General features: G+C 72.3%; 112 protein-coding genes and 1 tRNA gene (1 of these 113 cut by a window edge). 59 read left to right on the forward strand and 54 right to left on the reverse strand.

The features are described 5' to 3' along the window. Positions 1 to 105: 105 nt before the first annotated feature. Positions 106 to 933, reverse strand: coding sequence for a DUF3626 domain-containing protein (locus tag ACZ518_RS33360; RefSeq protein ID WP_469116776.1), 828 nt, complete (start codon positions 931 to 933; stop codon positions 106 to 108). A gap of 41 nt (positions 934 to 974) precedes the next feature. Here ACZ518_RS33360 and ACZ518_RS33365 point away from each other — a divergent pair, with 41 nt between their 5' ends. Further along, positions 975 to 1523, forward strand: a complete 549-nt coding sequence (locus ACZ518_RS33365) for a GNAT family N-acetyltransferase (RefSeq protein WP_469116777.1) — start codon at positions 975 to 977, stop codon at positions 1521 to 1523. Between the two features lie 52 nt (positions 1524 to 1575). On the opposite strand, the gene ACZ518_RS33370 is transcribed toward ACZ518_RS33365, so the two are convergent. The 7 genes from ACZ518_RS33370 to ACZ518_RS33400 form a co-directional block, all read right to left on the reverse strand. Continuing rightward, complete coding sequence (locus tag ACZ518_RS33370; RefSeq protein WP_469116778.1) at positions 1576 to 3252, reverse strand: type VI secretion protein; 1677 nt, start codon at positions 3250 to 3252, stop codon at positions 1576 to 1578. A gap of 2 nt (positions 3253 to 3254) precedes the next feature. Next, the gene (locus ACZ518_RS33375) at positions 3255 to 4673 is read right to left on the reverse strand and encodes an ATP-binding protein (protein WP_469116779.1); all 1419 of its coding nucleotides are present in this window, start codon (positions 4671 to 4673) and stop codon (positions 3255 to 3257) included. Between the two features lie 18 nt (positions 4674 to 4691). Next, complete coding sequence (locus tag ACZ518_RS33380) at positions 4692 to 6251, reverse strand: SCO6880 family protein (protein ID WP_469116780.1); 1560 nt, start codon at positions 6249 to 6251, stop codon at positions 4692 to 4694. Continuing rightward, the gene (locus tag ACZ518_RS33385) at positions 6248 to 7609 is read right to left on the reverse strand and encodes a hypothetical protein (protein ID WP_469116781.1); all 1362 of its coding nucleotides are present in this window, start codon (positions 7607 to 7609) and stop codon (positions 6248 to 6250) included. Before ACZ518_RS33385 ends, ACZ518_RS33380 begins: the two co-directional genes overlap by 4 nt. Continuing rightward, entirely contained in the window at positions 7599 to 8435 is an 837-nt protein-coding gene (locus ACZ518_RS33390; protein WP_469116782.1) for a hypothetical protein, read from the reverse strand. Before ACZ518_RS33390 ends, ACZ518_RS33385 begins: the two co-directional genes overlap by 11 nt. A 102-nt stretch (positions 8436 to 8537) precedes the next feature. Beyond that, positions 8538 to 8846: a hypothetical protein gene (locus ACZ518_RS33395; RefSeq protein WP_008742356.1), complete on the reverse strand. Its 309-nt coding sequence runs from the start codon at positions 8844 to 8846 to the stop codon at positions 8538 to 8540. Positions 8847 to 9192: 346 nt separating this feature from the next. Beyond that, the gene (locus ACZ518_RS33400; protein WP_469116783.1) at positions 9193 to 10008 is read right to left on the reverse strand and encodes a pentapeptide repeat-containing protein; all 816 of its coding nucleotides are present in this window, start codon (positions 10006 to 10008) and stop codon (positions 9193 to 9195) included. A 58-nt stretch (positions 10009 to 10066) separates the two neighbouring features. Between ACZ518_RS33400 and ACZ518_RS33405 the strand changes: the two genes are divergently transcribed. The 5 genes from ACZ518_RS33405 (at position 10067) to ACZ518_RS33425 (ending at position 15283) form a co-directional block, all read left to right on the forward strand. Beyond that, positions 10067 to 10675 (forward strand): LysE family translocator, encoded by a 609-nt coding sequence (locus tag ACZ518_RS33405; RefSeq protein ID WP_427717361.1) that lies wholly within the window; start codon positions 10067 to 10069, stop codon positions 10673 to 10675. Positions 10676 to 10727: 52 nt separating this feature from the next. Next, entirely contained in the window at positions 10728 to 11519 is a 792-nt protein-coding gene (locus ACZ518_RS33410; RefSeq protein WP_469116784.1) for a thioesterase family protein, read from the forward strand. 49 nt (positions 11520 to 11568) lie between these two features. Next, positions 11569 to 13305: a serine/threonine-protein kinase gene (locus tag ACZ518_RS33415; RefSeq protein ID WP_469116785.1), complete on the forward strand. Its 1737-nt coding sequence runs from the start codon at positions 11569 to 11571 to the stop codon at positions 13303 to 13305. Positions 13306 to 13364: 59 nt separating this feature from the next. Then, on the forward strand, positions 13365 to 14384 hold the full coding sequence (locus ACZ518_RS33420; RefSeq protein ID WP_469116786.1) for a C40 family peptidase: 1020 nt from the start codon (positions 13365 to 13367) through the stop codon (positions 14382 to 14384). 203 nt (positions 14385 to 14587) lie between these two features. Continuing rightward, positions 14588 to 15283 (forward strand): phosphatase PAP2 family protein, encoded by a 696-nt coding sequence (locus tag ACZ518_RS33425; RefSeq protein ID WP_469116787.1) that lies wholly within the window; start codon positions 14588 to 14590, stop codon positions 15281 to 15283. 104 nt (positions 15284 to 15387) lie between these two features. On the opposite strand, the gene ACZ518_RS33430 is transcribed toward ACZ518_RS33425, so the two are convergent. Further along, positions 15388 to 15633 carry a hypothetical protein gene (locus ACZ518_RS33430; RefSeq protein ID WP_469116788.1) on the reverse strand — a complete coding sequence of 82 codons (246 nt, stop codon included), beginning with the start codon at positions 15631 to 15633 and terminating at the stop codon, positions 15388 to 15390. Positions 15634 to 16091: 458 nt separating this feature from the next. On the opposite strand from ACZ518_RS33430, the gene ACZ518_RS33435 reads away from it, so the two are divergent. Both ACZ518_RS33435 and ACZ518_RS33440 read left to right on the forward strand, forming a co-directional pair. Then, positions 16092 to 16982: an SCO4651 family lipoprotein gene (locus ACZ518_RS33435; protein WP_469116789.1), complete on the forward strand. Its 891-nt coding sequence runs from the start codon at positions 16092 to 16094 to the stop codon at positions 16980 to 16982. A gap of 147 nt (positions 16983 to 17129) precedes the next feature. Beyond that, the gene (locus ACZ518_RS33440) at positions 17130 to 17282 is read left to right on the forward strand and encodes a hypothetical protein (protein ID WP_362457947.1); all 153 of its coding nucleotides are present in this window, start codon (positions 17130 to 17132) and stop codon (positions 17280 to 17282) included. Between the two features lie 62 nt (positions 17283 to 17344). Here the strand turns inward: ACZ518_RS33440 and ACZ518_RS33445 are convergent, their stop codons facing one another. After that, positions 17345 to 17659: a metal-sensitive transcriptional regulator gene (locus ACZ518_RS33445; protein WP_042801353.1), complete on the reverse strand. Its 315-nt coding sequence runs from the start codon at positions 17657 to 17659 to the stop codon at positions 17345 to 17347. 193 nt (positions 17660 to 17852) lie between these two features. Between ACZ518_RS33445 and ACZ518_RS33450 the strand changes: the two genes are divergently transcribed. Together ACZ518_RS33450 and ACZ518_RS33455 are read left to right on the forward strand one after the other, a co-directional pair. Beyond that, positions 17853 to 18473: a DUF47 domain-containing protein gene (locus ACZ518_RS33450; RefSeq protein WP_007265452.1), complete on the forward strand. Its 621-nt coding sequence runs from the start codon at positions 17853 to 17855 to the stop codon at positions 18471 to 18473. A 5-nt stretch (positions 18474 to 18478) separates the two neighbouring features. Beyond that, a complete protein-coding gene (locus ACZ518_RS33455) occupies positions 18479 to 19477 on the forward strand; it encodes an inorganic phosphate transporter (RefSeq protein WP_469116790.1) in 999 nt (332 codons plus the stop codon). A 122-nt stretch (positions 19478 to 19599) separates the two neighbouring features. Here ACZ518_RS33455 and pstB read toward each other — a convergent pair whose 3' ends face one another. The 9 genes from pstB to ACZ518_RS33500 all read right to left on the reverse strand — a co-directional run bounded on the left by pstB (position 19600) and on the right by ACZ518_RS33500 (position 29549). Then, positions 19600 to 20376, reverse strand: a complete 777-nt coding sequence (pstB, locus tag ACZ518_RS33460; protein WP_469116791.1) for a phosphate ABC transporter ATP-binding protein PstB — start codon at positions 20374 to 20376, stop codon at positions 19600 to 19602. 29 nt (positions 20377 to 20405) lie between these two features. Next, positions 20406 to 21488, reverse strand: coding sequence for a phosphate ABC transporter permease PstA (gene pstA, locus ACZ518_RS33465; protein ID WP_469116792.1), 1083 nt, complete (start codon positions 21486 to 21488; stop codon positions 20406 to 20408). Continuing rightward, positions 21488 to 22477: a phosphate ABC transporter permease subunit PstC gene (pstC, locus tag ACZ518_RS33470; protein ID WP_469116793.1), complete on the reverse strand. Its 990-nt coding sequence runs from the start codon at positions 22475 to 22477 to the stop codon at positions 21488 to 21490. The genes pstA and pstC overlap by 1 nt, the downstream gene beginning before the upstream one ends. 128 nt (positions 22478 to 22605) lie before the next feature. Beyond that, positions 22606 to 23745, reverse strand: a complete 1140-nt coding sequence (pstS, locus tag ACZ518_RS33475; RefSeq protein WP_469116794.1) for a phosphate ABC transporter substrate-binding protein PstS — start codon at positions 23743 to 23745, stop codon at positions 22606 to 22608. 439 nt (positions 23746 to 24184) lie between these two features. Continuing rightward, entirely contained in the window at positions 24185 to 25144 is a 960-nt protein-coding gene (locus ACZ518_RS33480) for a CHAD domain-containing protein (RefSeq protein WP_469116795.1), read from the reverse strand. Next, on the reverse strand, positions 25125 to 27443 hold the full coding sequence (locus tag ACZ518_RS33485) for an RNA degradosome polyphosphate kinase (RefSeq protein ID WP_469116796.1): 2319 nt from the start codon (positions 27441 to 27443) through the stop codon (positions 25125 to 25127). The genes ACZ518_RS33480 and ACZ518_RS33485 overlap by 20 nt, the downstream gene beginning before the upstream one ends. 766 nt (positions 27444 to 28209) lie before the next feature. Next, on the reverse strand, positions 28210 to 28464 hold the full coding sequence (locus tag ACZ518_RS33490) for a hypothetical protein (protein WP_469116797.1): 255 nt from the start codon (positions 28462 to 28464) through the stop codon (positions 28210 to 28212). Further along, on the reverse strand, positions 28457 to 28630 hold the full coding sequence (locus tag ACZ518_RS33495; RefSeq protein WP_469116798.1) for a hypothetical protein: 174 nt from the start codon (positions 28628 to 28630) through the stop codon (positions 28457 to 28459). Before ACZ518_RS33495 ends, ACZ518_RS33490 begins: the two co-directional genes overlap by 8 nt. A gap of 139 nt (positions 28631 to 28769) precedes the next feature. Beyond that, entirely contained in the window at positions 28770 to 29549 is a 780-nt protein-coding gene (locus ACZ518_RS33500) for a GntR family transcriptional regulator (RefSeq protein WP_469116799.1), read from the reverse strand. Positions 29550 to 29567: 18 nt separating this feature from the next. Here ACZ518_RS33500 and ACZ518_RS33505 point away from each other — a divergent pair, with 18 nt between their 5' ends. Next, positions 29568 to 30074, forward strand: coding sequence for an NUDIX hydrolase (locus ACZ518_RS33505; RefSeq protein ID WP_469116800.1), 507 nt, complete (start codon positions 29568 to 29570; stop codon positions 30072 to 30074). A 566-nt stretch (positions 30075 to 30640) separates the two neighbouring features. Here ACZ518_RS33505 and mshD read toward each other — a convergent pair. Beyond that, the gene (mshD, locus tag ACZ518_RS33510) at positions 30641 to 31570 is read right to left on the reverse strand and encodes a mycothiol synthase (protein WP_469116801.1); all 930 of its coding nucleotides are present in this window, start codon (positions 31568 to 31570) and stop codon (positions 30641 to 30643) included. A 138-nt stretch (positions 31571 to 31708) separates the two neighbouring features. Here mshD and ACZ518_RS33515 point away from each other — a divergent pair, with 138 nt between their 5' ends. Continuing rightward, positions 31709 to 33526, forward strand: a complete 1818-nt coding sequence (locus ACZ518_RS33515) for a bifunctional metallophosphatase/5'-nucleotidase (protein WP_469116802.1) — start codon at positions 31709 to 31711, stop codon at positions 33524 to 33526. Between the two features lie 77 nt (positions 33527 to 33603). On the opposite strand, the gene ACZ518_RS33520 is transcribed toward ACZ518_RS33515, so the two are convergent. After that, positions 33604 to 34389 (reverse strand): alpha/beta fold hydrolase, encoded by a 786-nt coding sequence (locus tag ACZ518_RS33520; protein ID WP_469116803.1) that lies wholly within the window; start codon positions 34387 to 34389, stop codon positions 33604 to 33606. Between the two features lie 136 nt (positions 34390 to 34525). Between ACZ518_RS33520 and ACZ518_RS33525 the strand changes: the two genes are divergently transcribed. Then, positions 34526 to 35110, forward strand: a complete 585-nt coding sequence (locus ACZ518_RS33525) for a TetR/AcrR family transcriptional regulator (protein WP_469116804.1) — start codon at positions 34526 to 34528, stop codon at positions 35108 to 35110. A gap of 67 nt (positions 35111 to 35177) precedes the next feature. Further along, positions 35178 to 36131, forward strand: a complete 954-nt coding sequence (locus ACZ518_RS33530) for a phosphatidylinositol-specific phospholipase C (RefSeq protein WP_469116904.1) — start codon at positions 35178 to 35180, stop codon at positions 36129 to 36131. Here the strand turns inward: ACZ518_RS33530 and ACZ518_RS33535 are convergent. The 5 genes from ACZ518_RS33535 to ACZ518_RS33555 form a co-directional block, all read right to left on the reverse strand. Beyond that, entirely contained in the window at positions 36111 to 37568 is a 1458-nt protein-coding gene (locus ACZ518_RS33535) for a sensor histidine kinase (protein ID WP_469116805.1), read from the reverse strand. The genes ACZ518_RS33530 and ACZ518_RS33535 overlap by 21 nt on opposite strands. Then, a complete protein-coding gene (locus ACZ518_RS33540; protein WP_469116806.1) occupies positions 37565 to 38299 on the reverse strand; it encodes a response regulator transcription factor in 735 nt (244 codons plus the stop codon). The genes ACZ518_RS33535 and ACZ518_RS33540 overlap by 4 nt, the downstream gene beginning before the upstream one ends. 50 nt (positions 38300 to 38349) lie before the next feature. Beyond that, on the reverse strand, positions 38350 to 39603 hold the full coding sequence (locus ACZ518_RS33545; RefSeq protein WP_469116807.1) for a S1C family serine protease: 1254 nt from the start codon (positions 39601 to 39603) through the stop codon (positions 38350 to 38352). Between the two features lie 126 nt (positions 39604 to 39729). Then, entirely contained in the window at positions 39730 to 40752 is a 1023-nt protein-coding gene (locus ACZ518_RS33550) for a LacI family DNA-binding transcriptional regulator (RefSeq protein WP_469116808.1), read from the reverse strand. A gap of 24 nt (positions 40753 to 40776) precedes the next feature. Further along, complete coding sequence (locus tag ACZ518_RS33555) at positions 40777 to 41595, reverse strand: response regulator transcription factor (RefSeq protein ID WP_469116809.1); 819 nt, start codon at positions 41593 to 41595, stop codon at positions 40777 to 40779. Positions 41596 to 42073: 478 nt separating this feature from the next. On the opposite strand from ACZ518_RS33555, the gene ACZ518_RS33560 reads away from it, so the two are divergent. From ACZ518_RS33560 to ygfZ, 13 genes are all read left to right on the forward strand, one after another. After that, positions 42074 to 42328, forward strand: coding sequence for a MoaD/ThiS family protein (locus ACZ518_RS33560; RefSeq protein ID WP_361608620.1), 255 nt, complete (start codon positions 42074 to 42076; stop codon positions 42326 to 42328). A 544-nt stretch (positions 42329 to 42872) separates the two neighbouring features. After that, positions 42873 to 44135 carry a hypothetical protein gene (locus ACZ518_RS33565; protein WP_469116905.1) on the forward strand — a complete coding sequence of 421 codons (1263 nt, stop codon included), beginning with the start codon at positions 42873 to 42875 and terminating at the stop codon, positions 44133 to 44135. Between the two features lie 92 nt (positions 44136 to 44227). Further along, positions 44228 to 44935, forward strand: coding sequence for an LmeA family phospholipid-binding protein (locus ACZ518_RS33570; RefSeq protein WP_469116810.1), 708 nt, complete (start codon positions 44228 to 44230; stop codon positions 44933 to 44935). Positions 44936 to 45097: 162 nt separating this feature from the next. Continuing rightward, positions 45098 to 45181: a putative leader peptide gene (locus ACZ518_RS33575; protein ID WP_350206375.1), complete on the forward strand. Its 84-nt coding sequence runs from the start codon at positions 45098 to 45100 to the stop codon at positions 45179 to 45181. 198 nt (positions 45182 to 45379) lie between these two features. Further along, a complete protein-coding gene (locus ACZ518_RS33580; RefSeq protein WP_007265475.1) occupies positions 45380 to 46225 on the forward strand; it encodes a sulfurtransferase in 846 nt (281 codons plus the stop codon). Positions 46226 to 46289: 64 nt separating this feature from the next. Further along, on the forward strand, positions 46290 to 46580 hold the full coding sequence (locus tag ACZ518_RS33585) for a DUF1416 domain-containing protein (protein ID WP_007265476.1): 291 nt from the start codon (positions 46290 to 46292) through the stop codon (positions 46578 to 46580). Positions 46581 to 46651: 71 nt separating this feature from the next. Further along, positions 46652 to 46987 (forward strand): DUF3099 domain-containing protein, encoded by a 336-nt coding sequence (locus tag ACZ518_RS33590; RefSeq protein WP_469116906.1) that lies wholly within the window; start codon positions 46652 to 46654, stop codon positions 46985 to 46987. Positions 46988 to 47101: 114 nt separating this feature from the next. After that, positions 47102 to 47905 carry a hypothetical protein gene (locus ACZ518_RS33595; protein ID WP_469116811.1) on the forward strand — a complete coding sequence of 268 codons (804 nt, stop codon included), beginning with the start codon at positions 47102 to 47104 and terminating at the stop codon, positions 47903 to 47905. Further along, a complete protein-coding gene (locus ACZ518_RS33600) occupies positions 47902 to 48765 on the forward strand; it encodes a hypothetical protein (protein WP_469116812.1) in 864 nt (287 codons plus the stop codon). The genes ACZ518_RS33595 and ACZ518_RS33600 overlap by 4 nt, the downstream gene beginning before the upstream one ends. Beyond that, a complete protein-coding gene (locus ACZ518_RS33605) occupies positions 48762 to 49682 on the forward strand; it encodes a hypothetical protein (protein WP_469116813.1) in 921 nt (306 codons plus the stop codon). The genes ACZ518_RS33600 and ACZ518_RS33605 overlap by 4 nt, the downstream gene beginning before the upstream one ends. A 311-nt stretch (positions 49683 to 49993) precedes the next feature. Further along, a complete protein-coding gene (locus tag ACZ518_RS33610) occupies positions 49994 to 50566 on the forward strand; it encodes a heme-binding beta-barrel domain-containing protein (protein ID WP_469116814.1) in 573 nt (190 codons plus the stop codon). A gap of 82 nt (positions 50567 to 50648) precedes the next feature. Continuing rightward, positions 50649 to 51089 carry a Fur family transcriptional regulator gene (locus tag ACZ518_RS33615; protein WP_469116815.1) on the forward strand — a complete coding sequence of 147 codons (441 nt, stop codon included), beginning with the start codon at positions 50649 to 50651 and terminating at the stop codon, positions 51087 to 51089. 20 nt (positions 51090 to 51109) lie between these two features. Next, the gene (gene ygfZ, locus ACZ518_RS33620; RefSeq protein ID WP_469116816.1) at positions 51110 to 52078 is read left to right on the forward strand and encodes a CAF17-like 4Fe-4S cluster assembly/insertion protein YgfZ; all 969 of its coding nucleotides are present in this window, start codon (positions 51110 to 51112) and stop codon (positions 52076 to 52078) included. Between the two features lie 12 nt (positions 52079 to 52090). On the opposite strand, the gene dtd is transcribed toward ygfZ, so the two are convergent. Beyond that, entirely contained in the window at positions 52091 to 52516 is a 426-nt protein-coding gene (dtd, locus tag ACZ518_RS33625) for a D-aminoacyl-tRNA deacylase (RefSeq protein WP_365172824.1), read from the reverse strand. Between the two features lie 132 nt (positions 52517 to 52648). Between dtd and ACZ518_RS33630 the strand changes: the two genes are divergently transcribed. The 4 genes from ACZ518_RS33630 (at position 52649) to ACZ518_RS33645 (ending at position 56462) form a co-directional block, all read left to right on the forward strand. Beyond that, complete coding sequence (locus ACZ518_RS33630; protein WP_469116817.1) at positions 52649 to 53236, forward strand: RsiG family protein; 588 nt, start codon at positions 52649 to 52651, stop codon at positions 53234 to 53236. Between the two features lie 134 nt (positions 53237 to 53370). Further along, positions 53371 to 54615, forward strand: coding sequence for a GNAT family N-acetyltransferase (locus ACZ518_RS33635; protein ID WP_469116818.1), 1245 nt, complete (start codon positions 53371 to 53373; stop codon positions 54613 to 54615). 118 nt (positions 54616 to 54733) lie between these two features. Further along, positions 54734 to 55519: a putative protein N(5)-glutamine methyltransferase gene (locus ACZ518_RS33640; RefSeq protein WP_469116819.1), complete on the forward strand. Its 786-nt coding sequence runs from the start codon at positions 54734 to 54736 to the stop codon at positions 55517 to 55519. 22 nt (positions 55520 to 55541) lie between these two features. Next, complete coding sequence (locus ACZ518_RS33645) at positions 55542 to 56462, forward strand: sigma-70 family RNA polymerase sigma factor (RefSeq protein ID WP_469116820.1); 921 nt, start codon at positions 55542 to 55544, stop codon at positions 56460 to 56462. A gap of 29 nt (positions 56463 to 56491) precedes the next feature. On the opposite strand, the gene ACZ518_RS33650 is transcribed toward ACZ518_RS33645, so the two are convergent. Next, a complete protein-coding gene (locus ACZ518_RS33650) occupies positions 56492 to 56833 on the reverse strand; it encodes a DoxX family protein (protein ID WP_469116821.1) in 342 nt (113 codons plus the stop codon). A 144-nt stretch (positions 56834 to 56977) separates the two neighbouring features. Then, positions 56978 to 57883 carry an NAD(P)-dependent oxidoreductase gene (locus ACZ518_RS33655; protein WP_469116822.1) on the reverse strand — a complete coding sequence of 302 codons (906 nt, stop codon included), beginning with the start codon at positions 57881 to 57883 and terminating at the stop codon, positions 56978 to 56980. 68 nt (positions 57884 to 57951) lie between these two features. Between ACZ518_RS33655 and ACZ518_RS33660 the strand changes: the two genes are divergently transcribed. Then, a complete protein-coding gene (locus tag ACZ518_RS33660; RefSeq protein ID WP_007265492.1) occupies positions 57952 to 58305 on the forward strand; it encodes a winged helix-turn-helix transcriptional regulator in 354 nt (117 codons plus the stop codon). A gap of 258 nt (positions 58306 to 58563) precedes the next feature. Here the strand turns inward: ACZ518_RS33660 and ACZ518_RS33665 are convergent, their stop codons facing one another. Further along, positions 58564 to 59226 carry a maleylpyruvate isomerase N-terminal domain-containing protein gene (locus ACZ518_RS33665; protein ID WP_469116823.1) on the reverse strand — a complete coding sequence of 221 codons (663 nt, stop codon included), beginning with the start codon at positions 59224 to 59226 and terminating at the stop codon, positions 58564 to 58566. 142 nt (positions 59227 to 59368) lie between these two features. On the opposite strand from ACZ518_RS33665, the gene ACZ518_RS33670 reads away from it, so the two are divergent. The 3 genes from ACZ518_RS33670 to ACZ518_RS33680 all read left to right on the forward strand — a co-directional run bounded on the left by ACZ518_RS33670 (position 59369) and on the right by ACZ518_RS33680 (position 60812). Further along, positions 59369 to 59776, forward strand: a complete 408-nt coding sequence (locus ACZ518_RS33670; protein ID WP_469116824.1) for a helix-turn-helix domain-containing protein — start codon at positions 59369 to 59371, stop codon at positions 59774 to 59776. Positions 59777 to 59799: 23 nt separating this feature from the next. Continuing rightward, the gene (locus tag ACZ518_RS33675) at positions 59800 to 60357 is read left to right on the forward strand and encodes a hypothetical protein (RefSeq protein ID WP_469116825.1); all 558 of its coding nucleotides are present in this window, start codon (positions 59800 to 59802) and stop codon (positions 60355 to 60357) included. Between the two features lie 116 nt (positions 60358 to 60473). After that, complete coding sequence (locus tag ACZ518_RS33680) at positions 60474 to 60812, forward strand: DUF2516 family protein (protein ID WP_469116826.1); 339 nt, start codon at positions 60474 to 60476, stop codon at positions 60810 to 60812. 11 nt (positions 60813 to 60823) lie between these two features. Here the strand turns inward: ACZ518_RS33680 and ACZ518_RS33685 are convergent, their stop codons facing one another. From ACZ518_RS33685 to ACZ518_RS33695, 3 genes are all read right to left on the reverse strand, one after another. Further along, entirely contained in the window at positions 60824 to 62086 is a 1263-nt protein-coding gene (locus tag ACZ518_RS33685; RefSeq protein WP_469116827.1) for a PP2C family protein-serine/threonine phosphatase, read from the reverse strand. A 768-nt stretch (positions 62087 to 62854) separates the two neighbouring features. Continuing rightward, positions 62855 to 63976, reverse strand: a complete 1122-nt coding sequence (locus ACZ518_RS33690) for a C40 family peptidase (protein WP_469116828.1) — start codon at positions 63974 to 63976, stop codon at positions 62855 to 62857. Between the two features lie 233 nt (positions 63977 to 64209). Further along, positions 64210 to 65022 carry a class I SAM-dependent methyltransferase gene (locus ACZ518_RS33695; protein ID WP_469116829.1) on the reverse strand — a complete coding sequence of 271 codons (813 nt, stop codon included), beginning with the start codon at positions 65020 to 65022 and terminating at the stop codon, positions 64210 to 64212. Between the two features lie 221 nt (positions 65023 to 65243). Between ACZ518_RS33695 and mshA the strand changes: the two genes are divergently transcribed. Continuing rightward, a complete protein-coding gene (gene mshA, locus ACZ518_RS33700; RefSeq protein WP_469116830.1) occupies positions 65244 to 66626 on the forward strand; it encodes a D-inositol-3-phosphate glycosyltransferase in 1383 nt (460 codons plus the stop codon). After that, positions 66619 to 67113: a type III secretion system chaperone family protein gene (locus tag ACZ518_RS33705; RefSeq protein WP_469116831.1), complete on the forward strand. Its 495-nt coding sequence runs from the start codon at positions 66619 to 66621 to the stop codon at positions 67111 to 67113. The genes mshA and ACZ518_RS33705 overlap by 8 nt, the downstream gene beginning before the upstream one ends. A gap of 471 nt (positions 67114 to 67584) precedes the next feature. Here ACZ518_RS33705 and ACZ518_RS33710 read toward each other — a convergent pair whose 3' ends face one another. Then, the gene (locus ACZ518_RS33710; protein ID WP_469116832.1) at positions 67585 to 68850 is read right to left on the reverse strand and encodes an MDR family MFS transporter; all 1266 of its coding nucleotides are present in this window, start codon (positions 68848 to 68850) and stop codon (positions 67585 to 67587) included. A gap of 138 nt (positions 68851 to 68988) precedes the next feature. Here ACZ518_RS33710 and ACZ518_RS33715 point away from each other — a divergent pair, with 138 nt between their 5' ends. After that, a complete protein-coding gene (locus ACZ518_RS33715) occupies positions 68989 to 69747 on the forward strand; it encodes a phosphoglyceromutase (protein WP_125813820.1) in 759 nt (252 codons plus the stop codon). A gap of 78 nt (positions 69748 to 69825) precedes the next feature. Here ACZ518_RS33715 and ACZ518_RS33720 read toward each other — a convergent pair whose 3' ends face one another. Together ACZ518_RS33720 and phoU are read right to left on the reverse strand one after the other, a co-directional pair. After that, the gene (locus ACZ518_RS33720; RefSeq protein WP_165365008.1) at positions 69826 to 69975 is read right to left on the reverse strand and encodes a hypothetical protein; all 150 of its coding nucleotides are present in this window, start codon (positions 69973 to 69975) and stop codon (positions 69826 to 69828) included. Positions 69976 to 70083: 108 nt separating this feature from the next. Continuing rightward, positions 70084 to 70761 carry a phosphate signaling complex protein PhoU gene (gene phoU / locus ACZ518_RS33725; RefSeq protein WP_007265512.1) on the reverse strand — a complete coding sequence of 226 codons (678 nt, stop codon included), beginning with the start codon at positions 70759 to 70761 and terminating at the stop codon, positions 70084 to 70086. 209 nt (positions 70762 to 70970) lie between these two features. On the opposite strand from phoU, the gene phoR reads away from it, so the two are divergent. Together phoR and phoP are read left to right on the forward strand one after the other, a co-directional pair. Then, on the forward strand, positions 70971 to 72215 hold the full coding sequence (phoR, locus tag ACZ518_RS33730; RefSeq protein WP_469116833.1) for a two-component system sensor histidine kinase PhoR: 1245 nt from the start codon (positions 70971 to 70973) through the stop codon (positions 72213 to 72215). Between the two features lie 5 nt (positions 72216 to 72220). Next, complete coding sequence (gene phoP, locus ACZ518_RS33735; protein WP_465270294.1) at positions 72221 to 72892, forward strand: two-component system response regulator PhoP; 672 nt, start codon at positions 72221 to 72223, stop codon at positions 72890 to 72892. Positions 72893 to 73000: 108 nt separating this feature from the next. Here phoP and ACZ518_RS33740 read toward each other — a convergent pair whose 3' ends face one another. After that, on the reverse strand, positions 73001 to 73684 hold the full coding sequence (locus tag ACZ518_RS33740; protein WP_469116834.1) for a DUF461 domain-containing protein: 684 nt from the start codon (positions 73682 to 73684) through the stop codon (positions 73001 to 73003). Positions 73685 to 74240: 556 nt separating this feature from the next. Between ACZ518_RS33740 and ACZ518_RS33745 the strand changes: the two genes are divergently transcribed. The 6 genes from ACZ518_RS33745 (at position 74241) to ACZ518_RS33770 (ending at position 80643) form a co-directional block, all read left to right on the forward strand. Next, entirely contained in the window at positions 74241 to 74723 is a 483-nt protein-coding gene (locus tag ACZ518_RS33745) for a CarD family transcriptional regulator (protein WP_003953493.1), read from the forward strand. A gap of 387 nt (positions 74724 to 75110) precedes the next feature. After that, positions 75111 to 75857 carry a 2-C-methyl-D-erythritol 4-phosphate cytidylyltransferase gene (ispD, locus tag ACZ518_RS33750; protein ID WP_469116835.1) on the forward strand — a complete coding sequence of 249 codons (747 nt, stop codon included), beginning with the start codon at positions 75111 to 75113 and terminating at the stop codon, positions 75855 to 75857. Next, positions 75847 to 76344, forward strand: a complete 498-nt coding sequence (ispF, locus tag ACZ518_RS33755; RefSeq protein ID WP_469116836.1) for a 2-C-methyl-D-erythritol 2,4-cyclodiphosphate synthase — start codon at positions 75847 to 75849, stop codon at positions 76342 to 76344. The genes ispD and ispF overlap by 11 nt, the downstream gene beginning before the upstream one ends. A 115-nt stretch (positions 76345 to 76459) precedes the next feature. After that, positions 76460 to 77860 (forward strand): cysteine--tRNA ligase, encoded by a 1401-nt coding sequence (gene cysS / locus ACZ518_RS33760; protein WP_469116837.1) that lies wholly within the window; start codon positions 76460 to 76462, stop codon positions 77858 to 77860. Between the two features lie 101 nt (positions 77861 to 77961). Next, positions 77962 to 78933 carry a 23S rRNA (guanosine(2251)-2'-O)-methyltransferase RlmB gene (gene rlmB, locus ACZ518_RS33765; protein ID WP_469116838.1) on the forward strand — a complete coding sequence of 324 codons (972 nt, stop codon included), beginning with the start codon at positions 77962 to 77964 and terminating at the stop codon, positions 78931 to 78933. Between the two features lie 156 nt (positions 78934 to 79089). Continuing rightward, complete coding sequence (locus tag ACZ518_RS33770) at positions 79090 to 80643, forward strand: DoxX family protein (RefSeq protein ID WP_469116839.1); 1554 nt, start codon at positions 79090 to 79092, stop codon at positions 80641 to 80643. Between the two features lie 147 nt (positions 80644 to 80790). Here ACZ518_RS33770 and ACZ518_RS33775 read toward each other — a convergent pair whose 3' ends face one another. The 3 genes from ACZ518_RS33775 to ACZ518_RS33785 all read right to left on the reverse strand — a co-directional run bounded on the left by ACZ518_RS33775 (position 80791) and on the right by ACZ518_RS33785 (position 83294). Continuing rightward, a complete protein-coding gene (locus tag ACZ518_RS33775; protein ID WP_469116840.1) occupies positions 80791 to 81561 on the reverse strand; it encodes a nucleotidyltransferase family protein in 771 nt (256 codons plus the stop codon). 54 nt (positions 81562 to 81615) lie between these two features. After that, positions 81616 to 82026, reverse strand: coding sequence for a hypothetical protein (locus ACZ518_RS33780; RefSeq protein WP_007265522.1), 411 nt, complete (start codon positions 82024 to 82026; stop codon positions 81616 to 81618). 191 nt (positions 82027 to 82217) lie between these two features. Then, positions 82218 to 83294, reverse strand: coding sequence for an ABC transporter ATP-binding protein (locus tag ACZ518_RS33785; protein ID WP_469116841.1), 1077 nt, complete (start codon positions 83292 to 83294; stop codon positions 82218 to 82220). 245 nt (positions 83295 to 83539) lie between these two features. On the opposite strand from ACZ518_RS33785, the gene ACZ518_RS33790 reads away from it, so the two are divergent. Then, a tRNA-Thr gene (locus ACZ518_RS33790) sits at positions 83540 to 83613 on the forward strand. A gap of 87 nt (positions 83614 to 83700) precedes the next feature. On the opposite strand, the gene ACZ518_RS33795 is transcribed toward ACZ518_RS33790, so the two are convergent. Further along, complete coding sequence (locus ACZ518_RS33795; RefSeq protein WP_469116842.1) at positions 83701 to 85080, reverse strand: NAD(P)/FAD-dependent oxidoreductase; 1380 nt, start codon at positions 85078 to 85080, stop codon at positions 83701 to 83703. A gap of 77 nt (positions 85081 to 85157) precedes the next feature. Here ACZ518_RS33795 and ACZ518_RS33800 point away from each other — a divergent pair, with 77 nt between their 5' ends. The 3 genes from ACZ518_RS33800 to ACZ518_RS33810 are packed head-to-tail and all read left to right on the forward strand — an operon-like array spanning position 85158 to position 87264. After that, positions 85158 to 86036, forward strand: coding sequence for an aminoglycoside phosphotransferase family protein (locus ACZ518_RS33800; RefSeq protein WP_469116843.1), 879 nt, complete (start codon positions 85158 to 85160; stop codon positions 86034 to 86036). A gap of 42 nt (positions 86037 to 86078) precedes the next feature. Next, positions 86079 to 86555 (forward strand): GNAT family N-acetyltransferase, encoded by a 477-nt coding sequence (locus ACZ518_RS33805; RefSeq protein ID WP_469116844.1) that lies wholly within the window; start codon positions 86079 to 86081, stop codon positions 86553 to 86555. A gap of 37 nt (positions 86556 to 86592) precedes the next feature. After that, entirely contained in the window at positions 86593 to 87264 is a 672-nt protein-coding gene (locus ACZ518_RS33810) for a pentapeptide repeat-containing protein (RefSeq protein ID WP_469116845.1), read from the forward strand. Positions 87265 to 87331: 67 nt separating this feature from the next. Here the strand turns inward: ACZ518_RS33810 and ACZ518_RS33815 are convergent, their stop codons facing one another. The 4 genes from ACZ518_RS33815 to ACZ518_RS33830 all read right to left on the reverse strand — a co-directional run bounded on the left by ACZ518_RS33815 (position 87332) and on the right by ACZ518_RS33830 (position 92397). After that, positions 87332 to 89209: a serine/threonine-protein kinase gene (locus ACZ518_RS33815; RefSeq protein WP_469116846.1), complete on the reverse strand. Its 1878-nt coding sequence runs from the start codon at positions 89207 to 89209 to the stop codon at positions 87332 to 87334. 106 nt (positions 89210 to 89315) lie between these two features. Continuing rightward, positions 89316 to 89819, reverse strand: a complete 504-nt coding sequence (locus ACZ518_RS33820; protein WP_469116847.1) for a hypothetical protein — start codon at positions 89817 to 89819, stop codon at positions 89316 to 89318. A 56-nt stretch (positions 89820 to 89875) separates the two neighbouring features. Continuing rightward, entirely contained in the window at positions 89876 to 91012 is a 1137-nt protein-coding gene (locus ACZ518_RS33825) for a M4 family metallopeptidase (RefSeq protein WP_469116848.1), read from the reverse strand. Positions 91013 to 91170: 158 nt separating this feature from the next. Next, positions 91171 to 92397, reverse strand: a complete 1227-nt coding sequence (locus tag ACZ518_RS33830; RefSeq protein ID WP_469116849.1) for a serine hydrolase domain-containing protein — start codon at positions 92395 to 92397, stop codon at positions 91171 to 91173. A 229-nt stretch (positions 92398 to 92626) separates the two neighbouring features. On the opposite strand from ACZ518_RS33830, the gene ACZ518_RS33835 reads away from it, so the two are divergent. Continuing rightward, positions 92627 to 93358, forward strand: a complete 732-nt coding sequence (locus tag ACZ518_RS33835; protein ID WP_469116850.1) for a GbsR/MarR family transcriptional regulator — start codon at positions 92627 to 92629, stop codon at positions 93356 to 93358. A 32-nt stretch (positions 93359 to 93390) separates the two neighbouring features. Here ACZ518_RS33835 and ACZ518_RS33840 read toward each other — a convergent pair whose 3' ends face one another. Next, positions 93391 to 94017, reverse strand: coding sequence for a response regulator (locus ACZ518_RS33840; RefSeq protein ID WP_469116851.1), 627 nt, complete (start codon positions 94015 to 94017; stop codon positions 93391 to 93393). After that, the gene (locus tag ACZ518_RS33845; protein ID WP_469116907.1) at positions 94014 to 95177 is read right to left on the reverse strand and encodes a sensor histidine kinase; all 1164 of its coding nucleotides are present in this window, start codon (positions 95175 to 95177) and stop codon (positions 94014 to 94016) included. Before ACZ518_RS33845 ends, ACZ518_RS33840 begins: the two co-directional genes overlap by 4 nt. Positions 95178 to 95828: 651 nt before the next feature. Between ACZ518_RS33845 and ACZ518_RS33850 the strand changes: the two genes are divergently transcribed. Both ACZ518_RS33850 and ACZ518_RS33855 read left to right on the forward strand, forming a co-directional pair. Next, positions 95829 to 96359 (forward strand): GlcG/HbpS family heme-binding protein, encoded by a 531-nt coding sequence (locus tag ACZ518_RS33850; protein ID WP_469116852.1) that lies wholly within the window; start codon positions 95829 to 95831, stop codon positions 96357 to 96359. 33 nt (positions 96360 to 96392) lie between these two features. Next, on the forward strand, positions 96393 to 97796 hold the full coding sequence (locus tag ACZ518_RS33855; protein WP_469116853.1) for a M1 family metallopeptidase: 1404 nt from the start codon (positions 96393 to 96395) through the stop codon (positions 97794 to 97796). 108 nt (positions 97797 to 97904) lie between these two features. Here ACZ518_RS33855 and ACZ518_RS33860 read toward each other — a convergent pair whose 3' ends face one another. Continuing rightward, positions 97905 to 98480, reverse strand: coding sequence for a TerD family protein (locus ACZ518_RS33860; protein WP_469116854.1), 576 nt, complete (start codon positions 98478 to 98480; stop codon positions 97905 to 97907). Positions 98481 to 98624: 144 nt separating this feature from the next. Between ACZ518_RS33860 and arfB the strand changes: the two genes are divergently transcribed. Further along, positions 98625 to 99050: an alternative ribosome rescue aminoacyl-tRNA hydrolase ArfB gene (arfB, locus tag ACZ518_RS33865; RefSeq protein WP_469116855.1), complete on the forward strand. Its 426-nt coding sequence runs from the start codon at positions 98625 to 98627 to the stop codon at positions 99048 to 99050. A 15-nt stretch (positions 99051 to 99065) separates the two neighbouring features. Here the strand turns inward: arfB and ACZ518_RS33870 are convergent, their stop codons facing one another. Further along, on the reverse strand, positions 99066 to 99638 hold the full coding sequence (locus ACZ518_RS33870) for a flavin reductase family protein (protein ID WP_469116856.1): 573 nt from the start codon (positions 99636 to 99638) through the stop codon (positions 99066 to 99068). Positions 99639 to 99941: 303 nt separating this feature from the next. On the opposite strand from ACZ518_RS33870, the gene cdgB reads away from it, so the two are divergent. Together cdgB and ACZ518_RS33880 are read left to right on the forward strand one after the other, a co-directional pair. Then, complete coding sequence (gene cdgB, locus ACZ518_RS33875) at positions 99942 to 101684, forward strand: diguanylate cyclase CdgB (protein ID WP_469116857.1); 1743 nt, start codon at positions 99942 to 99944, stop codon at positions 101682 to 101684. A gap of 68 nt (positions 101685 to 101752) precedes the next feature. Continuing rightward, complete coding sequence (locus ACZ518_RS33880) at positions 101753 to 102763, forward strand: CBM35 domain-containing protein (RefSeq protein WP_469116858.1); 1011 nt, start codon at positions 101753 to 101755, stop codon at positions 102761 to 102763. A gap of 37 nt (positions 102764 to 102800) precedes the next feature. Here the strand turns inward: ACZ518_RS33880 and ACZ518_RS33885 are convergent, their stop codons facing one another. The 3 genes from ACZ518_RS33885 to ACZ518_RS33895 all read right to left on the reverse strand — a co-directional run bounded on the left by ACZ518_RS33885 (position 102801) and on the right by ACZ518_RS33895 (position 105917). Next, positions 102801 to 103730: a 1-phosphofructokinase family hexose kinase gene (locus tag ACZ518_RS33885; protein WP_469116859.1), complete on the reverse strand. Its 930-nt coding sequence runs from the start codon at positions 103728 to 103730 to the stop codon at positions 102801 to 102803. Positions 103731 to 103833: 103 nt separating this feature from the next. Next, the gene (nagA, locus tag ACZ518_RS33890; protein WP_469116860.1) at positions 103834 to 104985 is read right to left on the reverse strand and encodes an N-acetylglucosamine-6-phosphate deacetylase; all 1152 of its coding nucleotides are present in this window, start codon (positions 104983 to 104985) and stop codon (positions 103834 to 103836) included. Then, positions 104985 to 105917 carry an ROK family protein gene (locus ACZ518_RS33895; protein ID WP_469116908.1) on the reverse strand — a complete coding sequence of 311 codons (933 nt, stop codon included), beginning with the start codon at positions 105915 to 105917 and terminating at the stop codon, positions 104985 to 104987. Before ACZ518_RS33895 ends, nagA begins: the two co-directional genes overlap by 1 nt. A 210-nt stretch (positions 105918 to 106127) precedes the next feature. Between ACZ518_RS33895 and ACZ518_RS33900 the strand changes: the two genes are divergently transcribed. From ACZ518_RS33900 to otsB, 3 genes are all read left to right on the forward strand, one after another. Further along, a complete protein-coding gene (locus tag ACZ518_RS33900) occupies positions 106128 to 107432 on the forward strand; it encodes an extracellular solute-binding protein (protein WP_469116861.1) in 1305 nt (434 codons plus the stop codon). Between the two features lie 214 nt (positions 107433 to 107646). Beyond that, positions 107647 to 107928 carry a DUF3263 domain-containing protein gene (locus ACZ518_RS33905; RefSeq protein WP_469116862.1) on the forward strand — a complete coding sequence of 94 codons (282 nt, stop codon included), beginning with the start codon at positions 107647 to 107649 and terminating at the stop codon, positions 107926 to 107928. 133 nt (positions 107929 to 108061) lie between these two features. Next, on the forward strand, positions 108062 to 108919 hold the full coding sequence (gene otsB / locus ACZ518_RS33910) for a trehalose-phosphatase (protein WP_469116863.1): 858 nt from the start codon (positions 108062 to 108064) through the stop codon (positions 108917 to 108919). A 617-nt stretch (positions 108920 to 109536) separates the two neighbouring features. Here otsB and ACZ518_RS33915 read toward each other — a convergent pair. Together ACZ518_RS33915 and ACZ518_RS33920 are read right to left on the reverse strand one after the other, a co-directional pair. Then, positions 109537 to 109794: a hypothetical protein gene (locus tag ACZ518_RS33915; protein WP_469116864.1), complete on the reverse strand. Its 258-nt coding sequence runs from the start codon at positions 109792 to 109794 to the stop codon at positions 109537 to 109539. A 13-nt stretch (positions 109795 to 109807) separates the two neighbouring features. Continuing rightward, positions 109808 to 110179, reverse strand: the 3' portion of a protein-coding gene (locus ACZ518_RS33920) for a hypothetical protein (protein ID WP_469116865.1). Its footprint extends 60 nt past the window's final position; 372 of the gene's 432 nt are visible here — the last part of the coding sequence; the start codon falls outside the window, past its right edge; the stop codon is at positions 109808 to 109810.

Raw genomic sequence — 110179 nt, forward strand, 5'->3', positions numbered from 1 at the left:
AGGGGGGACCCTGTGGGAGAGTAGGACGCCGCCGAACAATCATTGTGGGAAAGCCCCGCACCTTATGGTGCGGGGCTTTTCTGCGTTTACGGGCCTTACAGAGCTTTATGCGCGAGTGGCCGAGCCGAAGCGGGCGACGTAGTGCCAGACGCGTTTCAGGGCCTGCTCGTCGTAGCGGCCCGTGCGTGCGGCTTCGCCGAGGATGCGCGGGGTGAGGACGTCCGCTTCGGCGATGGCGGTGCCGAGGTCGACGAAGTCCTGACCGCGGTAGTCGGGGTGCCGGCGGAGTTCGGCCACCGTGAGGCGGTAGCCGGGGTGCCATTCCGTGGGGCAGGGCAGCTTCGCGGCGGCGGCCTCGACCTCGGTGCCGCGGTAGCTGGGGTCCAGTACGAGGGCCTCGACGTCGTGGTCCAGCCGTACCGGGGTGTGGACCTGGGCCTCGATGTAGTCGTCCAGGGCGTCCTGGTCGTCGGCCAGCGCCAGGGGGATCAGCGCCATGCGGTCGGCGACCCCGAAGTGCTCGGGTTCCAGGTAGCTGTCCGGGTAGCAGAACGTGGTGCGGGCCCGGGTCTCCGGGCGGAGGCGGAAGTGCGCCGAGCCGAAGCGGGGGGCGGCGCCGGCCGGGTCGCGGCGGAAGTTGAGGGCGCCGTACACGGGGCGTTCCTCGGCGGGGGCGTCGTCGTAGGCGCCTCCGAAGATGCGGCTCTCCCACTGCCAGCGGGCACCGCCCGGGCGGGCGGTGAGGCCGCCGTTACTGGTGCCCGTGACGAACTGGGAGCGGTAGACGCCCTCCTCGGCCAGCGCCGTGAGGATCGGCCGGTCCTCAGTGACGCGGTCCGGGTGGAAGTTGAGCGTGACCGAGAGGGTCAGGTCCAGCGGTGGGCCGGAGGAGAGGGCGCTGACGTGGGCGAGGGCCCGGGCGTGCGGATGCATGGATGCAGTGTGCATCAAGCGGGTGGTTAGGATCCCGGATTATGGATCAGTACGTTGTGCGGGCCGTACGGGCCGAAGAGTGGCAGCAGGTCAAGGCGTTGAGGCTGGACGCCCTGCGGGATCCGGCGGCGCCGGTGGCGTTCCTGGAGACGCTGGAGCAGGCCGAGGAGCGGCCGGACGGGTTCTGGCAGGACCGGGCGCGGGGGGCCTCGCACGGGCGGGCCGCGCGGCAGTTCATCGCCGAGGGACCCGGCGGGGAGTGGGACGGGTCCGTGACGGTGCTGGTCGAGGAGGCGGGGACCACCGACTTCTTCGGCCTGCCGGTGGAGAAGACCCAGGCGCATGTGGTCGGGGTGTACGTACGGGCCGGGGCGCGGGGCGCGGGGCTGGCGGAGGCCCTGTTCACGGCCGCGGTGGAGTGGGCCCGTGGGCTGGAGGCGCCGGCGGCGGAACGCGTACGGCTCTTCGTGCACGAGGAGAACCTGCGGGCGGCGGCCTTCTACCGGCGGTTCGGGTTCGAGGCGAGCGGGCGCGTGGTGGGGCTGGAGTCGGGGGCCGAGGAGCACGAGTACGTCCTCGGCCGCCCGTAGCGGTTCTCCGGTTCTCCGGTTCCCCGGTTCCCGGGTTCCCTGGTTCTCCGGCTCAGTCGTCGAAGCGGGCGTGCGGCCAGCGGGAGCGGGCCTGTTCGCGGCTGCGGCAGAGGGCCAGGAGGGGGAGGGCCTCGTCCTGGAGGAGGTCCGGGAGCTGGGGGACGGGGGCGACGGCCGCCACGTCCTCCAGGACCAGGGTCAGTGGTGGGTCGAGCCGGCCGTGGGATGACCGTGCGGCCATGCGGCGGCCGTGCTCGACCACGTCTGCGGCGAGTGCGGTGAGGAGGGGCATCGCACCCGGGTGGGTGCGAGGGTCCTCCAGGGGTTCACCCATCACGTAGAGGGTGCCCCCTTCGGCGGCGAACGATGCCAGGGTGAGGGAATCCGTACGGTTCGGGTTGCAGGCCTCGCGGATGTGGATCGAGGTCAGGCAGGACAGGGCGCGGGCCGTCAGGTGCTGGGCCTGTTCGCGGCGTTCGGGGTGGGCGGTGAGGGCGCTTTCGAGTTCGCCGGCCGCGCCGGGGGCCGCCTGGGGGTGGGTGCGCAGGGTGCGGACGGGGTCCTGGGCGCCGTTGCCCTGCGCCCAGCGGGCCAGCTGCTTGAACGGCAGGCCGTCGAGGGCGGCCGCCTGGAGCCAGCTGCGCAGAAGGGTTTCGGCGGTGTCGGCGAGTGCGCTGTCCAGGCGGGCCTGGGGGCGTACGGGGGCCAGCAGGGCGGCCGCGCGGGCGGCGGCGGTGTCCCGGTCGGCGCAGCCGTCGGAGGGGTTCCAGTGCATGCGGGCCGGGGTGTCGCACAGGTGCGAGGGGTCGTAGAGGAGGACCGGCCCGAGTTTCGCCCGGGCGTCCTTGGTTTCCGCCCATAGGGCGGGGGAGGACGTGACCACCAGGGCGGCACCCTCCGCGGCCGCGAGGGCGTTGGCGGCGAGGCGGTGGCGTTCGGCCGGGTCGGCGTAGGCGAGGCGGGGGGCTGGGGAGGTGGCGGCGGACCTCGCCGGGGCGTAGCCGAAGCCGTAGCGGTAGGCGTCCTTGGCGGGGGAGGGGGTGTCGCCGAGGGAGGTGTAGCGGGCTGGACTCGGCTTGCGGGGTGGGGTGCCGGCTGCCGGTGCGTGTGCGGAGACGGGGGCGTGCGCGGCGGAGGGGGCCGTTGCCGCGGCCGGGGCGTGTGCCGGGGGCGCTGCGCGCGGCGGGCCGGGGAGCGGGGTCCGGTCCTCGTCCGGTGCCGCTGCCGCTGCCGCTGCTGCCGCCGTCGGTGCCGGTGCCGGTGCCTGTGCCGGAGGTTCGGCTTGGGGCTGCCTCCGGGGTGCGGGCGGGGCGGGGTCCGCCGGGTCGGCCTCGGCCGTCGCCTGCTGCTGCTGCTGCCTGGCTCGGATGCGGCGGGCTTTCGTTCGGGCCACGACGCCCATGGTGAAGATCGTCAGGACCAGCAGGACCAGGAGCTGGCTGATGAACAGGCCCCAGAACAGGCCCCACCCGGAGAGTGCCGCCGGGTCCGTGTCGGGCCAGGCGCCGGGGATGTCGTGGGGTTGCGTTATCAGGGCGCGGACGGCCCCCGGGGTGCGGGTGAAGGTGACGGTGGCCGGCCAGGCGCCCTTCGTGAAGAGGGCCGCGAGGCCGGTGGCCGACCAGACCAGGACGGCGAGGCCGAGGAGGAAGGCCAGGAGGCCGACGAGTACCCCGTCGGGGATGCCGCCGGCTCGCGCCGGGGGCTCCGTACGTCTCGCGTCGGGCATGGTCAGGCCACCGTGGTCGCTGATCCGGGGCCGGAGCCCCGCTGGCGTTCGATGTACAGGGCTCGTTCCTCCGCTTCGAGTTCGGCGGCGAGCAGGTCGTCGGGGAGCTGCTGCGGGGTGGAGGACTCGGTCATCGCGCGGTCGGTGTAGACGAGGGGGCGTTCGGTCTCGGTGATCAGGTGTTTGACGACCTGGACGTTGCCGTTGACGTCCCAGACGGCGATGCCGGGGGTGAGGGTCGGGATGATTTCGACGGCCCAGCGCGGGAGGCCGAGTACGCGGCCGGTGGCGCGGGCCTCGTCGGCCTTCTGGGCGTAGATGGTGCGGGTGGAGGCCATTTTGAGGATGGCGGCGGCCTCGCGTGCGGCGGCGCCGTCGACGACGTCGGAGAGGTGGTGGACGACGGCGACGAAGGACAGGCCGAGGCGGCGGCCGAACTTCAGGAGGCGCTGGAAGAGCTGGGCGACGAAGGGGCTGTTGATGATGTGCCAGGCCTCTTCGACGAGGAAGATGCGCTTCTTGCGGTCCGGCCGGATCCAGGTGTGTTCCAGCCACACGCCGACGATCGCCATGAGGATGGGCATGGCGATGGAGTTGCGGTCGATGTGGGAGAGGTCGAAGACGATCAGCGGGGCGTCGAGGTCGATGCCGACGGTCGTGGGGCCGTCGAACATGCCGCGCAGGTCGCCGTCGACGAGGCGGTCGAGGACGAGGGCCACGTCGAGGCCCCAGGCCCGGACGTCGTCTATGTCGACGTTCATGGCCAGTGCCGATTCGGCTTCGGGGTGGCGGAGCTGTTCGACGATGTCGGTGAGGACGGGCTGGCGGTCCCGGATGGTGTCGACGACGTAGGCGTGGGCGACCTTGAGGGCGAAGCCGGCGCGTTCGTCGAGGCCGTGGCCCATGGCGACTTCGATGATGGTGCGGAGCAGCGCGAGCTGTCCGGTCGTGGTGATCGCCGGGTCGAGGGGGTTGAGGCGGATCCCGTCGTCGTTGGCGGCGATGGGATCCAGGCGGATGGGGGTTATCCCCAGCTGCTGGGCGATGAGGTTCCACTCGCCCACGCCGTCCTCGCCCTGGGCGTCGAGGACGACGACCTGGCGGTCGCGGAAGCGGAGCTGGCGCAGGACGTACGTCTTCTCCAGGGCGGACTTGCCGTTGCCGGATTCGCCGAGGACCAGCCAGTGGGGGGCGGGGAGCTGCTGGCCGTAGAGCTGGAAGGGGTCGTAGATGTAGCCCTTGCCGCTGTAGACCTCCCGGCCGATGATCACGCCGGAGTCGCCGAGGCCGGGGGCGGCGGTGGGCAGGTAGACGGCCTGGGCCTGGCCGGTGGAGGTGCGTACGGGCAGGCGGGTGGTCTCGACCTTGCCGAAGAGGAAGCTGGTGAAGGCGTCCGTCAGCGCGGACATGGGATCTCGCATGGCGGCTCTTCCTTCCCGCTAGCGTCGGATGCCGGTGGCGAACGGCAGGGTGTTGACGAAGGCGCGGTGGTGCTCGCGGTCGCACCATTCGAGCTTCAGGTAGGACTTGCCGGCGGAGGCGCGGATGGTGCGCTTGTCGCGGGCGAGGGCTTCGGGTGAGCGCGAGGACACCGTGATGTACCCGACGAGGTTGACTCCGGCAGCGCCGCTGGCGAGATCTTCACCCCTCTGGTCGAGGCGGCCGTGGGCGGCGATGTCGCGGGGGTCGACGGTGCGGTTCATCTTGGCGGCGCGGGAGGCGTCGGCCTCGTCGTTGGTCTTCTCGGTGAGCATGCGCTCGATGGCGATCTCGGTGGGTTCGAGGTCCATGGTGACGGCGACGGTGCGGATGACGTCCGGGGTGTGGACGAGGAGGGGGGCGAGGAAGTTCACGCCGACCGGGGTCATCGGCCATTCCTTCACCCAGGCGGTGGCGTGGCACCAGGGGGCTCGGGTGGAGGATTCGCGGGTCTTGGCCTGGAGGTAGGTGGGCTCCACGGCGTCGAGCTCTGCGGGCCAGGCGTTGCGCTTGGTCATGGCCTGGATGTGGTCGATGGGGTGGTCCGGATCGTACATGGAGTGCACGAGGGAGGACAGGCGTCCCTGGCCGAGGGGCTGGCGGACGCGGATGTCGGCTTCGGCGAGGCGGGCGCAGATGTCGGTGAGCTCGCGGGCCATGACGATGGCGAGGCCCGCGTCGCGGTCGAGCTTGCGGCCCTTGGTGCTGCCGGCGCGGGCGATGGTGTTGGCCTCGGCGGCGAGCTCGCGGGTGTAGTGCATGCAGGCGACGAGGTAGGCGCGGTGCTGCTCCGAGGAGGTGGAGACCATCGACTGGAGCTGCTCGTAGGAGTCGCGGAGCCAGACGGGGGCGGTGGCGTCGCCGCGCTGGGCGACGTCCTTGGCGTGGGCGTCGGGGTCGGCGGGGAGGGTGCGGGCGAGCATCTGGAGGCGGGTGACGAAGCCGTCGCCGTTGGCGACGTGCTTGAGGAGGGTGCCGAAGCGGTCGACGAGGGCTTCCTGGTCCTCGCTGTCGCGCAGGCCGACGCCGGGGCCCTCGATCTCGATGGTGGCCGTGACGGTTCTGCGGTCGGCGTGGAGGAGGACGGCGATCTCGTCGGGGCCGAAGGGGGCGGCGAGCCAGTTGATGCGGCCGATGCCGGGGGGCGGGCCGACCTCGACCTCGCGGCCGTCGACGGCGCGGGTGCCGGCTTCGACGGCGCCCGAGCGGTACGTCGTACCGCGCCGCAGGGTGCGCTTGTAGCTGCGGCTGATCTCGAACCACCGGTAGAAGGTGCGGCCCTTGTAGGGGACGTACACGGCGGCGAGGGCGAGCAGCGGGAAGCCGACGAGGCTCACGATGCGGAGGGTGAGGTCGGGGACGAGCAGTCCGCTCATCATGCCGAAGAAGGCGCCGGTGATGATCAGTGCGATTTCGCCGGTTTCGCGGTTCTTGCCGACGATCGCGTTCGGCCGGGCCCGGCCGATGAGATACGTGCGGCGGGGCGCGACCGGGTGGATCTGGTGGGACTGGGTCGTCAACGCCCGTCACCTCCTGTGTTCCTCGTACTCGAGCCAGTGCGGGGCGGGGGCGCGGCGGAGGGGACATTTCCGCCGCTGGACCCGCTGCCGGAACGGCGGCTGCTGTGGGCGGCCATGCCTCCGGAGATCTGGTTGGCGTCGCCGCCGCCGGTGCCGCCGCTCGCGCGGTGTGCGCCGCCGCGGCTGCTGTGGGTCTTGATGCCCTGGGAGACGAGGGAGGCCGGGGAGCTGATGACGGCTGCGGCCTGGGCGCCGTCGGTGGCCTGCTTGCGGTTGGAGCGGGCTGAGGCGATCTCGTCGCCGAAGCCGGGGACGAAGCGGTAGATCATCGCGGAGGCGAAGATCGCCAGGAGGATGATGGCGAGGCCGGAGACGACGGCGGAGAAGGCGTTGGGGCCCTTGTCGCCGGCGAGGGCTCCGGCGAGGCCGAGGACGATCACGATGACCGGCTTCACGAGGATGACGGCGATCATGATGCCGGCCCAGCGGCGGACGTGGCCCCACATGTTGCGGTCGACGAGTCCGGCGTAGACGACGGTGCCGAGGAGGGCGCCGACGTAGAGCAGGGCGGCGCGGATGACGAGCTCCAGCCAGAGGACTCCGGCGGCGAGGACGGTGACGAGGGCGACGACGATCAGCATGATCGGGCCGCCGCCGATGTCCTCGCCCTTTTTGAGGGCCTCGGCGAAGGAGCCGAAGAAGACGTCGGTCTGGCTGCCGGTGGCGGAGGCGATGACCTCGGTGATGCCGTCGGTGGCGGAGACGACGGTGTAGAGGATCAGCGGGGTGAAGGCGGAGGCGAGGACGGTCAGCCAGAGGAAGCCGATGGCTTCGGAGAGGGCGGTGCTGAGGGGGACGCCGCGGATGGCGCGCTTGGCGACGGCCAGCAGCCACAGGACGAGGGTGAGGACGGTGGAGGCGGCGAAGACGACGGCGTACTGCTGGAGGAAGGCGGGGTTGGTGAAGTCGACGTTGGCGGTGCCCTTCACCGCTTCGCTGAGCTTGCCGACGATCCAGGAGGCGGCGTCGGCGCAGCCTTTCGCCAGGGAGGCGAGGGGGTTGATGGCGTCGGTGCCGGGGTCGCCCGGGGTCAGGCCGGTGCGCGGCGCGCCGCTGGACGCAGGGCCGTTGCCGTTCTCGCAGTAGTCCCGTGCCGGAGCCTTGATGAGCTCGCAGGGGTTGTTGGTGGCCTGTGGTGTTCCCGTGGCGGTCGCTCCGGGGGTTGCCCCGGGCGTCGCCTGAGTGCTGGGGGGCGGGGAAGGTGCTGCCATCGCACGGGTCGCCAGGAGCAGGAGGGCGGTGTGGATGGCTGCGACTACGCCGGTGACGGACATGCCGCGGCGGATGTCAGCGCGCATAGGTGAGGCCTCCGAACTGCGACACGGCTGCGGACATGTCCTCGGCTGATGAGGCCCTCTGGTCGCGGCCGACCGGGGTCGGGCCGTCCTTCTGCGTGAAGTTCGAGATCCACCAGTCGTTGTTGACCCACCGGAGTTCGACCGTGTACGTGTACCAGCCCTCGGAGACCGGGGTCTTGGACCCCTCGCCGGCGAGGCCGAAGAGGGACGAGGACCAGACGGATACGGTCGCGGTGTCACCGTCGATCTTTTCGATCTTGGTGCCGGCCGGGTTCGTGCGGGAGACGAACACCATGCCCTTGGGTGCCTTGCCTCCGGCCTCCAGGCCGATCCGCCCGAGGAACCCCGGGTCGGAGTAGAGACGGTCGAGTTCGGCCAGGCGTACCGCTGAGGTGTCGGGCGTGTAGACGGCTTGGGCGATCGCCTTCCTGCGGGCGGCGTCGAACATGCCGTCCGAGCCCAGTGCCACCGCGTAGTTGGCGGCCGCCGACTGTGCTCCCTGTTCGTCGTGGGCGAAGCCCTTGGGGATGCCGGCCGTTTTGGTGGTGACCGGGGCGGTGCCCGTGGGGGCCGTTGAGGTGGTGTCCGGGGCCTTGTCCGAGGTGGTGGTGTCCGGGGTGTCGCCCGAGCGGTTCGCGAACGCGATGGCGGCGAGGAGCAGGACCACCACCCCGACCACCGTGATCAGGCCGCGGGAGGCGCGGGGGGTGCGGCGGGGGGCGCCGTACGGGTCGGAGGGCGGGTCCGGGAGCCGGGTGCGGGTCTGGCCCGTGCCGCCGACCTCGGCGTGGCCGCTGCCGCCGCCGTACTGGTCGTCGTTGCTCATTGCGTGTCCGCCCCCTCCGCGTCGTACGACGGTAGCGCTCGTTCCCGCTCAGGCGCGGTGTGGTGATTCCTCATCAGGGTGCGGCCGGGTGCTGCGGTCCGGCTAGACGGCCATCCCGTAGACGATCGTGAAGAGGGTGCCGAGGGAGCCGATGATGAAGACTCCGGTGAGGCCGGCCACGATCAGGCCCTTGCCCTGTTCCGCGCTGAAGGTGTCGCGCAGGGCGGTCGCGCCGATGCGCTGCTTGGCGGCGCCCCAGATGGCGATGCCGAGGCAGAGGAGGATCGCGACGGCCATGACCACCTCGATCATGACCTTCGCTTCGTTGCCGAGACTGCCGAACGGCCCCCAGTTCGGGGCGATTCCGCCGATGATGGTGGTGATGTCGCCCTTTTCGGCTGCCAGGATCATGTAACTCACCGCCCCGTATGGGTAGTTCCGGTAGCCCGTGCCCGACGGCAGGGGTCACGCACTATCTTCCCTGATGAAACCGGCGCCGTCGCCGACTTGGCCGGTCTCTTTACCCGTTCTCTCGGCCCGCGCCCCGTATGCGCACCCTGAGCAGGTCACTCTGTGTATCACGGGTGGTGACCCCGGGCAATGATTGTCGGCCCGGCGTGCGCGGGGCCGTGTGAGGGGCGGCCGTTCGGGCTAATAGGGGGAGGCCGGGGCAGTGGGGGAGCGTACGGAGGCGTGAGGGGCGCATGGGCGCCGGGCGGGCGCCGGAGGGGTGGGCCGTCCTGCCGATGACGGGGAGTTACGCGGCCCAGTGGGCGGGGCGGGTGAGGTGGGGCGGGATGCGGGTGTCGGGGGTGCCGCGGGCGGCGTTGACCTGGGCCTGGGTGAGGAAGAGGGTGTCGCGCAGGTCGGCTCCGCGCAGGTCGGCGTCGCGGAAGTCCGTGCCGATCAGGTCGGCTCCGCGCAGGTCGGCGCGTCTGAGGTCGGCGGCGATCAGGTAGGCGCCGCGCAGGTTGGCTCCGCGGAGGTCGGCGCCGGAGAGGCGGGCGCCCATCAGGTCGGCGCCGCGGTGGTTCTTCTTGCGGCCGGGGGCCTTGGCGCGGACCAGTTCGCTCGTCTTGAGGAGCAGGGCGTTGATCTCCTGGCGCAGGGCCGGGACGTCGAGGGCGGCGAGCGTGGCGGCGTCGGCGCGGGTGAGGGCCTCGGTCTTGGCGAGTGCGGTGCGCAGGGCCGGGTGGACGGGGGCGGCCGCGGGGCGGGTGAGTGCCTCGGCGGTGTAGAAGAGCAGCTCGTGCAGCTGCCGCATGACCGGGAAGGCCTCGAACATCGCCTCGCGCGTCTCGGGGTGGGTGCGCCAGTCGCGGCCCTCGAAGGTGACCTGGGAGATCTGCTGTCCCGCGCCGAAGCAGTCGAAGACGGTGCAGCCCTGGAAGCCGTGGTCGCGGAGCCGGGTGTGGATGCCGCAGCGGAAGTCCTGCCGGAGGTTCTTGCAGGGGGTGCCGGCGGCCTTGTTCACGGCGAAGTCGGCGGATTTGGCGAAGGGCAGGGCGACGCAGCACAGGGCGAAGCAGTTCGAGCAGTCGGCCTGGAGGAGGGGCAGTGCGGTGGTGGACACCCCTCCATTGTCACCGGAGCCTCTTGATCCGCGGGGAGGGGGCGGGGACCATCCCTGCATGACAGAAGTGATCGCAGTTGCCGTCATCACCCTGCTCGCCGTGATCAGTCCCGGTGCGGACTTCGCGATGGTGGTCAGGAACAGCTATCTGTACGGGCGGCCCACGGGTCTGTTCGCGGCGGCGGGAGTCGCGGCCGGGGTGCTGGTGCACGTGTCGTACACCATGCTCGGGGTGGGGCTGCTGATCGCCTCGTCGACCGCCCTGTTCACGGCGATCAAGCTGGCGGGCGCGGCGTACCTGGTGTGGATCGGGATCCGTACCTTCCGGGCGCGGGCGGAGCTGACCGTGGACCTGGAGTCGGGGCCGGGGCTGACGCGGTTGGGGGCGCTGCGGTCGGGGTTCCTGACGAATGTGCTGAATCCGAAGACCACGCTGTTCGTGGTGTCGACGTTCACGCAGGTGGTCGACCCGGGTACCTCCGGCTGGCAGCAGGCGGGGTACGGGCTGTTCATGGCGGCGGCGCACCTGGTGTGGTTCGGGGCGGTGGCGCTGTTCTTCTCCAACTCGCGGCTGCGGGAGCGGATGCTGAAGGCGCAGAAGGCGCTGAACCGGGCGATCGGGTCGGTGCTGGTGGGGCTGGGGGTGGGCCTGGGCTTCGCGCGCTGAGCCGGGCGGAAGGTCTGGCGCATCGGGTTACCTGTGGGTAACGTGCGGCGCCATGGATGCTGAAGACGGGTTCTACGAGCGGCTCGGCGAAGGCCGCTTCCTGGCCACCGAGGCGACGCGCGGGCCGTGGGACCCGGGCTCCCAGCACGCCGGCCCGCCGGCCGCCCTGCTCGGGCGGGCCGTCGAGGAGCGGCCGGGTGCGCGGGCCGACATGCGGATCGCCCGCATCACGTACGAGATCCTGCGCCCGGTGCCGATCGGGGAGCTGGAGGTGACCACCTCGGTGCTGCGGTCCGGGCGCGGCACCGAGGTGGTCGAGGCGGCCCTGGCCCCGGCGGGCGGGGCGCCGGTGATGCTGGCGCGGGCGCTGCGGATCCGGGTGGCCGCGGAGCCGGTGCCGGCGGTGGTCCCGGGTGCGGTGCTGCCGCCGCCGGGGGAGGTGGGGGTGACGCCGTTCTTCCCCGTGCCGTGGGAGACGGGCTACCACTCCTCGATGGAGACCCGGTTCACGGAGGGGGCCTTCGTCGAGCCGGGGCCGGGTACCTGCTGGATGCGGATGCGGGTGCCGCTCGTGGCGGGGGAGGAGGTCCGGCCGCTGGACCGGGTGCTGGTGGCGGCCGACTCGGGGAACGGGATCGGCGCGGTGATGGACTTCGGCCGGTTCGTCTTCGTCAACGGCGACCTCACCGTTCACCTGCACCGCCATCCGGTCGGGGAGTGGGTGTGCGTGGAGGCCCGCACCAGCGTCGACGCCGCCGGGATCGGCCTCGCGGACTCCCGCCTGCACGACGAGAAGGGGCCGATCGGGCGCGGCGCGCAGAGCCTCTTCGTGGCCGAGCGCTGAGTCCAACCCCCTTTTCGGCCACGGAAGTCGGTATGACACCCTCGTCCGAATGGAGGCCCTGAGACAGACCGACCCCGCCCACATCGGCGCGCAGACGCTGCTGGCCCGGCTGGGGGCCGGGGGCATGGGGCAGGTGTACCTCGGGCGGTCGCCCGGCGGCCGCCTGGTGGCCATCAAGGTCATCAAGGAAGAGATCACCGGGCATCCGGAGGCACTGGCGCGGTTCCGCCGGGAGGCCGAGACGGTCCGCGCGGTCCGCTCGGCGTACACCGCGAACCTGATCGATGCCTCGCTGGCCGCCCCGCCGTACTGGCTGGCCACCGAGTACGTGGCCGGGCCGACGCTCAGTCACGCGGTCGGCGGATTCGGGGCCCTGCCCGCCGGATCCTGCCGCAGGCTCTTCGCGGCGCTGGCCGAGGGCCTGGCGAGCGTGCACGCGTACGGGGTCACCCACCGGGACCTCAAGCCGCAGAACGTCATCCTCGGCGCGCAGGGTCCGCAGCTCATCGACTTCGGCATCGCCAAGGGCGTGGCCGAGACGGCCCTGACGCAGGCCGGCACCGCCCCGGGCACCCCCGGCTACACGGCCCCCGAGGTGCTGCTGCGCGGCGAGGTGGCGAACGCGGCGGACGTCTTCGCCCTGGGCGCCACGATCGCGTACGCGGCCACGGGCCGGGCCCCGTACGGCACCGGCGAGCCGACGGCGGTGAACTTCCGCGCGGTCCACGGCGAGATCGACGTCGAGGGCGTGGAGCCGGAACTCGCCGCGCTGATCAGGGCCTGCGTGGCGACGGACCCGGCCGATCGGCCCGCCCTCGCCGAGGTCATCCGGCGCTGCGCGGTGGACGCGGCGCTGGTCGACGACCCGGTGTACGCGGCGCTCACGGCGGCCGGCGGCGGGGCGGCGCAGGTGCCGGGGCTGCCGTCGACGATCGGTCCGGGGCTCGCCGCGGTGCAGGCCGGCTACGTGCCGACGTACGCACCGGCGGCGGTGGCACCTGCGCCGGCTCCGGCCGCCGCGGGGGTGCGCCGGGCCCCGCGCTGGGCCTTGGCGGCCGTCGCGGGGCTGGTGGCGGGGGGCCTGGTCACGGGCGGGTACCTGCTGATCCAGAACAACGGCGACAAGGGCGACAAGGGCGACGGAGGGCAGCGGGCGGCCGCTCCGCCGAGCGGGAACGCGAGCCCCGCGACGGCGGCGCCGTCCGCTCCGGGGCAGCCGGCGCCGAGCCCGTCCGCGTCCGCGCAGGGCGGCGGGGCGGGGACGGTGCCCGACCACATCGAGCCGAACAAGGTGTCCCGGGACCTGTGGTCCGCCACAGGCGGCTGCAACCTGCCCAACGAGGAGCGGGCGGAGTTCCTGACCGTCTCCGCCGTGGACACCGACGACCCGGCGGCGCGGACGGTCACGGGCAAGGTCAAGATCCGTGTCTTCCTGAAGATGTACAACACGGAGAAGGCCCCCTACGCCATCTCCGTCGGGGTCAAGCCCCCGCACGAGATCGACGAGAGCACGCAGCGGCCCTACGAGTTCGTCCGCGACTACAACCACAGCATCGGCTACGCCAGCAAGCCCGTCGACCTGAAGAACCCGGGTCCCGGCGGCGAGGTGGAGCTGACCTACCCGGACGACTTCTCCACGCAGCTCGTGGACAACGAGGGGACGCACAAGAAGTTCCCGGGGATTCCGACCGCCAACGACCCCGGGGACTGGACCGTGCTCGTCTACCGGGTCCGTGGGGTCAAGGAGTACAGCAGTGTCTACTGCACCGGCTTTCCGGTGAAATAGTGCCGGGACAGACTGATGAATGCACTGTCAGGCGACGCGGCATGAGGCAGTGTTGACGGGTGCGCAAGTTCTGGGTGGCAAGCGGGATCGGGATCGGCGTGTGCCTGACCTTCGTCGCGCTGCTGGTCGTCGGCACCTATTCGGCGGCGGCGGGCATCGCGGGCGGCGCCAGAGGGGGCGCGGTCGGGCTGGTGAAGGGTGCGGTGCCGGCGGTGTACCAGCCGCTGGTGGAGAGGTGGGGAAACCTTTGCCCCGCCCTCAATCCGGCGCTGCTCGCGGCGCAGCTGTACACCGAGAGCAACTGGAAGCCCGACGCGCTCAGCCATGCCGACGCGCGGGGCATCGCCCAGTTCATCCCGGAGACGTGGGCCACGTACGGGGTGGACGGCGACGGTGACGGCGACCGGGACATCTGGGACCCCAAGGACGCCATCCCCTCGGCGGCGACGTACGACTGCCAACTCGCCAAGGACGTCGCGCAGGTACCGGGCGACCGGTCCGACAACATGCTCGCCGCCTACAACGCCGGGCCCTACCGCGTCATCAAGGCCGGAGGCGTGCCCCCGATCAGCGAGACCCAGGGCTACGTGAAGGCGATCCGCTCCCTGGAGAAGAGCTTCGCGCGTCCCGTCGGCCGGGTCGCTCCGGCCCAGCAGGCGGCCGGGGCCGTGTATTTCGCGCAGAAGCAGCTCGGGACCCCGTACCTGTGGGGCGGCAACGGGACGCCCGACCAGGACGGGCGGTTCGACTGTTCGGGGCTGACCAAGGCGGCGTACGAGAGCGTGGGCATCGACCTGCCGCGCGTGGCCAACGACCAGTACAACGCCGGGTCGCACCCCTCGCGCGAGGAGCTGCTCCCCGGTGATCTGGTCTTCTTCTCAGACGATCTGACGAATTCTCGGGCGATCCGGCACGTCGGGCTGTACGTGGGCGGCGGCTACATGATCAACGCCCCGTTCACCGGCGCGGTCATCCGTTTTGACAAGATCGACACGCCTGACTACTTCGGAGCGACCCGGGTGACCAAGGAGGGGGCCGAAGCCCTTCCGGAGCGGTCGGCGTCAACTCCCAAGCCCTAGCGACTCTCCGTGAAGCGCAGGCCCTGAGCTGCGGCGATGAGTCTCTCTTGGATAACGTTGGAGTGATCATTCGGTGGAGAGTGGAACGTCCCAGGCAGAACGGGCGTTCCATGAACACGGGGGTCGATCGGCTGGGGGGCTGAAGGGGGCGCACACCGTCGTGCGCCCGCAGGGGACCTAGGGCAGGCAAGGGGCCGCGGCGCATGGCTGGACTCACGACCGGTGGGCCGAACGTGGATGTCAGCCTGCTGTACGGGATCAACTCCCTCTCCCGGCACGCCCCCGGCTGGTTCGACCGGGCGGTCACCTTCGCCGGCTCGTACGGACTGCCGCTGGCCATGGTCCTGCTCGTGCTGTGGTGCTGGCGCGGGGTCAGGCGGCAGGACGAGGCGACCGCCGCCGAGTCGTTCGCCGCGCTCGTGTGGGCCCCCCTCGCAGCCGCCGTCGCGCTCCTCGTGAACGTGCCGCTGCGCGGATTCGTCGCCCGGCCGCGGCCGTTCCTCCAGCACGACGGCCTCGAAGTGCTCGGCGGCGCGGGTGCGCCGGTCTCCGGGTTCTCCTTCGTCAGCGACCACGCCACCCTCGGGATGGCCCTCGGCGTCGGAGTGTTCCTCGTCAACCGCCGGCTCGGGCTCGTCGGGATCGGGCTGGCCCTCGCCGAGGGGCTGTGCCGGGTGTACCTCGGCGTGCACTACCCGACCGACGTCATCGGGGGCTTCGCGCTCGGCACCGCCGTCGTCCTGCTCCTCGCCCCGCTCGCCATGGCGGCGCTCACCCCGGCGGTCAGGGCCGTCGCCCGGTCACCGCGGTTCGGAGTGCTCGTACGGGCCCGGGAGCGCGTGGTGGCCCGCCCCGTCGAGCTGGCGCAGCGCCCGGCCGAGAGCGACCTCGCCGCGTAGCCCGACCCCCTACGGGTTCCAGATCGCGAGCAGGAGCGCCACCAGCAGGCACAGGCCCGCCGCCCCGAAGCACAGCCGCACCGCCGTCGGCCGGGGGCGCGGGGTCACGGGTCGCCGCCCTCGCCGCCCCCGCCCGGATGCTCCGTCTCCGTACCGCTACCGCGGCGGTAGCAGGAACGCAGCCACAGCCCGGTCGCCACGGCGGCCGCGGTGGTGACCCCGATGGCCAACGCCACGTCGGCCGGCCCGTCCGCCGAACCCACCGGGCGGGCCCAGGCCGTCGCGGCCGGGGTGAGCACGAGCAGCAGCGCCCAGAGGAGGGCGGCGAGGGAGCGTGCGGTACCTGGCATGGAACCAGCGCAACCGCTCCCGGGGCCACCGGCCAGCCGGGGCGTCCGAAAGGAGGAGGGGAGGGGGAGGAAGAAGAGGAGGAGGAAGGGCGGCGGGCTATCCCGCTGTGTGTCTGCCGGCGTCCCTGCGGGCCAGGTCGCGGGAGCGCCGCGCCGGCCCCGTCCAGCCGCAGCTGCACACGGCCAGGCAGAACGAGCCCCGTTCCGCGGTGCTGGTGGAGTGGCCGACGGGCGGCTGAGCCGGTTCCGCGTGTTCTCGCGGGAGGGGCACAGCGGTAAACGGAGCAACCGGAGTCGCCTTGGTGTGCGGATCCACCCCTCCACGGTACCCGGGTCCGGCCGCGTCCGGTACGGCCCCCGGAACTCGGCGGCCCGTTACGGGAAACCCCGGACCTCGTTAACCGGAGCGGGTGGGGGCCTCGGGCAAACAGCGGTCACGCGTTGGGGGTTGGCAGGCGATGGTGGTGCACCAGCACAGGCGACGGAGAAGGCGTGCGGGTGAGGCGGTGCTCGCCGTCTGTGCGGCGGTCGCCGTCGCGGCGCTCAGCGCGTGCGGCGCGGCGAGCGGCACGGGCACCGCTGACGGCAGAGGCAGCGGCCCGGGCGGTGGCAGCGCGAAGGGCGCCCGCGACGACCGGCCGCCCGGCGACCCGGCCGCCGCGGTCCGCGGCGCCGCCGACGCGCTGACCGCGGCCGGGAGCGCGCAGACCCGTACGGCCATGGAGATGGCCACCGGCGGCACCCGGGTGACCATCCGGGGCGAGGGCGGGGTCGACTTCCGCAAGCGGATGGGCCAGCTGCTGGTGATGCTCCCCGCCGACGTGAAGGGACAGCCCGAGCACCGGCCCATCACCGAGCTGCTCGTCCCCGGCGCGCTCTACATGAAGAACCGGGGCGCCGGAGTCCCCGACGACAAGTGGGTCCGGCTGGACACCACCACCCTCTCCGACGGGAACCTCGTCACCGGCGGCGCCACCGATCCGGTGGCCGCGGCCGAGCTGCTGCGGGGCGCGCAGGAGGTGACGTACGTCGGCGAGACCGACCTGGCCGGCACCAAAGTGCGCCACTACCGGGGTACGACGGACATCGCGCGGGCCGCGCAGAGCGCCTCGCCGGGGATCAAGGGGGCCCTGGAGGCGGCGGCGAAAGGGTTCAGCAAGGACAGCGTGCCGTTCGACGCCTACCTCGACGAGGAGGGCCGGCTGCGCAAGGTCCGGCACCGCTTCACCTACGTCAAGAATGGCGTGATCGATGTCTCCTCGACGACGCTGCTCTACGGGTTCGGGACTCCGGTGACCGTCGTATTGCCCGCAAGCGGGGACATTTACGCCGGGAAGATCGCCGAATAGCCGGCCGGGCGGGGTGAAGCGGTGCCTCCGGGCCATGGCCCCACTATCCGGAAATGGTCCATCCGTGTCATGCGCGGCGCGGGGCCCGCTCCCTAGGCTGGGACGCCGAGCGCCGACGGGCGAGGACGGCAGAGAGAGGTGACACGCGTGACTCCCGCAGGCGGCATGACGGTGCAGGACCACGTGGCGCTCGCCGAGATCGAGCTGTGCGGTGAGCTGATCATCGCGGCCTCGGCGGCGGCCGAGGACCGGCTGAGTCAGGACCGGATCGACGAAGTGCTGATGAGCGTCTGTCCGTAGCGTCCGTAGCCTCCGTGGGCTCAGCCCCCGGACGGCGTCCGGGGGCGCCGACGGTCCGGACGTCAGCTGCGCAGCAGGCGGGCGATGGCCTTCGTGGCCTCCTCCACCTTCGCGTCGATCTCGGTGCCGCCCTTGACCGCGGCGTCCGCGACGCAGTGGCGCAGGTGCTCCTCCAGCAGCTGGAGGGCGAAGGACTGGAGGGCCTTCGTACTGGCCGAGACCTGCGTGAGTATGTCGATGCAGTACACGTCCTCGTCGACGAGGCGCTGGAGGCCGCGGATCTGGCCCTCGATCCGGCGCAGCCGCTTGAGGTGCTCGTCCTTCTGGTGGTGGTAGCCGTGGACGGCTCCGGAGCCCTCCGCCTCGATGGTGGTCATCGGTCCTCCCGTGGTCCGGAAAGAGGGGTTATACCCCTCATGGGTATAGGGTACTTCGCCCAGGCCGGGGGGACAGGGGTCCGTAACGCCCACTCTGCCTGATGGAGGACACTGGGGAACCGCCGGTTAGCCGTGGCCGGGGGATGCGCCTAGCATCAGCCTGACCGAATCCAATGCACCCCGAGGACCTCACGTGCGATTTCGTCTGACCCCCAGGGAGACGAGCTTCTACGACATGTTCGCCGCATCCGCGGACAACATCGTCACGGGCTCCAAGCTCCTGATGGAACTGCTCGGAGCGGATCCCTCCGCCCGGGCCGAGATCGCGGAGCGGATGCGAGCGGCGGAGCACGCGGGGGACGACGCCACCCACGCGATCTTCCACCAGCTGAACTCCTCGTTCATCACGCCGTTCGACCGCGAGGACATCTACAGCCTCGCCTCGTCGCTCGACGACATCATGGACTTCATGGAGGAAGCGGTCGACCTGGTCGTCCTCTACAACGTGGAGGAGCTGCCCAAGGGCGTCGAGCAGCAGATCGAGGTGCTGGCGCGGGCGGCCGAGCTGACCGCCGAGGCCATGCCGCACCTGCGGACGATGGAGAACCTCACCGAGTACTGGATCGAGGTCAACCGTCTCGAGAACCAGGCCGACCAGATCCACCGCAAGCTGCTCGCCCAGCTCTTCAACGGCAAGTACGACGCCATCGAGGTGCTGAAGCTCAAGCAGATCGTCGACGTCCTCGAAGAGGCCGCCGACGCGTTCGAGCACGTCGCGAACACGGTGGAGACCATCGCCGTCAAGGAGTCCTGAACCTCGTGGACACCTTTGCGCTGGTCGTGACCATCGGTGTCGCGCTCGGCTTCACCTATACGAACGGCTTCCACGACTCCGCGAACGCCATCGCGACCTCCGTCTCGACGCGGGCCCTGACGCCGCGCGCGGCGCTGGCGATGGCCGCCGTGATGAACCTGGCCGGTGCCTTCCTCGGCAGCGGGGTGGCCAAGACGGTCAGTGAGGGCCTGATCGCGACGCCGCACGGCAACAAGGGCATGTGGATCCTGTTCGCGGCCCTGATCGGTGCGATCGTCTGGAACCTGATCACCTGGTACTTCGGTCTGCCCTCGTCCTCCTCGCACGCCCTGTTCGGCGGCATGGTGGGCGCGGCGCTGGCCGGCGGGACCGAGGTGATCTGGTCGGGCGTGGTCGAGAAGGTCGTCATCCCGATGTTCGTCTCGCCCGTCGTCGGCCTGGTCGTCGGCTACCTGGTGATGGTCGTCATCCTGTGGATGTTCCGGCGGGCCAACCCGCACAAGGCCAAGCGCGGCTTCCGTATCGCGCAGACGGTCTCGGCGGCGGGCATGGCGCTCGGCCACGGTCTCCAGGACGCCCAGAAGACGATGGGCATCGTGGTGATGGCCCTGGTCATCGCCGACGTACAGGACTCGGGCGACCCGATCCCGATCTGGGTCAAGATCGCCTGTGCCGTGATGCTGTCGCTGGGTACGTACGCGGGTGGCTGGCGCATCATGCGTACGCTCGGCCGCAAGATCATCGAGCTGGACCCGCCGCAGGGCTTCGCGGCGGAGACCACCGGTGCCTCGATCATGTTCGGCTCGGCGTTCCTCTTCCACGCGCCGATCTCCACCACCCACGTGATCACCTCGGCGATCATGGGTGTCGGTGCCACCAAGCGGGTGAACGCGGTCCGCTGGGGCGTCGCCAAGAACATCATCCTGGGCTGGTTCATCACGATGCCGGCGGCCGCCCTGGTCGCTGCGGTGAGCTTCTGGATCGTGAACCTGGCGTTCGTCTAGACGCCCGGACGCGGTACGAAAGCGGGCCGGCTCCCCCCACCCAGGGGGAGCCGGCCCTTTTCTTTCGTCCTGCGGTGGCACCGCCATGCAGCACCGCAGGACGTCCAGGCGGGGTTCGGCGTCTAGCCGAAGCGGCCCGAGATGTAGTCCTCGGTCGCCTGGACGGACGGGTTGGAGAAGATCCGGTCCGTGTCGTCGATCTCGACCAGCTTGCCCGGCTGGCCGACGGCGGCGAGGTTGAAGAAGGCGGTGCGGTCGGAGACGCGGGCCGCCTGCTGCATGTTGTGCGTCACGATGACGATCGTGAAGCGCTCCTTCAGCTCCCCGATCAGGTCCTCGATGGCGAGGGTGGAGATCGGGTCGAGGGCGGAGCAGGGCTCGTCCATCAGCAGGACCTGCGGCTCGACCGCGATGGCGCGGGCGATGCACAGGCGCTGCTGCTGGCCGCCGGAGAGGCCGGAGCCCGGCTTGTTCAGGCGGTCCTTGACCTCGTTCCAGAGGTTGGCTCCCTTGAGGGACCGCTCGACTACGTCCGTGAGCTCGGACTTCTTGTAGCTGCCGTTCAGGCGCAGGCCCGCCGCCACGTTGTCGAAGATCGACATGGTGGGGAAGGGGTTCGGGCGCTGGAAGACCATGCCGACCGTGCGGCGCACCGCGACCGGGTCCACGCCGGGGCCGTACAGGTTCTCGTCGTCCAGCAGCACCTTGCCCTCGACGCGGCCGCCGGGGGTGACCTCGTGCATGCGGTTCAGGGTGCGCAGGAAGGTGGACTTGCCGCAGCCGGAGGGGCCGATGAAGGCCGTCACGGAGCGGGGTTCCACGGTCATCGAGATGTCGTCGATGGCCTTGTGGGTGCCGTAGAAGGCGGAGAGGCCGCTGACGTCGATTCGCTTGGCCATGAGGGTCACTTCGCTTTCGTTCGGTCGCTTCAGCGACCGGTCTTCGGGGCCTTCCAGCGGGCGATGCCGCGGGCCACCAGATTGAGGATCATGACGAAGGCGATCAGGACGAGCGCAGCGGCCCATGCCCGGTCGTAGGAGGCTTCACTGCCGACCTTGTACTGCTCCCAGATGTAGAGGGGGAGCGAGGACTGGGCGCCTTCGAAGGGGTTGCCGTTGATGAGCTGGGAGCCGAAGACCAGCAGCATGATCGGGGCGGTCTCGCCGGCGATGCGTGCCACGGCCAGCATGACACCGGTGGAGATGCCGCCGATGGCGGTGGGGAGCACGACCTTGAGGATCACGCGCCACTTCGGCACGCCGAGGGCCAGGGCGGCCTCGCGCAGCTCGTTCGGGACGAGCTTGAGCATCTCCTCGGTGGAGCGGACCACGACCGGCACCATCAGGATCGACAGGGCCATCGCGCCGGCGAAGCCGGAGGGGCCGAAGCCGAGCATCAGGTTCCAGGTCGTGAGGATGAACAGGCCCGCGACGATGGAGGGGATGCCGGTCATCACGTCGACGAAGAAGGTGACGGCCTTGGCGAGCCGGCCCTTGCCGTACTCGACCAGGTAGACGGCGGTCAGCAGGCCGATCGGCGCCGCGATCAGGGTGGCGAGGCCGACCTGCTCCAGCGTGCCGAGGAGGGCGTGGTAGACGCCGCCGCCCTGCTCGAAGCTGGTCACGCCGTTCATGGAGTGGCTCAGGAAGCCCCCGTCGAGGACCTTCATGCCGCGGCTGACCGTGGTGATCATCAGCGAGAGCAGCGGGACGACCGCGAGGACGAAGCAGACCCAGACGACGGAGGTCGCGACGCGGTCCTTGGCCTGGCGGCGGTTCTCGATCACCGCGCTGGAGGTGTACGTGATCCCGACGAACAGCAGGGCCGCGATCAGGCCCCACTGGACCTTGCTGTGCAGGTCGAAGACGAGGCCGATGACGGTGCCGAGCACGGCGGAGGCGACGGCCGTGCCGGCCGGCGCCCAGCGGGGCAGGCCGCCGCGGGTCAGGCCGGCGGGGGAGGAGGACTTGCGGGCCCGGACGGGGCGCTGGTCCTGGAGTGCGTGGCTCATCAGGCGTTCGCCCCCGAGAAGTCCTTGCGACGGGCGATGATCAGGCGGGCTGCGCCGTTGACCAGCAGGGTGAGCAGGAAGAGGACCAGGCCGGAGGCGATGAGCGCGTCACGGCCGAACTCGTTGGCCTCGTCGAACTTCGCGGCGATGTTCTGCGCGAAGGTGCCGCCACCCGGGTTCAGGACGTGCAGCGAGATGAGGAAGCTCGGGGAGAGGACGGTGGCCACGGCCATGGTCTCGCCGAGGGCGCGGCCGAGGCCGAGCATCGAGGCGGAGATGACGCCGGAGCGGCCGAAGGGCAGCACCGACATCCGGATGACCTCCCAGCGGGTCGCGCCGAGGGCCAGGGCGGCTTCCTCGTTCATGCGCGGGACCTGGAGGAAGACCTCGCGGCTGACGCTGGTCACGATCGGCAGGATCATGATCGCGAGCAGGATGCCGACGGTGAAGAGCGAGCGGGCGACGCCGACCTGGGTCTTGTCGAAGACGTAGGTCCAGCCGAGGTACTCGTCGAGCCAGAGGTTCAGCCCGTTCAGCTGCGGCACCAGGAAGAGGGCGCCCCAGATGCCGTAGATGATCGACGGCACGGCGGCCAGCAGGTCGACCACGTAGGCGAGGGGCGCGGCCAGCTTGCGCGGCGCGTAGTGCGAGATGAACAGGGCGATGCCGACGGCGATCGGAACCGCGATGGCCATCGCGATGATCGAGCTGACGACGGTGCCGAAGAGCAGGACGGCGATGCCGAAGGCAGGGGGGTTGGCCGACGCGTTCCAGTCGAAGGTGGTGAGGAAGTTCCCCTGGTTCTTCGACAGGGCGATGGTGGCCCGGTAGGTGAGGAAGGCGGCGATCGACGCCATGATCACCAGGAGCAGGATGCCGGAGCCCTTGGAGAGCCCCGCGAAGATCTTGTCACCGGCGCGTCCGGTGGACCTTCCGCTCTTGGAGACCGGCGGAGCCGCGTCTATCTGGGTGGGTGTGGTGGAAGCCATGGTCTTTCCGGTCTGTGTGGGGGGCGGGCCCCCTGGCGGCGGTGCACCGGATTTCCCCCGGGTGGTGGGGGAGGGTCCCGGGTCCCGGGCCGATCGGCAGAGGATCGGCCCGGGCCGGGAGGGTGGGACTAGGCGAGCGACTTGATGACTTCGCGGACCTTGGTGTTGATCTCGGCCGGGATCGGCGCGTAGCCGTTCTCGGTCAGGACCTTCTGGCCCGCGTCCGAGGAGGTGTAGTCCAGGAAGGACTTCACGGTGCCGAGGGTCTCGGCCTTGTTGCCCTTGTCGCAGACGACCTCGTAGGTGACCAGGACGATCGGGTACGCGCCCTCGGCCTTGGTGGTGTAGTCGAGCTTCAGGGCCAGGTCGGAGCCGGTGCCGGCGATCTTGGCGGCGGCGATGGCCTTGGAGGCGTTCTCCGGGGTGGCCTTGACCGGGGCGCCGGCGCCGGTGTTGACGTCGACGGTCTTGATGCTCTGCGAGGCGGCGTACGAGAGCTCGAAGTAGCCGATCGCGCCGTCGACGGCCTTGACCTGGGAGGCGACACCGGCGGAGCCGGAGGCGGCCTGGCCACCGGGGGCCGGCCACTTCTTGGAGGCCTCGTAGGACCAGGCGTCAGGGGCGGCGGCCTTGAGGTACTTGCCCAGGTTCTCGGTGGTGCCCGAGTCCTCGGAGCGGTGGAAGGCCTGGATGGCGGTGGAGGGAAGCGTGACGCCGGGGTTCAGCTTCTTGATCGCCTCGTCGTCCCACTTCTTGATCTTGTCGTTGAAGATGTTGGCGATCGTGGCGGCGTCGAGGTTCAGCTTGTCCACGCCGGAGACGTTGAAGCCGAGGGCGATGGGGCCGCCGACCATCGGCAGGTTGATGCCCTGGCCGCCGGTGCAGACCTTCTTCGACTCCTCGACCTGCTCGGGCTTCAGCGCCGAGTCCGAGCCGGCGAAACCGACGGTGCCCTGGTTGAAGGCGACGATGCCCTCACCGGAGGAGGAGGACTTGTAGTTCACCTCGACGCCGGAGCAGGCGGCCATGTAGTTCTTCACCCACAGGTCGACCGCGTTCTTCTGCGCGGAGGAGCCGGAGGCGAGGAGCTTGCCCTTGGCGCCTTCGCACTTGATGTCGCCGGGCGCCGGGGCCGAGGCCTTCGTGGTGCCGTCGGCGCCGGTCTTCGTGTTGTCGTCCGAACCGCACGCCGTGAGGACCAGGGCGCCGGACACGACGAGAGCCCCGAGGGCGGAGGCACGAAGCCGGTTCTTGCGCTGAAGCTTCACTTTCGGGTGTTCCTTCCGAGGGGCCGCCGGCCGCTTTCTGTATCGGGGCGGCGTGCGAAGAGGACTACGGGGCTGTGGTGGTGCGGCGCCGTGTTCTCCCGATCGGCTCGCACCCTGCGCTACCGAAATTAGGCAGAACAGGTGAAGCGGTCGACCGCGCTTGGTGAACGGGGGGTGAACCATGGCGGACGGCCCGGTGCGGATGGGGTGGTTTGTACCCGGGCGCAATCGGGCGTTATCCGCCCGTTATACCGCCGTTACCGTCGCGGAGCCGTTGCCCTGGCCGGGCGGGATGGCCGGATTCCGCCGGTGCCCCGCCCCGCTCTCGCCCCTTCCCCGGGGCCGCGCCCCGAACCCGTTTGAGGCACGGGGGTCTGGGCGGAGCCCCCAGGGGATCCGGGACAGAGCCCCGGGGAACGGTGGAAGGGCGGGCACGGCACTAGGGAACGGCGGCGGCCGGGTGCCAGATGTGGTGGAACGAGAGGCGGGCCGCCTCCACGGCGTGGCGCTGGTCGGCGTGCAGCACGCCCAGGGCGTACGCCGTCGCCGGGGCGATCCGCGGGGTGCGGGCGGCCGTCGCGGAGGCGGTGGCGGCCCCCGAGGCGTCCCGGTGCAGGTCCAGCGCCTCGCCCGCCGCCGAGAGCCGGCCCACGTCCCCGCCCAGCGCCTCCCGCGCGTACCGGTGCACCCGCAGCAGCCGGCGTACCTCGTGCCAGGAGGCGTCCTCGTGCGCCGCGTACGGGGTGCCCTGCGCCGCGGGAAGGGCGGAGACGGCCCCCGCGAGGCGGGTCCCGGTCACCTCCGCCAGCGGTTCCAGCACGTCCCCGACCCGGCCCCGCGCCGCCACCGGGTCCAGCGGCACCTCCGAGGCCAGCACCGCCACCGCGTCCGCGACCGCGTGGAAGCGGGACGACCCGAGGGCCTGGAGGGTGGCCGAGTGCGCCCGGGTGCGCGCCAGCGTGAGCTGCCGCTCCAGCAGGGCACCCGCCCGCGCCGAACCCACCGTGAGGGCGCCCGACGAGCCCGCCCCGCCCCGCGGGGAGGGCAGGTCGGGGGAGCCCGACAGCCGCTGAAGGGCCTCCATCAGCCGGGACAGCCGGGCGGCGTACGCGTGCTCGTCGGCCAGCGTGGACGACAGCCAGACCAGCTCCGTACGCAGCGAGTCCGCCCAGCGCGCCTCGGTGACCGCCCGGAACGTGCTCAACGATCCGGCGATCCGGCGCGCCGCGCCCCGCAGGCCGTACGCCGCCTCGCTGCTCTCCGCCGAATCGGCGGTGGAGCCGCCCGCCGCGCCCGCGTCGTGCAGGCGCAGCGCGCGCAGGAAAGCGGTGGCCTGGGAGCGCAGGTACACGCCGAGCACGTCACCTGCGGTCAGGTCGTCATGGTTTGGCAGAGCCACGCCGGCGCCTCCGGGCGTCTATGAGCATCTCCTGTACGTGCCGCAGCGGCTGGCCTTCGGCGTCGGTGCTGTGCCGGGTCCATTCGCCGTCCGGGCCCAGGTGCCAGGAGGAGGTGGCGTCGGACATGCCGGTCTCCAGCATCCGGTCCAGTGCCGCGCGGTGGGCCGGGTCGGTGACCCTGACCAGTGCCTCGATGCGGCGGTCGAGGTTGCGGTGCATCATGTCGGCGCTGCCGATCCACACCTCGGGTTCGCCGCCGTTGCCGAAGGCGAAGACCCGGGAGTGCTCCAGGAAGCGGCCGAGGATCGAGCGGACCCGGACGTTCTCCGACAGGCCGGGGACGCCGGGGCGTACGGCGCAGATGCCGCGCACCCAGATGTCGATGGGGACGCCCGCCTGGGAGGCCCGGTAGAGGGAGTCGATGAGGGCCTCGTCGACGATCGAGTTCATCTTCAGCCGGACCGACGCCGGGCGGCCGGACCGGTGGTGGTCGGCCTCCTTGTCGATGCGCGAGATCAGCCCGTCGCGCAGGGACTTGGGTGCGGTCAGCAGCCGGCGGTAGGTCTCGCGGCGGGAGTACCCGGACAGCCGGTTGAAGAGGTCGGACAGGTCCGCGCCGACCTGCGGGTCGGCGGTGAGCAGGCCGAGGTCCTCGTACAGGCGGGCGGTCTTGGGGTGGTAGTTCCCGGTGCCGACGTGGCTGTAGCGGCGCAGGGTGTCGCCCTCCTGGCGGACGACGAGGGAGAGCTTGCAGTGCGTCTTGAGGCCGACGAGCCCGTAGACGACGTGGCAGCCGGACTCCTCCAGCTTGCGCGCCCACTTGATGTTGGCCTGCTCGTCGAAGCGGGCCTTGATCTCGACGAGTACGAGCACCTGCTTGCCGGACTCCGCGGCGTCGATCAGCGCGTCGACTATGGGGGAGTCGCCGGACGTGCGGTACAGCGTCTGCTTGATCGCGAGGACGTCCGGGTCGGCGGCGGCCTGCTCCAGGAAGGCCTGGACGGAGGTGGAGAAGGAGTCGTACGGGTGGTGCAGCAGCACGTCCCGTTCGCGCAGCGCGGCGAAGATGTCCGGCGCGGACGCGGACTCCACCTCGGCGAGGTCACGGTGGGTGCCGGCGACGAACTTCGGGTACTTCAGCTCGGGCCGGTCCAGGGAGGCGATCCCGAAGAGGGCCGTCAGGTCGAGCGGGCCGGGCAGCGGGTACACCTCGGCGGCGTTGACCTTGAGCTCCTGCACGAGGAGGTCCAGGACGCCGGGGTCGATGGACTCCTCGACCTCCAGGCGCACGGGCGGGCCGAAGCGGCGCCGCATGAGCTCCTTCTCCAGGGCCTGGAGGAGGTTCTCGGCGTCGTCCTCCTCGACCTCCAGGTCCTCGTTGCGGGTCACGCGGAACATGTGGTGCGCGAGCACCTCCATGCCCGGGAACAGCTCCTCCAGGTGCGCGGCGATCACGTCCTCCAGGGGGACGTAGCGCTGCGGGGAGGCCTCCAGGAAGCGGGAGAGGATCGGCGGCACCTTGACCCGGGCGAAGTGGCGGTGGCCGCTGACGGGGTTGCGTACGACCACGGCCAGGTTGAGGGAGAGGCCGGAGATGTACGGGAACGGGTGCGCGGGGTCCACGGCCAGCGGGGTGAGCACCGGGAAGATCTGGTTGCGGAACAGGGTGAAGAGGCGGGCCTGCTCCTTCTCGGTGAGGTCGGGCCACCGGATGAGGTGGACGCCCTCCTCCGCGAGCTGGGGGGAGATGTCGTGCTGGAAACACGCGGCGTGCCGGGCCATGAGCTCGCGCGAGCGGGTCCAGATCAGGTCCAGCACCTCACGGGGCTGGAGGCCCGAGGCCGAACGGGTGGCGACGCCGGTCGCGATGCGGCGCTTGAGGCCGGCGACGCGGACCATGAAGAACTCGTCGAGGTTGCTCGCGAAGATCGCCAGGAAGTTGGCGCGCTCCAGCAGCGGGGTCGCGGGGTCCTCGGCGAGTTCGAGCACCCGCTCGTTGAAGGCCAGCCAGCTGCGCTCCCGGTCGAGGAAACGGTTCGCGGGGAGCTCGCCGGTGTCGTCCTTGTCCTCGTAGGCGTCCAGATCGGCGTCGAGGTCGGGATCGAGGTCGACGTGCCCGGTCACGCGGGTGGCGTGGGGCCGGTGGGCGGCTATGGAACCGATGCGGGACTTCGCGTCGCCGCTGCGGCTGCCGCTTGCGCTTCCGCTTCCGGTCGCGGCTGCGGTTGCGGTTGCGGAGGAGTGAGACGTGTGCTGGGCGGGGACCTCGGTGGGGCCTGCGCTGGGCTGGTGGCTCATGACTCCATTCTTCCGCGCACGCGGCAGGACAGGCGCGTCGGAAGTGTCTGCCGTCAGACGGAGTCGGGGCTGCATGTCGGGAGACTCGCAAGCGCGTCTGAATGCCCGGTTAATGGCGTATGGCTTCCTGTCTCCGCCTGGTGCACGGGGCGGGGGTGGGTACGGGGGTGGGTGCGGGGGTGGGCAGGGGTACGGGGCTTGCGGCGCGGGCCGGCTATCTCCCCCTCGAGGGGGTGGGCCGGGGCAGGGCGGGGCGGTGGCTGCCCACCCGCCCCCTTGTCTGCGGGCCGGTGGGGCGGGGGGCCGGATCCCCTTGAACGGGATCAGAGCCGGTTTGGGGGTTTCCCGTCAGTCCCATCGTCCTTCCGTGTCGTGCCGGTCCCTCAAGGGCGCTCCCTGCGGTCGCGTCGCTACGCGATCGCCTTCGGCGACCCTTGACCGACCGTCCCGCCCCGGAAAGCCGAAAGACTGCCGGGAAGCCCCCAAAAGAACGGTCACGGGGGAGGGGAGGAGGGGCGGCTGTGTCAGCGATGAGGCGACGGGGCCGGGCGTCGGCCGGCCGGGCATCCGGCCCCGTGATCTCGGATTCCGGGCCGGGGGCGCGAGTATGCGCACGAGAGGTTGATCAGAGCGACCTGCGGCGCCTCCAGGCGCGCCAGATCGCTACGCGCTCCTGTCGTCTCGGCGGCCGACGGCCGTCCGGGGCTGATACCCGCACCACAGGTTGATCAGAGCAGATCAGGAAGCGGACAGGCGCGTGAGATCGCTACGCGCTTCTCTGGTCTCGGCGGCCGGCGGCCGCCTGGGGCTGGTCTGGGGCGGGCACGACGTTGGCGACGGCGGTCGTGAACTCGCGGCCGGAGGCGCCCCTGATGTAGGCGAGCTCCATCCAGCGCTCCATGCCGGTGTCGGAGACGTTCTCGTTGATCACGGCCATCAGCACACCCTCAACGCCCGAGGCGATGTCGCGGACGCGTCGGCGGAGCAGTCGGTGGGGGACGTACTCGTAGCGCTCATTCATCGGACGCCGCCTCGAAGGTGCTGAGGAAGCGCTCCCAGCCGGCCTGTGCACGGTTGAGCAGTTCCGAACTCGGCTCGATTGCCGCGAGAGACCTCACCGAGAGGGTGTCGTCGTCGGTGCCGGTGAGGCAGGACGTTACTGCCCAACGGACGGGAATCTGGCGCATGGTGGCCACTCCTCTAAAGAGGCTGAACTCCTCCACTCATGTACATGAGTGACACGAAGGAGAATGACCCGACTCCTGTACATGAGTCAACCCGCTGTGAAGGTGAAGTCACAGCGGGTTGTGGATGGGGTGGTGGCCGTCAGTCGGTTGCCGGGATGCGGAACTCGAAAACGAACTGGTCAGCTGCCATGAGGGTGTCGCAGACCTCCACGACGCGGCCCGTCTGCGTGACCGCGTTCCTCAGCAGGTGCACCACGGTGGCGCCGGGGCTCAGTGCCAGCTCCGATGCCTCGGCCTTCGCGGCAGGCCGCGCTTGCAGGGTCTCTGTGAACTCGGCGAAGGTGTGGCCGTGTTCTTCGAGGCGGGCGTAGATGCCGCCACCTCCGGGGTTCTCGGCGAAGAGTTCCGGGATGTCGCGCACGACGTCCCACGGCAGGTACGACGTCGCCGTCTCCACAGGAGTGCCATTGCGGAAGTACAAGCGACGGCGCGCTAGCACCTGAGTCCCCACATCCACGCCAAGACGCTGAGCAATCGCCTCTGGGGCCTCGACCGGCCCGATGTAGACGACGCTGACCTTCGCGGTGGCCCCGGACTGCTCAGATTCGGCGAGGTAGGCGGCTTTGCCGCCCTGGCGGAACGAGCGCCGGAAACGGTCCGATGACCGGTGGCGCACCGGCGGACGGTCCTTTACGTAGGAGCCCTTGCCGTGCCGGGTGTCCACGAGACCGCTGGCGCGGATCTCCAGCATCGCCTTGCGGACGGTCCCACCCGAGACCCCGTAACGCTCGACCATCTCGGCCTCACTGGGCACCTGCTCTCCCGGCTTCAAGATGCCGGCGCGAACCTGCTGGACGATGTCCTCGGCGATCTGCAAGTACCGAGGGACGGTCTTGCCTCCTCCTACAGCTGCTCCCATAGTCCTTCGCTTCCTCCTATGCTCATGTACATGAGTAACAGCGTCCCGTCGGACAGGTCAACGCCACGTCATTCCGTGTCGGTTGCCGGGGCAGTGGTGCGTGACGATGGCCGACTGCTGGCCATCCGCCGAGCGGACAACGGGACGTGGGAGCTGCCGGGCGGAGTGCTGGAGCTGGCCGAAACCCCCGAGGACGGCGTGCGGCGTGAGGTGCTGGAGGAGACCGGCATCCTCGTGGAAGTAGACCGGCTCACCGGTGTGTACAAGAACATCACGGCTGGAGTGGTGGCACTGGTCTTCCGCTGCAAGCCTTCCGGCGGCGCAGAACGCGTGTCTGGCGAAAGCACGGCAGTCCAGTGGCTCACACCCGACGAGGTGGCCGAGCGCATGTCCGAGGTCTACGCCATCCGCCTCCTGGACGCCCTCGACGGCGACAGCCCCCACGTGCGAAGCCACGACGGACGTCAACTGCTCACAGACCAGCCCCGGACGGCCGCCGGCCGCCGAGACAAGAGAAGCGCGTAGCGATCTCACGCGCCCATCCGCTCCCTGAGCTGCTCTGATCAACCTCTGGTGCGGGTATCAGCCCAGGACGGTCGCCGGACGCTGATAAATGAGAAGCGCGTAGCGATCTGGCGCGCCTGGAGGCGCCGCAGGTCGCTCTGATCAACCTCTCGTGCGCATAGTCGCGCCCCCGGCCCGGAATCCGGGATCCACGGGCTCGGATGCCCGGCCGGCCAAGGCCCGGCCCCGTCGCCTCATCGCTGACACGGCTGCCCCTCCTCCCCTCCCCCGTGACCGTTCTTTTGGGGGCTTCCCGTCAGTCTTTCGGCTTTCCGGGGCGGGACGGTCGGTCAAGGGTCGCCGAAGGCGATCACGAAGTGACGCGACCGAAGGGAGCGCCCTTGAGGGACCGGCACGACACGGAAGGACGATGGGACTGACGGGAAACCCCCGAACCAGCCCTGAGACCGCCCAAGGGGATACCGCTCCCCGCCCCACCGGCCCGCAGACGGGGAGGCGGGTGGGCAGCCACCGCCCGGCCCGCACCCCTCGAGGGGGAGATAGCGGGCCCGGAGCGGCGGACGGCCTCAGCTCTCCGTGCGGTACATCAGGTCGATCTCGTGCGTGGCGAACCCCAGGCCCTCGTACACCGCCAGTGCCGCCGGGTTGTCCGCGTCGACGTACAGCATCGCCGTCGGCAGGCCCGACTCCGCCAGGTGGCGCAGGCCGATCGCCGTGAGGGCCTTGCCGAGGCCGCCGCCCTGGGCGCCCGGGCGGACGCCGACCACGTACACCTCGCCCAGCTGCTCCTCGGCGTGGACCTTCGTCCAGTGGAAGCCGACCAGTTCGCCCTCCCGCTCCGCGAGGAAGAAGCCCTTGGCGTCGAACCACGGCTGCGCGATCCGGTCGTTCAGGTCCCGCTGCGTGAGCGCGCCCTGCTCCGGGTGGTGGGCGAAGGCGGCGGCGTTGGCGGCGAGCCAGGCGGTGTCGTCCTGCCCGGGGACGAAGGTGCGGACGGTGACGCCGGCCGGGAGCGCAGCCTCGGGCAGTGGCGGCGCGTCGGGGCCCAGGGGGCGGCGCAGCTGTCGCAGTTCGCGGAAGAGGGTCAGCCCGAGTACCTGCGCGAGGTGCCGCGCGGCGGACTTGCCGCCGTGCGCCCACACCCGGATCCGCTTGCCGGAGGCGTGCAGCAGGGCGGTGCCCAGGGCCCGGCCGTGGCCGCGGCCGCGCAGGGCGGGGTGGATGACGAGTTCGGCGGCGGGGGCCTCCACCGGGTCCGTGTCCTCCAGCTGCCCGTACCCGCACAGCCGCCCGCCGTCGGTGAGGAGGAAGTGCCGGATCCCCTCGCGCGGTCCGCCGCGCAGCTGGAGGCGGCCCTGTTCGGAGACGGCGGTGGTGCCGTCGGTGCGGGCCGCCTCTCCGATCAGCTCCAGTACGGAGTCGGCCTGCTCCTCCGTCAGCTCGTCGAGGATCTCAATCTGCCGTCCCGGCTCCAGGGCCGCTGCTGCGTCAGTCATGCTCCGAGCCTACGGCGCAGCGCCCGACGGCCGCGCGTAACCAGCTCGCAACCCGCTACCCCCTGTCGTGCTACGCGCGTTGACCATAGGCTGCGTGGACCTCCCAAATGTTGTCTCGCTGTCCACAAAGGGGAATAAATGTCAGCGAAGCCACAACGGCTCCGTACGGCCCGCCGGTTGACCTTCGGCGCTCTCGCCCTCACGGCGGGTGCCGGCGCGCTGGTCGCCGCCGCACTGCCGGCCGGTGCCGCGAGTGGTGGCGGTACGCCTCCCAAGGGCCGGACCGTCGACGTACAGATGCTCTCGTTCAACGACTTCCACGGCACGCTGGAGCCCCCGCAGGGCTCGTCCGGCACCGTGAGCGAACGTCAGGCAGACGGCACCACCAAGTCCATACCCGCAGGTGGTGTCGAGTACCTCGCCACCAGCCTGCGCGAGGCCCGCAAGGGCCACGAGTACTCCGTCACGGCCGCGGCCGGTGACATGATCGGCGGCAGTCCGATGCTGTCCGGTCTCTTCCACGACGAGCCCACCGTCGAGGCGCTCAACAAGCTGAACCTCGATGTGTCGAGCGTCGGCAACCACGAGTTCGACGAGGGCAAGACCGAGCTGCGCCGGATGGCGTACGGCGGTTGTCACCCGACTGAAGGCTGTTTCGAGTACGGCAAGACCTTCACCGGGGCGCAGTTCCAGTACCTCGCCGCGAACGTGACGGACGAGAAGACCAAGCGTCCGCTGATGTCGCCCACCTTCATCTGGAAGAAGGGTGAGGTGAAGATCGGCTTCATCGGCGTCACCCTGGAGGGCACTCCGGACGTCGTCACCGCCGAGGGCGTCAAGGGCCTGAAGTTCGGCGACGAGGTCGAGACGATCAACAAGTACGCGGCCGAGCTGAACAAGCAGGGCGTGAAGTCGATCGTGGCGCTGATCCACGAGGGCGGTCTGCCCGCGAGCGGCGCGTACAACTACGACTGCGACGTGCCGGGTGCCGGCGCGGGCATCTCGGGTGCGATCGTCGACATCGCCAAGAACGTCGACCCGAAGGTCGACGCGCTGGTGACGGGCCACACGCACCAGGCGTACTCGTGCAACATCCCCGACCCGGCGGGCAACCCGCGTACGGTCACCTCGGCCGCCTCGTACGGCCGGCTGTTCACGGACACCACGCTGACGTACGACCGGGCGACGAAGGACATCGTCCGTACGCCGGTCACGTCGCCGAAGCCGGTGAACAAGGTCGTCGGCCGCGAGCAGCCGAAGGCCGCGGACATGTCCGAGCTGATCACCCGCTGGAAGGAGCTCGCCGCCCCGGTGGCGAACCGTCCGATGGGCTACATCTCGGCCGACATCCCGGGCCGCGGCTCGGAGGCGCCGGAGAAGCCGCTCGGTGACCTGATCGCGGACGCGCAGCTGGAGGCCACGGCCCCGGCGGACAAGGGCGGCGCGCAGCTGGCCATCATGAACCCGGGCGGCATCCGTGCCGATCTGGCCTACAAGGCCGCGGGTGGCGAGGGCGACGGTGTCGTGACGTACGGCGAGTCGTACACGGTCCAGCCGTTCAACAACCTCATGAACGTCGTGGACCTGACCGGCGCGCAGCTGATCACCGCGCTGCAGCAGCAGGTCAGCGGCACGGTCAACGGCCCGAACCCGAAGATCCTGCAGGTCTCGAAGGGCTTCACCTACACCCTGGACATGACGAAGACGGGCGCGGACCGCATCGTCGTGGACTCGGTGAAGCTGAACGGCGCGGCGATCGACCCCGCCAAGACCTACCGGGTCGTGATGAACGAGTTCCTCGCGGGCGGCGGCGACGGGTTCACCGTCCTGAAGGAGCACAAGAACAAGCTGGTGGGCGCGTCCGACCTGGACGCCTTCAACGCCTACCTGGCGAAGTCGACGGCGGCGGCCCCGATCGCCCCGCCGGCGGCGGACCGCATCACGGTCGTCAAGTAGTACGAGCGGTACGAGTAGTACGCACGTCCCGAGGGGGCGGTGGGCCGAAGGCGGCCCGCCGCCCCCTCGGCGTGTGGCTAGAGGGTCGCCAGGAACTTGCCGACCGCCGCGTGGAAGCCCTCCGGGTCCGTGAAGGGCACGAAGTGGTCGCCCTCCAGGGCCGTGTACGAGGTCCCCGGGCGCCGGCTGACCATCGCGTCGGCGACGGCCTGGGGGAGCGCCTTGCTCTGGCGGCCGTGGATGAGCAGTGCGGGGCAGGTGCTCGCGGTCCAGGTGTTCCAGTGGTCGCCCGCGCAGGAGTGGATGGAGTCGAGCATGTCCTGCCCGTGGAAGGCCAGCCGCCAGCCACTGTCTTCGCCGAGCGGGCGTACCCCGTCGGCGACGAACGGCAGGGCGGCCGGGTCGACGGCGGCGAGGAGCTCCTCGCGGGTGGGCGCGGAGTAGGGCAGGGCGCCGAGGAAGTCGAACCACTGCGGGCCGGCGGGGATGTCGATGGCCACGGTGGCGTCGACGCCGATCAGGGCGCCCACCCGGTCGGGGTGGGCCGCGGCCAGGTGGTAGGCGTTGAGGCCGCCGAGGGAGTAGCCGAGGACGGTGACGGGCTCGGTGAGGCCGAGGTGGTCGAGGAGGGCGACGGCGTCGGCGACGTACCCGTCGCGGCGGTAGTGCGGGGCGCGGTCGGAGTCGCCGTGGCCGCGCTGGTCGGGGGCGATGACGCGCCACTGGTCGCCCAGGGCGGCGGCGAGGCCGGTGAAGGCCGCGGCTTCGGACATGCCGCCGTGGAGGGCGAGGAGCGGCCGGCCGGTACCGCCGAAGTCCAGGTAAGAGAGGGTGCGGCCGTCGATGCTCAGCGTGTCGCGCATGGTTCGTGTCTCCCCGTTCGCGTTGCCTGCGGTGGTTGCGGGCATCACTCTGCCAGCGTTTGGGCAAGCGTGCAAGACATATGTATTGCACGCTTGCCCAACCCCTTGCCGAGAGGTCGCGGATACCATCCGGACCATGGGAAATCGCGAGGACCTGCTGGCCGGCGCCCGCCGCTGCCTTGAGGAGAAGGGCTACTCGCGCACGACCGTGCGCGACATCGCCTCGGCGGCGAAGGTGAGCATGGCCGCGATCGGCTACCACTTCGGGTCCCGCGAGGCGCTGCTCAACCAGGCGCTGTTCGCCGCGATGGACGACTGGGCCGCCGACTCCGGCCGGCTCGCCGGGGAGGGCGGGACGGCGGCCGAGCGGTACGCGGACACCTGGGACCGCAAGATCCGCGACTTCCTCGACATGCGCTGGCTGTGGATCGCCAACATCGAGGCCTTCGTGCACGCCCAGTCCTCGCCCGAGCTGCTGGCGATCCTGGCCGAGGGGCAGCGCCGCTCCCGGCGGATGGTGGCCGCGCACCTGGCCGGGGTGTCCGAGGAGTCGGTGACGGACGAGGACGTACGCGCCCTCGGGTCGGTGCACCTCGCGCTGCTGAGCGGGGTGATGGTGCAGGCCCTGACCGACCCCGAGCAGGCGCCGGCGGGGGCCGAGCTCGCCCAAGGGCTGCGCCGGATGGCGGAGTTGCTGGAGGAGCCTGCTACCGGCAGGTAGTAAACGCCGGCCCCGCACGCCATAATCCCGTCCCGACACAAGGTCGGCGAAGGGGCGGGGCATGGGCATGGGCATGGGCATGGGCAGCGGTACGGGCGCGGCTACGGGTACGAGCACGGGCGCGGCCGGGGCCACGGCCACGGGCGGGGCACTGGACCGGCGGGCCTTCCTCGCGGGCGCCGCGGCGGTGGGCGCGGGCGCGCTCCTGGGACTCGGGGCCGCGGCGCCCGCCTCCGCGAGGACCCTCGGCACCCAGGACTGGATGGCCGGCCTCGCCGACTCCACCGCCCTCCAGCGGATGACCATCCCCGGCACCCACGACTCCGGTGCCACCAAGGGCGGCCTCTACGTCGCCTGCCAGAACACCTCCATCGCCCAGCAGCTCGACTCCGGCATCCGCTTCCTCGACGTCCGCTGCCGGGTCACGGGCGGCTCGTTCGCCATCCACCACGGCTCGTTCTTCCAGGACCTGATGTTCGGCGACGTCCTGGCCGCCTGCCGGGGCTTCCTCGCCGCGCACCCCTCGGAGACGGTGCTGATGCGCGTCAAGCAGGAGTACTCCTCCGATTCCGACGCCGCCTTCCGCGCCGTCTTCGACGACTACCTCGACAACCGCGGCTGGCGCCCGCTGTTCCGGATCGCCGACACCCTGCCCGCCCTCGGGCAGGCCCGCGGCAAGGTCGTCCTCCTCGCCGACAACGCCGGCCTGCCCGGCCTGCGCTACGGAGACGGCGGCGTGTTCGCCATCCAGGACGACTACAACACCGAGCCCTTCGCCAAGCGCGTCCGCATCGAGGACCACTTCCGCAAGGCCGTCCGGGAGCCCGGCAAGCTCTTCGTCAACTACGTCAGCACCGCCGCGTACATGCCCCCGCGCTGGAACTCCGACCGGCTGAACCCGCAGGTCCACGGCTTCGTCGACGGCGCCGAACTCACCGGCCGCACGGGCCTCGGCATCGTCCCGATGGACTTCCCGAACACCCGCTCCGGCCTGGTCGCCTCACTGATCCGGCACAACTGACCGCGGCGTCGACGGCTGCTCCGACGGCGGCGGCGTCGGAGCGCCCGGGATGCGCAGCACCGCCTCCGTGCCGCCCGCCCCGTCCAGGGCCGCCCGCAGCTCGGCGGTACCGCCCGAGCGGGCGGCCGTACGGGCCACGATGGACAGGCCCAGCCCGCTGCCGGGCAGGGCGCGGGCGGACTCGGAGCGCCAGAACCGCTCGAAGACGTACGGGAGGTCCTCGGGCGGGATGCCCCGCCCGTGGTCGCGTACGGTCAGCTCGCCCGCGTGCAGCGAGACCTCGACCGCACCGCCCGGCGGGCTGAACTTCACGGCGTTGTCCAGCAGGTTGACCACCGCCCGCTCCAGCGCCGCCGCCTCACCCCGTACGTACCAGGACTCCAGGGCGGAGCCGAACCGCAGCTCGGGTCCGCGCAGCCGGGCCCGGGACAGCGCCGAGGCGGCGATGTCGTGCAGGGCCACCACCCCGAGCGGGGCGTGCGGGGCCGCGTCCGGGCGGGACAGCTCCTGGAGGTCCCCGATCAGCGCGGCGAGCTCCGTCATCTGCGCCTTGACCGAGGCGAGCAGCTCCCTGCGGTCCTCGGGCGGGATGGCGCGGCCGGTCTCCTCGCTGCGCGCGAGCAGCTCGATGTTGGTGCGCAGCGAGGTGAGCGGCGTACGCAGCTCGTGCCCGGCGTCCGCGATCAGCTGGGCCTGGCGTTCCTGGGAGGAGGCGAGCGCGGCGGTCATCGCGTTGAAGGACCGTGACAGGCGGGCGATCTCGTCGTCGCCCTCGTCCGGGATCCGCACCGTGAGGTCCTCGGTGCGGGCTACGTGCTCGACGACACCGGTGAGCTCGTCCACGGGCCGCAGCCCCGTACGGGCCACCCACAGGCCGGCCGCGCCCGCGCCGACGACCCCTATGCCGGAGACCAGGAGCAGTACCCAGGCCAGGGTGGACAGGGGCTTGTCGATGTCGGCGAGGGGCTTGGCGATGGAGATCCCGAAGGTGGCTCCTCCGGTGGTGAGGCGCCGGCCGATCGTGTAGACGCGCATCCTGTCGCCGTCGGCGGTGGTGGCGTCGTGCAGCCTGCCGCTGATGCGGCCCGCCGCGACGTCCTTGTCGGTCTGGGTGGCGGGCAGGTCCGTCCGCCCGCTCACCCAGCAGCGGCCCCCCTCGGGGGTGACGATCTGCACGGTCGCGTTCAGGTCCCCGGCGATGTCCATCTGGTTCGGGGGCGGGCGCAGCGTGCAGCCCTCGCGCAGGGTGCGGAGCACCTGCTCGCTGGGGTCGGTGGCCACCAGGGACTGGTTCAGCTGGTCGTTCAGCTGCGCCCGCACCATCACCCAGGACACCCCCGCGACCGCCGCGACGGCGACCGCGACCGCGACGGTGACCAGCAGCGCCAGCCGGGAGCGCAGCGGCAGCGCCCGGAACCTGGCGGCCGGACCCGTCATTCGGGCCCGCCCTCGCCGGCGCGCAGGACGTACCCGACCCCGCGGACGGTGTGCACCAGGCGCGGTTCGCCGCCGGCCTCGGTCTTGCGGCGCAGGTACATCACGTACACGTCCAGGGAGTTGGAGCTGGGCTCGAAGTCGAAGCCCCAGACCGTCTTGAGGATCTGCTCGCGGGTCAGCACCTGGCGCGGGTGCGCCAGGAACATCTCCAGCAGCGTGAACTCCGTCCGGGTCAGCTCGACGGGGCGTCCGCCCCGGGTGACCTCGCGGGTGGCGAGGTCCATGCGCAGGTCGCCGAAGGCGAGGGCGTCCCCGGCCGGTTCCGGACCGGCGGCGGGGACGGCGTAGGAGCTGCGGCGCAGCAGCGCGCGGACGCGGGCGAAGAGCTCGTCGAGCTCGAACGGCTTGACGAGGTAGTCGTCGGCGCCCGCGTCGAGGCCGGTGACGCGGTCGCCGACGGTGTCGCGGGCAGTCAGCATCAGCACCGGGGTGACGCTGCCGGAGGCGCGCAGCCGGCGGGCGGCCGTCAGTCCGTCCATCCGGGGCATCTGGATGTCGAGGACGATCAGGTCGGGGGCGTACGCGGCCGCCTGGTCGAGGGCGTCGAGCCCGTCGACGGCGGTGCGTACGTCGTACCCCTCGAAGGCGAGGCTGCGGCGCAGGGCCTCGCGTACGGCCGGCTCGTCGTCGACGACGAGGATCCGCTGCGGGTCGCCTTCGGCGGCGTTCATACGGGGTCCCCCAGGGGTGGTGGTCGGTGCGCGGGGCACGTCCCAGGGTGTCAGAAGGAGATGCCGAAGCCGTTGCCGCCGCTGTCGGAGCCGCCGTTGCCGTTGCCGCTGGCGTTCCCGGCGCCGCCGCTGCCGCCCTTGCGGAGGGAGTCGAGGTCGGCCTTGATCGTGTTGACCGGGATGGCGAAGCCCAGGCCGACGCTGCCGGCGTTCGAGCCGTCGCTGGACGGGGAGTAGATCGCGGAGGGCATTCCCACGATCTCGCCGTTCATGTTGACGAGCGCGCCGCCGGAGTTGCCGGGGTTGAGGGAGGCGTCGGTCTGGATGGCCTTGTACGAGGTGGTGTCGGAGCCGGTGTCGCCGTTGAACTGCTGACCTTCGTACGAGAACGGCCAGCCGCCGCCGCGCTGCCGCTGCGGGGTCTGCTGCCGGCGGTCCTCGGACTTCGGCACGTTCACCTCGCGGTTCAGCGCCGAGACGATGCCGCTGGTGACGGTGCCGGTGAGGCGGTCGGGGGAGCCGATGGCGACGACCTGGTCGCCGACCTTGAGCTGGTCGGAGTTGCCGAGCTTGGCGGGCTTGAGGCCGCTCGCCCCCTGGAGCTTGATGAGGGCGAGGTCCTTGCCGGGGTCGGTCCCGACGATCTTGGCGCTGTACTTCTTGCCGTCGCTCATCGTCACCTGGATCTCGGAGGCGCCGCTGACGACGTGGTTGTTGGTGGCGATCTCGCCGTCGGCGGTGAGCACGAAGCCGGAGCCGGTGCCCTGGCCGGAGCCGGTGCGGGTGTCGATGCGGACGACGGACGGGCTGACCTGCTCGGAGACCCCGGAGACGGTGCCGTTGCTGGACTGCGAGACGTTGGTGCCGCTCACGGCGCCGACGGGGGCGCCGGCCTGCCCGAGGAACTGCTGCACGGCGACGGCCGTCCCGCCGCCGACCACGGCCGCCGCGAGGGCGACGGCTGCGAGCAGCGCGACGGGGCGCTTGGCGCGGGCCGCGTGCGCGGGGCCGGCGGGGCCGGCGGCGGCTGAGGAACCCCAGGCGTCCCACCCGCCACCGCTGCCACTACCGCCGCCGGCGGGGACGGTCTCGCCCTGGATGACCGTCGCCGGCGGCTGGTGCGCCTCGTGCCGGCCGGGTGCCGGAGCGGCCGGCGGGTACGAGGGCGGCGGCGGGTAGGCGGCGGCCCCCGTCTCCTGGGCCAGCCGGTCGCGTCCCCGCTGCCAGTCGTCCCCGAAGGGCGCGTTCCGGGCCGGGCCGTTCTCCTGCGGGTACTCGCCTTCGCGGCGGAAGCTCTCGGTCATGTCGATGACTCTGTCCGCGGATCATGAGAGCTTTCTGAGTCCCGGCTGAGAAGCCCGACAGAACCGCGTATGCCCGAAATAAGGACCTGGGGCGGCGTGGGCCCGCGAAGACCGCCCGGACAGGGCCTAGCGGCAGCCGCAGCTGCGGCGGATCACCAGGGCCGACGGGAACTGCTTGAGGCGTTCGCGGCGGGAGCCGGCCACGCGGAGGGCGTCGTCCAGGACGAGGTCCACCGCCGCGCGGGCCATCGCCGGGCGGTCCGAGGCGATCGTGGTCAGCGGCGGGTCCGTCAGGGCCGCCTCCTTGACGTCGTCGAAGCCGGCCACCGCCAGCTGCTCGGGGACGTCGATGCGCAGCTCGCGCGCGGCGCGCAGCACGCCGATGGCCTGGTCGTCCGTCGCGCAGAAGATCGCCGTCGGCCGGTCCGGCCGGGCCAGGACCTCCAGGGCGACCCGGTACGCGTCGTAGCGGTTGTACGGGGCCTCGATGAGCCGGCCCTCGATCGACCGCCCGGCCTCCAGCATGGCCCGGCGCCAGCCCTCGACGTGGTCGGCGACCGGGTCGCCGACCGAGGGGGTGTTCTCGATGCCGCCGATGCAGGCGACGTACTCGTGCCCGTGTTCCAGCAGGTGCCGCGTCGCGAGCTGCGCGCCGCCGATGTCGTCCGTGACGACCGCGACGTCGTCGATGGCCTCCGGACGCTCGTGCAGCAGCACCACCCGCGCGTCCCACGCGTCGATCTCCGAGGCGGCGCGCTCGCTCATGCCCTGGCTGACCAGGATCAGCCCCGACACCCGCATGCCGAGGAAGGCGCGCAGGTAGTGGACCTCGCGCTCGTCCCGGTAGTCGGAGTTCCCGACCAGGACCATTTTTCCGCGCTCGGCGGCGGCCTGCTCGACCGCGTGCGCCATCTCCGCGAAGAACGGCTGGCGGGCGTCGGGGACGATCATGCCTATGAGATCGGTGCGGCGTGACGCCATGGCCTGGGCCACGCGGTCCGGCCGGTACCCCAGCTCCTTGATCGCGGCGAGTACACGCTCGCGCGTGGCCGGGGCGACCGGCCGGGGTCCGTTGTTGATGACGTAGCTCACGACGGCGGTAGAAGTACCCGCAAGTCGCGCTACGTCATCCCGCGTCACCTTGGCCACGCGCGGAAGTCTACGCGGGGTGACCTACCTCTGGGCAGGGTGTTTTGCCGACTGGATGGTCACAGGAGCTTCCTCCGAACGGGCTACGGGTCCGCTCGTGCGGTCCGCGTCCTGCGCCGGGGCCTTCCCCGCGGCCTGCTTGGCGGCGGCTTCGGCGGCCGCGCGCTCCACCTTCTCGGGGGTGACGAAGCGGTAGCCGACGTTGCGCACGGTACCGATCAGGGACTCGTGCTCGGGGCCGAGCTTGGCCCGCAGCCGCCGTACGTGGACGTCGACCGTCCGGGTGCCGCCGAAGTAGTCGTAGCCCCAGACCTCCTGGAGGAGCTGGGCGCGGGTGAAGACCCGGCCGGGGTGCTGGGCGAGGTACTTCAGCAGCTCGAACTCCTTGAAGGTGAGGTCGAGGACCCGGCCCTTCAGCTTCGCGCTGTACGTCGCCTCGTCGACCGACAGGTCGCCGTTGCGGATCTCCATGGGGGAGTCGTCCGAGCCGAGCTGCTGGCGGCCGGTGGCCAGCCGCAGCCGTGCCTCGACCTCGGCGGGGCCGGCGGTGTCGAGGAGTACGTCGTCGATGCCCCAGTCCGCGGTGACGGCGGCGAGGCCGCCCTCGGTCACCACCAGGATCAGCGGGCAGCCCGGTCCGGTGGACCGCAGCAGCTGGCACAGCGACCGCACCTGCGGCAGGTCGCGGCGGCCGTCGACGAGGATCACGTCCGCGCCGGGGGTGTCCACCAGGGCCGGGCCCTCGGCGGGGGCCACCCGGACGTTGTGCAGCAGGAGGCCGAGTGCGGGCAGCACCTCGGTCGACGGCTGCAGGGCATTGGTCAACAGGAGGAGAGAGCTCATGCCCGGCCACCTGCCCGGTTCGGGCGGCCGTGCTCCTGTTTGCTTCGCTGGTCCATCACGTCGGTTCCTCCTCGGTCCCGTCGAGGACGTGCGTGGTACGGCTTCGTACGACTTGCCTGGCATGCCGTCCGGCCCCCGCGCCCTGGGGTCCGGACGGATACCGCTGTTCTCGGTCCGTTCAACGTGCTGAAAGCACAAAAGGACCCGGGGGCTACGTTGCCCGGATCCTCTACGCCGCCAGAATAGCCCACCGGCCCTTTCGGAGCCGAGGGCTGCCGTGCACCGCATTCTGTGGTTCGCGCCACGCCTTCCTCCTGCGTATGCCCTGGTTTCGCCGGATCGAGCGGTCCGCCGACCGGTCCTGCGGGGCCTCCGGGCGCACGGACGGCGCGCTGAGGCACGCCGGGGTGACGGGCCGGAGGGGTCATCATGGAGGCCGACGGTAGAGAGCCGACGGAGCCGACCGATAGGAGCTGCAGTGGCAACCGGAACCATCCGCTACTGGGCGGCGGCGAAAGCCGCGGCCGAGACGGCGGAGGAGCCGTACTCGGCGCACACACTGGCCGAGGCGCTCGACGCCGTGCGGGACCGCCATCCGGGGGAACTCACCCGGGTCCTGCAGCGCTGCTCCTTCCTCGTGAACGACGAGCCCGTGGGCAAGCGCCCGCACGATGCCGTCCTGCTGACCGAGGGGGGCACCGTCGAGGTGCTCCCGCCGTTCGCGGGCGGGTGAGCGGAAACCGATGAGCACTCCCGAAGAACAGCAGCAGCAACAACAGCGGCAGCCGCAGCAGCAGGCCGCCGAGCAGGACCCGTACGCCACCCAGACCTGGCACGCCGACACCTGGGAGACCGGGTACCAGCCGGTGCAGCCGCCGCTGGGCTCGGTGCCCGGCCAGCCGGCCGCCCCGGCGCCGGCTCCGCAGGGGCAGTGGGGGCAGACCGGTGGCGGCGGCGTGCCGTGGCCGGACGCCACCGGGGGCGGTGCGCCGTCCGCGGCCGCCGCCGAGACGGCGTACCTGCCGCCGGTGCCGGCCCAGCAGCAGCCCGCGGCGCCCGAGGGCTGGTTCCGCGACGAGCAGCCGCAGGCCCCCGCGCAGGGCGGCTGGTCCGCCGACGCGGCCGCGCAGACGGCGTACCTGCCGCCCGTACCGGCGCAGCAGCAGCAGCCGCAGCAGCCCGCCGTGCCCGACGGCTGGTTCCGCGAGGAGCCGGCCCAGGCGCAGCCGCAGCAGCCGCAGCAGCACTTCCAGCACCAGCAGCCGCAGGCTCCGGCCGTGCCGTGGCCGGACGCCACCGGGGGCGGTGCGCCCTCCGCGGCCGCTTCCGCCGCCGAGCAGACGGCGTACCTGCCGCCCGTGCGGGAGCCCGCGGGGGCGGCCGAGCAGACGGCGTACCTGCCGCCCGTGCAGCCGCAGGGCGCCGCGCCGGACGGCTGGTTCCGCGACGAGCCGCAGGGCGCCGGTCCCGCGGCCGCTTCCGCCGCCGAGCAGACCGCGTACCTGCCGCCGGTGCGGGAGTCCGCGGGGGCGGCCGAGCAGACGGCGTACCTGCCGCCCGTGCGGGAGCCCGCGGGGTCCGCCGCCGAGCAGACCGCGTACCTGCCGCCCGTGCAGCCGCATGCCCCCGCGCCCGAGGCCTGGGCCGCGGACGCCTCCGCCGCCGCGCAGACGGCGTACCTCCCCCCGGTCCCGTCGGAGCCGCGGCAGCCGCAGCCGCAGGCGGCCGTGCCCGGTCCGTCCGCGGAGTACTCGCCGCCGACCCTCGGCGGCAACACCCTGCGTGCCGTCGACCCCGCCCAGGCCCGCGCCGAGGGCCGGTCGCCGATCATCGACCCCGGTCCGCAGTCGGCGATACTCACCGCCGCCCTCGGCGTGCTGATGGCCGGTGCCGCCGCGATCGGCCAGTGGGCGCTGCTCGTCCCGCTGATCGCCCTCCAGGGGCTCACCGCGGCCGGATGGTTCCGCCTCAACGGCATGTGGCCGGCCCGCCAGGGCATCGTCCTGGCCTTCGCCGGAGCCCTCGTCGCCGACGGCGCGGTGCTCGCGCTGGACGGTACGTACGCCCCCGGCGCGATCATCGGCACGCTCGGGGCCTGGGTGCTGCTGACGCTGGTGCTCCAGCTGCGCAGCCACGCGGACCCCGACGAGCGGATGTACGGGCTGATGGCCTCGGTGGCCTCCGCCGCGCTGGCCATCGTCTGCACGGGCTTCCTCGCCGCGGACGGGGAGCCGGTGACCACCGGTGCCGCCGCCGTCGCGGTCGCCGTGTTCGCGCGGGCCCTGCCGCTGCCCACCCCGGTCTCCGTCGGCGTCTCGCTGGCCGCCGCGGCCGGTGCGGGCATCGCGGTCGGCGGGCTGACCGGGCTGGGCGCGGGCGGGGCCCTGGTGGGCCTCGCGGCCGGGGTGTGCGCCCTGATCGGGCTGCGCGTGGCCGCGTACGACTACCCGTCGAAGTTCGTCCACATGACGGCCGGTGTCGCGCTGCCGCTGGCCGCCGCGGCCCCCGCCGTCTACCTGATGGGCCGGGTGGTGGGCTGACGTCCCGTCCGGCAGCCGCGCCGCTGACACCGCCCTCACGGCCGACCATGGTCCACTAGAACGTACGTACCGACTAGTTGGGGGAGGGGCACGTGCGTTTCATACGTGTCGTGGTGATCATCGGCGTGGTGCTGGGCGGCCTGTTCGTGGGCGTCGACCGCTGGGCGGTCGGCTACGCCGAGAACCGGCTGGCCGACCAGGTCCAGTCCCGTCAGGGCCTCGCGGGCAGCGCCGAGGTGGAGATCCACGGCTTCCCCTTCCTGACCCAGGCGCTCAGCCGTGACCTGGATCAGGTCGACCTGAAGCTCGGGGGCGTCGACGTCACCGCCGACGGCCGCAAGACGCGCCTCTCGGAGCTCAAGGCCTCGTTCCACGAGGTGAAGCTGAACGAGGGCTACGACGGCGGTACGGCCAAGCGGGCCGAGGGCAGCGCGCTGATCTCGTACGAGGACCTCACCAAGGCCTCCCAGAACGGCGTGGTCCTGACCTACGGCGGGGCGCCGAACAAGGTGAAGGTCACCGCGACCCTGGACTTCCTCGGCAAGACCATGACCCGCAGCGTGGTGTCCACCGTCGCCCTCGTCGAGTCGGGCGGCTCCAAGGTCGTCCGGGTGCGGGCGGACTCCGTGCCGGGCGAGGGCATCCCCGGGATCGAGAGCGCGGTGCGCAAGCGGACCGACTTCGACCGGCGCATCGACGACGGCCTGCCGGCCGGGCTCAAGCTCTCCTCGCTGACCTCGGACGAGTCCGGTGTGCACCTCGCCCTGAGCGGTTCGGACGTGTCCCTGGCCGGATCGTGAGACGGAGCGGTCCGATCCGCAGAAGGACGGGCCGCACGACCAGCCCCGGAAGGCCTCGCGCAGGCCGTCCGGGGCTTTCTCATCCCGAAATGCGGACGATCCTGTCTCGACATATGACACGCCGGTGACAGGGCGGCCGGTTCGTCCCTACGATCCATGGCTATGAAGCATCAGCAGGCGGACCTCACGAAGCGGCGGGCAGTAGACCTGTGTCGCGTCGCCGCCATGCTCTGTCGCTCCATGTGAGGTGTGAGCCTTCCGCTCCGCCGGCCGGACCGACGGCCCTTCATCCGCGTGACCGCACCGCCGCGCACCAGCCTCCTCCCCCCTGACGCCTCCCCGCGCAGGGCCCGAGAGCCGCACCCGGAACGGCACGCACCAGCACAGCCCGCTTCGCAGCAGCCCCAGCACAGCCCCGCCGCAACTGCCCCGGAGGAGAACACCATGAGCCGCAGCGACGTCCTCGTAGACGCCGACTGGGTCGAAGCCCACCTGAACGACGCCAACGTCGTCATCGTCGAGGTGGACGAGGACACGTCCGCGTACGACAAGAACCACATCACCAACGCCGTCCGGATCGACTGGAAGCAGGACCTCCAGGACCCGGTCCGCCGCGACTTCGTGGACCAGGAGGGCTTCGAGAAGCTCCTCTCCGCCAAGGGAATCTCCAACGACGACACCGTCGTCCTCTACGGCGGCAACAACAACTGGTTCGCGTCCTACGCCTACTGGTACTTCAAGCTCTACGGCCACCAGGACGTGAAGCTCCTCGACGGCGGCCGCAAGAAGTGGGAGCTCGACTCCCGCGACCTGGTCGACGGCAAGGACGTCCCGAACCGCCCGGCCACCGAGTACAAGGCCAAGGCCCAGGACACCTCGATCCGCGCCTTCCGCGACGACGTCGTGGCCGCGATCGGCTCCCTGAACCTGGTCGACGTGCGTTCGCCCGACGAGTTCTCGGGCAAGCTGCTCGCCCCGGCCCACCTCCCGCAGGAGCAGTCGCAGCGCCCCGGCCACGTGCCGAGCGCCCGCAACATCCCGTGGTCGAAGAACGCCAACGACGACGGCACCTTCAAGTCCGACGAGGAGCTGACCGCCCTCTACGAGGCCGAGCAGGTGGACCTGGCGAAGGACACCATCGCCTACTGCCGCATCGGCGAGCGCTCCGCGCTCACGTGGTTCGTGCTGCACGAGCTCCTGGGCCAGGAGAACGTCAAGAACTACGACGGCTCCTGGACCGAGTACGGCTCGCTGGTCGGCGTGCCGATCGAGCTCGGCCCCAACAAGTAGTCCCGGCCGGGCACGCGACGCCCGCCCCGTAGCAGCAGAACCTCTCTAGGACAGGACAGAGAACATGTGTGGAGCACAGATCGGCGGGCCCGACCTCGCGACGCTGAAGCCCGGTGAGACCGCGATCCAGGGCCAGGTGACCAAGGACGGCGAGCCCATCAGCGGCTACGTCCGCCTGCTGGACTCGACCGGCGAGTTCACCGCCGAGGTCCCCACCTCCGCGACGGGTCAGTTCCGCTTCTACGCGGCCACCGGCTCCTGGACGCTGCGGGCGCTCGTCCCGGGTGCCCAGGCCGACCGCGCCGTCGTCGTCGCCGAGGCCGGCGGCGTGACGGACGTCGCCATCGCGGTCTGACACCGAGGTCCGCCGCGGCGGACCGACAGCTGAACCGGCCGAAGGGCCGCACCCCCGGGGGTTGGACGCCACTGGAACGGGGTGCGGCCCTTCGTGCCGTCCGCCCTTGTGTTCGCAGGGGCCCGCCCTACGCTGGAAACATGTACGCGCGACGCCGGCGGGCGTATTTCCTGCTGATGGGCGGATGCCTGTTCCTCTTCGTCTCCGCCTGGTCCTTCGTGCGGCTCTTCTCGGTCGAGGCGGCGGTCGCGCTGTGCGTGGTCGCCATGGTGATTCCGCCGGTCGCCGCGATGGTGGCGAACCGCCGGGGGCCGGACGACCGCTGGTGGGACGACCCCTCGGGCGATCCGAAATCGGACGAGTGGTGGGACGAGCTGGACGGAAAGCGGCGGCGTCCGGAAGACTGAAAGTCGCCTATATAAAAGCGTAATAAAGATGCGTACAACGACTCCCCGTCCCAGGGTGTCTTGGATGTGTGCGGGTGAACGACCCCGCGGCTCCAGTCCTGTGGGGGGACCATCTTGGAAAACGAAACCCAGGAATCGGGCACTCCGGAAATTCCGCCGAATAAATCGGCAATTCCGGATGCTTCGGTTCCGACCAGTGCCGCCCCGCGCCGCCGCGGCCGTACGACGCTGCTGATCGCCGCCGGCCTCGTCCTGGGTGCGGTCGTCGGCACCGCCACCGGCTACGCCGTCCAGTACCACCGCCCGCCCACGGCCCTCCCGCCGCTGGCGCAGCAGAAGCTCGACGCGCCGAAGGCGCTGGCGCCGGACGACGCGACGACGGCCAAGTCGATCAACGCCAACCGCTGGCACAAGACGGACGACGACCTCGCGAAGCTCCTGATCGAGGCACCGGCGGGCGCGAAGGTCGAGGCCGAGGGGTACGACACCCTCGACTCCTTCTCGACGACCTTCGAAAAGTCGGACTACGCCCTGCGCGACTACGTGAAGGACGGCTTCCGGCGCCTCGCCACCCGGGTCTGGACCCAGGGCGACGTCCTGGTGGAGGTCCGGCTCGTGCAGTTCCGCGACTTCGCCGGCGCGGACGGGTACCAGGTGTCGCAGGCCTCGTACATGCCGGAGGAGAAGTACGCGGGCAACGACGGCGTGGCCGTCCCCGGAGTCCCGGCGGATCTCGGACACGTCTGGGTCGCCTCGAAGGCGCACGAGGAGCCCGGATACCTCCCGGTGCGGCAGGGGCGCGCCCTGGTCCGCCGGGGTGACGTCGTCCTGGACATCTACTACTTCGACAAGCGCGGCCGCGCGATCGCCGAGAGCGACGTCCTCGACCTGGCCAAGCGACAGCTGGAGCGACTGTGACCGAGCCGCAGACCGACCCGACGGGCCCGGCGGAGTCCGAGGCGACGGCCGAGCCGCAGGCCGGGGTGGCGAGCCCGGGGGCTCCGGATCCCGAGGCCCCCGCGGCGGCCGGTCCCGTGCCCGAGGGGGCCCGCCGCAAGAGGACCGCCCTGGCCGCCGGTGCGGTGGCCGCCGCCCTGCTCGTGGGCGGTGGGATTTGGGCGTCCTCGGTCCTCGCGGGGGCCGACCGGACCGCGCCGACGGCCTACTGGGCCGAGGCGGGCGCGAAGCTGCCCGAGACCGGGAACGCCGCGCCGGTGCCCCCGAACGCCCTCTCCGGGAAGCTGCTCCCGCTTCCCCCCGAGTACGTGCTCGGGCCCGACCTCGCCGGTGACGGGAACGACTTCTTCGTCTCGGGCGAGAAGGCCGTCGAGGGCTTCAAGGAGGCCCGCAAGGGGCTGTCCGGCTCGCAGCGCAAGAAGCGCGACGACATGCTGGCCGATCTCAAGCTCAAGGGCCTGGCCGGCCGGACCTACGCGGCCACCAGCGGCAGCATGGTCGTGGAGATCCGGATCATGCAGGCCGATTCGCGGGCCGTGGGGGCCTTCTCGGAGGTCAGCAAGAAGCTGCTCGAGCTCACCGGCGACGACCGCGACGTGCCGAAGGTGGACGGCTACCCGGACGCCAAGTGCTCCCTGCTGGCCGTGGGCGAGGAGAAGGAGCCGAAGATCGATTCCCTCTACTGCGTGGCCGTACAGGGCGACGTGCTGGTCAGCCTCCGCGCGTACGGGCCCAAGAAGGACGGCTTCTCGAAGCTCGAGGCCGCCAACTTCCTCAAGAACCAGCTGTCCCGCCTGAAGTCCCCCGGGGAGTCCGCGTGACCGAGCAGAACACCACCGCCGGCCCTGCCCCGGTGCAGTCGGCCACCGCCCCGGCGGACCCGGACCTGAAGGGCCCCGAGGGCCCGGCGGTCCCCGAGGGCCCGGCGGTCCCCGAGGGCCCGGCGGTCCCCGGAGCGCCCGGGGCCGCCGCCGCGCCCAAGGACCGCCGCAAGCTGCGCGCGCTGCTGCGCTGGACCGCCGCCGTCCTCGCCTTCGGCGCCGCCGGCACGGGGGCCGCGTTCGGGATCGTCCAGTCCGAGAGGACCGACGTCCCCGGCCTGTCCACGAAGGGTGACGGCCGCTGGACGTACCCGGCCCTGGTCAAGCCCACCCTGCCGGCCGGCGCGGCCCTGCCCTTCGCCACGGACAACGAGGACGGCATCCACTACGCCGCCCTCACCCAGCTCCTCCTGCCCGCCCCGCTCGGTTCCACCCCGGACACCGGTCTGAAGCTGGAGAAGGACTCGGTGGTGAGCGTGGACACCTTCCTGGAGGAGTACGAGGACTCCGCGCGCGTGAAGATGAAGCAGGGGTTCACCGACAACGGCCTGCGTCAGATCACCGGCCGTGGCTGGACCACCCCCGACGGCACCCGCACCCGGATCTACCTGCTGCGTTTCCACGCCTCGGGCTTCGCGGACACCTTCGAGGGCTGTGGTCCCGACATGAACCTGAACGGTGTCAACCGCATCGAGACGGATGACGCCTGGGGCAGGGCCCGGGTCGCCCAGTCGGCCCCGGACCCCACCGGGGTCACCGTCCTCCAGGAAGCCGTCCCCTTCGGCGACGAGCAGATCAGGGCCGGGTGCGTCCAGTCGGGCGACATCCAGGCCGTGATCCTCCAGACCCGCAAGGGCGCCGCCGGGGCCGTACCGCTCCACCAGGCGGTGATCCTGCAGCAGCAGCTGCTCGGCTAGGCCGTGTCTCCCGGGCCCGGCCTGATCCAGAAGACACGGCCCGGCGGCGGGAGCCGCTTCGGCCTACCTCACACCGTGTGCCGGGCCCCGGCCCAGTAGGCTTGGGGACCGGCCCCGTCCACCCGCACCGAATCCTCCGAGGAGCACCCCGTGCTTGAGGCAGTCTTCACCTCCCTGCTGGTCCTGGTCTGCGTCGGCGTCCTCGCCTTCACCGGTCTGGCCGTCAAGAAGCTGTACCAGGGTCAGCGCTAGGCATCCGCCCAGCCGACCGCCCCGGACCCCCTCCCCACAGATCGCCTGAGCAGCCAACCATGATCCAGATCCCGTCCGACCTGAACCCGGGCCTCGTCCCCCTCGCCTTCCTCCTCGGCACCTGGGAAGGCGCCGGCGTGTTCGACTTCCCCGGCGAGGAGAAGTGCAACTTCGGCCAGGAAGTCGTCTTCAGCCACGACGGCCGGGACTTCCTCCAGTACACCTCCCACACCTGGGTGCTCGACGCCGAGGGCGAGAAGGTGCGCCCCCTGGAGTCCGAGTCGGGCTACTGGCGCATCGACAAGGACCGCAAGGTCGAGATCGTCATGGTCCGCGACCAGGGCGTCGTGGAGGTCTGGTACGGCGAGCTCGCCGACCAGAAGCCCCAGATCGACCTGGTCACCGACGCGGTCGCGCGTACGGCCGCGTCCGGCCCGTACAGCGGCGGCAAGCGCCTCTACGGCTACGTGAAGAGCGACCTCATGTGGGTCGGCGAGAAGGCCACCCCCGACGTCGAGCTGCGCCCGTACATGTCGGCCCAGCTCAAGAAGGTCGTCACCCCGGAGGAGATCGCCGACATGGCGCGCAACCTCCCCGAGCTCCCCGAAGACGGCATCGCCTTCTTCCGCTGAGCCGGGCCGCGGGGCACGGGCAGGAATCGGAAAGGGGGCCGCGGGCTGACCGCGGCCCCCTTCCCGCGCTTACACTGGCCGGGTGGTGACCACCGACTGGAAGAGCGATCTGCGGCAGCGCGGCTACCGGCTGACACCGCAGCGCCAGCTCGTGCTCGAAGCGGTCGACGCCCTGGAGCACGCCAGCCCCGACGAGATCCTCGTGGAGGTCCGCAAGACGGCCTCCGGGGTGAACATCTCCACCGTCTACCGGACCCTGGAGCTCCTGGAGGAGCTCGGCCTGGTCTCCCACGCCCACCTCGGGCACGGAGCCCCCACCTACCACCTCGCCGACCGGCACCACCACATCCACCTCGTCTGCCGGGAATGCACCGGCGTCATCGAGGCCGACGTGGACATCGCCGACGAGTTCACGGCGAAGCTGCGCGCCACCTTCGGGTTCGAGACCGACATGAAGCACTTCGCGATCTTCGGGCTCTGCAAGAAGTGTGCGGCGGCCAAGCGCCAGGAGGGCTCCGCGTAGCGGGGTCGTAGGCTGGTGGCATGACCAGCAGCCCCTTGCTCCATCTCCCCGGCGCCGTAGCGGCCGAAGGCCGTGACGAGGGCGTCGCCGCCCACTACGGAGAGCTCTACGGCGAACAGCGCGCCCTCGCCGACGGCCGCGGCTTCGTCGACCTCTCCCACCGCGGGGTCGTCACCGTCACCGGAGCGGACCGGCTGACCTGGCTGCACCTGCTGCTCACCCAGCACGTCAGCGACCTCCCCGCCGGACAGGCCACCGAGGCGCTGATCCTCTCCGCGAACGGGCACATCGAGCACGCCCTCTACCTCGTCGACGACGGCGAGACGGTCTGGGCGCACGTCGAACCCGGCACCCAGGAGGCCCTCCTCGGCTACCTGGAGTCGATGAAGTTCTTCTACCGGGTCGAAGTCGCCGACCGCACGGACGACTTCGCCGTCGTCCACCTCCCGGCCGGCTCCATCGCCGAGGTCGGCAAGGAGCACGTCGTACGCGAGACCGCGCACGGCCGGGACGTCTTCCTGCCCCGCCCGCAGCTGGAGGCCTTCGCCGCCGCCCACGGCCCCGCCGCCGGGCTCCTCGCCTACGAGGCCCTGCGCGTCGAGGCCCACCGCCCGCGCGTCGGCGCGGAGACCGACCACCGCACCATCCCGCACGAGCTGGGCTGGATCGGCACCGCCGTCCACCTCCAGAAGGGCTGCTACCGGGGCCAGGAGACGGTGGCCCGCGTCCACAACCTGGGGAAGCCCCCGCGCCGCCTGGTCTTCCTGCACCTGGACGGCTCCGAGGTGCTGCTCCCGGCGCACGGGACGCCCGTACGCCTGGCCGCGGACGGGCAGGACGGCCGCCAGCTCGGCTTCGTCACCACCGCCGTGCGCCACCACGAGCTCGGCCCGATCGCACTGGCCCTGGTCAAGCGGAACGTCCCGGTCGACGCCCCGCTGCTGGCCGGGAACACGGCTGCCGCGCAGGAGGTCGTCGTAGCGCCGTAGGAGCCCCGCGGCTCAGATGTCGATGACGATGGTGAACGGGCCGTGGTTCGTCAGCGAGACCCGCATGTCCGCGCCGAACCGGCCCGTCGCCACCGTCGCGCCCAGCGCCCGAAGCTGCGCCACGACCTCGTCGACCAGCGGCTCGGCCACCGGCCCGGGCGCGGCGGCGTTCCACGTGGGGCGACGGCCCTTGCGGGCGTCCCCGTACAGCGTGAACTGGGAGATCACCAGCAGCGGCGCGTCCACGTCGCTGCAGGACTTCTCCGCCTCCAGGATCCGTACGGACCACAGCTTGCGCGCCAGCAGCGCCGCCTTCTCCGGGGTGTCGTCGTGGGTCACCCCCACCAGCACGCACAGTCCCTCGCCGACGATCTCGCCGACCGTCTCGCCGCCGACCACGACGCTCGCGCCGTCCACCCTCTGCACCACTGCTCGCATACCACCTGTGTACCAGGCTTGCACCCGTCCGGGGCCGATCGGGTGGACTGGGACTGCGTACGCACCACGGAGAGTGGCACCATGCACGCAGGCGGTGCCCCCAGCACCGGTCGAGGGGACGGATACAACGTCATGAACACTTCTGGTACCTCCGCACCTGCACCCGCGTCACCCGCTCCGGACACCCCGGCGGGCACCACGGGGTGGCCCCCCGCGCAGCGCACCGGCGAGCCGCTGGGGCCGACCACCCCCGCCACCGCCATCGGCCTGCCCGAGCTGCGCGCGATGCGGCGCGACGCGCAGCGCGACGAGGCCGACCTGAGTTACGTACGCAGACTCCTGCAGGGCCGCATCGACATCCTGCGCGCCGAGCTGGCCCGCCGTACGGACCCCGAGGCGCCGGTGGTGGACCGGCTCTCGGAGATCCTCGCCGACGCCCCGTCGACCCGCAGCGCCTCCGCCCGGCACGTCACCCTCGGCACCCCGCACAACGAGGAGTTCCGGCTGCTGGCGGCGGAGATGCTGTCCGACGTGGAGCTGTCCGACCTGGAGGCGCGCACCGACGGGGAGCTGCACGACGCGATGGGCCGGCTGGTCCGTTACGAGCAGCAGGTCTCGCGGCGCCGGCAGCAGCTCCAGCGGATGGCCGACGACTCCAGCGCGGAGATCACGCGTCGCTACCGCGAGGGCGAGGCGCAGGTGGACGACCTGCTGGCGTAGGCGCGGGCGCGGGCGCGGTCCGGGCGGGCCGTCCGGGCACGGTCCGGCGGCGGGTCGGCGGCGGTCCGGCGGCGGTCCGGCCGCGGCGAAATTGGGGCGACCGGTGCCGGGCGCGGCGGTTAGCGTGGCCGGTCATGAGCGCTGACGTGCGGCCGATCGCCGCATCCGAACTCCCCGCCTGGCTGGCCACGCTGAACACGGGCTTCCTGACCCCGGGCACCCCGACGGAATCCGATGTCGCCCAGCGCGCCGCGAACGACGACCTCGCGCGCCTGCAGGGGGCCTTCGACAAGCAGACCGGCCGGTGCGTCGCCACCTTCCGCTCCTTCGCACAGCAACTGACCGTCCCCGGCGGCGCCGCCGTCGGCAGCAGCGCGATTTCCAACGTCGCCGTGCTGCCCACCCACCGCCGCCAGGGCCTGCTGACGCGCATGATGGAGGCCGAACTGGCCGCCGCCCACGCGCGCGGTGACGTCCTGTCGACCCTGGTCGCCGCCGAGTACCCGATCTACGGGCGCTACGGCTACGGCGCCGCGACCGTCCACGCCGAGTGGGAGGTCGACGTCGCCCGCACCGGCCTGGACCGCAGCCGCCCGGCGCCGGTCGACGGCGGCCGGATCGACCTCGTCGACATCGCCGAGGTACGGCGCGTGGGGCCCGCCCTGCACGAGCGGCTGCGGGCCTCCCGGCACGGCATGGTCGACCGGAACGCGCGCTGGTGGAGCCTGAAGACGGGCCTGGAGCAGATGTCGCACCGCCCCTACAAGGAGAAGATGCAGGCCGTGTACCGGGACGCGGCCGGCGAGGTGGCGGGGCTGGCCGTCTACCAGGCCGACGACCACTGGACGGACGCGAAGACCCCGCTGACCACCGTCCAGGTCGTCGACTTCCTCGCGGCCACCCCGCAGGCCGAGCGGGCACTGTGGCACTTCCTGTGTTCCATCGACTGGGTGCTGAAGGTCCGCACCGGCAACCGCGCCCCCGACGACCTGCTGCCGGAGCTGCTGCCCGACGCGCGGGCGGCCCGGCCGGTGTCGGCCGCCGACTTCCTGTGGGTGCGCGTCCTGGACGTCGTACGGGCGCTGGGCGCGCGGACGTACGGGGTGCCCGGGGTGCTCGTGCTGGAGGTCGACGACCCCACCGGTCCGGCGGGCGGCCGCTACCGGCTCGACGCGGGCGCCGGGACGTGCACGCGTACCGAGGAGCCGGCCGGTGTGCGGCTCGACGTGTCCGCGCTGGGGTCCCTGTACCTGGGCGACGCGTCGGCGGAGCGGCTGGCCGCGCTGGGCCGGGTCGCCGAGCTGGAGCCGGGGGCCGTCGCGCTGGCCGACGCGGTGTTCCGTACCGCGCGCCGGCCGTGGTGCCCGGACGTCTTCTGAGGCCCGGACGGGCGGGGGACATGACGGACCCGGCCGTCCGGCCGGGTCCGGGCGCCGTCGGGGGCCTATCGTCGCCACCGGCATCCCCGGATGCCGGTGCTGTGCAGAACCAAGAGGATTGAGCTACGTGACATCGATTGTGGAACGGCTGCGCGCCGCCGGCTGCGTCTTCGCGGAGGAGGAGGCCGACCTGCTGGTCGCGGCCGCCACCGACGACGGACATCTCGCGGGCATGGTCGCCCGCCGGGTGGACGGCGAACCGCTGGAGCACGTCGTCGGCTGGGCGGAGTTCTGCGGACTGCGCGTGGAGGTGGGCGCGGGGGCGTTCGTACCGCGCAGGCGCACGGAGTTCCTGGTCCAGGAGGCGGTGGAGCTGGCCCGCCCCGGCGGCGTGGTGCTGGACCTGTGCTGCGGCGTCGGCGCGCTCGGCGCGGCGGTGGCGGCCCAGGTCCCGGGCGGGGTCGAGCTGCACGCGGCCGACATCGACCCGGCGGCGCTGGCGTACGCGCGGCGCAACGTGGCCCCGTACGGCGGCGCGGTGTGGGAGGGCGACCTGTACGCGGCGCTCCCGGCGGAGCTGCGGGGGCGGGTGGACGTGCTGGTGGTCAACGCCCCGTACGTGCCGACGGGGGAGATCGGGCTGATGCCGCCCGAGGCCCGCGACCACGAGCCGCTGGTCTCCCTCGACGGGGGCTCGGACGGCCTGGACGTGCACCGCCGGGTCGCGGCGGAGGCGCTGGAGTGGCTCGCGCCGGGCGGGCACCTGCTGATCGAGACCAGTGCCAGGCAGGCGCCGCTGACGGCGTCCGCGCTGACCGGGGGCGGTCTCGTGGTGCGGGCGGTCAGCTCGGAGGAGCTGTACGCGACGGTGGTCATCGGACGGGCGCCGGCTCCGGCTGCCTGAGGAACCAAGGGGAGGGGCGTACGTGGACGTGAACGAGGCCGAGGCCGTGGGCGAGGCCGGCGGGTCTGCGCTGACGGAGCTGTTCGAGGAGCACCGCAGCCATCTGAGGGCGGTCTCCTACCGGATGCTCGGCTCGCTCAGCGAGGCCGACGACGCCGTCCAGGAGACCTGGCTGCGGCTGGACCGCACCGACGTGAGCGAGGTCGAGAACCTCGGGGGCTGGCTGACGACGGTGGTCTCGCGGATATGCCTCAACCTGCTGCGCTCGCGCGAGGCGCGGCGCGAGGACCCGGTCGAGCGGCTGGAGACGCGGGTCCCGGACCCGCTGATCAGCCCCGTGCGGCGGATCGACCCCGAGCAGGAGGTGCTGCTCGCCGACTCGGTGGGGCTGGCGCTGATGGTGGTGATGGAGTCGCTGGCTCCGGCGGAGCGGCTGGCGTTCGTCCTGCACGACATGTTCGCGGTGCCGTTCGACGAGATCGCGCCGCTGATCGAGAAGTCCGCCGCGGCGACCCGGCAGCTCGCCAGTCGCGCACGCCGCAAGGTGCAGGGGCAGGCCCCGGCGCCGGACGCGGACCTCGCCCGTCAGCGGGAGGCGGTGGACGCGTTCTTCGCCGCCGCGCGGGACGGGGAGTTCGAGGCGCTGGTCGCGGTGCTCGACCCGGACGTGGTGCTGCGTTCCGACGGGGGTGCGGGCGGCCGGCGGACGGTGGTCTTCACCGGTGCGCGGGAGGTGGCGAGCCAGGCCGCGAGCTACCGCGCGCTCACGCCGTTCGTGCGGCCCGCGCTCATCAACGGCGCGGCCGGGGTGGTCGTCGTACCGAAGGCGAACGCGGTGGCCGTGATGGCCTTCACGGTCGTCGGCGGGAAGATCGTGGCGATCGACGTGCTGTCGGACCTGGCCCGGCTCAAGGAGCTGGACCTGTCGGCCCTGGAGGGCTGAGGCGACGGGGCCGCCGCCCCGCCCCGGCCTCAGACGGTCAGGGCGAGGGCGACGGCCATCGGCGCGGAGTAGATCACCGGGAAGACGACGTGGGCGTAGTCCCGGGCCCGCAGGGTGGTGATGACGGCGCCGGCGAAGTACAGCACCAGGCCGATGCCGGCGGCGATCCCGATGGCGGGGACGAGGAACCCGGCGAGGAGGCCGATGCCGCCGGCGAGCTTGGCGGTGGCGAGCCAGTTCCACCAGCTCTGGGGGACGCCGTACTGGACGAGGGGCTCGACGGTGTACTTCGAGCGGCTGTAGAGCGAGACCGCGGAGTAGACGGCGAGGACGGCGGCGATGACGGTGAAGACGGTGGCGGTGGTGGACATCGGGGGCTCCTTCGGGGCGGTCTCGCTTGCTGCGACATCCCTTTGACCCGCCGCCGCGCGCGGATGTGACAGCCCGCCGGGATTTTCTTTTCCCGGCGGGCTGTGCGGGTGGTGCGGAGGCCGTGCGGGAGCCGTGCGGGGGCGTCAGGCCCGCGCGGGCACGGCCGTCCTGCCGAGGAGTTCGGCGATGCGGATGAAGCCGTCGCCGCCGTGGCCGTGGGCGATCGCCCGCTGCGCCAGGCCCTCGGTCGCGCGCATCAGGGACGCGTCGATGCCGTGCGCCTCGGAGGCGTGGATGATGTGGGCCATGGACGAGGCTCCCGAGGTCAGCGGGTTGAGCCGGCCGGAGTAGCTGCCGCTGTCCACGTCGGCGGCGAACTCCTCGAAGAGCGGCGGCAGGATGACCGCGATCCCCTTGGCGAACGGGGTCAGTTCCCCGGCGCTGACGCCCTCGGCCTTCGCCACCGCCAGGGCGTGGGCGTAGCCGGCCATCGAGGTCCAGAAGATGTCCAGCAGGGCGATGTCGTACGCGGCCGCCCGGCCGATGTCCTCCCCGAGGTGGGTGTGGGTGCCGCCGAGGACGTCCAGCACCGGCCGGTGCTCGCGGTAGAGGTCCTCGGGGCCGCTGTGGATGAACACCGCGTCCGGGGTGCCGATGGTGGGGGTCGGGGTCATGATCGCGCCGTCGAGGTAGCGGATGCCGTGGCCGGCGGCCCAGGCGCCGGTTTCGCGGGCCCGGTCGGGGGTGTCGGCGGTCAGGTTGACCAGGGTGCGGCCCTTGAGGGCGGCGGTGACGGCTTCGGGCCGCAGGATCGCGTCGGCGGCGTCGTAGTTGACCACGCAGACCACGGTCAGCGCGCTGGCGGCGACCGCCTCCTGCGCCGACGCCGCGGCGACGGCGCCCCGTGTGACGAGGTCCTGGCCGCGGCCGGGGGTGCGGTTCCAGACGGTGGTGCGCAGCCCGGCGTCGAGGAAGGCGCCCGCCAGGGCCCGGCCCATCGGGCCGAGGCCGAGCACGGTGACGGTGGGCTGCTGGGTGGACGTAGGCATGAGGAATTCAACTCCCGTGGAAACATGGGTGATGCGAGAAAAGAACCGGCAGGAGAGGGACGGGGAAGATGACGCGAAGCCGCGCACAGGATCCGAACGTCTGCGGGGTCACCGCCGCGATGGCGGTGATCGACGGGAAGTGGAAGACGTCCCTGCTCTGGATGCTGGAGGACGGCCCCCAGCGTCCCGGTGAGCTGCGGCGGCGGATGCCGGGCCTCAGCGAGAAGGTGCTGACTCAGGCGCTCCGCGAGATGGAGGCCGACGAGATCGTGCACCGCGAGGTGCACGACGTACTGCCGTTGAAGACCGAGTACTCCCTGACCGGCTTCGGCCGGGCACTCGCGGAGGCGGTGGCGCCCCTGTCCGACTGGGGACACCAGCGGCTGGACCGCATGGCGGAGTCCCGCCGCGCGGCTTCCTGAACCCTTCCTCCCGGCCGCTGAACCAGCATCGCCGGGCGGAGTCCGCCCGCCAAGTACCCACAAAAAGGTGGGTACTCCGGGGGTGCCGCCGGCCTGGGCCGGCTCTTTCGGATCTTGTCGGGGCCCGCGGCGCCTGGCACCGCACTTGGCCGCGTTGTCGGAGCGCCCGAGTGCGTCCAGTACACGGGCGCCCCTCCGCCTTGCCATGCACGGCACCAGCCACCGCGGGCAAGGCCGACAAGATCCGAAAGAGACGGCCTAGCCGAGGAGGAGCGGTACCCGCGCGCCCAGCTCTCCGGGTGCCGCGAGCGCGGCCGCCTCGGCCGCGGTGGGGGCGCGCCGGCCGGTGCCGACCAGCAGGGCGTCCTCGTCGGAGAACCGGGCCGGGAACGCCGCCCCCGCGATCCGCTCCAGCAGCGCCCGGGCCCCGGCGAGGGTCTCGGCGGGCGGCCGCGCGGCGTGCGGGAGGTGCGCGACCAGGTCGAGGTGGTGCAGCGTCCACTCCAGGACGTACGCGGACAGGTAGTCGCCGGCGGTGAGCACCTGGTCGCGGGTGCCGACCCGGGCCGAGGGGTCCGCGAGGGCGCCGGCGCGTCCGGCGGCGGAACCGACGTCGTCGAGGTGGAACTTGAGCAGCCAGGGCTCCCCGTACGCGGCGGCCAGCCGGACGGTCAGTGCGTCGAGCGGGTCCTCCTCGGCGGGATCCCCGCCGACCTCCCAGTAGCCCGCGGCGTCCCGGGTGGGCTCCGCGTCGGAGGGCGTGGCGAGGGTGATCAGCACGTCCTGGGCGTCGATGACCAGATGGCACACCAGGTCCCGCACGAGCCACCCCCGGCAGCCGGACGGCTGCCCGAAGTCCTCGTCGGAGAGCCCGGCGACCACCGCGCGCAGCGCCGCCCACGACAGTGAGAAGAGGTCCACGCCCGCAAGCTAGCACCGGCCGGGACCGGTTGGGGCGGAAGCCGGCGGGGTACCCGGGGTGGGGCCCGGGGGTGGGACCCGGGGTGGGAGCTATTGCTAGCAAGCGCTTGCAATAGTTAGCAGGGTGCGGCAGGATCGGGGCATGGCATCGCTCAACGTCGGAAACCTCGGCGAATACCTCCGCGACCAGCGGCGGCAGGCCCAGCTCTCGCTGCGGCAGCTGGCCGAAGCCGCGGGGGTGTCGAATCCGTACCTGAGCCAGATCGAGCGCGGGCTGCGCAAGCCGAGCGCGGACATCCTCCAGCAGCTGGCCAAGGCGCTGCGGATCTCCGCGGAGACGCTGTACGTGCAGGCCGGGATCCTCGACGAGCGGGACCGGGACGAGGTGGAGACGCGGGCCGTCATCCTCTCCGACCCGTCGATCAACGAGCGGCAGAAGCAGGTGCTGCTCCAGATCTACGACGCGTTCCGCAAGGAGAACGCGCTGGAGGCCGAGGAGGCCCCCGGCGAGAGCGCCGGCGACGACGCCGCGATGCCCCCTACGAATTGACTGTGATCCGGGAGGACCCGCACATGGCCATCGCCGATGACCTGAAGAAGACCCTCACCGACCCCACCCCCCTCTACTTCGCCGCCGGCACGGCCGACCTCGCCGTCCAGCAGGCCAAGAAGGTGCCCGCGCTCATCGACCAGCTGCGCGCCGAGGCCCCCGCGCGCATCGAGGCCGTGAAGAACACCGACCCGAAGGCCGTGCAGGAGGCCGTCACCGCCAGGGTCACCGAGGTCCTCGGCTCGATCGACCCGAAGAAGCTCGGCGAGACCGCCCAGGACCTCGCGCTGCGCGGCGTCGGCGTGGCCGCCGAGTACGCCGTCCGGGCCAAGGAGACCTACGACAAGGTCGCCGAGCACGGTGAGCAGACCGTACGGGCCTGGCGCGGCGAGGTCGCCGAGGAGATCGTGGACATCGCCGGGGCCGTGGAGCCGGAGCCGGCGAAGGAGCCCGCGCAGGAGCCCGCCCCGGCCGAGGCGTCCGCGGAGGCCGCCGACGAGGAGAAGCCCGCCGCGAAGAAGCCCGCCGCGCGGCGCGCCGCGGCCAAGAAGGCCGCCGCCACGCCCGGCGAAGAGGCCTGAGCGAACGGATTCCGGACCGGGCACCAGGTGGGTGCCCGGTTCGTTGTCGTTTGGGAAGGCGGCTCCGGCGGTAGCGTGGAGTCAGTGGTGCCGGATGCGAGAAGGCGGTCGAGACGATGCTGATGCAGGGGTTCGATAACGGGGTGCTCCCGTTGCTGGGCTACGCCATGCTGGCGCTCGCCGTCGTGGCGTTCGTCCTCGCGCTGCTGGCGCGCGAGGACGCCTACCGGGCCGCGGAAAAGCAGACGAAGACCTTCTGGCTGGTCATCCTCGGGGTGACCGTCCTCGTGGACTTCTTCCTCGGGATGCTGTTCCTGCAGATCGCGGGCCTGGTCGCGAGCATCGTGTTCTTCGTCGACGTGCGCCCCGCCCTCAAGCAGGTCTCGGGCGGCGGCCCGCGCCGCGGCGGCAGCAGCAGCGACGGCCCCTACGGGCCGTACAACGGCGGCCGCTGAGCCGACGGCTCCTATCCGGCCGCGCGGGAGAGAAGGACCACGGCGACGTCGTCGGTGAGCTCGCCCCCGTTGAGGCGGCGGGCCTCGGTGACGGACGCCTCCAGCAGCGCCTCGCCGCTCAGGCCGCGCTCGATGTGGCGGTTGATCATCTCCACCATGCCGTCCTGCCCGAGGCGCTCGCGGCCGTTGCCGATCCGGCCCTCGATGAGCCCGTCGGTGTAGAGCATCAGGCTCCAGGCGCCGCCCAGGTCGACCTGGCGGCGGGGCCAGCGCGCCCGGGGGAGCAGCCCGAGCGCCGGGCCGCTGTTCTCGTACGGGAGGAGCCGCGCGGGCTTGCCCGGCCTGGATATCAGCGGGGCCGGGTGCCCGGCCAGGCACAGGCCCGCGCGGCGGCCGTCCGGGGCGATGTCCACCGTGCACAACGTCGCGAAGATCTCCTCGCAGGGCCGCTCCACCTCCAGGACCTCCTGGAGGGTGGCGAGCAGGTCGTCCCCGCACAGCCCGGCCAGGGTCAGGGCGCGCCAGGCGATGCGCAGCTCGACGCCGAGGGCCGCCTCGTCGGGGCCGTGGCCGCAGACGTCGCCGATCATGGCGTGGACGGTGCCGTCGGGGGTGCGGACGGTGTCGTAGAAGTCGCCGCCGAGCAGGGCGCGGCTGCGGCCGGGGCGGTAGCGGGCGGCGAAGCGGAGGTCGGAGCCGTCCAGGAGCGGAGTGGGGAGCAGGCCGCGCTCCAGGCGGGCGTTCTCCTGGGCGCGAAGTTTCGATTCTGCAAGCTTGTACTGGGCGATGTCCGCCCGCTTTCTCTCCACGGCGTAGCGGATGGCACGGCTCAGCAGCCGGCCGTCGAGCTCGTCGCGGTAGAGGAAGTCCTGGGCGCCCACGCGTACGGCCTCGGCGGCGCGGTCGGCGTCGGCCTCGCCGGTCAGGACGAGCACGGCGTGGCGCGGGGCGATGCGGAGCACCTCGCGCAGGGCGCCGAGGCCGTCCTCGTCGGGGCCGGGCAGGGCCAGGTCCAGCAGTACGCAGTGCACGTCGGGGGTGAGCAGCCGCGCGGCCTCGGTGAGGTTGCGGGCGCTGCGGATCCGGATCCGGTGGCCGTCGGCGTCGAGGATCTCGGGGACGGTGAGGCCGCCCGCGGGGTCGTCCTCGACCACCAGCAGGGTCAGCGACGCCTGGGGTGCGGGGCCGCTGTCCGTGGCCGGGGTGTCCCTCTGCCGCGGTACGGGTACGGGCATCGTCTCCGGTTCCTTGCCTCCCCCCGAAGGTGCGCTCATGCGGCAGACCCTAGCGGGCGGGTACGGGCGAGCGGAATGGGAGCCGGGGGAGGGCCGCCGTCATATGCCCTTATCGCGGGGGAAAACCGCGCCGGGGGGATGACCAACGTCACGGCCCGCCCGCCCGACATCCCGCCCACCGAGACCCCCGGGCGGCCCCCCCTTCCCCTGGCCCCGGCCCGTGTCCCGACCCGCGCCCGTGCCGGCCCGGCCGGGGTGGCCGCCTGCCCGCTGCGCTCCGCGATCCCGAGGTGTGCGGTGTCTGCCCGTGCGCTCCGCGCGGGGCGTCGGTGGTGGCTGCCGCTGCGCGGGGCCGTCCCCTACCCGCCCTTCCACCGTTCCCCAGGACTCCGCCCCGGACCCCGGTGCCGTGCCGCGGCCGGGCCCCGGTTCCGAGCCTGTGCCGTCCCAGGGTTCCGTCCCGGACCCCGGTGCCGTGACGGGCTGCGCCCCGTTGCGGGGGCCGTGATGGCCTGGGGGCTCCGCCACCAGAACCTTCCCCAGCCACGCTGGGAGGTGCCCCGGCGTCCCAAGCGCCGATGAGGCCGGATTTGCCGGCGGGGCCGGACATCGCCTGGCGGGCTGGAGGGCGCGCAGCGCACTTCCAGCCCCGTCGGCGCTTGAGGCGCGGGCGCGGTAGCGCCGTGCGGTGAGCCGCACCGGCGCGGAGCGCCCGGACCGGGAGCCGGGGCGGGAGCCCCGACCCGGGGTTCCCGGGGTTCCCGGGGCCGGCAGGGCCCCGGGTCCGGATCACCGCCCGGCCAGGGCTTACGCGTCGGGGCGGACCACCGCCTTGATCGGCATCGAGCCCGCACCCGCCATCGTCACCGTGCGCCCCGGCCGCGGGGCGTGGACCATCGCGCCGTCGCCGACGTACATGCCGACGTGACTCGCGTCGTCGAAGTAGATGATGAGGTCCCCCGGCCGCATGTCCTTCACCGCCACCTTCGGCAGCAGCCGCAGCTGCTCCTGCGAGGTGCGCGGGATCCCCCGCCCCGCCGCCAGCCAGGCCTGCGAGGTCAGTCCGGAGCAGTCGAAGGAGTCCGGGCCCGTCGCGCCCCAGACGTACGGCTTCCCCATCTGCGCGGTGGCCCACTGCACGGCCCGCTTGCCCGCGTCCGTGGCGGCGCCGTTGACGTCCTTCATCGCGCCCGACGACAGCCACGCCGTCTGCGCCTTGTACTGCGCTTCCTGCTCCAGCTGGATCAGCCGGGCCTTCTCCTCGGCCTCCAGCCTGTTCTCCAGGGCCTCCGCCGTCTTGATCTTCTCCTCGATCTCCTTCTTGGCGGCTTCCTTCTTGGCCCTGTTGTCCTCCATCTTCTGCCAGAGCGCGCCCGCTTCCTTGGCGTACCGCTCCAAGTCCGTCTGTGTGCGGTTCAGTTCGGACAACAGGTCCGTGGTGGCCTTCTCGCCCTGCCGCAACCGGCCCGACCCGTCCAGGAAGTCGGCCGGGCTGTCGCTCAACGCCAGCCGCGCGCCCGGCGGCAGGCCGCCCGAGCGGTACTGGGCGCGGGCGGCGGCGCCCGCGCGGTCCTTCAGGGAGGAGATCCGGTCCTGGCCCGCCACCACCAGGTTGGCGATCTGGACGATCCGCTCGGACTGCGCCTTCGTCTCGCCCTCCGCGAGGTTGTACGCGTCCGTCGCCGTGCCGGCCTGCCGGTAGAGGTCCTCTATCTCCTTGCGGACCTGCTCCAGGGACTTGGCGCCCGGCTCGGGCGCGGGAGCCGCCGGCGCGGCGGGGGCGGAGGGAGCCGAGGGGGCCGAGGGTGCGCCCGGAGCGGCGTACGCGGTGCCCGCGAGCCCCGGGGCCGCCAGTATCGCCATGGCGCACAGCAGTGTGAGAGCGGACGCTCCCTGCCGACGTGACGACGCTCGCTTCACGGTCCCCATGGCTCCCCCAGGCACCCCGGGTCAGACCGACGTCCCCGGGCAAGACAGGCAAACCGGGCCGGACATCACATCTGACTATTCATCAGTAACTTGGCACTGTCACCGGGATGGTGCCATGACTCGGTGAATTCCAACACCCTCCGGATGCCTCCCCGATCATGACCGGCCACACCCCGACCGTCCCAGCCGACTCAACGGGCCGCCGCCGACACCGGTTCCCCACCACGTGAGTTTCACCCCGCCGGGCGCAACGCCTCCCACCGCACCGTCAGTTCCCCCTGCCGCCACCGCACCGGACCGTCCGCCAGCGGCCAGTCCGCGGCCAGCGCCCGCGCCGTCCGGATCCACCGCTGCCGCGCCCCGTACGAGGCGTACGGAGCCGCCGCCGCCCACGCCCGGTCGAAGTCGCGCAGGAACGCGTACACCGGCTCACCCGGCACGTTCCGGTGGATCAACGCCTTCGGCAGCCGCTCCGCCAGGTCCGACGGCCGCTCCAGCGAACCCAGCCGCGTCGCGAACGTCACCGTCCGCGGCCCCTCCGGCCCCAGCGCCACCCACACGTGCCGCCTGCCGATCTCGTCGCAGGTCCCCTCCACCAGCAGCCCGCCCGGCGCCAGCCGGCCGCACAGCCGCTGCCACACCTCCGCGACCTGCTCCTCGTCGTACTGCCGCAGCACGTTCGCCGCGCGGATCAGCGCCGGACGCTCCCCACCGTCCAGCGGCACCTCGAAGCCGCCGTGCCGGAAGCTCAGCCCCTCCCGCTCGTACGGCTTCGCCCCCGCCACCCGCGCTGGCTCGATCTCGATCCCGACCACCCGCACCCCGGGCGCCGCCTCCCGCAGCCGCGCCAGCAGCTCCACCGCCGTCCACGGTGCGGCCCCGTACCCCAGGTCCACCGCCACCGGCGCGTCCGCCCGGCGCAGCGCCGCCCCGTGCGCGGCGGCGATCCAGCGGTCCATGCGGCGCAGCCGGTTCGGGTTCGTCGTCCCGCGCGTCACGGTGCCCACGGGGCGCTTCGGGGACGGCGGAGTGCTGCGGGAGACCATGCGCCGAGCGTAAGCGGAGCGCGCGGCCAAGATAAAAATCCGGCAAACGGCCAGGAACTTCCGGGCTCCCGGAATGCGGCGGACCGCCATCGGGGTTGCACTCCTTGCAGGGCGCCGACCGCGCTCCCGCAGCCATGCCGCCCCACCGGCGCTGCCGACCCGCCGCCAGACCGGGTCGCAGCGGACCGTCGACCGTCGTCCGAGCGAGAGGAACTGCTCCCTTGAGCCAGTACGTGTCCCGTCTCGGCGGCAGCATCAGCGGCCGCATCGCCGCGGCCCGCGGCGCCCGCCCCGACGCCCCCCGCCTGCGCCTCCCGGCCGTCGGCCACCACCGCAAGCCCCGCCGCGTGGCCATGCTCAGCGTGCACACCTCACCGCTGCACCAGCCCGGCACCGGCGACGCCGGCGGCATGAACGTCTACATCGTCGAGCTCGCCAAGCGCCTCGCCGCGATCAACATAGAGGTCGAGGTCTTCACCCGCGCCACCACCGGCGGACTGCCGCCCGTGGTCGAGCTCGCGCCCGGGGTCCTCGTACGGCACGTCGACGCCGGCCCCTACGAAGGCCTCGCCAAGGAAGAGCTGCCCGCCCAGCTGTGCGCCTTCACCCACGGCGTCATGCACGCCTGGGCCCGCCACCGCCCCGGCTACTACGACCTCGTCCACTCCCACTACTGGCTCTCCGGCCACGTCGGCTGGCTCGCCGCCGAACGCTGGGGCGTCCCGCTGGTCCACGCCATGCACACCATGGCCAAGGTCAAGAACGCCGCGCTCGCCGAGGGCGACACCCCCGAGCCCGCCGCCCGCGTCATCGGCGAGACCCAGATCGTCGCCGCCGCCGACCGGCTCATCGCCAACACCGCCGAAGAGGCCGAGGAACTCGTACGCCACTACGACGCCGACCCCGGCAAGGTCGCCGTCGTCCACCCCGGCGTCAACCTCGACCGCTTCACCACCGGCGACGGCCGCGCCGCCGCCCGCGCCCGCCTCGGCCTGCCGCAGGACGCCGTGATCCCGCTCTTCGCCGGCCGCATCCAGCCCCTCAAGGCCCCCGACATCCTGCTCCGCGCCGTCGCCGAGCTCGTCGACCGCGACCCCTCGCTGCGCCGCCGCCTCTTCGTTCCCGTCGTCGGCGGCCCCAGCGGCAGCGGCCTCGCCAAGCCCGAGGGGCTGCAGAAGCTCGCGGCGAAGCTCGGCATCACCGACCTCGTCCACTTCCACCCGCCGGTGGCCCAGGACGGCCTCGCCGACTGGTTCAGGGCCGCGTCCGTGCTGGTCATGCCGTCGTACAGCGAGTCCTTCGGGCTCGTCGCCATCGAAGCCCAGGCCACCGGCACGCCGGTCCTCGCGGCGGAGGTCGGCGGGCTGCCGGTCGCCGTCAACGACGGGGTCACGGGGATCCTCGTACCCGGCCACGACCCGGTGGACTACGCCCGCGAGCTGCGCCGCTTCGTCGACGACCCCGGCCTCACGGACCGGATGGGCGCCGAGGCCGCGCGGCACGCGCAGTTCTTCGGCTGGGACACCGCCGCCAGCGGCACCGCCGACGTGTACACCGCGGCCATGCATGATCATCGCCGTCGCGTACGCTCCCACCATGGCTGACACCGCCGCGATCATCGAGTCCACGCTGGCCGGCGCCGAGCTGAGCTGGGAGAGCCCCGAACCGGGCACCTACGTCGTCCAGCTCCCCGGCACCCGCAAGCTGAGCACCACGTGCTCGCTCCGCATCGGCCGGCACTCCCTGTCGGTCAACGCCTTCGTCATCCGCCACCCCGACGAGAACGAGGCAGGCGTCCACCGCTGGCTGCTGGAGCGCAACCTCAAGCTGTACGGGATGGCGTACGCGGTGGACCCGCTCGGCGACGTCTACCTCACGGCCCGGCTCCCCCTGTCGGTCATCACCCCCGAGGACCTGGACCGCCTCCTGGGCACCGTCCTGGAGGCGGCGGACGGCGCCTTCAACACCCTGCTGGAACTCGGCTTCGCGAGCGCGATCCGGCGCGAGTACGAGTGGCGCGTCTCGCGCGGGGAACCGACCCGCAACCTGGACGCCTTCAAGCACCTGACCCGCCCCGCCACGCATTCTTGACGCGCCGCGCCCCTTCTTGACGCGCCGCTCGCGCGGCTCGGCCGCGGGCGGCCTCCCCGGCTTCGCGCCGCTGCGCCGGACTCCGTCCGGCGGGGCCGGGGCGGGGTCGGTTTGGGTGGCTGGGCCGGTGGGTCGGGTGCGGGTGGTGTGCCGCTGCGCGGGGCTGGCCCCTCCCCGCCCTTCAACCGTTCTCGCCTCAGCCCCGCCGGCGTTTGAGGCGCTGGGGGCACCTCCCAGCGGTAGCTGGGGGAGGGTCTGGGGGCGGAGCCCCCAGGAAGGGGTCCGGGGCGCAGCCCCGGGGAACGGGCGAAGGGCGGGTAGGGGAACCGGCCCCGCGCAGCGGCACCGCCCCGCGCTCCGCCCACCGGCCCCGCGCAGCGGCACTGCCCCGCCCACCGGCACCGCCCCGCGCTCCGCCCACCGGCACCGGCCCGTCAAGGCGCACCGGCACCACACCGGCCCCCCGGCCGGCTAGGCCTCGGCGGGGACGGCCTCCACCGCCGGCTTCGCCGCAGGGACGGGCACGGGTGCGGCCCCCGCGGGAAGCCCCCGCATCAGCAGCCAGTACCCCACCGCCGCCACCGTCCCCAGCACACCCGTGGCCCCCCACAGCCACCCCGCCCCATACCGGTCGATCACGAACCCGGCCATCAGCGGAGCCACCAGCGCCGCCACCGCCCACGACATCGTGTACATGCCCTGGTACCGCCCCCGCCCGTGCACCGGCGACAGCCGCACCACCAGCCCCATCTGCGTCGGCGAGTTCACGATCTCCGCCAGCGTCCACACGCACACCGTCAGCGCGTACGCCCACAGCGACCCCGCGAACGCCGTCATCGCGAACCCGTACCCCGCCAGCAGCGCCGAGATCACCAGCAGCCGGCCCGGGTCGCGGTGCTCGATGAACCGCGTCACCGGGATCTGCAGCAGCACGATCAGCAGCCCGTTCGCCGCCACGACCAGCCCGTAGTCCCCGGGCGAGAAGCCCGCCTGGCCCATCGCCACCGGCAGGCCCACCGAACCCTGCGTGAAGATCAGCGAGATCAGGAACGACAGCCCGACCACCGCCATGAACCGCCCGTCCCGCAGCACGGTCCCCAGCCCGATCTCCGGCTCCGTCCCCTTCTCGGCCTCCTCCTTCACCGGACGCGACTCCGGCAGCTTCGCGAACACCAGCACCGCGCACAGCAGCGTCAGTGCCGCCTCGCCCAGGAAGCCGGCCAGGTAGCTGTACTCCGCCACCACGCCCGCCACCACCGAGCTGATCCCGAAGCCCAGGTTGATCGCCCAGTAGTTCAGCGCGAAGGCCCGTACCCGGTCCTCGGGCGGGACGATGTCCGCCATCATCGCGGAGACCGCCGGGCGCGAGGCGTTCGACGCCATGCCCACCAGCCCCGCCACCGCCGCGATCGCCGCCGGATGCTCCATGAACCCCAGCAGCGCCACCGACAGCGCCGTCGACACGTTCGCCGCCAGCATCGTCGGCCGCCGCCCCAGCCGGTCCGTCATCACCCCCGCCGCCAGCGAGGACACCACTCCGCCCAGGCCGTGCAGGGCGACCACGAGACCCGCGAAGGAGGCCGAATAGCCCCGGTCCAGGGTCAGGTACAAGGTCATGAACGTCGCGACGAAAGCCCCGAGCCGGTTCACCAGCGTGCTGGCCCACAGCCACCAGAACGCGCGCGGCAGCCCCGAGACGCTCTCCCGGGCAGCCCGTCTCAAACTGGCAGCGGACATACGGATTCCCCCGATGATGTAAGTACCACTGGATCTGCTGGCACATTACGAACAGGGCCCGCCGCCGTCCACTGGATTGACGCCGTCCGTCAATCGGAGGCGCACAGCCGCCCTGCGGCGTCCACTAGGCTCGTACGCATGGCCGACGCACCGTACAAGCTGATCCTCCTCCGCCACGGCGAGAGCGAATGGAACGCGAAGAACCTGTTCACCGGCTGGGTGGACGTCAACCTCAACGAGAAGGGCGAGAAGGAGGCGGTCCGCGGCGGTGAGCTGCTCAAGGACGCCGGCCTGCTCCCCGACGTCGTGCACACCTCGCTCCAGAAGCGCGCGATCCGCACCTCCCAGCTCGCGCTGGAGGCCGCCGACCGCCACTGGATCCCCGTGCACCGCTCGTGGCGCCTGAACGAGCGCCACTACGGCGCCCTCCAGGGCAAGGACAAGGCCCAGACCCTCGCCGAGTTCGGCGAGGAGCAGTTCATGCTGTGGCGCCGCTCCTACGACACCCCGCCGCCGGCCCTCGAGGACGGCACCGAGTTCTCCCAGTCCGAGGACCCGCGCTACGCCTCCATCCCGCCGGAGCTGCGCCCGCGCACCGAGTGCCTCAAGGACGTCGTCGTCCGCATGCTGCCGTACTGGTACGACGCGATCGTCCCGGACCTCCTCGACGGCCGCACCGTCCTGGTCGCCGCCCACGGCAACAGCCTCCGCGCCCTGGTCAAGCACCTGGACGGCATCTCCGACGCCGACATCGCGGGCCTGAACATCCCCACCGGCATCCCGCTCTCCTACGAGCTCGACGCCGACTTCAAGCCCCTCAACCCGGGCGGCACCTACCTCGACCCGACCGCCGCCGCGGCCGCCATCGAAGCCGTCAAGAACCAGGGCAAGAAGTAGCCCGCAGCCGTACCCCGCGTACGAACGCCAGAGGGCCCCGTCCGATCCGGACGGGGCCCTCGCGGCTTGGCGGCCGGGTCAGCCGCCGCACTGGCACGGGGCGCCGGACTGGCAGCCGCAGCCGCAGCCCGAGCCGCAGCCGCAGGCCGCGAGCAGCGGGAGGCGCAGCGGCTCCGGGCGGGGCGGCTGCTCCTGTTCCGGGGTGATGGGGACAGGGGTTTCGGGCATGGTGCCTCCTCGCAGGCGGCGTACGGGAAGTCGTGGTGCCTTCGCCTCATTCATGCCCAGCCGCACCGGCGCGTCAACGGCGCATTGGGGCGTGCCGCGCGAAGGGGCTCAGACGCCCTCGACCTGCGTCGGCTGCTGCAGCTCGTCCGCGTGCTCGCCCGTCACCAGGTACACCACGCGCTTCGCCACCGACACCGCGTGGTCCGCGAAGCGCTCGTAGTAGCGGCCCAGCAGCGTCACGTCGACGGCCGTCTCGATGCCGTGCTTCCAGCGGTCGTCCATGAGGTGCTGGAACAGCGTGCGGTGCAGCTGGTCCATCTCGTCGTCGTCCTGCTCCAGCTGGAGCGCCAGGTCCACGTCCTTCGTGATGATGACCTCGGCCGCCTTCGCCATCAGGCGCTGCGCCAACTGCCCCATCTCCAGGATCGTCGCGTGCAGGTCACGCGGGACCGCCGTGTCCGGGAAGCGCAGCCGGGCCAGCTTCGCCACGTGCTGCGCCAGGTCGCCGGAGCGCTCCAGGTCGGCGCTCATGCGCAGCGAGGTGACGACGATGCGCAGGTCGGTGGCGACCGGCTGCTGCCGGGCCAGCAGGGCGATGGCGCGCGCCTCCAGGTCGTGCTGGAGGTCGTCCACCTTCTGGTCCGCGGCGATGACGCTCTCCGCGAGCTTCAGGTCGGCGTCCAGCATGGAGGTCGTGGCCCGCCCGATCGCGGAACCGACGAGCCGGGCCATCTCGACCAGGCTTTCTCCGATGGAGTCCAGTTCCTCGTGGTACGCGTCGCGCATGATGTCCCTCTCCGGCCTGCTTGCCTACTGCTCGCTACTGCTCGTGCGGGGTGTTCGGCCCCACGTTTACACGTTCGGTCGCCAACGCGTCCGACTCCGGCACCACAAATGAATCAACCCCGTCGCCAGGGTGAACTCTGGGCGACGACTGTTCGAGCTGCCACCCGAACGGCTGTGGAAGTGTCCGCGGGCCTGCTTAACCTGGAGGCATGGACGTGAACGCGGCGGTCGCCGCAGCTGCTGCGATCGCCGGTCTCTGCACCGGTGTCATCGCCATGCTGGCGTTCCGCTGGAGCGAGCGCGACCAGGCCCGCCCCACCCGGAGCTCCATGCGCCCCGACATCAACGCGGTGCTCCCGCCCGGAGTGGACACCGTCCTCTCCGTGCTCCGCTCCTCCGCCGTCGTCCTCGACGAGGGCGACGCGGTGGTCAAGGCCAGCTCGGCCGCGTACGCGCTCGGGCTGGTCCGCGGCGGGAAGCTGGCCGTGGAGCCGATGCTCCACATGGCCCGCGACACCCGCCGGGACGGAGAGATACGCCAGATCGAGCTCGACCTGCCCCGGCGCGGCACCGGCCGGGGCGAGGCCCTCGCGGTCTCCGCCCGCGTCGCCCCGCTGGGCTCCCGCCTGGTGCTGCTGCTGGTCGAGGACCTCACCGAGGCCCGCCGCATCGAAGCGGTGCGCCGCGACTTCGTCGCGAACGTCTCGCACGAGCTGAAGACCCCGGTCGGCGCGATCTCCCTGCTCTCCGAGGCGGTCATGGACGCCGCCGACGACCCCGAGGCGGTCACCCGCTTCGCGGGCCGCATGCAGATCGAGTCCACCCGCCTGATCAACCTCGTACAGGAGCTCATCGACCTCTCCCGGGTGCAGAACGACGAGGCACTCGAGGACGCCGAGCCCGTACGGGTGGACACGCTGGTGGCGGAGGCCATCGACCGGTGCCGTCACACGGCCACCTCCAAGCAGATCACCATGGCCGCCGGCGGTACCGCCGACCTGCGGGTATGGGGACACCGGGGGCAGCTGGCCGCCGCCCTCGGGAACCTGGTGGAGAACGCCGTGAACTACAGCCCGGCCCGCACCCGCGTGGGCATCGCCGCGCGCCGGGTGACGGCGCCGGGTGGAGACTTGATCGAGATAGCCGTGACCGACCAGGGCATAGGCATCCCGGAGAAGGACCGCGAGCGCGTCTTCGAGCGCTTCTACCGCGTGGACCCGGCCCGCTCCCGCGCCACGGGCGGAACCGGGCTGGGCCTCGCGATCGTGAAGCACGTGGCGGCCTCGCACGGCGGGGAGGTGTCGGTGTGGAGCTCCGAGGGCCAGGGCTCCACGTTCACCCTGCGACTCCCCGAGGCGGCCGCGCCGGCCCCGGCGACCGCCCCCGAACCCGCCAGACCCCAGCCCCAGCTTGACCCAGAACCAGTCATTCCTGCCCCGGAGGTCCTTCCGTGACCCGAGTGCTCGTCGTCGAGGATGAGGAATCCTTCAGCGACGCCCTGTCCTACATGCTCCGCAAGGAAGGCTTCGAGGTCGCGATCGCCGCGACGGGGCCCGACGGGCTCGACGAGTTCGAGCGCAACGGCGCCGACCTCGTCCTCCTGGACCTGATGCTGCCCGGCCTGCCGGGCACCGAGGTCTGCCGGCAGCTGCGCGGTCGCTCCAACGTCCCCGTGATCATGGTGACCGCCAAGGACAGCGAGATCGACAAGGTCGTCGGGCTGGAGATAGGAGCCGACGACTACGTCACGAAGCCCTTCTCCTCCCGGGAGCTGGTCGCCCGCATCCGCGCGGTCCTGCGCCGCCGCGGCGAGCCGGAGGAGGTCACCCCGGCGGCCCTGGAGGCCGGGCCCGTACGCATGGACGTGGACCGGCACGTGGTCACCGTCGCCGGGGGCAAGGTCGACCTCCCGCTGAAGGAGTTCGACCTGCTGGAGATGCTCCTGCGCAACGCGGGCCGCGTGCTGACCCGCATGCAGCTCATCGACCGGGTCTGGGGCGCGGACTACGTCGGCGACACCAAGACCCTGGACGTCCACGTCAAGCGCCTCCGCGCCAAGATCGAGCCCGACCCGGGCGCGCCGCGCTACCTGGTCACGGTCCGCGGCCTGGGCTACAAGTTCGAGCCGTAGGCCGTAGGCCGTAGGCGTACGGGCGGGCCTCGGCCGGCCGGAGGGGTCTGACACGGGGAAGGGCCCCAGCCGCGATGCGGCTGGGGCCCTTCCCTCGTACTGCTGCGCTCAGTGGCCGGCGCTGCGCGACGGCGACGCCGAGGCGGCGCCCGAGGCGGCGCCCGACGGGGTGGTGCCGGCGGCCGGGGAGCCCGACGCGGCCGGGGAGCCGGAGGCGGCCGGGGTGGCCGAGCCCGAGGGGGTGCCGGACGGGACGGGGCCGGGGGCGGCGGCCGGGGCCTCGGTCGGGCCGTAGCCCGCGTACATGCCGGCGGCGGGGACGACGTACGCGCCCAGCTCCACGTCACCCGTGGTGCTCAGCTGGAAGACGACGTCCTGCAGGTTGCCGTTCTTGACGGCCTCGCGGCCGCCCTCGATGACGGCGGAGGCGTTGCCCTTGCCGCCCAGCACCACGGAGCCGCCGGCGGGGACGGTGATCTTGCCGGAGCCCTCGGCGGGCTTCAGGACCACCTTGGACTTGCCACCCTTCAGGGTGATCCCGTCCAGGGTCTGGGCCTTGGTACCGGAGTTGAAGACGGTCGCCGTGACGGCGGCCGGCCCCTTCTTGTCCTTCTCGCCCTTGGTGATCACCAGGGCGTTCTGGATCTTGATGTCGCCCTTGGTGACAGCGGCGTTGTCCGGCTTGATCTCGAGAGTCTGCGCGTCGTTGCCCGCACCGCACGCTGCGAGCGATGCAAGGGAGAACACGACGGCGGTAGCGGCGAGAGCGCCGCGTCGAAGGCTGCGGCTCACGGCGGCGGCAACTCCTTGGACGTACGGACGGGACGGGGTACAGGCTCGGAGCGGCCGAGGTAAAGCCGCCCTAAGGGTGTGTCAGCGCGCTTAGGTTACCGAGCCGCCGCCCCGCCCCCGCACCCGACCCTCCGCAGTGCGCACACCGCGCTGCACCGGTCCCGCGATCTTGCATTCCGTTATCCGGTCCGGGAGCGCCCCGTGATCAATTCCGGGATTCCCTCGAACGCGCCCGCGTGATCAATTGCAGATTGGGCCTGAACCTGCTGTGTACGGGTGGCCGCCAGTCGAACGGAGTACTTCCGTTTCATGTCCAGGAACCCGGCAAAACGGGACGTACGTCACGCTCGTGGCCGCGTCCGCCAGGTGTAACGTGGTCGTTTCGCCCGGTCCGCACAGCGCCTCCGACCTGCGAATACCCCCCTCCGGAACCCTTTCGCAGCACGTTCGTGTCGCTGTTGTCAAGCCCCGAGATGTGCCCTGACCTGCGAAAACGCCATTCATAACAGTCAGTTCTCGTGTTACCCTGGATAGCCACGGAAGGGGTACCTGTCACATGACGTTCAAGGTTGGCGACACCGTGGTCTATCCCCATCACGGGGCCGCGCTGATCGAGGCCATCGAAACTCGCCAGATCAAAGGCGTGGACAAGACCTACTTGGTGCTCAAGGTCGCCCAGGGCGACCTGACGGTTCGTGTGCCTGCGGACAATGCAGAGTTCGTCGGCGTTCGCGACGTAGTCGGCCAGGACGGGCTGGACCGGGTCTTCGAGGTGCTCCGCGCACCGTACGCAGAAGAGCCCACGAACTGGTCCCGTCGCTACAAGGCAAATCTGGAGAAGCTCGCTTCTGGCGATGTCATCAAGGTCGCCGAAGTGGTGCGCGACCTGTGGCGTCGTGAGCGCGAGCGCGGTCTCTCCGCAGGAGAGAAGCGCATGCTCGCGAAGGCGCGCCAGATCCTGGTGAGCGAGCTCGCGCTCGCCGAGAACACCAACGAGGACAAGGCCGAGGCCCTCCTCGACGAGGTTCTTGCGTCCTGACGCACGAACCCGGCCACAGTGTGCCGCGGTGCCCGATGACCCGCCCTCTCATTTCGAGAGGGCTGTTGCCGGGCGCTGCGGCATGTCTGCGTCCGGGCACCCGCACCGCACCCGCCCGGTCGCACCACCTCACCCGGTCCCGGCCCAGCCGGCCCCGGGTCGTACAGCCGTACCCTGACGGCCGTACCCTGCGTTCATCCCGCCGTACCCTGCGTGTGCGCACCCGCACGGTCCCGTACTGGCGTGCCGGGTCCGGGCAGCCGGCTCGACCGGTCGTCACGGAAGGGGCGAGGGCGTCGCACCCGGCACTGCCCCCGGCCGGAGCCGGGGTACGCCCAAGGCCATACCCATGTCGGCCGAAGTCACAAACCTGGCTCGGAGCTACTGATGTCTGACGAATCCCGCCCCCACCGCACCGCCGCGGTGATCCCGGCCGCCGGCCGCGGGGTACGCCTCGGCCCCGGCGCCCCCAAGGCCCTGCGGGCCCTCGGCGGGACCCCGATGCTGATCCACGCCGTCCGCGCCATGGCCCGCTCCCGCGCGGTCGCCCTGGTCGTGGTCGTCGCCCCGCCCGACGGCGCGGCCGAGGTACGCCACCTCCTGGACGAGCACGCCCTGCCCGACCGCACCGAGATCCTGGTCGTCCCCGGCGGCGACACCCGCCAGGAGTCCGTGCGCGCCGGCCTGGCCGCCCTGCCCGCCGACATCACCTCCGTACTGATCCACGACGCGGCCCGCCCCCTGGTCCCCGTCGACACCGTCGACTCCGTCGTCGAGGCCGTCCGCGACGGAGCCCCCGCCGTGGTCCCCGCACTGCCCCTGGCCGACACCGTCAAGGAGGTCGAGCCCGGCGCGCCCGGCGACCCCGAGCCGGTCGTCGCCACGCCCGAGCGGGCCCGGCTGCGCGCCGTGCAGACCCCGCAGGGCTTCGACCTCGCCACCCTGCTCCGCGCGCACGAGGCCATCGCCGTCAGTGGCGAGGGCGCCACCGACGACGCCGGCATGGTGGAGCGCACCGGGGTCACCGTCGTGACCGTCCCCGGCCACGAAGAGGCCTTCAAGGTCACCCGTCCGCTCGACCTGGTCCTCGCCGAGGCCGTACTCGCCCGCAGGAGGGCCTCCGATGTCTACTGACCTGCCCCTGATCCCGCTCGTCGGGATCGGCACCGACGTCCACGCCTTCGAGACCGGCCGCGAGCTGTGGTGCGCCGGACTGCTGTGGGAGGGCGAGGACGGCCTCGCCGGCCACTCCGACGGCGACGTCGCCGCCCACGCCGCCTGTGACGCCCTCTTCTCCGCCGCAGGCGTCGGCGACCTCGGCGCGCACTTCGGCACCTCCCGCCCCGAGTGGTCCGGCGCCGCCGGGGTCACCCTCCTGGCGGAGGCCGCCCGGATCGTCCGCGCCGAGGGCTTCGAGATCGGCAACATCGCGATCCAGGTGATCGGCGTGCGCCCGAAGATCGGCAAGCGGCGCGAGGAAGCGCAGAAGGCGCTCGCGGCGGCGGCGGGCGCCCCCGTCTCCGTCTCCGGCACCACCACCGACGGACTCGGTCTCACCGGCCGCGCCGAAGGCCTGGCCGCCATCGCCACCGCCCTCGTCTACCGGACGGACCGCGTCTGAGTACGGCCCGGGGCCACGGGCCGCCCGTTACGGAGGTCACCTCTTCGGCAACAAACCGTCCGGGCGGCCTCAAACGGTCGCGGGGCACTGCCGCTGGCGCACTACCCTGGATGCCGTGACTATTCGCCTGTACGACACCAGCGCCCGGCAGATCCGCGACTTCGTCCCGCTCGAACAGGGCTGCGTCTCGATCTACCTGTGTGGCGCGACCGTGCAGGCGGCCCCGCACATCGGGCACATCCGCTCGGGCCTCAACTTCGACATGATGCGCCGCTGGTTCACGTACCGCGGCTACGACGTCACGTTCATCCGCAACGTCACGGACATCGACGACAAGATCATCGCGAAGTCCGCCGAGCAGCGCCGCCCCTGGTGGTCCATCGGCTACGAGAACGAGCTGGCGTTCAACACCGGCTACGACGCCCTCGGCTGCCTGCGGCCGACGTACGAGCCGCGCGCCACCGGCCACGTCCCCGAGATGATCGAGATGATGCGCGGGCTCATCGAGCGCGGCCACGCGTACGAGTCGGAGGGCAACGTCTACTTCGACGTGCGCTCCTTCCCGGGTTACCTGGCGCTGTCGAACCAGGAGCTGGACAACCTGCTCCAGCCCTCCGGCGAGGGCGAGACCGGCAAGCGCGACCCGCGCGACTTCGCCATGTGGAAGTCCGTCAAGCCCGGCGAGCCCTCCTGGGAGACCCCCTGGGGCCGCGGCCGTCCCGGCTGGCACCTGGAGTGCTCCGCCATGGCGCACAAGTACCTCGGCGAGGCCTTCGACATCCACGGCGGCGGGATCGACCTGATCTTCCCGCACCACGAGAACGAGATCGCCCAGGCCAAGGCCTTCGGCGACTCCTTCGCGAAGTACTGGGTGCACAACGCCTGGGTCACCATGTCCGGCGAGAAGATGTCGAAGTCGCTCGGCAACTCGGTGCTCGTCTCCGAGATGCTCAAGCAGTGGCGCCCGATCGTCCTGCGCTACTACCTCGGCACCCCCCACTACCGGTCGATGATCGAGTACAGCGAGGAGGCGCTGCGCGAGGCGGAGTCCGCCTTCGCCCGCATCGAGGGCTTCTGCCAGCGCGTCATCGAGAAGGCGGGCGGGCCCGTCGAGGCCGCCGCCGAGGTCCCGCCGGCCTTCGCCGAGGCGATGGACGACGACCTGGGCGTCCCGCAGGCGCTGGCCATCGTCCACACCACCGTCCGCCAGGGCAACAGCGCGCTCGCCGCGGACGACAAGGACGAGGCGATCGCCCGCCTGTCCGAGGTGCGTGCCATGCTCGGCGTCCTCGGCCTGGACCCGCTCGACCCGCACTGGGCCGGCGAGAACGACCGCGGCGACGACCTCCACGGGGCCGTCGACACCCTGGTCCGCCTCGTCCTGGAGCAGCGCGAGTCCGCCCGCGCCCGCAAGGACTGGGCGACCGCCGACGCCATCCGCGACCAGCTGAACCAGTCGGGTCTGGTCATCGAGGACAGCCCCAGCGGCCCGCGCTGGACCCTCGGCCCCCGCTGATCCGGACCCACCCGGACCAGCCGTGTTGTGCCGCCCGGGCTTCCGGGCGGCACACTCTTCATACGTACATATCGCAGCACGAACGAAAACAGGTAGAGGTCATGGCCGGGAACAGCCAGCGCAGGAACCGCCGCACGTCCAACAAGAAGGGCGCTACGGTCGGCAGCGGTGGCCAGCGGCGCAAGGGCCTGGAGGGCAAGGGCCCCACGCCCAAGGCCGAGGACCGCAAGAAGCACAAGGCGAACCGCATCGCCAACGCCATGGCCCGCCAGGCCGCCAAGCGCCGCCCGGCCCCCCGCCGCGGCGGCCCCAAGGGCACCAGCGAGATGGTCGTCGGCCGCAACCCGGTCTTCGAGGCCCTGCGCGACGGCGTCCCCGCCACCACCCTCTACGTCCAGCAGTTCATCGACAACGACGAGCGCGTCCGCGAGGCCCTCAAGCTCGCCGGCGAGCGCGGCAACATCAACCTGATGGAAGCCCCGCGCCCCGAGCTGGACCGCATGACCAACGGGCTCAACCACCAGGGCCTGGTCCTCCAGGTCCCGCCGTACGAGTACGCGCACCCCGAGGACCTCACCGACGCCGCCCACGACAACGGCGAGGACCCCCTCATCGTCGCCCTCGACGGCGTCACCGACCCCCGCAACCTCGGTGCGATCGTCCGCTCCGTCTCCGCCTTCGGCGGCCACGGCGTGGTCATCCCCGAGCGCCGCGCCGCCGGCATGACCGCCGGCGCCTGGAAGACCTCCGCCGGCACCGCCGCCCGCACCCCGGTCTCCCGCGTCACCAACCTCACGCGCGCCCTCCAGGACTACAAGAAGGCCGGCATCGCCGTCGTCGGCCTCGCCGCCGAGGGCACCCACGAGGTCCAGGACCTCGACGCGCTCTCCGGCCCCGTCGTCATCGTCGTCGGCTCCGAGGGCAAGGGCCTCGGCCGCCTCGTCGGCGAGAACTGCGACTACCTCGTCCGCATCCCGATGCCCGGCGGCGCCGAGTCCCTCAACGCCGGTGTCGCCGCCGGCGTCGTCCTCTACGAGGCCGCCCGCAAGCGCGCCCAGCGCGGCCGCGTCTGACCCGGACGGCCGCAGCCGCTTGATCCACTTGGCCCACGGGGCATGACCCGTGAGCGTGTCGCCCCGCCCGTCACGGGCGGGGCGACTTGATCTTGACGGGTCTCGGACAGATCCCTCGTGTCAAGGCAGTGTCCTAAACACTCATCACTCGGTTAGATGAGTGTGGACACCAGAACGTCAGGGTTCGACGACCAGCCCGCGCTGAGCATGGTCAAGGTGCCGTGCGACCCCGCACAGGTCATCGTCAACCACGCCAGCTTCCGCGTGCGGCTCGCACCGAGCCCGAGCGCGCGTTCCAAGCCCGCGAAAGCCCCCGGCCGCGCGCCCCTCCTCGGCGCCGCCGCCGTCGCGACCGCCGGAGCCGCCCGCCGCCGCGCACCCGTCGTCTGGAGCGGCAAGTCCGCCCCCGGCGACGGCGCGGCCATGGGAGGACTCCTCCAGGCCGTACGCGAAGCAGGCCGCGGCCACGACGACTACGACGGCGGAGCCGCCACCCAGACCATCCCCCGGGTCGACCTGGCACACGACCTGGGCGAGGACACCCTCGCCACCCCCACCGTCATCGGCCAGCGCACCTACGGCGACCCCGACGAGACCCGCCCCCTCGCCGCCGTACGCGACCTCCCGCGCGAGCCCTACCAGCCGTACGACCCCTACGACGCCCACGACGGCGACCACCCGGGCCCCGACACCGGCCCCGACAGCCGGCGCCCCGCCCCCGACGCCCGCGGCCAGGCCTCCTACTACCCCGGCCGCCGCATGAACCTCGGCGTCGTCCTGCTCCCCCTGCGCGTCTTCCTCGGCTTCATCTCCATCTACGCCGGCATGGGCAAACTCTGCGACCCCGTCTACTTCGACGGCGGCGAACGCGGCTCCATGGTCACCTGGCTCCAGACCCTGCACCCCTGGGCCCTCGCCGAACCCCTGCGCGACTTCGCGCTCGCCCACCCCGTCGGAGCCGGCCTCAGCGTCGCCTTCCTGCAGGTCATCGTCGGCGTCCTGACCGTCTTCGGCCTCTGGCAGCGCTTCGCCGCCTGCATCGGCGCCCTGCTCTCCGCCGCCCTCCTCATGACGGTCAGCTGGAAGACCGTCCCCGCCTACGACGCCCCCGACATCATCTACCTCGCCGCCTGGAGCCCGCTGGTCATCGCCGGCGCGCCCGTCTACTCCCTCGACGCACGCCTCACCGGCGAGGCCTGGCGCACCCTCGGCCCCCGCTCCGAGATCTGGCGGCTGCGCCGCCGCGTCCTGCGGCGCGGAGCCGTCATGGCCACCGTCGTCTGCGGACTCACCCTCCTCATCGGCTCCCTCCTCGGCGGAGCCGTCCGCTCCTCCACCGTCGTCACCGTCCCCGGCCCCGGCCAGGCCCCCAGCAACTACCTCCCCGGCAGCCCGCTCCCGCAGGCCCCCGCCAAGCAGTCCGCCCCCGGCAGGCAGCAGCAGCCCTCGAAGCAGGCCTCCCCCTCCGCAGCGCCCTCCGAGCCCGCCGCCAAGTCCGGCCGCACCGGCAGCAGCGCCCCGACCCGGGAAAGCTCCACGACGGGCTCCGCGCCCAGCGCCACCAAGAGCTCCGGCGGCAGCCAGACCCCGCGCGGCAGCACCCCCAAGCAGTCCAGCCCCCAGCAGCCGCCGGCCACCTCCTCCGGGACCCGCAGCAGCACGGACACCACGGCCAAGAAGCCCGGCCTCGTCGGCGGCCTCCTCGGCTGACCCCCCCACACCGAACCGGAGGGCCCGGCGCGCGTACGGCGCGCCGGGCCCTTCCGCACGCCACCGACCGCCCGCCACCGACCGCACGGGGCGGCGCGGCGGCGGCGCGGTGGCGGCGCGGTGGTGACGTAGCAACACGGAAACCGCTCAGACGGCGCCCTGCGCCGCCAACTCCCTTGCCGCCTCGGTCAAGTCCTTCGCCGTGTCGATCGCCCGCCAGTACGCCCCCTGCGGCAGCGGAAAGCCCGCCAGCCGCCGCTCCCGCGCCAGCCGCGGGAACGTCGTCCGCTCGTGGTCCCCCAAGTCCGGCAGCAGCGAGGCGAATCCGGGAGCGAACACGTACACCCCGGCGTTGATCGGATAAGGCGACGGCGGAGCCTCGATGAAGTCCAGCACCTGCCCGAACTCGTTCGTCTCCACCACCCCCCACGGCATCCGCGGCCGCGCCAGCGCCAGCGTCGCCACCGCCTCCCGCTCCTCGTGGAACGCCGCCATCTCCCGCAGCGGAAAACGCGTCCACACGTCCCCGTTGGTCGCGTACCAGGCCCCGTCCGGACGCGGCAGCCGCCGCGCCGCGAACTTCAGCCCGCCCCCGCGCCCCAGCGGCTCCTCCTCCACCACCGTCGTCACCCGCAACGGCAGCACGGCCTCCGCCAGCCACTCCTGGAGCACTTCCGCCAGATGTCCGCACGACACCACCGCGTCAGTCACCCCCTCGGCGGCCAGCCACGCCAACTGGTGGCCGATGATGGGCAGTCCGGTACCGGGGATCTCCACCATCGGCTTCGGCCGGTGGTCCGTATACGGCCGCAGCCGCGAACCCTGCCCGCCCGCCAGGACGACAGCCTGGGTGGGAGGGGCCGGGAACGCGGCCGCGTCATCGGTGGTTTGGGGTGGTTCGGGGCCGATCTCGGTCATGGCCGCCAGCGTAGGGACGGCCCCCGCCCCCGACGGGGCAGGCGCGACGGGCCGTCAGCCCATCGAGGCGACACCGGTCGCGTACGAGGTGTCGCACACGGGGCGCGCGTACGACTGGGCCTTCGTCGGCCCGTAGGCCTCCACGGCGGCCCGGCCCAGCGCCCGCGCGATGCTCACGCAGTGCTCCGCCAGCGACGGCCGTCCGTTCACCTCCTGCTGGAGGTGCGTGAGCACGGTGCCCGGCTGCTCGCCCTGCTGGAGCTCGCCGAGGAGCTTGTCGCGCAGCAGGTCCTGGGGTGCGGCCGGCTTCTTCGGGACGGAGACGTCCTCGGCGGAGGCGGTCAGGATCTGGGAGGAGTTGTCCGCCCAGGGGACCATGGTGACCGCGAGGGTCCCGGACAGCACCAGGACGACGGGCAGGACCAGGGCGAGGGAACGGCCGATTCGGCGGGCAGTGTGGGTCACGAGGGCGAGAGTAGCGCTCGGTGAGGATTTGGCGACATTTAGTCACCCGGTCGGGGGATGGTTCGACGTGGCTTTTCGATTTAAGGGTTGACGAGTGCGGCCGAATGGCCCGGTCTGGCGGGGTTCGCGGAGCCGGCCCCCGCAACTGCCGCGGCAGGGGCGCCCCTTGGCGGAACGCCCCTGCCCGTCACTCAGTTGGACAGCCGTGCACCGGAAGACGTCGAGAAAACATGGATCTCGTCCGCACGCGGCACCACGTGCAGCGAGGAGCCCTTCTCGGGCACCTGGCGGCCGTTCACGCGCACCACGATGTCCTGGCCGTCGTGGCTGCCGTACACGTACCCGTCGGCGCCCAGCTCCTCGACCACGTTCACGGTGATCGTCAGGCCGCCGGTGTCGCCGATGTCGAAGTGCTCGGGGCGCACGCCGACGGTGACGGTCCTGTCGCCCGAGTCGGCGGCGGCGGACAGCGCCTCGCGCGACACCGGGACCACGCTCTCGCCGAACTTCACACCGCCGTCGGTGATCGGCACCTCGACGAGGTTCATGGCGGGCGAGCCGATGAACCCGGCGACGAACAGGTTCGCCGGCCGGTCGTACATGTTGCGCGGGGTGTCGACCTGCTGGAGCAGTCCGTCCTTCAGCACGGCCACGCGGTCGCCCATCGTCATGGCCTCGACCTGGTCGTGGGTGACGTACACGGTGGTGATGCCGAGGTCGCGCTGGAGCGCGGCGATCTGCGTACGGGTGGACACGCGGAGCTTGGCGTCGAGGTTCGACAGCGGCTCGTCCATGAGGAACACCTGCGGCTTGCGCACGATGGCCCGGCCCATGGCGACGCGCTGGCGCTGGCCGCCGGAGAGCGCCTTCGGCTTGCGGTCGAGGTACTGGGTCAGGTCCAGCATCTTCGCCGCCTCCTCCACCTTGCGGCGGATGGTGGCCTTGTCCTCACCGGCGATCTTGAGCGCGAAGCCCATGTTGTCGGCGACCGACATGTGCGGGTACAGCGCGTAGTTCTGGAACACCATCGCGATGTCCCGGTCCTTGGGCGGCAGGTGCGTGACGTCGCGGTCGCCGATGCGGATGGCGCCGCCGTTGACGTCCTCCAGGCCCGCGAGCATGCGCAGGGAGGTGGACTTGCCGCAGCCGGAGGGGCCGACGAGGACGAGGAACTCGCCGTCCTCGATCTCCAGCTCCAGCTGGTCGACGGCGGGCTTGTCGCCGCCCGGGTAGAGGCGGGTCGCCTTGTCGAAGGTGACAGAAGCCATGGTGGTGAATCCCTTCTACCGGCAGGAACGTGCCGGACGATCCGAGTGGAAGGTCTAGTCCAGTCGACTGGACTCCGCCCGACGCTACCTCGCGGCACGGCTCCTGTCAGCAATCTGACGGCCCGGATTGCGGACGGGGGCGGCGGTCCGGGGTTCCGGTGCCGGATCAATGTGATGGCTCGGGGAATCGGGCGCTGTGTAGAGTGATGGCGGCTCCACGCGCAGTAGGTCGCGGGTGGTGTTGTGCCGCCTTAGCTCAGTTGGCTAGAGCGCTTGACTTGTAATCTTGAGGTCGTCGGTTCGATTCCGACAGGCGGCTCCGTCCCAGGTCAGAGGGTTAACGACCAAGGGGATGCGTACAGAAGCGAAAGGCCCCGGGTGATCACCCGGGGCCTTTTCGTATGCCTCAGTCGCGGCCCGAGACGCGGTTCGCCAGGCGGGCCAGGGGGGTCGTCGTGGGGCGGTGGGCGGTGGCTTCGCGGCGGTCCGCCTCGCGGTAGGCGGCGTAGAGGGCGTGGACGCCGAGCCAGCGGAAGGGTTCCGGCTCCCAGCGGCGGACGCGGTGGTGGACCCAGGGGAGGGCGGTCAGCTCCGTGCGGTCGCCGAGGACCAGGTCGCGCAGGGTGCGGGCGGCGAGGTTGGCGGTGGCGACGCCCGAGCCGACGTAGCCGCCGGCCCAGCCCAGGCCCGTGGTGGCGTCCAGGGTGACCGTGGCGCACCAGTCGCGGGGGACGCCGAGGACGCCGGACCAGGCGTGGGTGACCGGGGTGCCCGTGAGGAGCGGGAAGAAGGTGGTGAGGAGGGTGGTGAGGGCGGCGATGGTGGCGGGCTGGGTGCGGCCGTCGTTGTCGGTGCGGGAGCCGAAGCGGTACGGGACCCCGCGGCCGCCGATCGCGATGCGGTCGTCGGCGGTGCGCTGGGCGTACATGTAGGCGTGGGCCATGTCGCCGAGGAGCGGGGCGTCCTGCCAGCCCAGCTGCTCCCAGACCGAGGGCGGCAGGGGGGCCGTGACGATCATCGAGGAGTTCATGGGGAGCCAGGTGCGCTTCTGGCCCTTGAGGGCGGCGGTGAAGCCCTCGGTGCAGCGCAGGACGTACGGGGCGCGGACGGTGCCGTACGGGGTGACGGCGCGGCGGGGGGCGATCTCGGTCACCGGGGTGGATTCGTGGATCACGACGCCGAGGCGGTCGCATGCGGCGGCCAGGCCGCGGACGAGCTTGAGGGGGTGGATGCGGGCGCCGTGGGGGGTCCAGCTGGAGCCGACGGCGTCGGCGATGTCGATGCGGGCGCGGGTGGCGGGGGCGTCGTACAGCTCGCGCTCGGTCTCGCCGAAGGAGAGTTCGGCGGTGTGGAAGGCCTTGAGGCGGGTGAGCTGGGCGGGGGTGCGGGCGACTTCGAGGACTCCGCCGCGGTGGACGTCGGCGTCGATGCCCTCCTCGGCGGCGGTGTCGATGACTTCGGTGACGGTGTCGTTCATGGCGTGCTGGAGGCGGCGGGCGGCTTCGTGGCCGTGCAGGGCGGCGTAGCGGTCGCGGCCGGCGATGCCGTTGTAGAGCCAGCCGCCGTTGCGGCCGGAGGCGCCGTAGCCGCAGAACTTCTGCTCCAGGACGGTGACGCGGAGGTCGGGGGCGGCGCGCTTGAGGTAGTAGGCGGTCCACAGGCCGGTGTAGCCGCCGCCGACGATGACGACGTCTGCCGTGGCGTCGGTGGTGAGGGGTGCCCGGGGTGGCTGGTGGGCCGTCGTGTCGGTCGCGTACCAGAAGGAGATACCGCCGTTGATCGTCATGGGGGAGTTGCTACACGGGGTCGCGCGGGGGTGTCCAGGTACCGGATGTCGTGGCCGGGGCCCGGTTGCGCGGCGGGATGTGCGATGTGCGGGCGGGGACGTCCGCCGTAGGGTGGCGCGGGGTTCGTACCGGTTCGGGAAGGGGTGTTCGGGTGGTGGAGGCGTTCCTGGAGCGCTGGGGGCTGCGGGTGACCGGGCCGGGGATGCGCGGGATGACGGCGGTGGTGCTGCCGGTGGAGCGGGCGGACGGTACGGCGGCGGCGTTGAAGGTGCTGACCCCGGACGAGGAGACGGTCGGGGAGCCGCTCGCGCTGCGCGCGTGGGGCGGGCGGGGCAGCGTACGGCTGCTGGAGTACGACGCGCCGACGGGGACGCTGCTGCTGGAGCGGCTGGACGAGAAGCGGCCCCTGTCGCGGTTGGCGCGGCGGGACGCGCGGGCGGCGGTGGGGGTGATCGGGGAGCTGCTGGCGCGGCTGTGCGCGGTGCCGGCGCCGGAGGGGCTGCGGGGGCTCGGGGGGATCGCGGCGGGGATGCTGGAGCGGGTGCCGCGGGCGGCGGCCGGGCTGGCTTCGGCGGCGGACCGGCGGGTGCTGCGGGACTGTGCGGGGGCGCTGGCGGAGGTGGCGGGGGAGCCGGGTGACCGGCTGCTGCACTGGGACCTGCACTTCGGGAACGTGCTGGCGGGCGAGCGCGAGCCGTGGCTGGCGATCGATCCGAAGCCGCTGGCCGGGGATCCGGGTTTCGAGCTGCTGCCGTCGCTGGTGAACGAGTACCGGGAGCGGGACGTGCGGTGGCGGTTCGACCTGCTGACGGAGGCGCTGGGGGCGGACCGGGCGCGGGCGCGGGCGTGGACGCTGGGCCGGGTGCTGCAGAACTGTCTGTGGGAGGTGGAGGAGGGCTGCCGGCGGCTGCCGCGCCGTGAGGTGGCGGTGGCGGGGCTGCTGCTGGGGCGGTGAGGGGCCCGGCCTGATCCGAAAGACACGGCCTAGGGTGGCGGGATGATCCGTGCTGCCGTTGTTGACGATGTTGCCGAAATCCACTCCATGATCCGGGAGTTGGCGGAGTACGAGAAGGTGCCGCATGAGGCGCGTGCGACGCCGGAGCAGTTGCGCGAGGCGCTGTTCGGGGAGCGCCCGGCGGTGTTCGCGCACATCGCGGAGACGGACTCCGGGGAGGTGGCGGGCTTCTCGGTGTGGTTCCTGAGCTTCTCGACGTGGCGCGGGGTGCACGGGATCTACCTGGAGGACCTGTACGTACGGCCGGGCGTGCGCGGGGGCGGGTACGGGAAGGCGCTGCTGGCGGAGCTGGCGCGGACGTGCGTGGAGCGCGGGTACGAGCGGCTGGAGTGGTCGGTGCTGAAGTGGAACGCGCCGACGATCGCGTTCTACGAGGCGCTGGGTGCGCGGCCGCAGGAGGAGTGGTCGGTGTACCGGCTGACGGACGGGGCGCTGGCGCGGCTGGGTGGGGCGGGATAGCGGGGCCGTTGTCGGTGCCGTGGGCCACGATGTGCGTATGGCGCGGAACGGGCAGGCGAAGGTGAAGGAGGCCCGGCGGCCGGAGGTACGGCTGCCGGAGCTGACGGGGTGGGAAGGCGGTGGGCTGGAGCCGGACGGGGATTACGACGGGCTGGAGTTCGCGGACCTGGATCTGGCGGGGCAGGAGGGCGTCGGGGCGCGGTTCCTGGACTGCGCGCTGCGGCGGTGCGGGCTGGACGGGGCGGGGCTGGCGAAGGCGCGGTTCCTGGACTCGGTGCTGGAGGGGGTCCGGGGGGTGGGGACCGACCTGTCGGGGGCTTCGCTGCGGGACGTGGAGCTGGTGGAGGCCCGGCTGGGCGGGGTGCAGCTGCACGGGGCGGTGCTGGAGCGGGTCCTCGTACGCGGCGGCAAGATCGACTACCTGAACCTGCGGGCGGCGCGGCTGCGGGACGTGGTGTTCGAGGGGTGCGTGCTCGTGGAGCCGGACTTCGGCGGGGCGGTGCTGGAGCGGGTGGAGTTCCGGGACTGCGTGGTGCGGGGCGCGGACCTGACGGGGGCGCGGCTGGCGGAGGTGGACCTGCGGGGGGCCGCCGAGCTGGGCATCGCGCGGGGGGTGGAGTCACTGGCGGGGGCGGTGATCAGTCCCGGGCAGCTGTTCGAGCTGGCTCCGGCGCTGGCGGCGCACCTGGGGCTGCGGGTGGTGGGGTAGCGGGGGCGGTGCACGGGTCCGGCCCGTACGGACGGGGGTCGTACGGGCCGGGTGTGCGGGGGCGGCGTCAGTGCTTCTTCGGTTCCTCGGCGTTGCGCCAGACCGTGAGGTCCACGGTGATGTAGTTGCTCGCGTCCTTCGTGCCCGACTTGCCGCGGTACGTCGCCACCGCGATGTGCCCGGCGTTGCTGAGCACGCAGATCTCGGAGCCGTCGGTGAGCTGGTCGAGGCCGATCTTCTCGGTGTAGCGGGTCTCCGCGCGGCAGGTCTCCAGTGAGCCCTTCTGGGCGTTGTTCAGGACGACGAGCTTGCCGTTGGCGGTGCCGACCTTCGTCTCTCCGAACAGGGTGTCGTAGTAGTAGTAGAAGTCGCCGCCGTTGTAGAGGACGCCGCTGTTGCCGCCCGTGACCGGGCGCGGCGGGTTGTCGGCGAGCATCACCTGGTAGTTGGCCGTGATGTTGATGCCCTGGTAGGAGGCGGGGGCGGGGTCGGGCCGCTTCTGGTTGCCGTTCTGGGAGCCGGAGCTTCCGGGGCTGGGGGCGGTGGCGTTCCCGCTGTTGCCGCGGCTGCTGCCGCTGCTGCCGGCGCTGCTCTTCCTGCCCTTGTCGGAGCCGTCGGGCAGCAGGGAGACGATGACCGCGATGCCGATGATCGCGCCGATGACGGCTCCGGCGATGATCCGGCCCTTGGGCTTCGAGTTCTGCGGGACGGGCGGGTAGCCGGCCGGCTGGTGGAGCGGCGTCGGCGTCGGGTAGCCCGGGGCCGGGTAGCCGGGCGGCGGGGTCTGGTACCCGGGCGGCGGAGTCTGGTAGCCGGGCGGGGGCGTCTGGTACCCGGGCGGTGGGGTGGGGTAGCCCGGGGCCGTCGCCGGGGCCGCCGGGGCCGTCTGCGTCGGCGCGTACGCCGGGGCCGGGGGCTGGAGCGGGTACGCGGCGGGCTGGGCGGGCCGCGCCGGGGCGGTGGCCGGCTGCGGGGGCGCGGAGAGTTCGGTCGGGGTGGGCGCGGCGGCGGGCTGCGGCGGCGGGGTCCCGGCCGGTTCGGGCAGCCGCAGGCGTTCGGTGATGGAACCGGCGACGGCCTTGGGGAGCCAGTCCTCGCCCTGGCGCAGCGGCGCGGGGGAGAGCGCGTGGCACATCTCGATGATCTCGGTGAGGCTGGGCCGTCCGGCGGGGTCGCGGCTGAGGCAGCGGGTCACGAGGGGCTTCAGCTCGGCGGGCAGGGCGCTGAGGTCGGGGTCCTCGTGGACGATGCGGTAGAGGATCGCGTGCGAGTTCCCGTCGCCGTACGCGGGCGCGCCGATCGCCGCGAAGGCGATGATCTGGCCGAGGGCGAAGATGTCGGTCGCGGCGGTGACCGTACCGGTGGAGGCCTGCTCGGGCGCCATGAAGGCGGGCGTGCCGACGCTGACGCCGCTGCTGGTGAGGGACGTGGCGTCGGCGGCGCGGGCGATGCCGAAGTCGATGACGCGGGGGCCGTCGGAGGCGAGGAGCACGTTCGCCGGCTTCAGGTCGCGGTGGACGATGTCCGCGCCGTGGATGACGTGCAGGGCCTCGGCGACCCCGATGGTCAGCAGCAGGACGCTGCGCAGCGGCAGCCGGCCGTGGCCGGAGACGGCGTGCGCGAGGGAGGGGCCCGGTACGTATGCGGTGGCCAGCCAGGGCTGCGCGCCGTCGGTGTCGAAGTCGATGACGGGTGCCGTGTACAGCCCCTGCACCCGCTGCGCGGCGCGCACTTCCTGCTGGAACCGCCGCCGGAACTCGGGGTCTTCGCTGAACTCGGGCCGGATCACCTTGAGGGCGACGGGCCGTCCGCCGAGCGTGTACGAGAGGTAGACCTTGCCCATGCCGCCCGCGCCGAGGACGGCGCTGAGCCGGTAGCCGCCCACGGTGGCCGGGTCGTCCTGCCCGAGCGGTTGGAAGAGTTCGGCCGGATGTGTGCCGCTCATGAAGATAACCGTCCCCCATCAGGCAGTTGTGAACCTGCCGACGTCCGAAACCAACCGGGAGAGGGTATCCAACACCGGCCCCGGTCGGCCGTCGGGCGGGCGCCGATCAGGCGGGTACGCGGGGGAAGCGGGACTGGAGCGTCCAGATGACCGGGTTGTCGCCGAGGCCCTCGTGCATGTCGACGAGGTCGGCGATCAGGTCGTGGAGGAAGTCGCGGGCTTCGCGGCGCAGCAGGCGATGGCTGAAGGTGAGGGGTTCTTCCTCGGGGGCCATCCAGTCGGCTTCGACGTCGACCCAGCCGAAGCGGCGCTCGAAGAGCATGCGGTCGGCGGACTCGGTGAAGTCGAGTTCGGCGTACTGGCGGTTGGCGGAGCGACTGCCGCGGGGGTCTTCGTCGAGCTGCTCGACGATGTCGCACAGCGCCCAGGCGAAGTCGAGTACGGGTACCCATCCCCAGGCTGTGGACACTTCCGTGTCCTTTTCGGTGTCGGCGAGGTAGACGTCGCCGCAGAACAGGTCGTGGCGCAGGGTGTGGACGTCCGCGGAGCGGTAGTCGGTCTGCGGGGGGTCGGGGAAGCGCCGGGAGAGGGAGTAGCCGATGTCGAGCACGTTCCCGATGGTGTCACGGGTGCGCCTCTCCCGGCGCGGGGGGCTGCGGGGTGGGGTCAGCGGACGTTGACGGCCGTCCAGGCGGCGGCCACGCGGGCGGTCTCGGGCGCGGAGGGGCCGTAGAGGTCGGCCGCGGCGCGGAGGGTGGCGGTGCGGGCGCCGGCGTAGTTGGTGGTGGAGCGCATGTAGAGGGTCAGCGCCCGGTACCAGATGCGGGTGGCCTTGTCGCGGCCGATGCCGAGGAGCTGGGAGCCGTCGTGGGTGGGGGAGTCGTAGGCGATGCCGTCGATGACCTTGGGGCCGCTGCCCTCGGCGAGGAGGTAGTAGAAGTGGCGGGCGGGGCCGGAGGCGGAGTGCGGGTCGAGGCCGGCGAGGTCGGACGACCAGTAGTCGCGGGAGACGCCGTCGGCGCTGGGGCGGTCCATGCGGCGGGGCGGGCCGTCGAAGACGCGCTCGCCGAGGAGGTAGTCGCCGGGGTCGGCCTTGTTCTCCGCGAAGAACTCGCCGGCGGTGGCGAGGATGTCCGAGGTGCCCTCGTTGAGGGCGCCGGGCTCGCCGCTGTAGCCGAGGCGGGCGGTGGAGGCGGTCAGGCCGTGGGCCAGTTCGTGGCCGACGACGTCGAGGGAGGTCGGCGGGCGTCCGGGGGTGCTGCCGTCGCCGTAGGTGACGCAGGCGCAGCTGTCGCTCCAGAAGGCGTTGCCGAAGCCGCTGCCGTAGTGGACGCGGGAGGTGGTGCCTACGCCGTCGCCGCGGACGCCGTTGCGGTTGAAGGCGGCCTTGTAGAAGTCCCAGGTCACGGCGGTGGCGTAGTGGACGTCGGCGGCCGCGGTCTGGCGGTGGTCGGGGGTGCCGTCGCCCCAGGTGTTGTCGGCGTCGTTGAAGGGGACGCCGGGGTTGTTGGTCTGGTTCAGGGCGTCGAGGGTGCGCTGGCCGCCGCGGGTGGGGTCCTGGAGCTGGTAGGCGGTGCCGGTGTACGTGGTCCCGAGGGGGACGGTGCCGGAGTACTGGGTGAGGCCGGTGCCGGTGGCTCCGCCCGTGGCTCCGCCGGTGGCCGTGGTGGGGGTGGCGGCGGCGGTGGTGGCGGCTGCGGTGGCGGGGGTGGTGGTCGTGAGGGCGGCCGCGCCGAGCAGGGCCGCGGTGGCGGCGGTGAGGGCGAGGCGGCGGGGGCGGCGGGGGCGGTGGGGGTGTGACACGCGGGCTCCTTCGCGGTGGCCGGGGTGGCGGCGGGGCCGAGCGTGTCATTGGGGGTGGGGGGTGGGGCAGGTGTCCGGCGGGGGGTTGTCCGAAGAGCGGGGCGGACTGTCCGGATCCGGACCCTTGCCGTTGCCCTGGCCGGGCGGGGGTGGGTGGGTTAGTTGTCCAGGGCCTGGTACGTCGTCGTCCAGAAGTCGTGGATGACTCGGGCCGGGGCCGGGGTGGACAGGCCCACCTGCATCAGGAGGATGCCGGTGAGCTGGTTGTGCGGGTCGGCGTAGACCGAGGTGCCGGTGCCGCCGTCCCAGCCGAACTGGCCGACGGGTGCGTAGTCGCCGCGGTAGGTGCGGACCGCCATGCCGAAGCCCCAGCCGCCCTGCTGGCCCTGGCCGAAGGACACGTGGACGGCGCCCCGGGCCAGGGCGGAGCGGGCGCTCTCCTGCTCGGCGGTGAGGCTGTTGGTGGTCATCAGCTCGACGGCGGGCCGGGACAGGACGCGCTCGGTGCCGTGCGTGCCCCGGTTCAGGAGCATGCGGAAGTAGGCGTGGTAGTCGTCGACGGTGGAGACCAGGCCGCCGCCGCCGGACTGGAACTGCGGGGCCTGGCTGTAGCGGCCGCCCTCGGCCTCGTCCCACACCATGAACTCGCCGGTCATCGGGTTGGGCGCGTAGCAGGGGGGCAGCCGGTCGATCTTGTCGCCGGGGACGTGGAAGCCGGTGTCCTTCATGCCCAGCGGGTCGAGGACGCGCTCGCGCAGGACCGTCTCGAACGGCTTGCACGTGACCCGGGAGACGAGCACGCCGAGGACGTCGTGGCTGATGTGGTAGCTCCACTGCTCGCCGGGCTGGTACATCAGCGGGAGCTCGCCGAGGCGGCGCATCCACTCGTCCTGCTCGGGCGCCGGGTCCACGCCCTGGCTGAAGACGGCCTTCTCCTGGAGGGCGACCTGGATCGGGGAGCCGAACGTCGACAGGTCGACGCCGAGCCCGAAGGTGGAGGTGACCAGGTCCCGGACGGTGATCGGCCGCTTCGCCGGCACGGTCTCGTCGAGCGGGGCGTCGGGCCGCGTCAGGACCTGGCGGTCGGCGAGCTCGGGCAGCCACTCCTCCACCAGGTCGTCCAGGCGCAGGCCGCACTCGTCGAGGAGGGCCATCACCGGGGCCATCGCGACCGGCTTGGACGTGGACGCCATCCGGAAGATCGTGTCGCGGCGCATCGGCGCGCCGCCGTCGTGGTGCGTCGTACCGATCGCCTCGACGTGCGTCTCGGCGCCGCGGCTGACGAGGGCGACGACTCCGGGGATCTTCCCCGAGTCGACGTGCCGGGTCAGGACGTCGCGCATCCTGCGCAGGCCCGCCTCGGAGAATCCGCTGCTCTGTCCCATGGTCGATCTCCCCGTGAATGTTTGGGAACTGCTGAACTCGCTCGAAGCTACATTGCGTTTATGGATCCGTCAACGAACTTGCGCGGCCTGTTTGGGCTTGTGGATTGGGGGTTGAAGGGTGTGTATTGCAATGACCGTGGGGGTGAATGCAATGGGGCCCCGGCGGTGGATTGCAATGGGCTCGGTGCGGGGGCATACTGCGCGTGTCGACGAGGGGAGGCGGGTTCCGATGCCCGGAGGACGGCTCACCGGCGAGGACCGCCGGAACATCGCGGCGTGGCTGGCCGAAGGCCTCGGATACACGGAGATCGGCCGCCGGCTGGGGCGGCCCGCCTCGACCGTCATGCGTGAGGTCACCCGCAACGGCGGGCCCGAGGAGTACGGGGCCGAGCGCGCGCAGGACGCCACCCGGGACCGTGCGCGCCGCGGCAAGCAGCCGGCACGGCCCCCGGCGCCGCAGGCCGCGGACGGCGGACACGGGCGTGACCCGCAGGCGGTGCGGGAGTTCACCGACTCCTTCACCGGGCTGCTGGCCAAGCAGGGGCTGCCCCCGATGGTCTCCAGGGTGCTGGCCTGCCTCTACACCACCGACTCGGGAGCCCTCACGGCCGCCGAACTGGTCGAGCGGCTCCACGTCAGCCCGGCGTCCGTCTCGCACGCCGTCACCTGGCTCGAACAGCAGGGGATGCTCCGGCGGGAACGGACCCCCGGCGCGCGCCGCGAGCGCTACGCCATCGACGACGAGCTGTGGCTGCGGTCGCTGCTGGCAGCCGCCCGGATGAACGACGTGCTCGTGGCGGAGTCGCGGCGCGGCGCCGAGATCCTCGGCGCCGCGACCCCGGCGGGAGCGCGCTTCGAGTCCTCCGTCGAGCTGCTCACGCTCGTGAACGAGTCCCTGCGGCGGTCGATGGAGGAGTGGGAACGGCGGCTGGCCGAGCGTGCCGCCACCGGCACCCCCTAGGGCCTGTCCGGTGGATCAGGGGCGGACAGGCCCTAGGAGGGCAGCAGGCGCTGTTCCTTGGCCACCGCCACCGCGCCCGCGCGGGTGTCGACGCCGAGCTTGTCGTAGATGCGGCCGAGGTGGGTCTTGACCGTGGCCTCGCTGATGAACAGCGCGCGGGCGATGTCGCGGTTGCCCAGGCCCCGGGCGAGCTGGCCCAGGATGTCGAGTTCGCGGTCGGTGAGGGTGGGCCGTGACGCGCCGCGCATGTGGGCCATGACCCGGCTCGCGACGGGCGCGGACAGCGTGGTGCGGCCGGCCGCCGCCGAGTGGATGGCGGCGAACAGCTCCTCCGGGCGTTCCGCCTTCAGCAGGTACCCGGTCGCGCCCGCGCCGATCGCCCGGGTGATATCGGCGTCCGTGTCGTACGTGGTGAGGACCAGGACGTGCGGCGGGCCGGGGAGGGCCGTGATGCGGCGGGTGGCCTCGACGCCGTCGATGCCCTCGCCCAGCTGGAGGTCCATCAGCACCACGTCCGGGCGGAGCTTGGCGGCCAGTGCGACCGCCTCCTCACCGCTGCCCGCCTCGCCGAGCACCTCGATGTCCGGCTCGCTGCCGAGGAGCGCGAGGAGTCCGGCGCGGACCACCACGTGGTCGTCGCAGAGGAGGATCGTCGTCATCCCGTGGGCTCCAGGGGGATAGAGGCGGAGAGGACGGTGCCCTCGCCGGGGGTGGATTCGATGGTCAGGGTGCCGCCGAGCTGGCGCACGCGGGCGCGTATGGCCGGGAGGCCGTGGCCCCGGCCGGGTTCGCCGCCGGCGTTGGGGGCGGCGTCGGTGAAGCCGGACCCGTCGTCCGCGATGTCCAGGACCACCTGGTCGCCGAGGAAGCTCAGGGTGAGGGCGGCGGTGTGCGCGTGCGCGTGCTCGCGGACGTTGGCCAGGGCGCCCTGGGCGATGCGCAGGAGGGCCGATTCGGTGCGGTCCGGGAGGGGGGTGGGTACGCCCTCCAGGTGGAAGCGGACCTCGACGCCGGGCCCGGCGTCCAGTGCGCGCAGGGCCTCGGCCAGGCCGGCGCCGTTGTCCAGCTCGGGCGGGGCCAGGTCGTGGACCAGCCGGCGGGCCTCGGCGAGGCCGCGGGCCGCGATGCCGTTGGCGGTGCGGACGTGCGCGCGGGCGGTGGCGGGGTCGCTGTCCCAGGTGCGGTCGGCGGCCTGGAGCAGCATCTGCTGGCTGGACAGGTGCTGGGCCAGGGTGTCGTGGATCTCCATGGACAGCCGCTGCCGTTCGGCGAGGGTGCCTTCGCGGCGTTCGGTGGCGGCGAGCTCCCGGCGGGTGCGGATCAGGTCGTCGATCAGCGCGCGCTGGGCGCGGGCCTGGCGCTCCATGTGGACGAAGACGGCCGTGGCGAGGGCGGCGATGGCGGGCGGGGCCAGGAGCAGGTTGGGGTCGAAGGCGGTGGAGAGCTTCATCTGGGCCGCGACGACGAAGACGGTGAGTACGGCGACCAGGGCGACGGCGGCGCGCGGGGGGAGGGTGCGCAGGGCGGTGAAGAACAGCGGCACGGCGCACCAGGCGAAGCTCGGCGCGAGCACGACGAGGACCACCCAGGTGGCGACGACGAGGCCGAGCCAGAGCCTGCGGCGCAGGGTGGGGGCGGGCGGGTCGGTGGCGGGGGCGGTGTGGGCGGCCTGGGTGGCGCCGACGGCGGGGCCGAGGACGTACAGCAGGGCCAGGGCGATGCTGAGGGAGATCACCCAGGGGGTGCGGGGTTCGCCGGGGTGGCGGAGCAGGAAGCGGGCCACCGACGCGCCGAGCAGGAGGAAGAACGCCGTGTGCATGACGGTGGCGAGGGTGCGGGTGTCCGGTGCGGTCGCGGGGTGCCGGGTCACGGCGTGGCTCCTGGGGGTGGGGCGGTGGTATCCATACTGCCGTTGCCCTGGCCGGGCCTCTGCCCTGGCCGGGCGGTGGTCGGTCGGGGCGTTGCCCTGCCGGGTCGGTTGCCCTGCCGGGCGGTTGCCCTGCCGGGCCGTTGCCCTGGCCGGGCGGGGTGCGGGTGGGGCGGGCTGCTGCGCGGTGCGGAGTCCCCTACCCGCCCTTCGCCCGTTCCCCGGGGCTCCGCCCCTGACCCCGGTACGGGCGCTCCGCGCCCGTCGCCTCGATCGCCGGCGGGGCCGGAAGATCCAGCCCCGCCGGCGATCGAGGCGACGGGCGTGTGGGGGCGGAGCCCCCGGAAGGGGTCCGGGCGCAGCCCTGGGGGTCCCCCCAGCGGTAGCTGGGGGAGGAACGGTGGAAGGGCGGGTACGGGACAGCCCCGCAGGGTGGGGCCCCCGACCAGGTAAACGGGCGGCCGGCCCACGCGCATCGGCCGATCGGTTGACCCCCGGGTCAGCCGGTGCGGTCGGACGGCCCAGCCGGTACGGGGACGGGCCGGGGCGGGGTCCGGGGCGAGGCTTGGAGGGAGCCAAGCCGACGACCCCACAGGAGCTGAAATGAACACCCGCACCCGCGTTCTCACCGGTACCGCCCTCGCCGTCGTCCTCGGCGCCGGGACCTTCGGCGCCGTCAGCGCCAGCGCCACCCCCGCCGCGCCGGCCAAGAAGGACTCGGACAAGAACTTCACTACCTCCACGCACCTCACCATCGGTGCCGCCACCCGCGCCGCGCAGGCCGCGCTGGAGGCCGCCGAGAAGGAGAACCAGAAGGTCACCGTCGCCGTGGTCGACCGCAACGGCAACACCATCGTCACCCTCCGCGGCGACGGTGCGGGCCCGCAGTCCTACGAGTCGGCGCAGCGCAAGGCCTACACCGCCGTGTCCTGGAACGCCCCGACGTCCGTCCTCGCCGGCCGCCTCGCGCAGGCCCCGAACCTGAAGGACATCCCCGGCACCCTCTTCCTCGGCGGCGGCGCCCCCGTCCAGGCGAGCGGCGCCCCGGTCGCCGGCATCGGCGTGGCCGGCGCCCCGAGCGGCGACCTGGACGAGAAGTTCGCCAAGGCCGGTGTGGAGTCCCTCCAGCAGTAAGGTTCCGCTCCCTCCGCTCCTTAGGATCGGTGTGTGGAACTCAAGCGCCTGGCCGTCCCCGCCGTCACCGCCCTGCTCGTCCTCGCGACGGGATGTACGGGCGCGACGGTGCAGGGGCGGCCCGGTGCGTCCGGGCTGCGGGACCCGTTCTTCCCCCGGGCGGGCAACGGCGGCTACCAGGTCGAGCACTACGCGCTGGACCTCGCCTACGACCCCGCCGACGGCCTGCTGCACGGCACGGCCGTCATCACCGCCCGCGCCGAGCAGGGGCTCAGCTCCTTCAACCTCGACCTGAGCGGGCTGAAGGTCGAGGGCGTGGACGTGCAGGGTGCGGGGGCCCGGTACAACCGGACCGGCAACGAGCTGACGGTGCGCCCGGCCAAGGACCTGAAGAAGGGCGAGGTCTTCCGTACGACGGTCGACTACGCCGGGCGGCCGAAGCCGGTCGTCGATCCGGACGGGTCGCACGAGGGCTGGATCACCACCGAGGACGGTGCGGTCGCCGTCGGCGAGCCGGTGGGGTCGATGGGCTGGTTCCCCGGCAACCACCACCCGAGCGACAAGGCCTCGTACGACGTGACGATCACCGTCCCGGACGGGTACGAGGCCGTGTCCAACGGGCAGCTGCGCTCCCGCCGGGAAGCGGGGGACGGGCGGACCGAGTTCGCGTGGCACAGCCCGGAGCCGATGGCGAGCTACCTGGCGACCGTCTCCATCGGGAAGTTCAAGGTGACCACCGGGCGGACCCCCTCGGGGGTCGAGGTGTACGACGCCGTCGCTCCCGGTGAGGCGGCGGGCAGTGAGGCGGCGCTCAAGCGGCTGCCGGAGATCGTGGAGTGGGGCAGCGCCAAGTTCGGCCCGTACCCCTTCGGCACCGCCGGTTCGATCGTGATGCCCGCGGGGACCATGGAGTACGCGCTGGAGACGCAGACCAAGCCCGTCTACTCGGGCGCGCCCGACGAGGAGCTCGTGCTGCACGAGCTGGCCCACCAGTGGTTCGGGAACTCGGTCTCGCCGAAGTCCTGGAAGGACATGTGGCTCAACGAGGGCTTCGCCACGTACGCGGAGTGGCTGTGGTCCGAGGACCGGGGCGGGATCAGCGCGCAGCGCCGTTTCGAGGCGTTCCTGGCGGGTGACACCTCGGTCGACGGCCAGGCCGGCGGGGACTGGGCCGCGTTCCCGCCCGCCGCCCCGCCCGATGCCGCCCACGTCTCCGACTCGCCGGTGTACTACCGGGGTGCGATGGTCCTGCACCGGATCCGGCAGGAGGTGGGGGACGAGAAGTTCTTCGACCTGGTGCGCGGCTGGGTCGCCGACCACCGGTACGGCAACGCGAGCACCGCGGACTTCACGGCGTACGCGGAGCGGCGTACGGGCCACGACCTGAAGAAGGTGTGGGACGTGTGGCTGTACGGGGAGGGGCGTCCCAAGGGGTAGGCCCCGGTGGCCGGTGTGCGTCGCGGTTCACGTGGAGCCGAACGGCAGCGGAGCCCCCTCCCCTCCCCGAAGAGGCGGGGAGGGGGCTCCGCTCCGTCGGGACGCGGGTCAGACGTTGACGCCGAAGTCCTGGGCGATGCCGACGAGGCCGGAGGCGTAGCCCTGGCCGACCGCGCGGAACTTCCACTCGGCGCCGTTGCGGTAGAGCTCGCCGAAGACCATGGCGGTCTCGGTGGCCGCGTCCTCGGAGAGGTCGTAGCGGGCGATCTCGGCGCCGCCGGCCTGGTTCACGACGCGGATGTAGGCGTTGCGGACCTGGCCGAAGTTCTGGCTGCGGGTCTCGGCGTCGTAGATCGAGACCGGGAAGACGATCTTGTCGACGTCGGCGGGGAGGCCCGCGAGGTTGACGTTGATGGCCTCGTCGTCGCCCACGCCCGCACCCGTGCGGTTGTCGCCGGTGTGGACGATGGTCTGGTCCGGGGTGGACTTGTTGTTGAAGAAGACGAAGTGGCCGTCGGAGACGACCTTGCCCATCGCGTTGACCGCGATGGCCGAGGCGTCGAGGTCGAAGTCGACACCGGTCGTCGTGCGCACGTCCCAGCCGAGGCCGACCGTGACGGCGCTGAGGCCGGGGGCCTCCTTCGAGAGCGAGACGTTGCCGCCCTTGGACAGGCTTACTGCCATTTTGACTGGTGTCCTTCCTCGACGCTTGACCGCTATGTGAGGTCAAGTTACCGCTGCCCTTCATAACGCGGGGAGGGGGCGCGGAGGTTCCAGGACCCGGAAATGCGGGTGACGGCGGCGCGGGCGGGGGCCGATCATAGGGGCATGCCTGGTCCCCATGTCATCCGCGGTTCCGTCGTGCTCCCCGAGGCGGAGCTCGCCTGGCGCTTCTCGCGTTCCTCCGGGCCGGGCGGGCAGCACGTCAACACCTCCGACTCGCGCGTGGAGCTGCTGTTCGACCTGGCCGCGACCAAGGCGCTGCCGGACGTGTGGAAGGAGCGGGCGCTGGAGCGGCTCGCGTCGCGGCTGGTGGACGGGGTGGTGACGGTACGGGCCTCCGAGCACCGTTCCCAGTTCCGCAACCGGGAGATGGCGCTGGTCCGGCTGGCCTCGCTGCTGGCGGAGGCCACGGCCCCGCCGCCGAAGCCGCGCCGGGCGACGAAGATCCCCCGGGGCATCAACGAGCGGCGCCTGCGGGAGAAGAAGGCCCGCGGCGAGACCAAGCGGAACCGCACCTCGCGCGACTGGTAGCCGGCCGTACCCCGGTCACGGGGCCAGGTGGCGGTAGCGGCCGCGGAAGTACGTCAGCGGCGGCGCGTCCGGGACCGGCAGGTCGGCGCCGAGGACGCGGCCGACGACGAGGGTGTGGTCACCCGCCGTGACGCGGGACTCGGTGCGGCACTCCAGGGTGGCCAGCGCGCCCGTCAGCAGCGGCGCGCCGGACAGGGCGCCGCGTACGTGCGGCAGTCCCTCGAACAGCAGCCGGTCGCTGATCCGGGCCTTCATCGAGAACCGGCCGGCCACCTGGAGCTGGCTGTCCGCGAGGAGGGAGACCGCCCACAGCGGCTGCTCGGCGAGCAGGTCGTCCATCCGGGACCCCTCGCGCACGCTGACCAGGACGAGCGGCGGGTCCAGGGAGACCGACATGAAGGCGGTGGCCGTCATCCCGACGTCCTCGCCGCGCGGTCCCTCCGCGCTCAGCGGCGGCTCGTGCGCGGTGATCAGGCACACGCCCGCCGCCAGCCGGGACATGGCGGCCCGGAACTCGTCGTTGCTCACCCCCTCAGGATGGGGGGTGGGGAGTACGGGGGCCGGGTGTACGGGGGTCGTATGGGGCACGTACCGAACGCTAGTCCCGCGCCCGTGCGGCGCACATCGGGCCCTGGTCCGAGCCGCGCCCCCGCCCCTCGGACTAGGTCGCGGAGTATCGTTTGCTCCCGGGAAGGAGGGGGAGCGCTCCCACTCCGCACCCCTCCCTCAGCACACCCTTCTTCATCTCATGTGACTTGAGTCACAGAGGGCAAGATTTGTTGACCCTGTGTACCTGCCGCACAGCTCACTGTGATTCAGTGGACGGGACACCGCAACGAAACGCCGATGACAAACCTGGAGTTGCTGTCGAGGTCTCGGGGAGAGCGAGCAATGGAGACCGAGTCGGAGCCGTACGTCCGTCTTGCGACCCTGCGGCAGCTGCACCAGGTGGTGGCCGAGCTCAACACGGCCCGGAGCCTGGCGGACACCCTGCAGACCGTCGTGGACGGCATCGTCAGGGGACTCGGCTACGAACTCGCCTGTGTCAACCTCGTACGCCCTGACGGGGATCTCGTCGTGGCGGCCTTCGCCGGAGACCCCGCCGCCGAGGCCCTGATCACCGGCCGCGTCGGCTCACGCCCCGCCTGGGAGCGCCGCCTGACCATGGGCGAGGACTGGGACGGCCTGCGCTTCATCCCGCACACCGAGGGCTGGGTCCTGATGGAGGACGACGTCCCCCAGTGGCACACCGACGGCCCCGATCCCCGCTTCCTGGACGAGTGGCACCCCGAGGACCGGCTCTACGCCCCCATGTATGCGACGGGCGGGGAACTTCTGGGTGTCATTTCGGTGGACAGGCCGCGCAACGGGCGCCGCCCCGGCGCGTGGGGGCGTGAAGCCCTCCAGATGTACGCCTTCCAGGCCGCCATTGCGATCAGCAACGCGAGGCTGCGCGCGAACATGCAGCGGGCCCTCGTCCGGCTGGAGCGCGAGCAGCAGGCGCTGCGCGCGAGTGAAGAGTCGTTCCGGCAGGCCTTCGAGTACGCGCCCAGCGGCATGGCCATCGCCGAGATGGGCGGCGACCAGCACGGCCGGCTGCTGCGCACCAACGACGCCCTGTGCCGCCTGCTGGGCCGGCCCGCCTCCGTGCTGCGCCGCTACTCCTTCTCCGACCTCGTCCACCCCGAGGACATCGGCACCCTGCTGCGCACCTCCGCCGAGGGCGGCCGCGCCGAACTGCGCCTCGGGCGGCGCGACGGCACGTACGTATGGGTCTCGCTGCGCAACTCGGTGGTCGCCGACGCCGCGGACGGCCCCCGCTTCCTGCTCACGCACGTCGAGGACATCGAGGAGCGCAAGCGGCACGAGCTCCAGCTCGCGCACCGGGCCAGCCACGACTCCCTCACCGGCCTGCCCAACAGTGCCGAACTGCGCTCCCGGCTCGGCGCGCGGCTGTGCCGCCGCCCCCAGTCCGTACGGGCCAGCGCGGTCGAGGCACTGGACGCGGCGTACGAGGGCCGCCCCGAGGCGGGTGGTGCCGGCGAGCACGGCTTTCCGGCCGACGGGCAGCACCACGGGCAGCACCACGCGTACGACGGCGGCCACCCCGCCGCCCCCGCCGCCGGGCAGGCGGGTGACGCCTTCGACTTCCCCGGCGCCCTCCCCGGCCGCCCGGACGGCCCGTACGACCACCACGTGCACACGGTGGCGCCCGCCACGGACGTCGACGACGGCACGAAGGGGCTCGCGGTGCTCTTCTGCGACCTCGACGGCTTCAAGTCGATCAACGACCGGTTCGGCCACCACACCGGCGACGCCGTCCTCATCGAGGTGGCCCGGCGCCTGACGACGGGCGTCAGGGACGGTGACACCGTCGCCCGGCTGGGTGGTGACGAGTTCGTCGTCCTCGCCGACGGCCTGGGCGCCGCCGACGCCGCCGACCTCGCCGTCCGGCTGCGCAACGCGATCATCCCGCCGATCCGGGTCGACGGCCGAGCGGTGCGGGTGGGAGCGAGTTTCGGCATCGGCTGGGCCAGCTGCGGGATGTCCGCGGACGAGGTGCTGCGCTCGGCCGACCAGCGGATGTACATCGAGAAGAGGTCCCGCTCCAAGGCGCACCGGCGGGCCGGCTGAGCCCGTTGGCCGCCCGTGTGCGCACGTGTTCGGGGTAGGCTCCCGTGGGTCGAAAGGAGTGACCTGCGATGACGACGCCCGCGAACAACGGCCCGCACGGTGGGGCGAACCCGCCCGGGGACGATGACCCGTTCGGCTACCTCTACGCGGACGGCCAGGCCGCCGGAGCCACCCCGCCCGGTCAGGGCGGCGGATACGGCTACCCCGGCCCGACGGCCGGCGGACCGCCCGGCGCGCAGCCCGGCGTCCCCCGGACCTCGTACAACCAGGTGCGCACGGTCGGCGAGCGGACGTACGGCGGCCAGCGCGGCGCCGTCCCGCAGCAGCAGCCCCCGCAGGCCTACCAGGCCCAGTACCAGGCGCCCGAAGCCCTCCAGGCGAACGGCTACGGCGTCCCGCAGCAGCCGTCCGCGCAGGCTGCGCCGCCCCGTTCCACCCCGCCCCGCGGCGGTGGCCGCGGCGGCGGCTCCAGCCGCCGGGGCCTGCTGATCGCGGCGATCGCCGTGGTCGCGGCCGTCGGCATCGGCATCGGCGCGGCCGTGGTCTTCGGCAAGGACAAGGACAAGGACGGGAAGAACCAGGCCGGCCCGACCCAGTCGGCGCCGCCCTCGAAGAAGTCCGACCCGGACCCGAGCGGTTCCCCGGAGCCCTCGAAGACCCCGCTGCCCAAGGGGGAGGCCGCCGGTGCCGGAATGGCCCTCACCGGTGGGGCGACCCTCCAGAACAGCGTCACCGGCTCCAAGAGCTCGGGCGGCCAGTACGTCGGCAACTTCAACCAGACGGGCGCGGCGCTGACCTGGACGCTGGACGTGCCGAAGACGTCCCAGTACAAGCTGAAGATCAGTTACGCGGTGCCGGGCAAGGCCGCGAGCACCACGCTGACGGTCAACGGCGAGCAGCAGACGCGCCCGATAAACATGAACAACTTCTCCAACGCCAAGCCGGGCGAGTGGGACAAGTGGACGTACACCCACTCCAACGTGGACCTGAAGAAGGGTACGAACACCGTCAAGATCTCCTGCGAGACCGGCAACCAGTGCGAGATCATCATCGATCAGCTCTGGCTGGAGCCGCTGTAGCCCTGGAGCCGCTGTAGCGCTGTAGCGCTGTAGCCGGTTACCGGCCCACTTGGCAGGGCGTCACCTTCACCGACCCCCGTACCTCTTCGTAGGTGCGGGGGTCGAAGTCTCCCGCCGTCGGGGCGTGCACGGTGGCCGCGGAGAGGGCCACCGCGTGGGTGAGGCGCTCGGGCCAGTCCAGGCCCCGGGTCAGGGCGGAGAGCAGGCCCGCGACGGCGGAGTCGCCCGCGCCGGTGGGGTTGCCGCGCAGCGGGCGGGGCGGGGCCGCCTCCCAGGTGCCCTCGGGGGTGGCGGCGAGCAGACCGGCGGGGCCCAGGGACGTCACCACCGCCTGGGCGCCCCGGCGGCGGGCGTCCCGGGTGGCGGGGAACGGGTCGCGGGCGCCGGTCAGCTCCGCCAGTTCGGCCGCGTTCGGCTTGATGATGTCCGGCCGGGCGGCGACCCCGCGGCGCAGGGCCTCGCCGCTGGTGTCGAGCAGCACGGGGAGGCCGGCCGCGCGGGCCGCCCGTACGAGGACCGCGTACGCGCCGACCGGCACGCCCGGGGGCAGGCTGCCGCACAGGGCCACCGCGCGGGCGCCGGTGAGGAGTTCGGCGTACCGCTCCAGGAAGGCGGCCCATTCGGCGGCGGAGATCTGCGGGCCGGGCTCGTTGAACTGGGTGGTGTCGCCGGTGCTCTCGTCGACGACGGCCAGGGTCCGCCGGGTGGTGCCCGCGCAGGGGACGAGGGCGTCGGCCACTCCGGGGGCGCCGGCGAGGAGTTCGCGTACGGTCCGGCCGGCGGGGCCGCCCGCGAAGCCCGTGGCCGTGACCGCCTCGCCGAGCGCGCCGAGCACCCGGGCCACGTTCAGGCCCTTGCCGCCGGCGCGTTCGGTGACACCGGTGACCCGGTGGGAGGTGTGCGGCAGCATTCGCGGCACCCGGTGGGTGACGTCGAGTGCGGTGTTGAGCGTCACGGTGAGGATCATGGCCAGCCCCGGTCTTGGTGTGTGCCGGGATCATGCCAAATCGAGGGCGGCCAGCCCAGTCCCGAGGACGGGCCGCCCCTTTCGCGCCGGTCGAAAGGCCGGTTCAGCCCAGCGGGCTGACGATCCATTCGCCGCGCCGCATGACGCCCTTGACGTCGAACGCGGCGTCGAGGACCACCAGGTCGGCGTACTTGCCGGGCTCCAGCGAGCCGACCTCGTCGTAGAGGCCGAGAAGCTTGGCCGGGTTGGCCGAGATCGCCTGGACCACGGATTCGACGGGCAGCCGGTCCACCGTCACCGACCGCTTGAACGCGGTGTCCAGGGTCAGCGTGGAGCCGGCGATGGAGCCGCCCTCCACGAGCCGGGCGACGCCGTCCTTGACCTCCACCTCCAGCGGGCCGAGGTGGTAGGTGCCGTCGCCGAAGCCTGCCGCGTCCATGGCGTCGGTGATCAGCGCGACGCGGTGCGCGCCCGCGTGGTGGAAGGCCAGTTCCAGCATCGCCGGGTGCAGGTGCGTGCCGTCGTTGATCAGCTCGACGGTGACCCGCTCGTCCTCCAGCAGCGCCGCGATCGGGCCGGGAGCGCGGTGCTCCAGGCCGGGCATGGCGTTGTACAGGTGGGTGGCGACGGTCGCGCCGGCGTCGATGGCCTGGCGGGTCTGGTCGTACGTGGAGTCGGTGTGGCCGATCGCGGCGATGACCCCGTGCTCGGCCAGCAGCCGTACGGAGTCCAGCCCGCCGGGGAGTTCGGTGGCCAGGGTGACCATGCGGGCCGCGCCGTGCGCGGCGTCGACCAGCTTGCGGACCTCCGCCGGGTCGGGGTCGCGCAGCAGGTCGGCCTTGTGGGCGCCCTTGCGGCAGGGGTTGATGAAGGGGCCCTCGAAGTGGATGCCGGCGATCTCGCCCTGCTGGGTGAGCTCGGCGAGCAGCCCGGCGCGGCGGGCCAGTTCGTCGAGGTCGCCGGTGACGGTGGAGGCGACGAGGGTGGTGGTGCCGTGCTCGCGGTGGGTGCGTACGCCCTTGAGGACCTCCTCGGCGGTGCCGGAGGTGAAGGAGGCGCCGCCGCCGCCGTGGTTGTGCATGTCCACGAAGCCGGGGACGACCCAGTGCCCGGATAGGTCGACGGCCGTCGCGTCCTCGGGGGCGCTGCCCGCGACGCGGGTGCCCTCGACGATGACGCGGCCGCCCGCCACGATCCCGGTGGGCAGCACCACCCTCGCGCCGGAGAGAACGGTGCTGTGTGCGCTTCCGGACATCAGGCAGGTACCTCCGTGGCGAGTAGGTCCCAGGCGAGCAGGCCCGCGCCCAGGCATCCGGCGGTGTCCCCGAGGGCAGCCGGAACGATCTCGGGCAGCCGCTGGAACGTCACGCGCTCCTCGACGGCCGTCCTCAGTGGTGTGAACAAGGTTTCCCCCGCCTCGGCGAGCCCGCCACCGATGATCAGCGTGCTCGGGTCCAGCAGGGTGATCGCCGTGACCAGGCCGTCGGCGAGGGCGCCGATGGCGGCCAGCCAGACCTCGCGGGCGGCCGCGTCGCCGGACTCGACGGCCTTGGCGCAGTCGGCGGCGTCGGCGTCGGGGTCGCCGGAGGCGGTGGCCCAGGCGCGGCTGACGGCGGAGGCGGAGGCGAGGGTCTCCAGGCAGCCGTGCTGGCCGCAGCCGCAGGCGGGGCCGCCGGGACGGACCACGATGTGCCCGATCTCGCCCGCGTAGCCGTGGGCGCCGGCCTCGATGCGGCCGGCGATGCCGATGGCTCCGGCGATGCCGGTGCCGAGCGGGACGAAGAGGAAGCGCTCGGCGCCCAGGCCCGCGCCGATGCGGCCTTCGGCGAGTCCGCCCGTGCGGACGTCGTGGCCGAGGGCGACCGGGATCCCGCCGAGGCGGGCGGTGAGCAGGTCGCGCATCGGTACGTCCCGCCAGCCCAGGTTCGCCGCGTACACGGCGATGCCGCGCCCGGCGTCGACGATGCCGGGGACGGCGACGCCGGCGGCCGAGGCGGGCGTGGCGAAGCGTTCCCGGCCGAGGTCGAGGAGCTCGGCGGCGAAGTCCAGGATCGTCTCGACGACGGCCTCGGGGCCCCGCTCGCGGCCGGTGGCGCGGCGTGCCTCGTGCAGCAGGGTGCCGTCCGCCCCGATGAGGGCGGCCTTGATCCCGGTGCCGCCCACATCGAGGGCGATGACGTGTTTCACGGGTTTCACAGCAGACAGTCTCGCGTGCTCGGCGGGGAAAGGTCTAGTCCATTGGAGGGGATTGTTGACTGGCCATACAAATTCGGACCCCCGACCGGACACGGTCCGGACACAGTCCGCGACAAGCCCCGTTCCGGATGTGGAGGAGCCGCCAAAGTGGTGTAGACCTTACGTCGGATCGTACGTACAACCTGGGGTGGATCAAGAACTGTGAAGGGCCGTTACCTGAGGCCGGCCGCGACCGGCGCCGCGCTGTGCCTGACCGTGGCGACGCTGGCGGGCTGTGGAACCGTGTCCGGCCTCACCGGGGACAACGAGGTGACCCTGCGGGTCGTGGCGGCCGACTACGGGGACAATCCGCAGAACTCCTCCGCCGGCTACTGGAAGAACCTCGCCACCTCCTTCGAGAAGGACAACCCCGGCGTCCACGTCGAGGTCAGCGTCTACTCCTGGTCGGAGGTCGACGCCAAGGTCGCCGCGATGGTCAAGGCCGGCAAGGCCCCCGACATCGCCCAGATCGGCGCCTACGCCGACTACGCCGAGGCCGGCAAGCTCTACACCGCCGACGAGCTGCTCTCCGTCACCACCGAGGCCGACTTCCTCGCCCCGCTCGCCGACGCGGGCAAGGTCAAGCGGGTCCAGTACGGGATGCCCTTCGTGGCCAGCACCCGGCTGCTCTTCTACAACACCAAGCTCCTCGGCGACGCCGGCATCATCCCCAAGGACGGCAACACTCCCTGGCAGCCCAAGAGCTGGGCGGACATCGAGGCCGCCGCCAAGAAGCTCAAGGCCGCCAACGTCCCGACCCCCTTCGCGCTGCCGCTCGGCCGCGAGGAGGCCCAGGCCGAGACGATGATGTGGCTGCTCGCGGGCGGCGGCGGCTACACCGACAACGAGGAGGCGTACTCGATCGACTCCGCGGAGAACGTCAAGTCGCTGGAGTTCCTCCGCGACAAGATGGTCGGCCAGCAGCTCACCGGCCCCGTCGAACCGGGCAAGCTCGACCGCCAGACCGCCTTCGACGCCTTCACGCGCGGCGAGGTCGGCATGCTCAACGGGCACCCGACCCTGCTGAAGCAGGCCGCAGGCAAGGGCGTGAAGTTCGGCATGGTGGCCATGCCGACCGCCGACGGCACCGACCACTCCACCATGGGCGTCGCCGACTGGGTCATGGCCTTCAAGAACGGCCACAAGAAGGAATCCGGGAAGTTCCTGGACCAGCTCTTCTCCGCGAAGAACGTGACCACCTTCACCAACCAGTACGACCTGCTGCCCGTCACCACCAGCGGCTACCGGGCCATGGCCAACACCACCGGCGGCTCGGCCACCCAGCTGAAGACCTTCCTCACGGCCCTCCCCAGCGCCCGGCTCTACCCGGTCGGCAAGAAGTCCTGGGCCGGGGTCAGCGAGGACGTCAAGCAGAACATCGGCAAGGCCGTACAGCCGGGCGGACAGCCCGCGAAGGTCCTGGAGGAGATCGCCGTGGCCGCGCGCAAGGCGGACGGGGAGCACTGACCCCTTTGGGGGGGCGGGGCGGGATCCTGGCCCGGGAGCGGCCCGGGAGCGGCCCGGGAGCGGCCCGGGAGCGGCCCGGGAGCGGCCCGGGAGCGGGCCGGGAGCGGGCCGGGAGCGGGCCGGGAGCGGGGGCCCGGGAGCGGGCCGGGAGCCTGGCCGGGGTGGTGTCGGGGCGGGCCGGGGCGGTGTCGGTGGGCGGCGTTAATCTTGTCGTGTGACGGACGGCGGGCAGGCGGGTGACACGGGCGGCGCGGCGGCGGAGGCGTCCCCCGGGCCGCTGACCGCCGCCGAGACCGCCGTACTCGCGTACGAGGGGCGCAGCTGGCCCGGCCCCGGCGCCAAGGAGCGTGCGATACGCGAGGGGCTCGGGCTGAGCCCCGTCCGCTACTACCAGCTGCTCAACGCCCTCATGGACGACCCCCGCGCCCTCGTCCACGCCCCCGGCACCGTCAACCGCCTCCGCCGCATCCGCGAGGCCCAGCGCGCGCGGCGCTAGAGGGCTCCGGGCGGCGCCCGCCGGTGCGCCGGCGGCCGGCCGCGGCGGGATCCACCGGGCCCGGCCGAGCCCGACCGGAGCGGCCTCCGCGAACCCTGGGCGGGGCCCGCGCCACGCCGGTAGGGTCGTCCGTATGGGGAGCCAGCCGCACGATCCGCCGCCGATGCCCGTGCCCGCCACCGCAGCCGGACGCGAGGGACTCGAAGCCCTTCTCCGCGCACCCCGCAGAGCCGTCATCGCCCTCGACTTCGACGGCACCCTCGCCGAGATCGTCCCCGACCCCGACCAGGCCCGCGCCCACCCCTCCGCCGTACCGGCCCTCGCCGAGCTCGCCCCGCAGGTCGACGCCGTGGCCGTCGTCACCGGCCGGCCCGCCGGCGTCGCCGTACGCCACGGCGGCTTCGCCGGGGTCCCCGGACTGGAGCACCTGGTGGTCCTCGGCCACTACGGAGCCGAGCGCTGGGACGCCGTCACCGGCATCGTCCGCGCCCCCGCCGAACACCCCGGCGTCGCCGCCGTACGGGCGGAGCTGCCGGGCTTCCTCGACGCCATCGGTGCGTGGCGCGGGACCTGGATCGAGGAGAAGGGCCAGGCGCTCGCCGTCCACACCCGCCGCGCCGAGGACCCCGCGGCGGCCTTCGACGCCCTCCGCGAACCCCTCGCGGAGCTCGCGGCCCGCCACGGGCTGATGGTCGAGCCGGGCCGCGCCGTCCTGGAGCTGCGCCCGCCGGGCATGGACAAGGGCGTCGCCCTGACGGAGTTCCTCACGGAGCGCGGCGCCGAGGCCGTCCTGTACGCGGGGGACGACCTGGGCGACCTCGCGGCGTACTCGGCGGTCGAGAAGCGCCGCGCCGACGGCCTCCCGGGCCTCCTGGTGTGCAGCGGCTCGGCGGAAGTCCCGGAACTCGCCGCCCGAGCCGACCTCGTCCTCCCCGGCCCGGCGGCGGTGTCGGCGTTCCTGGCGCAGCTGGCAGGGGCGCTGCGGGGGTGAGGGCTCCCAGCGCGGGCCCGCTATCTCCCCCTCGAGGGGGTGGGGGCGGGTCGGTAGCTGCCCACCCGCCTCCGTCTGCGGGTCCGGGGGCGGGGGAGCGGTGTCCTGCCGGGGCGGTCTCATAGCCGGTTTGGGGGTTTCCCGTCAGTCCCATCGTCCTTCCGTGTCGTGCCGGTCCCTCAAGGGCGCTCCTTCGTCGCGTCGCTTCGCGATGGCCTTCGGCCACCCTTGACCGACCGGCCCGCCCCGGAAAGCCGAAAGACTGACGGGAAGCCCCCAAAAGAACGGCACGGTGCATGGTCGAAGGACGGCTGTGTCAGCGATGAGGCGACGGGGCCGGGCACGGCACGGTGCATGGTCGAAGGACGGCTGTGTCAGCGATGAGGCGACGGGGCCGGGCGTCGGCCGGCCGGGCATCCGGGCCTCTTGATCCCTGATTCCGGGCCGGGGGCGCGACTACCCGCACGAGAGGTTGATCAGAGCGACCTCCGGAGCCCCCAGGCGCACCAGATCGCTACGCGCTCCTGTCGTCTCAGCGTCCGGCGACCGTCTGTGGCTGATACCCGCACCAGAGGTTGATCCGGGCAGCCCAGGGAGCTGTTGGGCGCGCCAGATCGCTACGCGCTTCTCTGATCCCGGCGTCTGGCGGTCGTCGTGGGCTGGTCGTGGGCGGGTTGGACGTTGGTGACGGCGGTGGTGAACTCGCGGCCGGAGGCGCCTCGGATGTAGGCGAGCTCCACCCAGCGCTCGTAGGCGAGGGAGTCGGAGACGTTCTCGTTGATGACGGCCATCAGCTCGCCTTCGACGCCGGAGGCGATGTCGCGGACCCGGAGGCGGAGGAGACGGTGTGGGACGTACTCGTACTGCTCACTCATCGGAAGCCTCCTCCTAGGCTTGGTAGATGGTCGGTTGTTCGGCCACTTGTTCCGGGGTGACCCCTTCTACGGTGAGGTTCCCGGTCCACAGGTGGTCTCGGTTGGCGTAGGCCGCATCGAAGGTGACGCGTTTCCCGCCGGGCTCCAGCTTCCAGTCCTGCTCTTGGAATTGGGCGATGCGGTCGCTTCCGCAGACGAACGAGCGGGTGGCTTGGGTGAGTACCCATTGGGCCAGCTCGTGGTCCGTGGCCGTGGGGCGGCCGCAGGTGCGGGCCATCCGCCACAGCCGACCCCACTCGACACCGGGGGTCAGGGGGCCGACCACGGCCACGTCACCGATGCGCCGTTCGTCGAGGTGGTGGGTGGCGTAGCCGAAGACGACCCC

The organism is Streptomyces sp. NPDC033966 (assembly GCF_055575955.1).

Coding starts and splice junctions, on each gene's coding strand:
- ACZ518_RS33575 (WP_350206375.1), top strand. CDS start 45,098: ATGAAGCATCAGCAGGCGGACCTCACGAAGCGGCGGGCAGTAGACCTG.
- ACZ518_RS33375 (WP_469116779.1), bottom strand. CDS start 4,673: ATGCGAGATCCCATGTCCGCGCTGACGGACGCCTTCACCAGCTTCCTC.
- ACZ518_RS33800 (WP_469116843.1), top strand. CDS start 85,158: ATGTGCGATGTGCGGGCGGGGACGTCCGCCGTAGGGTGGCGCGGGGTT.
- ACZ518_RS33360 (WP_469116776.1), bottom strand. CDS start 933: ATGCATCCGCACGCCCGGGCCCTCGCCCACGTCAGCGCCCTCTCCTCC.
- ACZ518_RS33585 (WP_007265476.1), top strand. CDS start 46,290: ATGTGTGGAGCACAGATCGGCGGGCCCGACCTCGCGACGCTGAAGCCC.
- pstC (WP_469116793.1), bottom strand. CDS start 22,477: ATGGCTTCCACCACACCCACCCAGATAGACGCGGCTCCGCCGGTCTCC.
- ACZ518_RS33520 (WP_469116803.1), bottom strand. CDS start 34,389: ATGCGCGACACGCTGAGCATCGACGGCCGCACCCTCTCTTACCTGGAC.
- phoR (WP_469116833.1), top strand. CDS start 70,971: ATGGACGTGAACGCGGCGGTCGCCGCAGCTGCTGCGATCGCCGGTCTC.
- ACZ518_RS33525 (WP_469116804.1), top strand. CDS start 34,526: ATGGGAAATCGCGAGGACCTGCTGGCCGGCGCCCGCCGCTGCCTTGAG.
- ACZ518_RS33680 (WP_469116826.1), top strand. CDS start 60,474: ATGCTGATGCAGGGGTTCGATAACGGGGTGCTCCCGTTGCTGGGCTAC.
- ACZ518_RS33715 (WP_125813820.1), top strand. CDS start 68,989: ATGGCCGACGCACCGTACAAGCTGATCCTCCTCCGCCACGGCGAGAGC.
- ispD (WP_469116835.1), top strand. CDS start 75,111: ATGTCTGACGAATCCCGCCCCCACCGCACCGCCGCGGTGATCCCGGCC.
- ACZ518_RS33815 (WP_469116846.1), bottom strand. CDS start 89,209: ATGAGCGGCACACATCCGGCCGAACTCTTCCAACCGCTCGGGCAGGAC.
- ACZ518_RS33385 (WP_469116781.1), bottom strand. CDS start 7,609: ATGCGCGCTGACATCCGCCGCGGCATGTCCGTCACCGGCGTAGTCGCA.
- ygfZ (WP_469116816.1), top strand. CDS start 51,110: ATGACCAGCAGCCCCTTGCTCCATCTCCCCGGCGCCGTAGCGGCCGAA.
- ACZ518_RS33670 (WP_469116824.1), top strand. CDS start 59,369: ATGGCATCGCTCAACGTCGGAAACCTCGGCGAATACCTCCGCGACCAG.
- ACZ518_RS33495 (WP_469116798.1), bottom strand. CDS start 28,630: ATGCGCCAGATTCCCGTCCGTTGGGCAGTAACGTCCTGCCTCACCGGC.
- otsB (WP_469116863.1), top strand. CDS start 108,062: ATGGGGAGCCAGCCGCACGATCCGCCGCCGATGCCCGTGCCCGCCACC.
- ACZ518_RS33805 (WP_469116844.1), top strand. CDS start 86,079: ATGATCCGTGCTGCCGTTGTTGACGATGTTGCCGAAATCCACTCCATG.
- pstB (WP_469116791.1), bottom strand. CDS start 20,376: ATGGCCAAGCGAATCGACGTCAGCGGCCTCTCCGCCTTCTACGGCACC.
- ACZ518_RS33845 (WP_469116907.1), bottom strand. CDS start 95,177: ATGCACACGGCGTTCTTCCTCCTGCTCGGCGCGTCGGTGGCCCGCTTC.
- ACZ518_RS33500 (WP_469116799.1), bottom strand. CDS start 29,549: ATGGGAGCAGCTGTAGGAGGAGGCAAGACCGTCCCTCGGTACTTGCAG.
- ACZ518_RS33635 (WP_469116818.1), top strand. CDS start 53,371: ATGAGCGCTGACGTGCGGCCGATCGCCGCATCCGAACTCCCCGCCTGG.
- ACZ518_RS33785 (WP_469116841.1), bottom strand. CDS start 83,294: ATGGCTTCTGTCACCTTCGACAAGGCGACCCGCCTCTACCCGGGCGGC.
- phoU (WP_007265512.1), bottom strand. CDS start 70,761: ATGCGCGACGCGTACCACGAGGAACTGGACTCCATCGGAGAAAGCCTG.
- mshD (WP_469116801.1), bottom strand. CDS start 31,570: ATGACTGACGCAGCAGCGGCCCTGGAGCCGGGACGGCAGATTGAGATC.
- rlmB (WP_469116838.1), top strand. CDS start 77,962: ATGGCCGGGAACAGCCAGCGCAGGAACCGCCGCACGTCCAACAAGAAG.
- dtd (WP_365172824.1), bottom strand. CDS start 52,516: ATGCGAGCAGTGGTGCAGAGGGTGGACGGCGCGAGCGTCGTGGTCGGC.
- ACZ518_RS33860 (WP_469116854.1), bottom strand. CDS start 98,480: ATGGCAGTAAGCCTGTCCAAGGGCGGCAACGTCTCGCTCTCGAAGGAG.
- ACZ518_RS33915 (WP_469116864.1), bottom strand. CDS start 109,794: ATGAGTGAGCAGTACGAGTACGTCCCACACCGTCTCCTCCGCCTCCGG.
- ACZ518_RS33675 (WP_469116825.1), top strand. CDS start 59,800: ATGGCCATCGCCGATGACCTGAAGAAGACCCTCACCGACCCCACCCCC.
- ACZ518_RS33660 (WP_007265492.1), top strand. CDS start 57,952: ATGACGCGAAGCCGCGCACAGGATCCGAACGTCTGCGGGGTCACCGCC.
- ACZ518_RS33390 (WP_469116782.1), bottom strand. CDS start 8,435: ATGAGCAACGACGACCAGTACGGCGGCGGCAGCGGCCACGCCGAGGTC.
- cdgB (WP_469116857.1), top strand. CDS start 99,942: ATGGAGACCGAGTCGGAGCCGTACGTCCGTCTTGCGACCCTGCGGCAG.
- ACZ518_RS33710 (WP_469116832.1), bottom strand. CDS start 68,850: ATGTCCGCTGCCAGTTTGAGACGGGCTGCCCGGGAGAGCGTCTCGGGG.
- ACZ518_RS33555 (WP_469116809.1), bottom strand. CDS start 41,595: ATGAGCTCTCTCCTCCTGTTGACCAATGCCCTGCAGCCGTCGACCGAG.
- ACZ518_RS33770 (WP_469116839.1), top strand. CDS start 79,090: ATGAGTGTGGACACCAGAACGTCAGGGTTCGACGACCAGCCCGCGCTG.
- ACZ518_RS33695 (WP_469116829.1), bottom strand. CDS start 65,022: ATGGTCTCCCGCAGCACTCCGCCGTCCCCGAAGCGCCCCGTGGGCACC.
- ACZ518_RS33610 (WP_469116814.1), top strand. CDS start 49,994: ATGATCCAGATCCCGTCCGACCTGAACCCGGGCCTCGTCCCCCTCGCC.
- ACZ518_RS33430 (WP_469116788.1), bottom strand. CDS start 15,633: ATGCCAGGTACCGCACGCTCCCTCGCCGCCCTCCTCTGGGCGCTGCTG.
- ACZ518_RS33580 (WP_007265475.1), top strand. CDS start 45,380: ATGAGCCGCAGCGACGTCCTCGTAGACGCCGACTGGGTCGAAGCCCAC.
- arfB (WP_469116855.1), top strand. CDS start 98,625: ATGCCTGGTCCCCATGTCATCCGCGGTTCCGTCGTGCTCCCCGAGGCG.
- ACZ518_RS33490 (WP_469116797.1), bottom strand. CDS start 28,464: ATGAATGAGCGCTACGAGTACGTCCCCCACCGACTGCTCCGCCGACGC.
- nagA (WP_469116860.1), bottom strand. CDS start 104,985: ATGTCCGGAAGCGCACACAGCACCGTTCTCTCCGGCGCGAGGGTGGTG.
- ACZ518_RS33685 (WP_469116827.1), bottom strand. CDS start 62,086: ATGAGCGCACCTTCGGGGGGAGGCAAGGAACCGGAGACGATGCCCGTA.
- ACZ518_RS33415 (WP_469116785.1), top strand. CDS start 11,569: ATGGAGGCCCTGAGACAGACCGACCCCGCCCACATCGGCGCGCAGACG.
- ACZ518_RS33630 (WP_469116817.1), top strand. CDS start 52,649: ATGAACACTTCTGGTACCTCCGCACCTGCACCCGCGTCACCCGCTCCG.
- ACZ518_RS33795 (WP_469116842.1), bottom strand. CDS start 85,080: ATGACGATCAACGGCGGTATCTCCTTCTGGTACGCGACCGACACGACG.
- pstA (WP_469116792.1), bottom strand. CDS start 21,488: ATGAGCCACGCACTCCAGGACCAGCGCCCCGTCCGGGCCCGCAAGTCC.
- ACZ518_RS33690 (WP_469116828.1), bottom strand. CDS start 63,976: ATGGGGACCGTGAAGCGAGCGTCGTCACGTCGGCAGGGAGCGTCCGCT.
- ACZ518_RS33435 (WP_469116789.1), top strand. CDS start 16,092: ATGGTGGTGCACCAGCACAGGCGACGGAGAAGGCGTGCGGGTGAGGCG.
- ACZ518_RS33835 (WP_469116850.1), top strand. CDS start 92,627: ATGCCCGGAGGACGGCTCACCGGCGAGGACCGCCGGAACATCGCGGCG.
- ACZ518_RS33850 (WP_469116852.1), top strand. CDS start 95,829: ATGAACACCCGCACCCGCGTTCTCACCGGTACCGCCCTCGCCGTCGTC.
- ispF (WP_469116836.1), top strand. CDS start 75,847: ATGTCTACTGACCTGCCCCTGATCCCGCTCGTCGGGATCGGCACCGAC.
- ACZ518_RS33425 (WP_469116787.1), top strand. CDS start 14,588: ATGGCTGGACTCACGACCGGTGGGCCGAACGTGGATGTCAGCCTGCTG.
- ACZ518_RS33810 (WP_469116845.1), top strand. CDS start 86,593: ATGGCGCGGAACGGGCAGGCGAAGGTGAAGGAGGCCCGGCGGCCGGAG.
- ACZ518_RS33535 (WP_469116805.1), bottom strand. CDS start 37,568: ATGACGGGTCCGGCCGCCAGGTTCCGGGCGCTGCCGCTGCGCTCCCGG.
- ACZ518_RS33370 (WP_469116778.1), bottom strand. CDS start 3,252: ATGCCCGACGCGAGACGTACGGAGCCCCCGGCGCGAGCCGGCGGCATC.
- ACZ518_RS33545 (WP_469116807.1), bottom strand. CDS start 39,603: ATGACCGAGAGCTTCCGCCGCGAAGGCGAGTACCCGCAGGAGAACGGC.
- ACZ518_RS33405 (WP_427717361.1), top strand. CDS start 10,067: ATGACAGAAGTGATCGCAGTTGCCGTCATCACCCTGCTCGCCGTGATC.
- ACZ518_RS33365 (WP_469116777.1), top strand. CDS start 975: ATGGATCAGTACGTTGTGCGGGCCGTACGGGCCGAAGAGTGGCAGCAG.
- ACZ518_RS33830 (WP_469116849.1), bottom strand. CDS start 92,397: ATGGGACAGAGCAGCGGATTCTCCGAGGCGGGCCTGCGCAGGATGCGC.
- ACZ518_RS33485 (WP_469116796.1), bottom strand. CDS start 27,443: ATGAGCCACCAGCCCAGCGCAGGCCCCACCGAGGTCCCCGCCCAGCAC.
- ACZ518_RS33650 (WP_469116821.1), bottom strand. CDS start 56,833: ATGTCCACCACCGCCACCGTCTTCACCGTCATCGCCGCCGTCCTCGCC.
- ACZ518_RS33745 (WP_003953493.1), top strand. CDS start 74,241: ATGACGTTCAAGGTTGGCGACACCGTGGTCTATCCCCATCACGGGGCC.
- ACZ518_RS33445 (WP_042801353.1), bottom strand. CDS start 17,659: ATGACCACCATCGAGGCGGAGGGCTCCGGAGCCGTCCACGGCTACCAC.
- ACZ518_RS33840 (WP_469116851.1), bottom strand. CDS start 94,017: ATGACGACGATCCTCCTCTGCGACGACCACGTGGTGGTCCGCGCCGGA.
- ACZ518_RS33540 (WP_469116806.1), bottom strand. CDS start 38,299: ATGAACGCCGCCGAAGGCGACCCGCAGCGGATCCTCGTCGTCGACGAC.
- ACZ518_RS33515 (WP_469116802.1), top strand. CDS start 31,709: ATGTCAGCGAAGCCACAACGGCTCCGTACGGCCCGCCGGTTGACCTTC.
- ACZ518_RS33720 (WP_165365008.1), bottom strand. CDS start 69,975: ATGCCCGAAACCCCTGTCCCCATCACCCCGGAACAGGAGCAGCCGCCC.
- ACZ518_RS33655 (WP_469116822.1), bottom strand. CDS start 57,883: ATGCCTACGTCCACCCAGCAGCCCACCGTCACCGTGCTCGGCCTCGGC.
- ACZ518_RS33775 (WP_469116840.1), bottom strand. CDS start 81,561: ATGACCGAGATCGGCCCCGAACCACCCCAAACCACCGATGACGCGGCC.
- ACZ518_RS33395 (WP_008742356.1), bottom strand. CDS start 8,846: ATGATCCTGGCAGCCGAAAAGGGCGACATCACCACCATCATCGGCGGA.
- ACZ518_RS33410 (WP_469116784.1), top strand. CDS start 10,728: ATGGATGCTGAAGACGGGTTCTACGAGCGGCTCGGCGAAGGCCGCTTC.
- ACZ518_RS33880 (WP_469116858.1), top strand. CDS start 101,753: ATGACGACGCCCGCGAACAACGGCCCGCACGGTGGGGCGAACCCGCCC.
- ACZ518_RS33705 (WP_469116831.1), top strand. CDS start 66,619: ATGGCTGACACCGCCGCGATCATCGAGTCCACGCTGGCCGGCGCCGAG.
- ACZ518_RS33530 (WP_469116904.1), top strand. CDS start 35,178: ATGGGCATGGGCATGGGCAGCGGTACGGGCGCGGCTACGGGTACGAGC.
- ACZ518_RS33885 (WP_469116859.1), bottom strand. CDS start 103,730: ATGATCCTCACCGTGACGCTCAACACCGCACTCGACGTCACCCACCGG.
- ACZ518_RS33505 (WP_469116800.1), top strand. CDS start 29,568: ATGCTCATGTACATGAGTAACAGCGTCCCGTCGGACAGGTCAACGCCA.